Genomic DNA, 115,343 nt, shown 5'->3' on the forward strand with positions numbered 1-115,343 from the left:
AATAAATGATTGGCTTTAAGTATTCTAAAGAGCTTATCCCTTCCTGTTTTTATCTTTTTTAAATCCTCTTCTAACAAATAATATAGTTTTCTTGTACCTAAACGTGGCATCTTCATTCTTAATACACGAACCAAATCGATGACTTGTTGTGCTAAACTTTGCTTGCGCAGTTTTGATTTTTTAGTTCGGTAATATACCTGTCTATTTACCCCAAGTAATCCGCAAGTAGAAACTATTGTTTCTTTGGTTTGCTCTCGGTATTGATCGATAACTTGGGTGTGTAATTTTTTCTTATTTTGAATATCATACTCTCTTTTAGCCATATCAACCAACATATCAAAAATAATAACCTTTTTGTCTGATCGTTCTGATAAATGTTCCGCTCTAACTTTTTGTTTTTCTAACAGCTTAACTTTTGCTTCTAGCTCAAGTATTCTTTGTTCAGGTGTTTTAGACATAGTAACGGGTGTTTGATTTTCCCAATCAAAATTACCCTATTTTTTTAACCATTTAGTTACAGTGGAGTCACTTTGAATACCATATTTGGTCTGTGCTTGACCTTTTGTAAGAAGTCCTTGTTCAACTTCTTGAACAATTTGTAGTTTAAAATAAAGTGAGTAATCTTTTTGGGAGCGCTTTACGTGCCCAGTGTTTTCTATGCGTTTCATTACACTATTGTTTTAGTGTATCGCTATTTCAGGACGGGACAAAAACATAAAAAAAGAGACTGCAATTTAACTGCAGTCTCTTTTTTTTTAAACACGAGTCTTAAGAAGTTAGCTATTCGCTAGTACTCTTAAGTCTTTTATTGCTATTGTTGGGTTATCACTTTTAAAAACATAGCTACCAGCAACAAGAGCGTCTGCTCCTGCATCTATTAATTGTTTTGTATTTTTATTAGTAACACCGCCATCTACTTCAATAAGTGTCGTTGCGTTTTTACTTTTAATAAGCGCTTTTAACGCTTTTACTTTATTATACGTGTTTTCAATAAAGCTTTGTCCACCAAAACCTGGGTTTACACTCATTATCAACACTAAGTCAATATCGTTAATGGTGTCTTCTAAGACATTAATATTGGTATGCGGATTAAGTGCTACTCCTGCTTTCATTCCTTCAGCTTTTATAGCTTGTAATGTACGGTGCAAATGTGTGCACGCCTCGTAATGCACTGTCAAGATATCGCTACCTAAGTCTGCAAAATCTTTAATGTACCGATCTGGGTCGACAATCATTAAATGAACATCGATTGTTTTTGTAGCGTGTTTAGTAATCGCTTTTAATACGGGCATTCCGTAAGAGATATTGGGTACGAAGACACCATCCATAATATCAATATGAAACCAATCGGCATCACTAGCGTTTATCATTTCTATATCACGCTGTAAGTTCGCGAAGTCTGCAGCTAATACAGAGGGAGCAATTAATTTTGAAGACATAATGTAAGTTGTATTGTTGTACCGCAAAATTAGGGTAATTCTGGATGTTCTTGAAGTAGATTCGCTAAAAAATTTGAAAATACATAGCTGTACTCTTTATTATTTACTTCTAAATGATTAACATATTCTTGTAAAGCGTATAGGGAGTCCATATTTTGTAATACAGAGTAATCGACTTCAAAACTACTAAAGGTTAACTCTTTTATAGGTTCGTTTAAAATTACTATAATGTCTTTATGCCTATTATTTTTAAGTATATTACTAAACAAAGCGTCTACTTTAGAAGCTTCTCCTTCTATAATCTCTAAAAAGGTGTTTTCGTGTAAGACTAGAAGGCCTACAATACGATCGTCATCATTTCTTTTTTTAACCTCATCAACTAAAACCATATTCTCTAAGATTGATTTATGGTTTTTAGGGTGGCTTTTATAACATATTGTCTTAATCATTATTTCAATACCATTTTCTTTATAACATAGGGTAAATGTAATAATATTATTCCGTTAAATGATGTTCCTTGGCTAATAACTATTAAACTTATTCTTTAATTGTTATAGAGCTTATTTCTATTAAACAAACAAACCCACGGTAATCAGCCGTGGGTTTTTTCATCAATCAAAAAACGAACAGTTTTAGTACCCACGAAAGTGGATATCTCACCGGAGTGAGCATATACTGTTTGTTAAAGTTACCCGGATGTTATCCTAAGTACGTTTTTAATATTTTACTGCGAGACGTGTGTTTTAATCTACGAATTGCTTTTTCTTTAATCTGTCTTACACGTTCTCTTGTTAAGTCGAATGTTTCTCCTATTTCTTCAAGAGTCATTGGGTGTTGGTTACCTAAACCAAAGTATAGTCTAATAACATCAGCTTCACGAGGCGTTAATGTTTCAAGAGCTCTTTCAATCTCTGTACGCAACGATTCGTGTAGTAATTCGCGGTCAGGATTTGGAGATTCTCCAGAGTTTAATACATCGTAAAGGTTAGAATCTTCACCTTCAACTAATGGGGCATCCATACTGACGTGACGTCCAGAATTCTTCATAGATTCTTTAACGTCGTTAATAGTCATATCTAACTCCTTTGCAATTTCTTCAGCACTTGGCGGACGCTCGTGTGCTTGCTCTAGAAATGCAAAAGTTTTGTTTATTTTGTTAATAGAACCAATTTTATTAAGCGGTAAACGCACAATACGAGATTGTTCGGCTAAGGCTTGTAAAATAGATTGTCTAATCCACCAAACAGCATAAGAGATAAATTTAAAACCACGAGTTTCATCGAAACGCTGTGCGGCTTTAATTAAACCTAAATTACCTTCATTAATTAAATCGGGTAAAGTTAACCCTTGGTTTTGGTATTGCTTAGCTACCGATACAACGAAACGTAAGTTTGCCTTAGTTAACTTCTCAAGTGCGATCTGGTCACCAGCCTTGATACGTTGCGCTAATTCTACTTCTTCGTCTGCGGTAATTAAGTCAACTTTTCCAATTTCTTGAAGATATTTATCTAATGAAGCGGTCTCCCTATTGGTTACCTGCTTGGTAATTTTAAGTTGTCTCATCTAAAGTAAAGTGATTTTATGGCGTGAATAATCTGCTATCGGTAGTTATACGTAAGTAGAGTTGATTTTGTTACAAAAAAAAGGCTTTAAATAAAATTAATTATTTAAAGCCTTGATATTTAATTAGTTGTAATGTAATTTTTATTAAAAATTACTCTCTTATATGTCCGTCGCCAAATACGTAGTATTTATTGGTTACTAGTTGTTTTAATCCTAAGGGCCCACGGTGGTGTAACTTATCGGTACTAATGGCGAGTTCTGCGCCAACACCCATTTGGCCACCATCGGTAAATCGAGTAGAGGCGTTATGGTACACGGCTGCGCTGTCTACTTGTTCCATAAATGTAGCTGCTTTGCTCTTGCTTTCGGTTAAAATAACTGCCGAATGCCCTCCAGAATATTTATTAATTAGAGAAATTGATTGGTCTAAATCTTCAGCTTCAGCAATTAATAACTTCATAGCTAAAAATTCTTGATACCATATAGATTCCTCTTTAATCTGTTCTTCGTTGGGTAGAATGGCTCCAATAGCTTTATCAACGACCAAAGCAACGTTTAACTGCTTCAGTACTTGTTGTAATTCTTTTACCTTATTCTCGTAATTTGGAATGTTTTTATTGATAAGTACTTTATCTAGAGCGTTACATCCAGAAATTTTATCGGTTTTAGCGTTTACGATTACTTTTACCGTTTTGTCCCAATCGGCGTCTTCGGCAACGTATAGAAAGTTATTTCCGCGACCACTAATAAGTACCGCACAAGAGGCATTATCTTTAACGAATTTTATTAAGCGTTCTCCACCTCTAGGTACTACTAAGTCTAATTTTTCGGTAGGATTTCGTAAAAATTCTTGCGTTTCTTCACGTTTAAGGTGTAATAATCTAATCCAATCTTTAGACAAATTATTTTCTTCTAATGCTTCTTGCCAACATTTTTCAAGGATTAAATTACTGTGTATCGCTTCTTTTCCTCCTTTTAAAAGAATCTTATTATTAGCTTTAAAAGCGAGTACTGCAGCTTCGATGGTAACATCTGGGCGAGATTCGTAAATAATTAAAATAGTACCAAAAGGTGCTGTTCTATTCGTTATTTCTAATCCGCTATCTAAAGTAATGCTCGAAATTTCTCTATTTACAGGATCTTCTTGCTGTCTCACTTTTTTAATAGCGTTTATCATCTCGTCAATTTTAGACTCATTGACAATTAAACGGTCGTAAAGTGCTCGATCTTCTTTATCAAAAGCTTCTAAATCCTTTTTGTTTTCTGTAAGTATTGCGGCTCTATCTCTATCTAATATGCGCATCATTGCATCGAGAACCTTATTTTTTAAATCTATTGGTAGTAATTTCATTTGATTTATTTTTTAAAGTATAAATTTTGTTCCAATCTCTTTATTATCGATAATATCTACAATTACATTTTGTCTTTTTCCGTTTGCGATATAGGTTGGAATCTCTTTACTAGCGGTGCTTTTAGCGATCTTTAATTTTGAAGCCATACCGCCACGGCCTTCTCCTTCTTTTTTAATAGAGGCTTGAACATACTGTTCCACATCTTGGTTGCAGCTCACTTCTGTAATTCTTTCTGAATCCTCGTCGTCTGGATCCCCAGTATACAATCCATCAGTATCCGAAAGTATAATCAATCGATCTGCATCGATTAATTCTGCAACTAAGCTGGCGAGTTCATCATTATCTGAAAACATAGACATCGTTAATGAAACGGCATCATCTTCATTGGCAATAGGAATAATACCTTCCGATAAAAGACCCTCATAACAATTAATCATGTTTTGTCGGTGTACACCAATATCGAAATCCCTTTTAGTGGCTAAAACCTGACCGCAACGCATTCCATAGTCGTGAAATAAACTATAGTAATGGCGCATCATACGGGGTTGTCCTACCGATGAATAGACTTGGCGTCTTGTTGAAGCATCGGTTATATTAGTATCGCCTATAACTTCTCTTCCTGCGATTGCAGCACCAGAAGACACTAAAACTACCATAATATCGCGTTCATATAGTACCGAAATCTGGCGTACTAATTCTTTTAAAATAGGGTGTAATATGCGATTATCTTTATTCGTTATTACATTTGTGCCAACTTTTACTACTATTCTTTTAATATCCATAATTGTGTGTTTTAATTAATACTCTTTCCCCAATTCGATAGCTCTATTAAAAGCAGAGTAAGCAGCATCTTGAATGAGTTGCTTAACATTATTATCTTCCATAGAATCTATAGCCGCCTGGGTTGTTCCTCCTTTAGAGGCTACACGAGCGATCCAGCTTTCTGGTGAAATATCATTTTGGTTAAACAATTCGATAGCACCTTCAAACGTACTACTTACTAATACTTTAGAATCGAATTCTGAAAAGCCCATTTTTAATGCGGCTTCAAGCATAGATTGCATAAAGTAAAATACGTAAGCTGGACCACTACCAGAAATTCCTGTAGAGGCATCAATAAAGTTTTCTGTGTCAACGTGAATAGAAGTTCCTGTTGTGTCTAATAAATTACGAACCATTATAAGTTCTATTTTAGACACCTCTTTAGATTCTGTGTAAGACGTTACACCTTTACCCACTTGTGCCGGTAAATTAGGCATTGTTCTAATTACTTTTTTTACGTCTAATTGGTCTTGTATTAATTGGATAGTTACACCCGCCATTAACGATACAAATAATTGCTCATTGTTAATTAATGGTTTCATTTTTTTAAATAATTCTTCGCAGTGAAAAGGTTTTACTGCTATAAATACAACATCGGCTTTTGGTAGACAATCCTCGAGGTTGTCAAAAACATTAAATTCTGGTTGCTGACTTAATACCTCAATTTTTTTTGGATCAGTATCGTATATTCTTAATTTGTGCTTACTCAGTAAAGGCGATGTTGCCATACCTTCAGAATAAGTTAATCCCATATTTCCTGCTCCAATTACTAATACTTTCATTTTGTATGTTATTAATTTTAATTAATTATACAAGATACTGTGCAAATACTGTGCTGAAGTCCTATTTCTGATTTTTTTTTTATATAATAAGCATTATGTTAACATAGTTATGCAATTTATGAACATATCTGCTTAGAATTGTGATGTTGATAAGAATTTCATGAAATAGTTATGAGATAGTAAATCCTGTACTTTGATTTTGAGTTAAAAAGGTGACATATTGTCTTTAAAAGGCGCTTTATTTTAAATATAATGAAGTGTTTTGACTCTTTTTATAAAAATAATCGCGATTTATTGAATATGAAGTGCCTAGTTTAGGGTTTTATAATTTAAAAAAAGATAACTACAATAGTGCGCGTTGCAAATTAATGTTTCTCTTCTTTAAGATGTACAAAGCACAATAAAAAAGCCCTTCAAAATAAATTGAAGGGCTTTGAGTTATTTTAAAAGAAGGTTTTAGTCTTCTTTCTTTTCTTCTCGAGGTTTTCTGTCGTCTCTGCGGTTATCGCGTCCACGGTTATCTCTACCTTTATTACGGTCGTTACTACGATCGTTTTCTCTTGGCGGTCTTTCTTTAAACCCTTCTGGTTTTGGTAAAATCGCTTTACGAGATACTTTTTCTTTTCGTGTTCTTGGATCTAAACCAAAGTATTTCACATCAAAAACATCGCCCATATTTACAACGTCGCTCACGTTTTCAGTGCGCTCCCAAGCCAATTCGCTTACGTGTAATAGAACTTCGTTTCCTGGTGCATCTAAATACTCTACGACAGCACCGAAATCAAGCATTTTGATAACTTTTACTTCATAAACGCTACCTACAGTAGGTTTAAACAAGATAGAATCTATTTTTGCCATAACAGCATCAATACCTTCATTACCAACGCCTAAAATTTCTACGATACCTTCTTCGGTAATAGCGTCTTCACTAATTACAATAGTAGTTCCAGTTTCTTTTTGCATTTCTTGAATCACTTTTCCTCCAGGACCAATTAATGCACCAATGAATTCATTAGGTACACGTCTTGTAATCATTTTTGGAGAATGTGGCTTCACATCTGCAGCCGGAGCAGGAATGGTATCTGTTATTTTACCTAAGATATGTAAACGACCATCGCGTGCTTGTCTTAGTGCATTCACTAAAATTTCGTAGCTTAATCCTTTTACTTTAATATCCATTTGGCAAGCTGTAATACCATCAGCAGTACCGGTTACTTTAAAGTCCATATCTCCTAAATGATCTTCATCACCTAAGATATCAGACAATACAGCGTATTTTCCAGAATCAGCATCAGAGATTAATCCCATTGCGATACCAGAAACTGGCTTTTTCATTTGAACACCAGCATCCATAAGTGCCATAGTTCCAGCACAAACTGTTGCCATAGAAGACGAACCGTTAGATTCTAAAACTTCAGAGACAACACGTACAGTATATGGGCAATCTTCTGGAATCATACCTTTTAATGCACGTTGTGCTAAATTACCGTGTCCTACTTCTCTACGAGAGGTACCACGAATTGGTCTAGCTTCTCCTGTACAAAAAGGAGGGAAGTTATAATGTAAATAGAAACGCTCTTCACCTTCAAAAGAGGGCATATCTATTTGGTTTGCATCTCTAGAAGTACCTAAAGTAACCGTCGCTAATGCTTGAGTTTCTCCACGTGTAAAGATTGCAGAACCGTGTGTAGACGGTAAATAATCTAACTCACACCAGATTGGTCTAATCTCGTCGGTTTTACGACCATCTAAACGCAATCCTTCATTTAAGGTTAAATCGCGAATGGCCGCTTTTTCAGCTTTGCGATAATAATCTGAAACTAAACCACCATAATCTTCTAATTCTTCTTCAGAAAAAGTAGCTTTAATATCTTCTTTTATTTTTTGAAAAGCAGCACTTCTTTCATGTTTAGCAGATCCCGCTTTTGCTATAGCATACACTTTATCGTAAGCCATATCATGAATTTTCTTCGCTAAATCGTCTTCTACTCTTTCACCATCATAGTCACGAACATCTTTCTTTCCAAATGCTTCTGCCAATCTTAATTGCGCAGCACATTGTACTTTAATCGCTTCATGAGCAAACTTAATGGCTTCAGCCATTTCTTCTTCAGAAATCTCATCCATTTCACCTTCTACCATCATTACAGAATCGGCAGAAGCACCAATCATCATATCTAAATCAGATTCTAACAATTGAGCACGTGTAGGGTTAATTACAAATTCGCCATTGACACGACCAACTCTAGCTTCAGAGATAGCACATTCGAATGGTAAATCTGACAACTGAATAGCTGCCGAAGCTGCTAAACCTGCCATAGCATCTGGCATAACGTCATCGTCATGAGACATTAATTGAATCATTACCTGCGTTTCAGCGGTGTAATCTTTTGGAAATAATGGACGTAAAACACGGTCTACTAAACGCATTGTTAATACTTCGCCATCACTTGGTCTTGCTTCTCTTTTAAAGAAGCCACCTGGGTAACGTCCTGCGGCAGCAAATTTCTCTCTGTAATCTACCGTTAACGGTAAAAAATTAAGATCTTTTTGCTCGTAATTGGAAACTACTGTACATAATAACATACATTTTCCTGACTGAACAACAACAGACCCATGCGCCTGTTTTGCTAATTTTCCGGTTTCGATAGAAATTTCTCTTCCATCACCAAGGTCTATGACCTCTCTAAAAACTTTTGGAATCATATTTTTTTTAATTCTAATTAAACAATGGTCGTTGTGTTGTAGTTGTAGTAGTAGTTGTGTGACCAATGAAAAACTGTAATTAGCTTCTTCAACACGTATTTTAGACTCTTGCGTTTGAGTAGGATTATATAGTAAAAAACCACGCTTGTGGGCGTGGTTTTAGAGATATATTATTTTCTTAATCCTAATTCTTTAATAATTGCACGATATCTTAAGACATCTTTCTTAGTTAAATAGTCAAGTAAAGCTCTTCTTTTACCTACTAATTTTACTAGTGAACGCTCAGTATTATAATCTTTACGATTGTTTTTTAAGTGTCCAGTTAAATGGCTAATTCTGTATGTGAATAAAGCAATTTGTCCTTCTGCTGAACCGGTATCTTTAACTCCGTTACCGTGTTTTGTGAAGATTTCTTCTTTTTCTTTTTGATCTAAATACATGCTAATATTGTTGTAAATGATTGTTATGTAAACGAAAGAGTATCTTTCGATTTGCAAATATACTTATTTTTATTGAGATGCAAATACATACAAATAAAAAAACGTGTAGGTTTTTTAAAAGCGATACTTTACTAGGCCAAAAACATATCTTGGTAGCAATTGTGTTGACGATTTATAGGCTGTAAACTCGCTTATATTATTAATAGTAAACACGTTTTCATTGTTTAAGTTGTTAAAAACTAGCTGGTATGAGAATCTTGACTTTTTAGGAGTATAATCTAAATTAATATCTATAAATGAATAATTACCATCAGTAGTACGATAAAATTTGTTCTGTAGTGTCGCTATCCAGGCTTTAGAAAGTTTATAAGTGAAATTTAAATTTATAGTTTTCCAATTTGTTTTTGATGCAATAGAATTAAAGATAGACTTAGCCGTATTAAAAATAAATTAGAAGTTTAAATTTATAGGAAGTTTAAAATAAGTGGTGCCAGATAAGAAATAAGAAGAGGTGTAAGAATCTAAATCTTGAAATCCCGAAGTGTTTACTTGAACTAAACTATTGGTCCAAGTTTGAGAGGTCCCTAAATTGGTTGAGAGATTTAGTTTTTTAAAGTAGGAGGTAAAGTCAATGTTTGAAGACAATACATCCTCGCTATTTACAAATTTGGAACTCGAAAACAGCAAATCTTGATCTATTCTGTTTTCTGTAGAATATTTCCCATTAGAATTAACATATTGCATTCTTATAGAAACTGTTTTGGTTTGCTTATTATTTTTTAAGCGATAATTAAAAGTAAAGCTATTCCTTCTTGGGAATTCTATGTTTTGTGTTCCTCTTATAAAGGTATTGTAACTACCGAGTTGATAATTTGGTAATAGTATATTGGCTTGGGGTGTACTATAACTTTTAGAATAACTAAAACTAAGGGCTCCTATTTTTAAGTTTTTTAAACCTAATCTTCCTTTGGGACTTAAAATCCAGTCGTTGTTTTTAACATAACCCGCATTGACATCAATATAATCTAACGAAAGTCCAGCAGATAGTTCTATATGTTTTGAGAGGGCATAATTTAAATTGGATTTAAACTTCAGGGTGTTTTGTTTAAAATCAGTAGTATTCTGTAAACTGTCAATTGCTGTGTAATTTTCTGAGTCTTGTAAAAGAAACTGGTTCTCTCTTTGTTCGGTTACAGATTCATAACCCACTTCCAAATAACTTTCAAAGTCACCAAAGCGAATAAGCATAGTAGATTTTCCGCCTAATATTGAGTTTATATCTTTGGATATGTTACTAATAGTTGTGGTGTCTGGTTGCTAGAATATGTTGTTCAGTACCGGTGATTTAATATGTGCTTGTTGCTTAATTGTATTCTGTCCGAAATAGAAATAAGAGTGCAGAGCTTTTTTATGACCTAATAAATAACTGTGATTTAAATGATTATTAACCGACTGGTTTTTCATTTCCAAGCTTTCAATAATCGCGTTATCATTAAATAATAAACGCTTAGTGGTTGTTTCGGGTTTGTTGTTATATACTAAAACATTTTTAAAATATGATTTTTCGCTGCCGGCATATTTTAACTCTATTTCTACTCCTGCAACCTCATTGTTGCGTTTCGTGTTAACACTCTCCGTATAAACTATAGGCGGCTCATTCGTGTTAAAGGTTGTTTTAGATGAGAATAGCTGGTCTTCATTATCGTTAGAGTAATAGGCTGTTCCTCTAAGTTTTAAGTTTGGTGTTACGCTAGTAACAAAACTTAATGCATTAATAAAAGCGTTATTAAATGTGCTTTGCCCTTCTTTAAAAACGGAACTCTCCGTACTAGCTATTGTATATATAGGATTGGCGTTAGATTCTATTTTCTGTTCTCTAAATGAGGTGTTGTTACCCGCAGAAGAAGAGGCTTCTTCTAATTGGTCTGAAGCTTTTGTACCTAGATTATTGTAATTATTGAAGTTGAAAAATTTAACTTTTTTACGAATCAATCCTACGTTAGAAGTTAATTTAACTCTGTCTTTAGTACCTAAACCAAGAGAAGCATTACCAAACCAAATGTTTTTATAGCCTTCTTTTAGAACTAAATTTAAAGCCACTCTTTCTGAAGTAATCACTTTTGCTAAAATAGGGTTATCTTCAAATTCATCTAATATCTCTAAAGCATCTAAGACCTTTGCATCCAGGTTTTTTGAAAGAATAGTATAGTTTTTGTCAAACATATCTTCACCTTCAATTAGTAGTTTGTCAATAAATTTACCGTGTGCCTTAATAGTTCCATTTTTTTAAACTTCAATACCAGGTAACCGTTTTAAAACATCTTCTATGGTTTGTTCTGTTCCGCTATTAAATGCTTTTACTTTGTATGTCGTTGTATTACCTTCTTTTTTTTATTTTTCTGAAGGATTTAAAATCACTTCACTTAAGGCTTCTACTTTAATTTTTAAAATAAAGGAAAACGTATGCTCTTTTACGTTAGGTGTAAGTTTAAGCGTGTCTGTTTTTTTTCAAACCCAAAACTTTGAGCAGACACTATAATATGGTTTGTAAAATTGAACTGTGTTTCTAAAACATAAGCACCATTTGTTTCTGTTAAGGCATAAGCCACTATATTATTGTCTGAATCGTAAACAACAACACTTGCATTTTCTATGGCATTGTTATCGCTGTCTAGTACAAAGCCACTAATTTTAGTTTGTGCTAATGCGAAAAACGGTGATAGAATAAAAAAAGTAATTCCTAAAATTAGTTTCATATAATGGGTGTAGCCGACTAATTAAAAGGATTCAATAAACGCTTCACTTTTAATTTTTTGTTCTGGAACTTCTGCATTATATTTTTCTGCAATAAGTATGGAGTTTATTTTCATTTTCTCGTAAATATCATCCAGTCTATCTTTAAAGCCTTGTAGCGAATGCCAAGTGTTTGGGTGGTCTTTTGGTCGCTTTAGTTGCGTAATAATAGCGGTATTAGTGGTTGGGTATTCTATGCTTTTAAAATAAAAATACATTTCTTTATTGGCATCATAAGCCTCTAAAATTAAACCTGGTAAACCTTGTAGTTTCCAAGGGCCATAAGGGAGTGGTATGTCTAAAGCATACCAAGCAGTGTAACTACGGCCTCTGTAATTTGCTACGGCTTGATGTACTGTAAACTTTCCTATTTGTTTGGTCTTGTTGTTTAATTGCCAATTTATTTTTGGTGTTTTTTCTGCAACATAAAAATCTATCCATTGATTCCAGTAAATGCTATCTTTTTCTCCATTGTTATACACTTGGTTACCATACTGTGTGGTTAGTTGTCCTAAATATGAGCGAACACTCATACCGTCTTCACTACTGTATCATAATAAGTTGATTCATATCCATCTGGACAAACAACAGTTACCAAAGGATATTTTTTAACACTGGAGCTTCTTCAATTGGAGTAGCGGAAACACTCATTAGGGATAAACCTAAAACAAAAAGTCCCAATGACATAATTTTTTTCATAATAAATAATTTTAAACCAATAACATAATAGTGGTTGCTTAATAGATTTGAGAAGTCGTTTAAAAAACCAAATAGTTTAAATTGAGTACTCGTAATTTGGCGTTTTATTTATCAGAATCTGCAAAAAAATGACTCCAAAATAATTTGATTGAATTTTCTAACAACTCGAAAATAAAAAATAATAAATCAAAGCCCGTTACTTTTTAGCAGGTTTATTTGCATTTAATCGATTAGTGCTATTTAAAGTAGTTTTCTATTACGGTAAAAACCGTAAAAACAAAAAAAATGGCATACGCTTAATAAAACGTATGCCATTTAGAGGGGTGTAATTTAATTATTTAATCGCGCATTGGCTGGTTAGTAATTAAATCTATGTATTGGTTTACTTTATCTTTTAATAATTTTCTATGTGTAATGAAATCTAAGAACCCGTGTTCTAATAAAAATTCGGCGGTTTGAAATCCTTTTGGTAATTCTTTACCTGTGGTGTCTCTAACAATTCGCGGTCCTGCAAAACCAATTAAAGCACCAGGCTCACTAATATTAATATCGCCTAGCATAGCGAAAGATGCTGTTGTACCTCCTGTAGTAGGGTCTGTACATAATGAAATGTACGGAATTCCAGCGTCTGCTAATTGTGCTAATTTTACAGATGTTTTAGCTAATTGCATTAACGATAATGCCGCTTCCATCATTCTTGCGCCTCCAGATTTTGAAATAATCATAAAAGGAAGCTTGTGTTTTAAAGCATAGTCTCCAGCGCGTGCAATTTTTTCTCCAACAACACTTCCCATAGAACCGCCAATAAAAGCGAAATCCATACAAGCAATAACCATTTCTTTTCCTTTAGATTTTCCTACGGCTGTACGTACGGCATCGGTTAAGTTTGTTTTTGTTTGTGCTGCTTTTAAACGGTCTGGATATTTTTTAGTGTCTTCGAATTTTAAAGGGTCTTTAGAAGACAAGTCTTTATCGAATTCTTTAAATTTATTATCGTCGAATAAAATTTCGAAATACTCTTTACTTCCTATTCTTACGTGGTAGCCATCTTCTGGACTTACGTAGAAGTTCTTCTCCAATTCTTTAGAGTCTACTATCTTACCGGTTGGAGATTTATACCACAGTCCTTTTGGAATGTCTTTTTTCTCTTCGGTGGTTGTATGTATTCCTTTTCCTTTTCTTTTAAACCAAGCCATTGTATCTGCCATTTTTAGTTTGTTGCGATTATAGAATAGTCATCTAAATCGCTGCGTTAAGGATTAAGCAATGTGTTTGAGCTCTTTGTTTTTTTACTTAAAAAAACAAAAGCGAGTTGCGAAAGCCTGACCACAAAATTAAAGTTTTGTTTTTAATTTTGTGGTAACGCCATTAAAATTTTATAAAGTATTTACATTATTAAGGTCTTCGAACGCTTTTTTAAGGCGATCTACGAAAGCTAACTCTCCCCTTCTAAGCCATACTCTTGGATCGTAATATTTTTTATTTGGTACTTCACCTCCTTCTGGATTACCAATTTGCGACTGTAAATAATCCGTTTTTTCGGCCATATAATCGCGCACTCCTGTGGTGAACGCGTATTGCATATCGGTATCGATATTCATTTTAATAACACCGTAACCTATAGCTTCTCTAATTTTTTCTAGAGATGACCCGGAACCGCCGTGAAAAACGAAATCGATATGGTTATGCTCTACATTGAATTTTTTAGAAATGTATTCTTGTGAATTTTTAAGAATTTCTGGAGTCAGTTTTACGTTTCCTGGTTTGTACACCCCGTGAACATTTCCAAAGGCAGCTGCAATAGTAAACTGGTCGCTTACTTTACTTAGCTCTTCGTAAGCGTAGGCTACTTCTTCGGGTTGGGTGTATAATTTAGATTCGTCGACATCGCTATTATCTACACCATCTTCTTCACCGCCGGTAATTCCTAATTCTATTTCTAGGGTCATTCCCATTTTGCTCATTCGTGCTAAATACTGTTTGCAAATGGCTATGTTTTCTTCAAGTGGTTCTTCACTTAAATCAATCATATGCGAGCTATATAATGGTTTTCCTGTTTCTTTAAAGTGCTTTTCGCTGGCATCTAGTAAACCATCTATCCAAGGTAATAATTTTTTCGCACAATGGTCTGTATGTAAAATTACTGGTACACCGTAAGCTTCGGCTAATAAGTGCACGTGTTTTGCTCCGGCAATACTTCCTAAAATGGCGGCTTGATGGTTGTCGTTACTTAGTCCTTTACCGGCGTTAAACACACCACCACCATTAGAAAATTGTATAATGACTGGCGCATTTAAAGCGGCCGCTGTTTCCAGTACGCCGTTAATACTGCTTGATCCTACAACGTTTACTGCTGGAAGTGCAAAGCCTTTTTCTTTCGCCAATTTAAAAATTGCTTGAACTTCTTTTCCAGTTGCTACTCCGGGTTTTATTTGGTGTGCCATTTGTTATGGTTTTTTTATTGAAAATTTGAACGTCAAAAGTAATGAATTTTGATTAATTCTCTAAGAGTTGTTAGGTAATTGGAGTGGCCGTTTCTTTTAAAGTTTCTAAAGCGACTAAACACCCCCTTAAAACGGATAGTTTATACCTATATTATATACTGCATTGGCAAAATTGTAGTTGGTAAACCAACGGTTGTTTTCTGGGTATGAGGGATCGTAAGTTTTAAACCCGATATCTCCTCTTAGTATAAAAAACGTGAAATCGTATCGCAAGCCAAACCCAGAACCAATGGCGATATCTTTTAAAGAAGCAAAGGAATTAAAAGTGGCTCTATCGTCTTTTACATCGTCGAGAACATTCCAAATATTTCCTGCATCGATAAATAAAGCACCGTTTACGGGGCCTGAGATATTAAACCGTTGTTCTATACTATAGGCTACTTTTAAATTGGCTTCGTTAAACTCGTTGGTACTTTGTAAACTTCCCGGACCTAAATCGTAAGGCGACCATGCGCGATTGTCGTTAGCACCACCAGCAAAGAAACTTTTCGAAAACGGAATGTTAGACGAGTTGCCATACGGAATAGCAATACCTAAAAAGGAACGCATAGCCAACACGTTTTTATTACCCAAATCCCAATATTTTACATAATCGATTTCCGATTTTATGTATTGAGAAAAGGCCACGTTAAAGACTTCGTAACGGTCGTTTTTATTTTTTTTATTTCCCAGTATTTTTGAAACGTTTGCCAATACGTTGCCCGCCAACTCAAAGCGCAAACGCAAGATGGAGAAATCGTTATCGAATAAATTATCGCGCTTGTCTTTTACATAACTAAAGTTGGAAGCGAAAATAAGGTTGTCTTCCGTTAGTCTATTTTTACGTTCGTTAATCGCTTTTACGGTAAGAATATCGGTATTAGAAATGGGGTTAGACAAATTACCATTAACCACATCGTTAATAAATGCATTCGTTTGGTTGGGATATTCTAAATTATTATTACCCGAAATGTATCCTGCACTTGTTGCGATATCGTTTAAGGTGTTATACGTGTTTTTATACACGCCAAAATAATTACCAATATTTAGATTTTTAACAAACTGAATATTAAAAATATCTAATCTATTCGTCACTTTTTCGTTTGGAAACCACTTGTAATTAATTCGCCCTGTAAATGTTTGTTTGTCAAGCCCTACGTTAGTCTGACTTGTAAAGGCCAAACTGAGTAAGGTTGTAGGGAACATAGATTTCGGTATTATTTTCGCGGTGTTAAAAGGTGAGAACAGCCTTGGAATACGCAATCTTAAATCGGCACCAATTTCGTTAATATCGAATAATTTATCGCGATCGTTAGCGCCATCTTTAGAGGCGCCAATGGAGGCGATTCCACTAATCTCAAGCGTTTCGGCACCTCTAAAAACATTTCTAAAGAGTAAACTCGGACTAAAAGAAAAGCCCACACTTTGTATGTTGCTTTGTGAGACTTCCCCGCTAAGGTCTAAACCGAATTTTTTTATGGGTGTTAAATAGATATTCGCTGTTAATGTGGTATCTGGATTTTCTATGTAATCAATTCTTGGGTATTTAAACGTGTTTAAATTCGAAATAATACGCGAAGTGTACGGCCTATTTTTGTCTTTAAAGACAGAGTTTGGTGTAATAAAAACGGCGTCGGTTAGCGTTTTTGGGTTATAGCGTAATTCATCGATACTATAAATTTTAAAGCCATTATAAGTTGTGGTGTCTGTAATGGTTTTATTTTTGTTTTCGAAGGTGCTATTGGTATAGATATTAACGTCTTTTACTTTATAAATATTGAAAGGCTTAAAGGACGATGAATCGCCTTGAGTTGTTTCGCGATTACTAATTTGAAGATCGACATTGACTTTTTTAGTTTTCCCGATGGAATCCATTTCAAAATAAAAGTAATCTTGCGAGAAATGAAACACACCGTTATTCCTCATAACCTCAGTTACCCGGTCTTTTTCCTTTAAAATAGTTGCTGTTTTATATTGTGTATTGGGTTGTATTAACGATTTATCTTTGGTGAGTTCGTAAAGGGAGTCTATAACCGGCGACATAATTTTTGTAGATAGCGAGTCTATGTAATACGGTTTTCCGGTTTCTATAGTGTACGTTACTTGGGCACGTTTGTTGTCATTTTTTTTTGTGATATAATTGGCTGCAACATCAAACCATCCGTTATTCCAGTAATAACTTTCTAAACGTTTTATCGATTTTTTGTTTAAAGTATCATTAATAATTACAGGAGCCTCACCTGTTCTTTTAATCCATTTATTAAAATTAATACGCGATTGGTAGTAGCGGTTTAATTGTTTCGTAGATAAAAAGCGTTCCCACCGATTTTTTCGCTTAGGGTGTTTTAAAAATTTAGCAGTAATAATAGAATCTATATTTGGTCGCGCTAAATTATAAATATGCAGACGTAATGGGGTGTCTATAAGTGGTAATTTACTATTCGGTTTTTGATAGATTAAATTTCTAACGGCTTCTTTCTTTTCTTTTTTATCGTTAACAATTAATGTTGCTTCTGTTAGTAAATGGGCATCCTCGGCAACGCGTTTTACCGTATTACATGCCGTTAAAAACCCTAGGGTTAAAATTATAAGTAGTACTTTTGAGCGCGTATTTTTCAAAAACAGAAAATTATTATTAGTTACTAGCGAGCTTTAATTAAATTGCAAATTATAAACAGTCAAAAATACATTTTTTAAATGCTATCAAAAAGCCAAATAAAAGTAATAACGCGTTTAAAGCAAAAAAAATATAGAGTACAAGATGGTTTTTTTGTAGCTGAAGGATTAAAAGTAATTAAAGAGCTTTTAGATTCTAATTTAGAATTGCATCAATTATATACAACTCTTAGTTTTGATGGTAATTTAGACAGAGAACAGCGTATTACGGAAGCAGAATTAAAAAAAATCAGCTTTTTAACTACGCCTAATAAAGCCTTGGCACTTTTTAAAATACCGGCGTCTAAAACAATTGATTCAGATCAGTTTGTTGTGGCTTTAGATTCTGTGCGTGATCCAGGGAATTTAGGAACAATTATTAGATTGTGCGATTGGTTTGGGGTTAAAGAATTAATCTGTACTACAGGAACGGTAGACTGTTATAACCCAAAAGTAATACAAGCGACAATGGGCTCTATTACGCGTGTAAATGTTAGTTATTTAGATTTAGAGCGGTATTTAAAGGAAACAAGAAGTCCTGTTTTTGGCGCTTTTATGGATGGTGATATTGTTTATAAAACCGATTTACCTACCATAGGCACTTTAGTTTTAGGAAACGAAGCCAACGGTATTTCTCCAGAGATTGAAGGCTTAGTAACAAACCGCATTACAATACCGCGTTTTGGAGCACTGCAAGCCGCCGAAAGTTTGAATGTTGCCACCGCAACAGCAATTTTATTGAGTGAGTTTAAACGTAAAGGGTAATTATAGAGGTTTAAATCTATAGAAATAAAATAGATGTCGTCTTTAGTTAGAGCGAATACTATGGCGCAAATTTTAAGTGCCAATAGGCGTCAAGATAGTTTGGTTCTAATAACGTTGCGGTCTTAACTGCTGCGATCTTGATGACTTCGTTTTACGTGATTTTTTAGTCTATCTAAACGTAAAATTAATAAAGATCCCTCTTGTTTTCATAGACGAAATATTTCCGGTCCACGGGCTATTGGGGTCTGCATCTTTAATTATTTCATCGCTTAAAGCAAACACACCGCGAATAGATGGCGTGAATTTAAACCAATATAAGTAAAAATCGATACCAAAACCAATATCGTAAAAGAGCGTGTTTTTGGTCGTTCTAAATTCGCCACCACTATTATCTTCAGGATTTTTTTCGTTACTCGATAAGTTTAAGGAGGTTGCTAAACCAAAAGTAACAAACGGTTTAAAGTTGTTAATTCGTTGCGTCGAAAAACGTAATAAAAGCGGAATATAAACATAGGTAGATCGTACCTCGCGAAGTAAATCGGAATCGTTGAGTTCTTCAGGTGGAATTATACCGTCAAAATAACTTACAGGATACATTAAATTTCTAGCGCTAATCACTAAGCCCGGCTCTAAACGAATGTTAATGTAGTCGTTAATACGCACATCACCCACTAACCCAACGTTAAAACTAAAGGTCTTTTCAGTTTGAATATTTTCGACATCAGAATTATAATCAAACTTATAATCTAAACTGTTTGTTCCTAAATAATAACCCCAACTTAAAGTCTGCTTATCCATACTTTGGTTGTTCTGTACTTTTTCTCTGGTAAAAAGTTGCGCAGTACTCGCTTGATAAATAAAGAATAAGGTAATTAGGGAAATTATTTTTTTCATATTACTGTTTTGAGGCTTTATAAATTGTTGCTACTCCAAAAGTTTGTGGGAGATCTTTAACATTTATAAACCCAATACTTCTTAAAATATTGTTTAACACTTCTCCAAAAGGAAATTGAGAGGCCGAATCGCTAAGATATTTATAAGCACTTTTATCTTTAGAAAAGGTTTTTCCAATAAGAGGTAATATATTTTTTGAATAGAAATTATAGCCTTGCTTATAAGGTGCTTTGGTTGGCATAGACGTTTCTAAAATAACGAATGTTCCGCCAGGCTTTAAAACGCGAAGTATTTCTTTTAAACCATTTTCTAGGTTTTCAAAATTACGAACACCAAAAGCAACCGTAATCGCATCAAAAGTATTATCGGCAAACGGCATATTTTCTGAGTCTCCTAAAATCATTTCAATTTTAGACTCTAAGTTTTTCTTTTTAATTTTTTCAATGCCAACGTCTAGCATTCCGCGACTAATATCGAGTCCTACAATTTTATCAGCGTTTATTTCTGCTAAATTTATAGCTAAATCTCCAGTACCCGTCGCGATATCAAGAATGGTTTTGGGCGTGCTATCTTTAACTATTTGCACTACTTTTTTTCGCCATTTAATATCTATTCCAAAAGAAATTACTCGGTTAAGACCATCGTAATCTCCAGAAATGGTGTCAAACATTTTTGTAACCTGTTCTTTTTTGCTAAGGTCGCTGTCTTTATAAGGATTTACTTTTGCCAAAATCTCAATTTTTTTAACAAAGATAATACATATACAGTCCTTAAGAAACTTGAAAACAAATAATTAATAGACAAGGCAGTTATTAATTTTATTTATCTTTGTAGTCTCTTTTTTAGATACATTACAAGAAATGAAAATAATTATTGCTGGTGCTGGTGAAGTAGGATTTCATCTAGCAAAGCTGTTGTCCTACGAATCTCAAGAAATAACATTAATAGACATTAGCAAAGACAGTTTGTCTTATGCCGATAACCACTTAGATATTAGAGTGATTAAGGGTGATGCGACCTCTATTGCTGTTTTAAAAGAAGCACGGGTAGCTACTAGCGATTTAGTGATTGCGGTAACCGCCTCCGAAACCACCAATATTACCGTTTGTGTGTTAGCAAAGCAATTAGGAAGTAAGAAAAATATTGCTAGAATATCGAATACAGAATTTATAACTCACAAAGATGAGGTCGATTTTACAGGCTTCGGTATTGATGAATTAATTTCACCTGAAGCTTTAGCAGCGAAGGAAATCGCGTTGCTATTGAAGCAATCGGCGTTTAAAGAAACGTATCAGTTTGAAGATGGTGCGTTAACGATGGTGAGTTTAAAACTAACGCGTACTGCGCTTTTTGTTGGGAAATCGGTGAAAGAGGCGGCCGAGTTATTTTCGAAAATTCATTTTGTACCAATCGCTATTCAGCGTTTTGGAACCCAGTTTACTATCATCCCTCGTGGCGACACTCAGTTTAAGGAAAAAGATACTGTCGTTTTTATTACCTCCAGCAATGGTGGAGAAGAGTTGTGTAGAATGACGGGAAAAGCCAATACACCTATTAAAGATGTAATGATTTTAGGCGGAAGTAAAATTGGGTATAAAACGTCTCGCGATTTAAGTGAACATAATTTTAATGTGAAGCTTGTCGAAAAAAATCGTGAAGTCGCTTTCGATTTAGCCGATCAATTACCTAATGTTTTAGTGATTAATGGCGACGGAAGAAACGTAGAATTGCTAGAAGAAGAGAATATTGAAGACATGGACGCGTTTATTGCGGTTACAGGAAATTCTGAAACCAATATTATGTCTTGTCTAGTAGCCAAATCCAAAGGCGTGCCGAAAACTATCGCATTGGTAGAAAATATGGATTATTTCGAATTGTCGCAATCCATTGGAATCGATACACTAATTAATAAAAAACTTTTAGCAGCCAATAACATTTTTCGATACATAAGAAAAGGGGAGGTTGTTGCAATGACTAAACTTAATAATATGAATGCCGAGCTCCTTGAGTTTAGAGTAAAACCGGTTTCACAAATTTGTAATAAACAAATTAAGGATGTCGCGTTTCCGCGATCGGCAATTATAGGTGGTGTTATTAGAGATGGAAAAGGTATTATTGCACTTGGTGATTTTAAAATTCAAGCCAACGACTATGTTGTAGTGTGCTGTTTACCGCGCTCTATTAAACAAGTTGAAAAACTGTTCTTATAATATTATGGCGAAGTATTTAAAACTCAATTTTAAAATCATTTTTCATTTTTTTGGACTGCTTATTTTATTTAACGGCTGTTTCGTCTTGTTAGCGACCTTGGTGAGTTGGATTTATGATGATGGTATTACCTTAAAATTACTTTTTTCAGGGGTTATAACGTTAATTATTGGAGCCATCGCAATGTTTGTTACGCGAGATCATAAAAAGGAAATCAAGAAAAGAGAAGGCTATATTGTCGTTTCTTTTGGCTGGATCGTCATGGCGTTATTTGGTACTATGCCGTATCTATTTACCGAAACAATACCAAGTTTTACCAATGCTTTTTTCGAAACCATGTCGGGTTTTACCACCACAGGAGCTACCATTCTAAATGATATAGAGGTGGTGCCCGAAGGTATCTTGTTTTGGAGGAGTTTAACGCATTGGATTGGTGGAATGGGAATTATCGTGCTCGCCGTTGCTATTTTACCCTTATTAGGAATAGGAGGGATGCAGTTGTTTGCTGCGGAAGCACCCGGGCCTAGTGGCGATAAATTACACCCACGAATTACAGATACAGCAAAGCGCTTATGGCTTATTTATTTTGGGTATACTGCGGCTGAAACTATTTTATTAAAAGTGGCAGGGATGTCCTTTTTTGATGCTATTAATCACTCAATGTGTACCTTGTCTACAGGAGGGTTTTCAACTAAAAATGCGAGTATCGCGTATTGGAATGATACACCAGTGATACAATATATTATTATCTTTTTTATGTTTTTAGCGGGTACAAACTTTGTACTCAGTTATTATGCCTTTAAAGGAAAGGTGAGTAAGATTATTGGCGATGATGAACTTAAATTGTATTTTAAATTCATTGTTATTTTTACGGCGGTCGCCTCTTTAATTATTTATTTTCAAGCCGATTTAAGTCTGTCGTCAATTGAACACCCAATGGTTTTAGGTCGCGCCGAAAGTGCGTTTAGACACGCTTTGTTTCAAGTGATTTCTGTGATAACCACGACCGGTTTCGTTACCGCCGATTTTACAATGTGGACTCCCTTTTTGATGGTGCTTTTCTTCGGGTTAATGTTTTTAGGAGGTTCAGCCGGAAGTACATCGGGAGGTATAAAAGTGATGCGGCATCTTATTACAATTAAAAACGGATTCTTAGAGTTTAAGAGAGCATTACACCCCAATGCTATTTTACCTGTGCGTTACAATCAACGGTCGGTACCGGGTGTCATCGTCTATAATATTTTAGGATTCTTTATTCTCTATATGTTATCTTTTATTGTGGGTGCTTTAGGCTTCTCGATGATGAATTTAGGGTTTAGTGAATCGGTAGGGTTAGCCGCTTCTAGTTTAGGAAATGTAGGGCCCGCATTAGGTGATTTCGGACCAGTAAACAATTATGATACCTTGCCAGATGTTGGTAAATGGTGGGCGTCATTTTTAATGCTTATCGGGCGATTAGAGCTCTTTACTGTTCTCGTATTATTAACGCCGTTCTTTTGGAGAAATAGGTAGGAATATAACTAATAAAATGAAAGTGCCTGGAAGTAGATAAACCATTGATTTCAATAGGAAACAGAAATGCCTTCCGAAGTAAATACATATAATATTTAGTCTCTACGACACGTTAAGAAACAAAAAAGCCACTTACAATATGTAGTGGCTTTTTTATTTATAGAAAGGAAAGGATATTACGCCAAAACTTCTTTTATTCTTTTTATCGCTTCAATAATTTGTTCTTGAGACGCTGCATAACTAATTCTAATACAGTCAGGGTTTCCAAAAGCATCACCAGTAACGGTAGCTACCAATGCTTCTTCTAATAAGTATAAAGAGAAATCCGTTGCGTTGTTTATTGTTTTTCCTCGAAACGTTTTTCCGAAGAAAGCAGAGACATTAGGGAATACATAAAAGGCGCCTTCTGGAATATTTGTTTTAAAACCTTCAATACCGTTTAATAAGTCTAGTACTAAATCACGACGGATTTTAAACTCATCAATCATATATTTAACCGACGATGGTTCTGCGTTTAAAGCTGTAATTACGGCGCGTTGTGCTATACAATTTGCCCCACTAGTAATCTGGCCTTGCATTTTGTTACACGCACGGGCAATCCAATCTGGAGCGCCAATATATCCAATTCTCCAACCGGTCATTGCAAAGGCTTTAGAAACGCCGTTTACAGTAATAGTACGGTCGAACATTCCTGGAATAGCCGCCATACTTGCGTGTGCTTTTCCTGTGTAGTTTATATGCTCGTAAATCTCGTCTGAAACCACATAAATATTCGGGTATTTTAAAACCACTTCAGCAAGTGCTTCTAACTCTTTTTTGCTATACAGCGAACCACTTGGGTTGCACGGTGAGCTAAACCAAATCATTTTAGTTTGTGGTGTAATGGCCGCTTCTAATTGTGCGGCTGTCATTTTAAAATCGTTATCTATAGAGGTTTTAACTTCTACAGGAGTTCCTTCTGCCAATTTAACGATGTCACCGTAACTTACCCAGTAAGGGCAAGGTAAAATCACCTCGTCACCGTCGTCTAACAGTACCATTGCAATATTTGCTAGCGATTGTTTAGCGCCTGTAGATACCACGATTTGTGGCAAAGTGTACGTTAAATTATTGTCTCTTTTAAATTTGGTTATAACCGCCTCTTTTAACGCGACATAACCATCTACTGGAGTATACGAATTATAGTTATCGTTTATAGCTTGTATGGCAGCATCCTTAATAAAGTCTGGCGTGTTAAAATCTGGTTCCCCAAGACTTAATCCTATAATATCTTTGCCTTCTGCTCTTAGTTCTCTGGTCTTTGCCGCCATAGCTAAGGTTGCAGAAGTGGCCATGTTTACTATGCGTTCTGAAAGTTGTGTACTCATTGCAATAAAAAATTAAGCTTGTAAAGCAGGATTTGCTCCCATTTCTTTTAGATATCTGAAATGCGCAACGATTGCTTGACGTGTGGTTTTATATTCGTTATATGGTAAATTAAATTCTTGTGCTGTTTCCTTTACAATTTTGGCAATATCACTATAATGGATATGACTAATATTTGGAAAAATATGGTGCTCTACTTGGTGATTTAATCCCCCAGTAAACCAATTTATAATTTTACTTTTTGCGCCAAAATTAACTGTTGTTTTAAGTTGGTGAATTGCCCACGTATTTTTCATGGTTCCGTCTTTAGCAGGTAGTGGCATTTCTGCTTCTTCCATAACGTGCGCTAATTGAAATACGACACTTAAAATTAAACCCGCGGTGTAATGCATTACGAAGAAACCGATTAAAACTGTCCACCATGCAGCATCTAAAATAAGCATTGGTAAAACAATCCACAGACTTGCATAAATAATTTTAGAAATCACTAATTTACTCCAATTCCACACTGGATTTGGGAATTCACCATACGATAATTTACGTTTCATATAGCGTCTCATTTGTTGAATATCGGTAGTAATTGCCCAATTAATAGTTAATAAACCATATAATAATACGGAGTAATAATGTTGGAATTTATGGTGCTTTCTCCATTCTGAATGTTCTGAAAAACGTAAAATACGGCCTGCTTCTAAATCTTCATCGTGACCGTGAATATTAGTGTAAGTGTGGTGTAAAACGTTGTGTTGTACTTGCCAGTTATAAACATTTCCGGCAAGAATATAAATACTACTTCCCATAAGGCGATTTACCCATTCTTTTTTAGAAAACGAGCCATGGTTACCGTCGTGCATTACATTCATACCTACTCCGGCCATACCAATACCCATTACAATGGTAAGTAACAACTGTCCCCAACCTGGAAGGTTTAAGGTTAAGATTAAGAAATAAGGCACCAAAAATATGGAAAACATTATAATCGTTTTCACCCATAGTTTCCAGTTACCAGTACGTTTTATATTATTGTCATTAAAGTACGAGTTAACTCTTTTGTTAAGCGTACGGAAGAACTTCGCGGGATCCGTTCTTGAGAAAGAAAGTGATTGCTGTGTCATAATTTAATTGCGTTTAATAAGATAGGGCACAAAACGTGCCAATCCTATTTTCACCTCAAAGATAATTAATAATGGCGGTTAACTATTATAGAAAATCATAAAAAGATGTGTTTTAAATGCATATTTTTGCAATAAAATATAGTAATGGAGCTCATTTTAAAATATTTCCCTGACCTAACTCAGGATCAAATTCATAAATTTACAAAGCTTGAAGTGCTTTACAAAGATTGGAATTTAAAAATAAACGTAGTCTCTCGTAAAGATATCGACGAGTTGTATTTACGCCATGTTTTACACTCTTTGGCCATAGCAAAATTGATTCAATTTAAAGACGGTTCAAAAATTATGGATGTAGGTACCGGAGGCGGTTTTCCTGGAATTCCTTTAGCTATTTTATTTCCCGAATGCTCTTTTCATTTAGTCGATAGCATCGCGAAAAAACTAAAAGTCGTAAGGGAAGTTGTAGACGGTTTAGGTCTAGAAAATGTTAAAACAACCCACTCCAGAGTTGAAGAAATAAAAGATACTTACGATTTTATCGTGAGTCGCGCCGTTGCTGTAATGCCTACTTTCGTGCATTGGATAAAAGGAAGAGTGGCAAAAGAACAAAATAATACGCTTAAAAATGGGGTGATTTATTTAAAAGGTGGCGATTTAGAGGAGGAATTAAAAAACTACCAAACAGCGGCTGTTTATAAGGTCTCAGATTATTTTACTGAAGAATTTTACGAAACTAAAAAGTTAGTGCACCTACCTATAAAATGGAGAGGTTAATCGCTTAGAAATCGCAATTCAGAATACAATCAACTATAAAAAAAGCCTTACTAATTAATTAGTAAGGCTTTTTCAGTAGGTTATAATAGGCTAATTATTCACCTAAGAAAGGATATCTGTAATCTACTGGGGTTACAAACGTTTCTTTAATTAATCGTGGAGAAATCCAACGCATTAAGTTTTGTGCAGAACCCGCTTTATCATTTGTTCCAGATGCTCTAGCACCTCCAAATGGTTGTTGGCCTACCACAGCACCTGTTGGCTTGTCGTTAATATAAAAGTTACCCGCACTGTTTTGTAATGCTGTAGTTGCTTCAACAATCGCGTATCTACATTTAGATAAAATAGCACCAGTTAATGCGTATGGGCTAGTTTCGTCAACTAATTTTAAAGTTTCAGAAAATTTATCTTCGTCGTATACGTAAATAGTAATTACGGGTCCAAATAACTCGTCTACCATAGTAGTGTATTTTGGATTTGTAGTTAATATAACTGTAGGCTCAATAAAGTACCCTTTAGATTTATCGTAGTTTCCTCCCACAACTATTTCAGCATCTTTATCGGTTTTAGCGGTATCAATATACTTCGCTAATTTATCGAAAGATCCTTCGTTAATTACCGCAGTAATAAAGTTATCCATATTTTCTGGAGAACCCATTTTAAAAGATTTCACATCTTCTATAACGTATTTTTTAACGTCTTCCCAAATATTGCTAGGAATGTAAGCACGAGATGCCGCACTACATTTCTGACCTTGGAATTCGAAAGCACCTCTAGAAATAGCTGTTGCTACTTGCTTAGCATCTGCTGTTTTATGTGCAACAATAAAATCCTTACCACCAGTTTCACCAACGATTCTAGGGTAAGTTTTATAATTTGTAATGTTGTTTCCTATTTGTTTCCATAAATCTTGGAATACTGGAGTAGAACCTGTGTAGTGTAAACCAGAGAAATCTGGGCTCGCCATAACAGTATCTGTAATCATTCCTGGGTTACCAAACACAACGTTTATAACACCTGCAGGAACACCAGCTTCTTCAAATACATCCATAATTACTTTTGCAGAGAATATTTGGTTGTTACTTGGTTTCCAAATTACAACATTCCCCATCATCGCCATACAAGATGGTAAATTTCCGGCAATAGCTGTAAAGTTAAAAGGGGTTACTGCGTAGGTAAATCCTTCTATTGGTCTGTATTCAACTCTGTTCCAAGCGTCACTTGTGCTTTCTGGTTGTTCTTGATAAATGTCAGACATATACTGAACATTATATCGTAAAAAGTCTATTAACTCGCAAGCAGCATCAATTTCTGCTTGGTAAATATTTTTAGACTGACCTAGCATTGTCGCTGCGTTTATTTTGTCTCTGTAAGGCCCAGCAATTAATTCAGCAGCTTTTAAAAAGATACCTGCGCGTTGTTCCCAAGGCATTTGCGACCATTCTTTTCGTGCTTCTAAAGCCGTAGAGATCGCCTCTTCAACGTGAGATTTTTCAGCTAAGTGGTATTCGCCTAAAATATGCTGGTGATCGTGAGGTGGAGACATTGTTCTAGTGTTTCCAGTTTCAATATGTTTACCGTTTATATACAAAGGCACGTTAACTTTCTCGTTATACATTTTTTTGTATTCTTTTAAAACGGCTTCTCTTTCTGGAGACCCTGGTGTGTAGCTTTTAACGGGCTCGTTAATAGCTATTGGCACATTGAAAAATCCTTTTCCCATGATATTATTATGTTTTTTAGTATAAATTTTCGAAACACGAAGTTACACATTTTTATTGATTTATTTTTGTTCTCTTAAGTCTTAACATTTCTTTAGTTTTATGTTATTTTTGAAAACTATTCACTCGCTTTTTAAGATTAAAATTCTATGTGTACTGTCACTTTATATCCTATAAATTCTACGGATTTTATTTTAACGTCCAACCGTGACGAATCTCCGAGTCGTCGTGCATTGGCTCCACGAATATATACAATGGGTTCTGCGGAAGTACTGCTGCCTAAAGATGAAATTTCTGGTGGAAGCTGGATAGGTGCGAGTTCTAAAAAAAGAGTGTTGTGTTTGCTCAATGGCGGAAGTATTCCATACCTAAGAAAAGCAGCTTACAGAAAAAGTAGAGGAGAAGTTGTACGCGATTTTTTAACGGCTGATATGCTTTTAAAAACAATTGAAGCTTATAACCTTAGCGATATAGAGCCTTTTACTTTAGTAATTGCCGATTGGAACACGACACTAAACTATTATGAATTTATTTGGGACGGACTAGCAAAACAGCTCATTTTATTACCACCCGAACCCCGAATATGGTCTTCTACTACCTTATATACGCAACAGCAAAAGGACCTGAGAAAAGATTGGTTTGAAGCGTTTAAATCTAAAACAGAATTAAACGCGCAATCGTTATTAAAATTTCACCACACCGCTGGAAACGAACACCCAGATTTTGGAGTGATTATGGATCGCGGTTTCGTGAAAACCACAAGTATTACTCAAGTTATAAAAAATAAAAATAAGATAGCAATGCGTTTTGAAAATTTGGATTCTGGGGAGATGATAGAAAAAGAACTTTAGTGGAGAGGTTTGTTTTTGTTGTTATTGTGTAAAAATAGTATCAAAATATCCTTCTCTAATTTGCACTATTTCTCCCGTTACAGGATTTAAAACATCAAACCAAAAAGTTCCAGACACAATATTATTTATAAAATCCAATTTTGTTATAGTTAATTCTCCAGAGTTATTTATATCTGTAGTACTAGACTCACCCTGAGTAGTCGATATGCTAAAAAAAGCACTACCAGCCGCATTTCCATTAGTTTCTTCTATTAATTGTAAAGTTTCTCCTTCCATTATAGTTTTTGCTATAGTTCCAAATGAAATACTCCATGGTAAATTTGTATTTTTATAATTATTATCAATACCGCTGATACTAAAGTAGTATTCTCCATCAACATTTTGATAAAAGCAATTAAAAAAGCCACCACTTGTGTCTACAAAATTTTGTCCATTTACTTTACAAGCAAAAGTACCTGCACCACTTTGTGTAATTGGTGGTAAATTTTGGTTGTCGTTATCGTCATCTTTATTGCAACAGGTTAATAAGCCGCAAATGCAAAATAGGATTAGTAATTTTTTCATAGCGTCTTTTAATTTTAAGTTTTATAGAGTTAATTATTTGGCGATAGTTATGTGAACTTTGAAGGGTTGCTATCTAAATAGTAGTCCTTCTTTTTTGTAATTATATTTAAGTGATGCTTTTACTTGTTTTATTTAGTATTATTTTTTTTCTAAATGAATTTGAAAACCGATTACAGCATTTATATTGTTAATTTTAGCAAATACCGAATTTCCTCGTTCATATTCTAAAGCAAACTCTAAACCTACAACGCTATTAAAAAAGACTACCTGCCCTATACTAATTCCATAGTAGTTTGATGCAGTACTATAATCCCCTCTGTCCACAGGAGAAACAGCATTCATATAATCATAATGAATTTGGGCGAATAGATTAAAAGCTTTATCTGCTTCTAAAAAATAATATCTAGAAAATAAACCACCTCCATATATATCAAAACTGTTTGACTTTTCATATCGAAAAGATGCACCTATAACGAACTTATCTTTTAAAAAATAACCAATATTAGGTTTAATTGATATTAAATCTTGTTTTTCTTTACTTCCACTATCAAAAGTAGTGGTTTGACTAGTATAACTACCACTACCTCCAACGAGCCAATTTCCTTTATCTAATTGTGCATTAGCATTTGTATAAATAAAAGCTAGTAATAGAAATAATTTTAATGTTTTCATATTGTTTAAATTTTTTAGTTGTTTGTAATTATTTGTTAATGTTACAATTGGCGGATTAATTATTTTTGTTTCTGTGTTTCATACACTTTAAATCGTTAGAGTGAGTCATCCTTGTTGCCAATTTATTATAACTGATGCTAAAGAGGTATTAATATTTTGTGAGTTTCCAAATTGTACAATGTTACAAAGTAAAATAGGAGTAGTATTGCGTATTTTTTACTCACTAATCTCTTTAATTTTAAATTAAGGAGTTTGTGAATTAATAACTTCATAATTTTGAAAGTTGAATTAGGCAAAGTTGAACGGTTGTTTAATTTGATTTTTTGATGAAAGACTGCTTACCTTGTAAGTGGTCTTTCTATTTTAGCTTTGTTTTTTAAGTCATAATAGCTTGTTGTTTCTAAATTAGTTTGTGTAGTTCATATCAAATCGACCATTTGTTATATTTATTTCGTTGCCATCATTATCTACAACAGTGAACTCAAAAGTCCCAGATATTATAAAATTATCTTGGTCAAATCTTGTGATAGTTAATGTTCCAGGATTATTTACAGTAGTACTATATATTTCTCCATTTCCTCCTCCTAAATAGTATTCTCCAAAATAATTACCAGTAACAAATTCTAATAAATTGTAATTAATTTCTTCTATAAGCGGCATATCTAAACAACCTAAATTAATAGATTTGAGTTCTGTACCTCCACCAGTCCCACCAGAAATGCCCAAAGTATATGCACCACCTACAAATTGGTAAAACGCACTTGGAGAATTACTACCAAAACTTGGAGGTACAAATGCTTCGCCATTAATTAAACACCCAAAGGTTTGTGCACCTGTTTGCGTAGCTGGTGGCAATTGGTCTATTGGGTTTGTGGGTTGGTCGTCGTCGTTTTTGTTGCAATTGCTTACTATAAGAAGCATTGCGAATGCTAAAAGTAGATTTTTCATCGTTTTGTTATATTATGTACTCGATTTTTGTTAGATATAATTTTTGTGATGTGTTCCAGCAAAACGAGTTTTATTTTATTGCGTAAATTGCATATCAAAGCGTCCTTCACGTATTTGATGAACAACTCCATTGTAATCTTCTATATCATACCAGAAAGTTCCTGATACTATGTTATTAGTAAAGTCAAGTTTTGTGATAGTTAATTCACCTGTGTAATCTTGCGAAGTATATGTTTCAAGAGTTGCATAAGAGTATCTTCCATAAGCATTCCCATCAATATTTTCTAGTAAGTTAAATACTTCATTTTCTTCAATCTCTAGAGACTTTGTAGAGAGAGAGAGAGTTATTCTATTATTTAAATCATCTCTTTTATTAGCTTGAAGAGAAAAGTAATAACCTCCATTAACAAATTGATAGACACAATCTAAAGGGTTTTGGCTATTACCTGGCAAAAAAGGTTCTCCATTTAATAAGCACCCAAATGTACCTGCACCTGTTTGCGTAGCTGGTGGTAATTGGTCTATTGGGTTTGTGGGTTGGTCGTCGTCGTTTTTGTTGCAATTGCTTACTATAAGAAGCATTGCGAATGCTAAAAGTAGATTTTTCATCGTTTTTTTGGTTTAAATGTAGGGCTAATTTTAATACTATCATTACGGTAAAAACCGTAATGGTTATTTTTTGTTGGTCGTAAATCTGTGAGAAAAGCTGTGGGTATTGCGTTGCGCTGTGTTTAAAATTTTTATAAAATAAATGAGATAGAATAAACTAAAGTATTCAGTTCGCAGAGCGTAAAAAAACATATTATAATAGAGAGGGTTTCAAAAGAAACGATGGTCTTTCCGAAGCCTAAATTAAATCAAGAACAATTCAAATTAAAGCGGCAGCGTTAAAAAATCAGAAGAAAAAAGAATGGTATTAGTTTAGCGCAAAAGGTGCACTTAATTTAAAGGTAGGAATTTCGACATTAAAATACCTGTTGGTAGTGAAATCTAACATTTTATAATGACCGTTCATCGCGCCAAAAGGAGCGCTTAATAAACATCCTGAAGAATAGGTGTGCGATTCGCCAGGTTTTAATACAGGTGTTTTGCCAACAACGCCTTCTCCGGTAATAATTTCGGGCGTGTTAAGCGCATCGAAAATATTCCAGTGTCTCGCTAATAACTGTACCTCTTTTTTGCTTTGGTTTTCTATGGTAATTTTATAACCAAAGGCATAGTGGATTTTATAGTCTTTATAAAACGTGCCTTCAAAATGTGTATGTACAGAAATTTTAATTCCTTGTGTTACTTGTTGCACCATAGCAGACTGTTTTAGTATTAAGTCGTTATTAATGTAAGAGTATTACGTGTAAAATCATAATAATAGGTGTAACTATTATAATTATTCGATGAAACGTTGTTTTAATTGGTAATATTAACCGAGTTACCTTCGCCAACGCCTATAATACGATCGTAACGCGCACCCAAATCGCGGTAATAAATAAGGACTTTGTAATCGTTTTCGGTTTGGTAAAAGTTGCCACTTATTGCATTCTCATCGATAGTTCCATTGTTGTCTTTAACAACGTATTTGTAATTGTAAAAACCTTGTTTTAAACGCAAGGGCAGTTCGTAGCTTCCTGTGTCGTTATAATAGGTCATCTGGTTGGTTTCGTCTACCACATAATTATTAAAATAGCCGTAAACATGTACGGTTTTATTATTGGGTAATTGCTCTAGTTGCAAGCTAAAATGTACCTGCGCATAATCGGCATTCGTTTTGGGCGTATCGGTATCTAGCGCCGTGATTAAAAAATTACCGTTAATATCGGGGTTGTAGGTATATGGAGCATCAAATCTTGGAATATTACGGTATAGATACGTGTTGTAAAGCTCTTTTAACTTTATAAACTGAACGCCATTATTCGCGCCTCTTAAATTTTTGTTTTCAAAATACAAATACTCGTTACCCCCGTAAAAACTACTTTCTTTAGTATAGCGATAGCTTAATTGTTCGCCTAAAATATATTGTGGTTTTAAATTGGTAATAGCTGTTTTTAGATTGCTATTCTGAATAATAACGGCCTTAACCGATTGCTTTGGGTTGTTAAATATGAAGTTATTAGCATTGACAACAATATCTACGGTTTGCTTTTCCTTAATGGCTGAAACATCGCGAGAACGTTTAATATCTACCCCCACATTAACAACGTCTTCATAAACCATAAATTTTCTAGTAAACTCGATCTCATTATAATCGTTGTAAATAATGAGACTATAATTCCCCGATTTTTTAAGTCCGCGTGTTTGCTCGTTAGGAATAGTGAGTGTGTAATGCGAAAAAATTTGGTAGGTATTAAATGAGTTTCGGTAATCGCGAATGCGTTGTTCGTTAAAGCCTTCTAAATACTCAGACTCTATAAGTACAGACGGGGTCCAATCTTTATTATAATGTTTTATTTCGTAGTAGAAATCGTCTTCGTTACCGTTAAGCACATCAAACTCTAAAGTAATAGTTTCACCCAATCTAAAAATAGGAAGTGCGCTCTCTGGTGCTTTACTAAAACTGATGGTTTTTATATAGTCTTGAGGGGCTATTTCTTCCACTTGAGAACACACCGTTGCAAGCGTAAAAAAGGTGAGTAGTAATAGTTTATAAGATAACGACATTCTAATTGTTTTTAAGTGTAAATATAAGCAAATTCTATGCCTAATGGTTTTTGGTTATTTAGAATAGTTATAAATAAATAAGATACTTTCTTTTGAAGGCGTAATTAGGTTATTATTCGTAAATTTGCCTCGATTTTTATTGATCTTAAAAATCATATCAATAAACTATTAACAAATAGATTTTTAATATGTCAAATGACATTAAGATTAAGAAGGGTCTAGATATAAAGCTACAAGGAGCTGCTGAAAAGGTGACTGAAAACGCCATTATTAGTAACTTTTATAGCGTTGTGCCAGACGACTTCCACAGTATAATTCCTAAATTGGTAGTTAAAGTTGGTGCAAAAGTAAAAGCAGGCGATGTGCTCTTTTATAATAAAGCTAACGAAGACGTAAAATTCGTATCTCCTGTTTCTGGTGAGATTGTTGACATTCCAAGAGGAGAGAAAAGAAAGCTTCTTTCAGTTAAAATACAAGCTGACAAAGAACAAACCTTCAAAGATTTTGGGACTTTAAATGTGGAGAGCGTTACTGCTGAAGCTGTAAAGTCAAGATTGCTGGAGTCTGGTTGTTGGGCTTTTGTAAAACAACGTCCGTACGACGTTATTGCAAAATCTGATGCCACTCCAAAAGCCATTTTTGTATCTGCTTACGCAAGTGCGCCATTAGCGACCGATTTAGACTATGTGTTACAAGGCAAAGAAGCAGAGCTTCAAGCGGCTGTAACGGCATTAGGTAAATTAACAAGCGGGAAAGTTCACGTTAGTGTAGATAAAAACGGGAATTCACCACTATCAGGCTTGTCGGGTATTACACTTCACAAAGTGTCTGGACCACATCCATCAGGTAATGTGGGAACTCAAATAAACAAAATCGATCCGGTTAATAAAGGAGAAACAGTGTGGACAGTAAATGCACAAGATCTTGTTATTATAGGGGAGTTATTATTAACTGGTAAATTTAATGCGAAGCGTACTATTGCTTTAGCAGGATCTTCAGTTAAAAAACCCAGATACTTCAAAACGACTATTGGTAGTGAAGTAGCCACTATGGTTTTTGATAACGGTGTAGATAAAAACGGTAACGATCGTATTATCTCTGGAAATGTTTTATCGGGTAAGCAAGTAAAAGCAGATGGGTATTTAGATTATTATAGCAATATAATAACGGTAATCCCAGAAGGCGACGATTACGAGCTTTTTGGTTGGAATAAGCCCGTGTTTAATAAAGTATCGACGTCTAGAGCATTAACCTTTTCATGGTTAACACCTAACAAAAAATACGACTTAAATACCAATACAAACGGAGAGCATAGAAATTTTGTAACCACGGGAACGTACGAACAGGTTTTTCCTTTAGATATTTACCCAATGCAAATTCTAAAGGCGTGTATGTATCAGGATTTAGATGAAATGGAAGCTTTAGGAATGTACGAAGTAGCGCCAGAAGATTTCGCTTTAACAGAATTCGTATGTGTGTCTAAGCAACCACATCAAGAAATTATTAGAACAGGTTTAGACTTAATGCTTAAAGAAATTGGATAACTTATTCATTGCACAAAGCAAAATGAAAAATACACAAGATGGGTTTAAAAAGTAATTTACATAATTTAAAAGAAAAGTATAAGGGTACCAAGATGGCGCCGGCGTTTAACGCAATACATACGTTTCTATACTTACCGAATGAGACCACTCACAATGGAACTCATATTAAGGTAGCCGACGATTTAAAAAGAACAATGAACACTGTTATTATGGCATTGGTTCCTTGTTTAATTTTTGGAATTTTTAATGCCGGTTACCAACATTACGCAGCAATCGATGCCGTTAACGGTATTACTACCGAAGTGTCTTTATGGGCTAATTTTATTACGTGGGATAACTTTGTAATGGGGGCTTGGACAGTTTTACCATTAGTAATAGTGTCGTATGGAGTTGGGCTAGCAGTAGAATTTGTATTCGCCGTAATTAAAGGACATGAAGTAGAAGAAGGGTACCTGGTAACAGGAATGTTAGTGCCACTTATCGTACCAATCGACACGCCATTATGGATGCTTTCAGTAGCGGTTATTTTTGGAGTTGTTATCGGAAAAGAAGTGTTTGGAGGAACAGGAATGAATATTCTTAACCCTGCGCTTACTATTCGTGCCTTTTTATTCTTCGCCTATCCTACATGGATGTCGGGAGATAAAGTATGGGTGCACGGAGCAAAAGCAATGGAAGGTCAGCCAGACGCTATTTCAGGAGAAACAATTTTAGGTAGTCTCGCTCAAAATAACGTTGTAAGTTATGATTGGATGGATATGTTCTTCGGATTTATTCCGGGTTCAGTAGGGGAGACCTCAACAGTTTTAATTCTTTTAGGAGGCTTATTCTTAATCTTCTCGAAAATTGGAAGCTGGAGAATTATGTTATCTTCTGTAGTGGGAGCTATCGTTATGGGATTAGTCTTTAACGGTGTTGTTAACGCCGGATGGATAACAGAGTCAAGTAAATTTTACGGATTAATGAGCACCGATTTCTGGATGCATTTATTAATTGGAGGGTTTGCTTTCGGTACCGTGTATATGGCAACCGATCCTGTTACCGCTTCACAGACCAATAAAGGAAAATGGATATATGGTTTCTTAATCGGATTTCTTTCTATTATGATTCGTGTATTCAACCCAGCATACCCAGAAGGTGTAATGTTAGCGATTTTATTAATGAACGTATTTGCGCCAACCATCGATCACTATGTGGTTCAAGGTAATGTTAAGCGTAGAATGAAACGTTTAAAACTAAAAACAGCATAATTATGGCAGTTAATACAGATAAAAATTCATACACAATACTCTTTGCAATTGCAATGGTAGTTATTGTAGGTTCTTTGTTAGCCTTTACAGCGTCTACGTTAAGACCTGCAATTGAGGAAAACGAACGTATGGAAAAACAACAAAACATTCTTTATACTATCGGTATAAATGAGAATGGAGATAACGATATTGTTTTTGTAGGGACAGAAAAAGTAGGCGAATTATTTTCTACTAACATTTCCCAACAACTTGTTCTAGAAGCAAAAGACGGAAAGATCTTGAAAGAAATGACGCGCCAAGAATATATGGACACTCATAACGATCAAGAGCCTTACCTAATAGACGTTAAGAAACAACAAGCTAGAGCTAAAGAAGGTAAATCTAGATTCTTACCTTTATTTATTGGTGAGAAAGACGGCGAAACTGTTTACGTTGCACCCATTAGAGGTAAAGGGTTATGGGATGCTATTTGGGGCTTTGTTGCTTTAGATAAGGATATGGTTATTCAAGGTGTGTTCTTTGATCACGCAGGTGAAACGCCCGGTTTAGGAGCGAATATTAAGCAACGTTATTTTATGGATGATTTCGAAGGGGAACATTTACTTAGCGATACCGGTGCCTTTAAAGGGATTGAAGTAGCAAAAGGAAATAACGACCCACTAAACGAAAGAAAAGAAGATTATAAAGTTGATGCCTTAGCGGGAGCAACAATTACAGGAGACGGTGTAGCTGCAATGATGAAGAAAGATTTAAAATTGTATTTACCATTCTTCGAAAACTTAAAAACACAATCTAACTAATATGGGACTACTTTCAAAAAAAGACGGTAAGTTAATCACCGATCCATTAGCAGATAACAACCCAATTACTATTCAAGTATTAGGTATTTGTTCGGCATTAGCTATTACTGCCGAGCTAAAGGCATCACTTGTAATGGGAATTGCAGTGTTATTCGTATTAGGAGTTGGAAATGTTGTTATTTCGTTATTGCGTAACATTATTCCTTCAAAAATTAGAATTATTGTACAACTTATTGTTGTAGCGACATTAGTAATTATTGTAGATCAAGTACTAAAAGCTTATGCTTACGAGTTAAGTAAAACCCTTTCGGTATTTATTGGTTTAATTATTACCAACTGTATAATTATGGGACGTTTTGAAGCGTTTGCTTTAGGAAACGGACCTTGGAGATCGTTCTTAGATGGTATTGGTAACGCGTTAGGTTATGCTGTTATTCTTGTTATAGTAGGATTCTTTAGAGAGCTTTTAGGATCTGGAACCTTATTTGGTATTCCAGTTTTAGGAGATGCTATTGAAAAAACAGGAGTGTACTCTATTGGATACGAAAATAACGGGTTTATGTTAATGCCTCCAATGGCTTTAATTATCGTAGGACTTCTTATTTGGGTACAACGTAGTAGAAACAAGGCATTAATCGAAGACTAATCAAAACACAGTTTGAGTTCGTGTTAGAAATAACAACAACAAAAACTAAAAAATAAAAGACAATGATAGAACACATAGAATTATTTTTTAAGTCAATTTTTATTGACAATATGGTGTTTGCGGTATTCTTAGGTATGTGCTCATATTTAGCAGTATCTAAAAAGGTTGCAACAGCAGTTGGTTTAGGAGCTGCGGTAATATTCGTATTGGCTATTACAGTACCCTTAAACTGGTTATTAGATCAGTATTTATTACAACCTGGCGCTTTAAAATGGCTAGGTCCAGAATATGCAGATTTCGATTTAAGCTTCTTATCTTTCATAATGTTTATTGCAACCATTGCAACAATGGTGCAATTAGTAGAGATTGTAGTAGAGAAATTTTCACCATCGTTATATAACTCATTAGGTATTTTCTTACCACTTATTGCCGTTAACTGTGCCATCTTAGGGGGGTCTTTGTTTATGCAAGCTCGTGAAATAGAAACGCTAGGGTTAGCACTTAATTACGGAGTGTCTTCTGGAATTGGTTGGTTTTTGGCCATTCTTGCTATTGCAGCCATCCGTGAGAAAATTAGATATAGTAATGTGCCTGCACCATTAAGAGGTTTAGGAATTACTTTTATTATAACGGGATTAATGGGTATTGGTTTCTTAAGTTTTGGTGGAATGTTAACAGGAGGTGATGAAGAAGGAGAACCATCAACAGAACCAGAACCAACCTCTCAGGTAGAACAAATTGAAACTGAAAAATCAGTAGAATTAGCCAATAACACTAAGATAATAGAATAATTATGATTTTAGCAGCAGGAACAACAGGAACAATAATAGCTACCGTAGCAGCGTTTTTATTAATTACCCTAATACTAGTTAGTTTATTATTATTCGTAAAACAAAAATTATCACCTTCTGGTCCAGTAACCATTAAGATAAACGGTGAAAAAGAAATTGAAGTGGCGTCGGGTGGTACATTGCTATCTACATTAAGTGCGCAGAAAATATTCTTACCATCGGCTTGTGGTGGTGGTGGAACGTGTATTCAATGTGAATGTCATGTAATGTCTGGTGGTGGTGAAGCGCTGCCAACAGAAACACCGCACTTTTCAAGAAAAGAATTAAAAGATGGTGCACGTTTATCTTGTCAGGTAAAAGTGAAACAAGATATGGAGATTACCATTCCAGAAGAAGTTTTTGGAATTAAAAAATGGGAAGCTACCGTAGTACGTAACTATAATGTTGCTTCCTTTATTAAAGAATTCGTGGTACAAATACCTGAAGATATGGGGTATAAAGCGGGAGGATATATTCAAATTGAAATTCCGCCGTGTGAGGTAAATTTCTCAGAAATGGATATTACGGCACACCCTGAAGAACACGATACGCCAGACAAATTCCAAGCAGAATGGGAGAAGTTTAAATTATGGCCTCTAGTAATGAAAAACACTGAGACTGTAGAACGCGCCTATTCAATGGCCTCGTATCCTGCAGAAGGACGTGAGGTTATGCTTAATGTGCGTATAGCAACACCGCCTTTCGATAGAGTTAAAGGAGGTTGGGCCGATATTAATCCAGGTGTGGCATCGTCTTATATCTTTAACCAAAAGAAAGGGGATAAAGTAACTATCTCTGGACCTTACGGTGAATTCTTTATTAACGAAAGCGAATCAGAAATGCTTTATGTTGGTGGTGGTGCAGGAATGGCGCCTATGCGTTCTCACTTATACCACTTGTTCAAAACCTTAAAAACAGGTCGTAAAGTAACGTACTGGTATGGAGGACGTTCTAAAAGAGAATTATTCTATATGGAACACTTTAAAGAATTAGAAAGAGATTTTCCAAACTTTAAATTCTATCTGGCGCTTTCTGAGCCGGCCGAAGAAGATAACTGGAAAGTAAAAGAAAACATTGATGCTCCAGGGGATGGTTTCGTAGGATTTATTCACAATTGTGTAATAGACAATTATTTAAACCACCATGAAACACCTGAAGATATAGAGCTTTACTTCTGTGGACCGCCATTAATGAACAAAGCCGTTCAGAAAATGGGTGAAGATTTCGGTATGCCAGACGAGAATATAAGATTTGATGATTTTGGAGGATAATCCTTTTAAAATGCAATACAGAAAAACCCAACACGATCGTGTTGGGTTTTTTTATACAAATGATTTAGATTTTTGTATTTTTGTTGTTCAATAATTTACATTTAAAAGCCCTGTTATAAATGAGTAAAGCACTTACAAAACAAGAATTGCATAATCTTGCAATGAACCACGTAGGAAAGGATTTAGAGAAACGAGGGTTCGAATTTATAGCGATAAATAGCAAATTAAAAAAGCATCCGCAGTTTGTCTGTATAGACGCTAATAGCCAATACTTTTTTGTGATAGTTAAAGCGGTAATTTTACCAGAGAATCCTAATAATTACGATGTGATCTGGATGGAATCCTTTAAGAAACACGCTAGTGAAAAGGAGGCCAAAGTTTTATATGCAGGTGTAGGGCTAGCCAATCCTAAGGGGGACGACTTACCTGTCTATTTAAATGAAGATTATTTAATTGAATACAATGGTATTCAGTTTATAGACACACATTTAAATTAAATATCGCGCAGTAAAACTCACCTTTCATTGACTTTAAATAAATTTTAAAATGAAAAAATCAGTCGTACTTATAGTCTTTTTAATTGTGCTTTCGGCGTGTACAAAAGAACCGGTTAACACAAAAATAAGTGGCGGTGTATTCGGTACATTTTATGAAGTAACGTATCATTCTGAAGGCAACGAAAAATACAATACGCAATTTGATAGTCTTTTTGCTGTCATTAATAGATCAATGTCTAATTATCAACCGGATTCCGATATTTCAAAATTAAACCGTCACGAAATTGATGTAGTAGATGATCATTTTGTAAACGTGTTTGTGGGTGCGAAACAGATTTTTAAAGATACTAAGGGCGTTTTCGACCCTACTATTGGTATACTCGTCAATGCTTGGAATTTTGGTTCTGAAAAGAATTTGAAGCCATTAGATAGCGTTAAAGTAGATAGTTTAATGCAGTACGTTGGTTTTAATAGATTGTTATTAAGTGGCAATACCATTAGAGAGAGTTACCCACGCCCTTATATCGATTTTAATGCAATTGCTAAAGGCTATGCTGTAGATGTTATTGGAGATTTTTTAGTTAGTAAAAACATTCAAAATTTTATGGTTAATATTGGGGGTGAATTAGTAACGCGAGGAAGTAATGTTGAAAGTAAAAAAGGATGGACCGTGGGTATCGAAAATCCTAATTACGATGGTTCTCAAACGTTCGATAAAGTCTTTGTATTGAAAGATGAAGCAATGGCGACTTCTGGAACTTATAGAAAGTTTAAAACAGACGAAAACGGAAACAAATACGCCCATATTATTAATACTAAAACGGGGTATCCCACAAAAACGAAGATTCTTAGTGCTTCAGTGATTACTAAAAACTGTATGTTAGCCGATGGTTACGCAACAGCGTTACAAGCGATGGGAGTTGAGGGCGTGAAACAATTTATGGCACGACATAAAGAGTTAAAAGGATATATCATCTTCGAAAATGAAAATAAGGAATACGAATCTTTAGGATTTAATAATTTTCCCGAGTAAGAGTTATTAGCTAAGAAAAAGGAATAATACGATGACGTATTCGAATCTTTATGGCGGTAAAACCTTTAGCGATGGTCTGTTTTACTCCGTTTTATGGTTCTATCTCGGCTTTGGAAATTATAGTTTGATTGAGCTTTTTAGCGGCCCGTTAATTCGTAGGCAAGCAAAATAGTATCATTCTAGAGTCGTTTAACGTTAAACAGACTTGTAAGGGCTGTTAATGATATGTCTTTTACATCAAGTAACTAAGCGTACTTCATTATTTAGCCTCTGGTTTATAAACTACAGGAATAATTTCGCCTTTTGCTAAGCAATATTTGGTTATATCCTCTGGCGATAGCATTGCAGTATAATCTACCTCTTCAACAGTAAAACCTATGCGTCGTAGTTTATTAAAATAATCGCGACCGTACACGCGTACGTGGTCATATTGCCCAAATAGTCTAGCGCGTTCGGCTTTATCTGTTATCGTGTCGTCTTCAAAAGTCGTTTCGCGATGTAATTCTTGAGGGATTTGAAAAACACCATAACCGCCAGGTTTCATCACGCGATATAATTCTTGCATTGCTTTAGTATCGTTGGGAATATGTTCTAACACATGATTGCATAAAACAATATCATAGCTATTATTTTCAAAGGGTAAATTACAGATGTCTGCTTTTACATCGGCGATAGGGGATTCTAAATCGGTGGTGGTATAGTTTAAGTTTTTTAAGGCGCGAAAACGTTTAAAAAAACACTGTTCTGGAGCAAAATGAAGAACGCTTTTGTGTGCTGAGAAAAAATCGGTTTCTTCTTTTAAATAGAGCCATAGAAGTCGGTGGCGCTCTAAACTTAACGTTGAAGGTGATAACACATTGTTTCTTTGGTTACCATAGCCATAAGGTAAAAAGGTTCTAAATCCTTCACCATCTATAGGGTCGAAAAAAGAATCTCCTTTTAGAAAGAAAGCTAAAAACGGACGAACAGTATAACTTAACCTAATTAAAAAAGGTCGCGGTAGAAAGTTTAAAAAGAATTTGAATAGGTTTTTCAATGTAAAAAAGGCTATGCTGTTTTGTCGTGACGAGAAATTATAAGGCTGTTTATGGTATCCCATAATTGTATTCTAGATCTTAACGCGGCTTTAGCCACCGCTAAAACGTCATCCCATTTTTTAGAGTCTTCACCACACATTTCGGTTATCATTTTTAAAGATAACGGGCCGTGATTATCGCCATCAACTTCTATATGTCGGTGTAAATAATAACTGAGTTTACTATACGGATTAGCGTTATTCTCTTTTTCAGATTGCGCTATAATTTGCAAAAACATATCAGGTATTAAATCTTCGCGACCAAAAGTAAAAGCTGCGGCAATTTTATGTGCTTCATTAGTGCTTATTACTTCAAAAGTATGGGTTACAAAAGCTTTCGTGTCGGTATGTATATCAATGCTATTTAAAGCGTCTTCAACCGAGGCGCCATTTTTTAAATGGGCAATTAAAGCATCAATAGGTAGTGTGTTTGCCTTAATTTGCTGCATCGCATCGAGATATATTTCAAAATGACTTTGTGGCTCATTATACTCGTTAACATCACTCTCTTCTCCTAAAACAATTTCGTTTATAAACTGAGAAATTGTAGGATTGCTTACAGGAATCCAAGGTAAAGTTACCGTTGTTAACTGTATTTGAAGCGCTTTTAACAGAGACATAAAATCCCAAACTGCATAAACGTGCTGCTCCATAAAGATTTTTACGTCTTCAATGGAGCTCAGGTTTTTATAAAGTTTATGCTCCTTTAGCTCTTTTTTAAGAGGCGCTAATTCGGTTTCAATGCGAGCAATAGTATTCATTCTAAAATAATAATTATAGTACGAAGGGAATTTGTCTAAATTCGTCTTCTTCCGTAGATGTGATGCCTAAGGCGTCATAAACATAGGCGAAAGTCGAAAGCAATTCTGGTTTGCCGTCTACAATTGCGACATCGTGTTCAAAGTGAGCGCTTGCTTTACCGTCTAAGGTAGTAATAGTCCAACCGTCGTTATGTTGTTTTATGCTTTGCGTACCTAAGTTAATCATTGGTTCTATGGCTACGACCATTCCATCTACAAACTTTTTACCACGACCACGTTTTCCGTAGTTAGGCATTTCAGGATCTTCATGCATTTTTCTGCCTAACCCGTGTCCTACGAGTTCGCGTACGACACCGTAACCGTGATCTTCGCAATACTTTTGAATAGCATAACCAACATCACCAACGCGATTTCCTCTTTTTAACTCCCTAATACCAAGGTATAACGATTCTTTGGTAACTTGTAACAGTTTTTCGATTTCTGGCGCAATCTCTCCAATAGCAAAGGTGTAAGCATGATCGCCATAAAAACCGTTTTTTACTGCACCACAATCTATAGAAATAATATCTCCTTCTGCTAACGGTGTGTTATTCGGAATACCATGTACGACTTGCGAGTTCGGACTCATACACAAGGTATTTGGGAAATCGTACAGCCCTAAAAACCCAGGTATTGCACCTTGATCTCTAATGCATTCTTCGGCAATTTTATCTAATTCTAAAGTGGTTACTCCAGGCTTTACAGCTTTGGCGACTTCTCCCAAAGTTTTAGAGACAATTAATGCGCTTTCTCGCAGTAATTCGATTTCTTCTCTTGTTTTAACTATTATCATGTGCATAAAAAATTATATGCAAATATAATAAATTTAAAGCGCTATATAATGTTTATGGAATATGACTTTTGGCAGTTTTTAAATGCTTAAATTTTGCGATATTTGTAGAACTAAAATTTCCATTATGTATACATCAGTATCGGCAGAAGAAGCAGTAAAAATTGTAAAGTCTAATAATAAAATTTATATCCAAGCCGCGGCAGCTGCACCTCAACTTTTAATTCAGGCGTTAACCAATAGACACGAAGAATTAAGAAATGTACAAATATGTCAATTACATACAGAAGGAGAGGCACCGTATGCAAACCCAGAATTACGAGATAGTTTTCACGTTAATTCTTTTTTCATAGGCAAAAATGTGCGCCATACACTAAAAGCAGGAAATGGATCATATACTCCTGTATTTTTAAGTGAAGTACCTCTATTATTTAAACGGAATATAATTGATTTACAAGTTGCTTTAATTCACGTTTCGGTGCCCGATCAACACGGGTATTGCTCGCTAGGCGTTTCAGTGGAAGCTACGTTGGCAGCTATTGATAATGCCGATTACGTAATTGCGCAAGTGAATAAGCAAATGCCTAGAACCCACGGCGCAGGGATTATCCATATCGCAGAAATTAATGCGTTTGTAGAATGCGACATACCACTGCCAGTACATACTATTGTAGAGCCTACGATTATTGAAAACCAAATAGGAAACCACGTGGCGAGTTTAATTGAAGACAGAAGTACTCTGCAAATGGGGATTGGAAATATTCCTAATGCGGTGTTATCGCGATTAATTAACCATAAAGATTTAGGATTACATACCGAAATGTTCTCGGACGGTGTGATTGATTTGATTTTAAAAAACGTTATTAACTGCAACTATAAAGGCGTGAATAGAGGGCGAGCCTTGGCTACTTTTTTAATTGGCTCTAAGCGACTTTACGATTATGTAGACGATAATCCGTTTATAGAAATGCGCGCCTCTAACTATACAAACGACGTGTCTATTATTAGGCAAAATCCTAAAATGGTAGCCATAAACTCTGCTATTGAAGTCGATTTAACAGGGCAAGTCTGCGCCGATTCTATCGGTTCTAAAATGTATTCTGGCGTAGGCGGGCAAATGGATTTTATTCGAGGGGCTTCCTTAAGTGACGGAGGGAAAGCCATAATAGCCTTGCCTTCAACTACAAAATCGGGTATCAGTCGTATTGTGCCAAGTTTAAAGCCTGGTGCGGGAGTCGTGACGACAAGAGCACACGTGCATTATGTGGTTACCGAATATGGTATAGCAAATTTATATGGTAAAACCATTCAAGAGCGTGTAAAAGCGTTAGTTAATATTGCACATCCAGACCATAAAGAAATCATAGATAAGCAGTATTTTGAGTTGTCGAGAGGGTAATTATTTTTTCAGAAATGAAAATAACCCCTTCTTTTTAGGTTGTGGAAGTTGTGGAGCGTCGTTAGTGAGCATCTGATAGACTTCACCCCAGCCTAAAACACCACCAATATTACGATCGTCAATAAATAAATCTGCATGAATTTTCCGACTTACTGAAGCCGTGTACTCTTCTTCCGGATAGCTATTATTAACGGCATAAAAGGTAACACCGTTGTCGCTACAAAAGGCAACGGCTTCCTCTAATTTTTTACTAGATCTGTAGGTCCATAAAATTAAACGGTGTCCGTCTTTTTGAAGTCGTTTTAGAGTTTCAAAAACAAATAATCTTGGCGTTCCAATACCCGGATAGCCATCTTCTACAATAGTTCCATCAAAATCTACGGCTATTATCAATCCTTTTTTCATCATAACAATACAGTTTTACTCTAAATCGGGGTTAAATTAAAGAATGTTGGGTCATCGCTTTTGGTTGTTCTATGCCCATCAATTTTAAAATAGTTGGTGCGATATCTCCTAAAATACCGTCTTTAATTGTGGTTAATTCATTGTCTATTAGAAGTACCGGAACCGGATTTGTAGTATGCGCTGTATTTGGCGATCCGTCTGGGTTTATCATCGTTTCACAATTACCATGATCGGCAATTAAAAGCGTTGTGTAGCCATTTGTTAAAGCCGTGGTAATTACTTTTTCTACACAAGTATCTACAGCCTCGCACGCTTTTATTGCAGCGTCCATTACGCCGGTATGGCCTACCATATCACCATTAGCGAAATTTAAGCATACGAAATCTGGCGCTTGTTTTTCTAATTCTGGTACTAAAGCTTCGGTTAATTCGAAAGCGCTCATTTCTGGTTTTAAATCGTAAGTGGCTACTTTTGGAGAGTGTTTTAATATACGCGTTTCTCCTAGGAATGGTGTTTCCCTCCCGCCGGAAAAGAAAAAAGTAACGTGAGGATATTTTTCAGTCTCAGCAATTCTAATTTGCTTTTTATTCTCTTTCTCTAAAACCTCTCCTAAAGTTTCAGTAATATTATCTTTATTAAAAACAACGTGTAAATTTTTAAAATTCTGGTCGTAGTTCGTTAACGTAACATAATGTAAATTTAATTTATGCATATCGAATTCAGGAAAATCGCGTTGTGATAAAGCATCTGTAAGTTGGCGACCGCGATCGGTTCTAAAATTAAAAAAGATAACCACATCTTCATCTGCAATAGTTGCTAACGGTGTATTGTTTTCATCTACCATTACAATGGGTTTTATAAACTCGTCTGTAATACCGTTGTTGTAACTCTTTTGAATGCTTTTTACAGCGTTTATAGAATGTTCGCCGTCTGCATTTACCAAAGCGTCGTAAGCTAATTTTACGCGTTCCCAGCGGTGGTCTCTATCCATAGCATAATAGCGACCAATTATAGTTGCTATTTTAGCGTGTTTGTTAGTGGTGTAATTTTGCAAATCTTCAATAAAATGTTTTCCCGATTTTGGGTCGACATCTCTACCATCGGTAAACGCGTGAATAAAGGTGTTTTTAAGACCTGAATTTTCGGCAACCTCCAGCAATCCTTTTAAGTGATTAATATGTGAGTGCACACCGCCATCGCTAACGAGTCCTAAAAAATGAACTGCTTTGTTGTTTTCTTTAGCATACTGAAACGCATTAAGTAAAACCGGCTCTAAAGCCAATGTTTGCTTCTCTACAGCTACATTTATTTTTGCTAAATCTTGATACACAATGCGGCCCGCTCCTAAATTCATATGGCCTACTTCGCTATTTCCCATTTGACCTTCTGGTAAACCCACATGTAAACCGTCCGTGCGAAGTTGTGCATGCGGATATTTGGAGTATAAGCTGTCTATAAAAGGAGTGTTAGCGTGGTCTATAGCAGATACTTTTGGGTCTGGAGATTTACCCCACCCGTCAAGAATCATTAAAATAACTTTTTTGTTCATTATTTTCAAAAATTTAGCTGTTCGCAAAGGTACTGAAGTTTGTTAAAACAATGTAGAATACTCCTTTAAAAACTAGCGTTATACTGTGTTTTAAAAACAGTTTGGGGTTGTGCTTAGCTGACTATTGACTGCTAAAAAAGAGATTTATGCTTACTGTAACAGATTTACAAGAGTGTTGACTTTATAGTATATCAATAAATACATTAATCATCAATCAAAATCATTTATTATAAAAATATCAATCCTCATTTCCGCAATTGTATTCGTTTTCTCTTTCGTTACCGTTACTGCAAAATCCATCGCACTTGTTGTAAATAATAACAACATAGAAACTGTTTTTAACGTGAATTCTTTTTGCATATTTATTGTAAAAGGCGACGTAGAAACAGTTGTTAAATTATTAGTTAGAGGGAATATATCAATCAAAAAATGGGATGGAATGACGCCGGTAATGTACGCTGCTAAATACAATAGAGTTGAAATTTCAAAACGTTTTATTGAAAAAGGAGCGGCGTTAAATACAGAATCAAGCAAGGGGTATACGGCGAGAGTATGCTAATATGCACGGAGCAGATGCCGTGAAAACGGTGCTTAACGACGCGTTAAACGATTATAATTAACAATAATTATTTTAGTTTTTTTATGCAGTTATCTTACCATTTGGTAGTAGAAAGTTACTAAGAAATTAATTATTATTCCTATATTTTTCTATCGATGCTCTAATATTTTCGACGCGGTTATCTGGATCTGGGTGCGAACTTTGAAACTCAGGAACCCTATTTGAACCTCCAGCCGCTTTTAAAATGGCCATAACTTTAATCATTTCCTCCGGGTTATAACCCGCTTTCATCATAAAACGCACCCCTAAATCGTCACTTTCTAATTCGTCGCCACGTCCGTTTTTAAGTAATATGCCGTTTCCACCTTGAGCGATTAGTCCGCCAATTTCATTGCCAACAGAACTCCCGGCCGACGATAGGCCTTGCCAAAGGTCTGAGTTTGCAATGCGTTCTGCAGAGTGTTTCCCTAACACGTGACCAATTTCGTGACCTAAAACCCCTGCCAATTGGTCTTCGGTTTCTAATTGTGAATATAAAGCGTAGGTAATAAAAATTTGACCGCCCGGTAAAGCAAAAGCATTAATCGTAGAATTATCGGCGAGTAAATGAAATTCGTACTGGTAAGGTGTTTCTTGCGCAATACTGTTATTCACTAATTTCCTGCCTACTTCATCTACCAGTGCTTGCATTTCTTCGTTTGGGTATAGACCACCGTACTGTTGCGCCATTTGTTCGCGACTCGCCAAACCCATTGCTATTTCTTGATCTACCGTCATAGAAATTGCTTGTTTTTTTCCTGTATAAGGATTTGTTTCTTGTCTGCTCAAATATTGGAACAACGCAAAAGCAGCAATTACGACTCCAATTATTATTCTACCTTTTAATCCGCCTCTTCTCATAATACATTACTTTTTTGACGTTTAAATTTACAAAAGTTCTGGATTTATATCTAAAATATTTTCCGAGAGGTACTTTTTTATAAAGGGTTCATCAAAATAATCGCTTCCTAAAAGCCCTTCAGATTTTAATAATTTTGAAATATCAAGCTTACCATAGGCCTCTAAATAAGGTTTAGAAAGGGGTTTGTAGCTATAATGCCATGGCTCGTATTTAAAGCCTTTTCGTTGGTAGAGGTCGGTGTAAACTAAATAAAAGCCATAGCGTTCAGCGTTGCTATCCATCCAGTCTTTAAGTTTGCAGTAAACCCCATTGCCGTGATAATTTTTGGATTGCAAAATGCGCGCAGGTCTTGCTACGCTGGTATCGTAAATATCGATATCGGTACCCCAATGGTGTCGCGAAGTGCCTGGAATAGTTGAGTATTCGATAATTTTAGCAATACTTTCTTTAGGTGAAAGTCCTTGAGAAATAAAGGTGTTATATTTTCTATTCCAAATACGTTTTTGATGATTAAAATTGCGGTAGCTAGAAACAGCCGAAATTGTAATGCCTTCTTTTAAAGCTTCCGCTTTAAGTTTTAAAAAGGCTTGGTATGCTTCTTCTCTAATAGAATAACCGTTTCCAAATAGGGTAGGAGTTCCTTTTCCTATTAACTCTTCATCTGAAATAGTGTGTTGGCCGTTACTTTCTTTAGGAGTAAATGCCATTATTAATAAAAGAATGCATAAGAGATGTTTTAGTTTTTTCATTGTTTAAAAATATCAATTTAAGAAGTGATTTTATGTCAATACTTACGCTTAAAATAGTCTAGTTAGACTTCAGCGTAAAAAATATGTCTACAATTCAAAATTAATTACTTTTGAGGAAAAAACGTGACTATGTCTATTTCATTTAAAATAATACCCGCCAACGATATTTTTATAATCATCCCTTTTCTGCAGAAATTGTCTAATAATGCAAATTCTGAGGCTGTTTTACAAGAGCGACTTTTAGAAATGGTAACTCAGAATTACGAGTGTTTGGGTGTTTATAAAGACGATAAACTAATAGGAATCTGTGGTTTATGGTTTATGACGCGTCATTATGTAGGGAAATCTGTTGAGATAGACCACATTTATATTTGTGAAAAATTTCAGGGTCAAGGTATAGGTAAAATAGTAATGAAATGGGTCGATAATTATGCGCAATCTAAAGGGTGCAAAGCTTCAGAGCTAAATACTTACGTTCAAAATTACCCATCGCACAAATTTTACTACAATCAAGGCTATGAAATACTCGGATATCATTTTTTAAAGAAATTTTAAAAATTACTTGTTAATAACTGAAATGTTTAAGTATCTTTGCACTCGGAAACGCGAGAGTAGCTCAGTTGGTAGAGCGTCAGCCTTCCAAGCTGAATGTCGCCGGTTCGAACCCGGTCTCTCGCTCTAAAGCCTCATCTCACGATGAGGCTTTTTTATTTTATGTCTTTTAAAGATGTTCCGGTTTCAATTTCAAACGGAGTTTTTTTGTATTCAAAAATAATCGCTTTTAAGGGGCCTTTTAAAAGCATAGTGTCTCCTTTTATTTCAATCCAACTTCCTTCTCTTAATCCCACAACAGGGGGCGTATTGTAATGATGAAATTCTTTAATTCGCGTTTCGCGGGTTTCACCCATATGTGTATTGCCGCCGATAGGGTCTAAATAATGCGGATTTATATTGAAGGGCACAAAACCCAATGTTTTAAAACTTGGCGGGTACACAATAGGCATATCGTTTGTCGTGCTCATTGTTAAACCGCAAATATTGCTTCCCGCACTTGTGCCTAAATACGGCGTTCCCTTTAAAACGACCTCCTTTAGGGTGTTTATACAGTTGCTTTTATATAATTGACTAACTAAAACAAAGGTGTTTCCTCCACCAACGTAAATGCCTTTTGCTTCTTGAAGCGCTTCTGTTGGCGATTCAAATTCGTGAATGCCAACTACTTTTTTGTTTATTTTATTGAATACTAGTTGTATGTTATTAGTGTATTCTTCGTGAGATATGCCGCCAGGCCTTGCATACGGAATAAATAATATAGTATCTGTATTTTTATATAACTCTGTGAGGGCGTCTAAAATGTAATCTAAAGGTGCGCCACCAAACACGGTAGACGTACTCGCAATAATTAAATGTTTCATAGATGTTAATAGCGTTAAAGATTGATTTGTATTAAGAAATTATTGTAAATTTAGGCAAAGCATATATTTAACAAAAGTTTAAAAGTGTTTTAAATTTATATTTAGATATGAAAACCTTTATTTACGTTACTAAACCATTCCAAATGAAGCGCTTTTTACTTTTTACAGCATTTTTATGTTGTGTTACTACCTTTTATGCGCAAGAACCAGAACGTGTCCAGGTTTTGGGTAATATATATGTCGATGTCGATGATTTAGAAAATGTTACTATTTTTAACGCGTCGACGAATACAGGGGTTATTACCAATGCCGATGGTGAATTTAAAATTAGTGTGGGTTTAAATGACGAAATTCAAGTCTCTGCCCTGCAATTAAAACCGTTTAAAACTAAAATAACCGCGGCGGTCATAGCGTCAAAAAGCCTGAAAATATATTTAGTGGAACAAATAAATAGTTTAGCGGAGGTGATTTTATTACCCTATGATTTAACCGGTAATTTAGAAACCGATGTAGCTAATGTTAAATTAGTGACTCCAATTGTATTTAGTTTTGGTAGTTTTGAAAATTTCGATATGCCAGATGATAAGTATTCGGCCGTTGAAAATAGTGCCATAAATCAAGGTCAAATACGCTACCAAGCTGATGCTATCGCTATTTTGGGAGCTTTAGTGGGGTTGTTATTTAAAAACAAGAAACACGATACAAGTAATTTTAAAGACCCCAGGCTAGAAACCCCTATTTCTAAATGGGCAGATGCCTTTCCAAAAAGCTATTATATAGAAAATTATAATATTCCTGTACATAGGGTCTCCGATTTCATTTCTTTTTTAGAATCTCAAGATGGCCCTGAAATATTACTAACGGATAGTAACGAATTTCAACGGGTCGCTTATTTACACAAACAAAGCGAATTATTTTTAAAAGCGACAGGTGAATAAAGTTACATACTTGTTTTCCATTCTTATACTCTTTACTATTTACGCTCAAGGGCAAAAACTAGTTATTGATGGCGAAGTGTTTTCAGAAGATAGTGATGCTATTGAAGGTCTTCATGTTATAAATACCACACAAAATCAAAACACGACTACAGACGCTAATGGGAAATTTACCATTGAAGTTGCTGTAAATGACCAATTGGAAATCAGTTCTATTCAATATAAAAAAGTAACCTTAGTAATTACAGAAACACATCTTAAAAACAAACGTATTGTACTCTATTTAGAAATCGAAGTCAATGCATTAGCTGAAGTAAAATTAGGAAATACATTATCTGGAAACTTATACGATGATATTGCGAACTCGAAAGCTAAAAAACCTATAGATTTTTACGATGTCGGTATTCCAGGTTATAAAGGAAAAAGAAAAACAAAGAGCGAACGACTACTGCAGGAAGCTGGAGATTTTAAACCAGGTATGCTTATCGGGATTCTTGTGCTTTCTGTACCAATAAACCCAATACTAAATGGGTTATCTGGAAGAACAAAAAGGCTTAAACAACGAGTCGCACTAGAGGCAAATACAGAAGCTATGCAAAAATTAATAGCTAAATTGGGAGCCGCTTTCTTTAATAATTACCCGTTAGAGACTTCACGTAGAATGGATTTTTTCTATTTCTGTGCTGAAGATGAAAATTTTAATAACCATATCGGCGGAGGCAATATTGAAATGTTCGATTTTGTGATTGAAAAATATAAAGAGTATCAAAAAAATCTTAATCTTAAAGAATAACAGACTTTGGGAATACGTTTTGAAACTAATGGTTAAATTTGTAATTGAAATTTTTTAACTATGAATACTCTAAAAAAAATAGCACTACTCTTAATTTTACCTTTACTGGCGTTTACGGCTGCACACAAATATTACGTTAGCGTTACCCAAATCGATTATCTCGAAGAGCAAGAATCGGTACAAATTATTACGCGAATCTTTATCGATGATTTTGAGAATGTTTTACGCCAACGTTACGATGCATCATTGGTTTTGAACGATAATATAGACAATGCGCTAATGGATAATTATATCGAAAAATATGTGTTGTCCCGTATTCAAATTAGTATTAACAATTCTCCAGTCACTATTAAATATCTGGGAAAAAAATATACCGATGATATTGTAAACTGTTATTTAGAAATTAGTAATGTCAAGAATATTAAAAGTTTCGAAATTAAAAACGAGGTGTTGTTTGATATTTTTCCAGATCAAAAAAATATTGTACGAACACATATCAATTCAAAAAATAAATCCTTTATTCTCATTCCCCAAAAGGATAAAGGTTTGTTAAAGTTTTAACAAATCTTAAGCCTTGATAATTTAAAATGTTAATTTCAAATTCTATTTTGAAAAAAAAATCAAACTATGCGTAATATTAAGTATTATTTCTTGTCATTTATGTTTGTGACTATCGGTGTTTTTGCTCAACAAGAGCAGCAAGACCAACGTGTACCTCAAGAGGGGCATACAAACAGCAATAAATTTAAACAACTCTACGAGGAGTTTTCTACTCCGAATATGTTTAGAGCGGCTTCTGGCGCACCAGGCCCTGCTTATTATCAGCAGCAAGCCGATTATAAAATGGACATTGTTTTAGACGATGACAAAGCAATACTTAGTGGTCAAGAAACGATTACTTATACCAATAATTCTCCAGAGACTTTAAATTATCTTTGGGTGCAATTAGATCAAAACGTAAGAGCTAAAGATTCTAAGTCGCCTTTAATTGAATCAAGTAAGGTTGCGCCAGTACAACAAGCTGCAAGTTTTGCTAAAAATCATTTGGCAGAAACGTTCGACGGTGGTTTTAACATTGAATCGGTTACCGATACTAACGGGAAACCTTTAACGCACATGATTAATAGAACAATGATGCGTGTTGAAGTGCCGAAATCTCTAAAGACAGGTGAAAAGTTCTCTTTTAATATTAAATGGTGGTACACTATTAACGACCACGTTAAAGATGGAGGACGTTCTGGGTTCGAGTATTTTCCGGAAGATGGTAATAGAACCTACGTAATTGCGCAGTTTTATCCAAGAATGGCTGTTTATAATGATGTCGAAGGATGGCAAAACTCTCAATTCTGGGGGCGTGATGAATTCGCTTTACCATTTGGGAATTTTGAAGTTAACATTACAGTGCCTGCAGATCATATCTTAGATGGAACCGGAAAGCTTACCAATAGAAAAGAAGTATTTTCGAAAGAAATGATGAAACGTTACGAGAAAGCAAAAAAGTCTTACGACGAGCCTGTTGTAATTGTAACGCAATCGGAAGCTGAACGCGCTGAAAAAAGTAAATCGAGTAAAACAAAAACGTGGAAACTATACGCAGAAAATGTGCGTGACTTTGGTTTTGCGTCATCAAGAAAATACATCTGGGATATGATGGCCGTTAAATTAGGAGATAGAGACGTTATGGCGGTGTCATTGTATGCTAAAGAAGGAAATCCGTTATGGGAAGATTGGTCTACAAAAGCAGTAGCTAGTACCTTAAAAACGTATTCTAGAATGACTTTCGATTATCCTTACCACAAGGCTATTTCAGTACACGCAAAACAACAAGGTATGGAATACCCAATGATTTGCTGGAATTATGGTCGTCCAGATAAGGACGGTAACTATAGTGATAGAACTAAATTTGGGATGATGAGTGTTATTATTCATGAAGTAGGACATAACTTTTTCCCAATGATTGTTAACAGTGACGAGCGCCAATGGACTTGGATGGACGAGGGTTTAAATACATTCGTACAATATGTAGCAGAACAAGATTTTGGAAAATGGCATCCTACAGCACTGTCTGAAGGGCAAACATCGTATCCTTCACGTCGTGGACCAGCAGCAAAAATTGTAGATTACATGGGTGGTGATCAAAATTATATCGCACCAATTATGACCAAAGGTTTAAATACATACCAATTTGGTAATAACGCCTACGGAAAACCAGGAACAGCCTTAAATATTCTTAGAGAAACTGTTATGGGTGAAGAGTTATTTGACTATGCCTTTAGAGAGTATGCCAACCGTTGGATGTTTAAACACCCAACACCTGAAGACTTTTTCCGTACAATGGAAGATGCTTCGGCATTCGATTTAGATTGGTATTGGAGAGGTTGGTTTTACTCGACAGATTACGTCGATATCGGAATTAAATCAGTGAAGAAATTCCACGTGTCTGCAACACCTAATAAAGAAGGTGCTGAAATTGCAGACCGTTATAATATAGATTCTAAAAGTTTAGTGTATTATATTGAAGAAGGTACGGAAGAATTTTCTGATGATTTGAAAAACAATAGAGACTTAGAAAACGACATCTCATCGTTAAAAGAGTATTTAATGGATAACTTCACGCCACAAGAAAGAGCTAAAATGGAGCAGCCTAAATACTTCTACGAGGTTACCTTTAATAAACCAGGCGGATTAGTAATGCCTGTAATTGTAGAATTTACTTATGCCGATGGTACAAGTAAAACTGAAAAATATCCGGCGCAAATATGGAGACTCAACGATAAAGAAGTGAGTAAAGTAATTGCTTCAGGAAAAGAAATTGTAAAAATAACTGTAGATCCTAAGTTAGAAACTGCAGATGTTGATACAGCAAATAATTCGTGGCCAAGAGAAGTGCAACAAAGCGAATTTGATGCTTTTAAAGACAAGACAAAAGATTAAATAGTACAGTCCTTAGTTTTTCAAAACCCACTCATTTCGAGTGGGTTTTTTAATGCGCAAAATTCTTTAGTTATTTAATTGTTAGTTAATTATTTGGTTTTACTATCACATTATTTTCCTACATTAGTGAGGTTATTAACTAATCAAACAACTAAAAATATGGAGTCAATGATGATTTATATGCCAATTGCTATGGCATTCTTGGGTTTAATTTATATGTGGATAAAGCGAACGTGGGTTTTAAAACAAGATGCTGGAGATGGTAAAATGAAAGAGATTTCAGATCACATTTATAAAGGAGCCCTCGCTTTTTTGGGCGCAGAATATAGGCTCCTAACCGTTTTTGTAATTATAGTTAGTGTGCTATTATTTATCGTTTCTCAAGTGGTCGATACGACACATTGGTTAATAGTTGTCGCCTTTATCTTTGGTGCTATATTTTCGGCTTTCGCTGGTAATATGGGAATGAAAATCGCTACAAAAACAAACGTAAGAACAACGCAAGCCGCAAAAACTAGTTTGCCAAATGCCTTAAAAATATCTTTTGGTGGTGGTACCGTAATGGGACTTGGTGTTGCAGGTTTAGCTGTATTAGGGCTGACGACATTCTTTATCTTTTTCTTTTATTTTTTTATGGATGGCGTTTGGATCTCAACCGATAAAATGACTATTGTTTTAGAAACCCTAGCAGGTTTTTCTCTAGGCGCAGAATCCATAGCCTTATTTGCGCGTGTGGGAGGCGGAATTTATACTAAAGCAGCCGATGTTGGTGCCGATTTAGTGGGTAAAATAGAGGCTGGAATCCCAGAAGACGATCCTAGAAATCCTGCAACTATTGCCGATAATGTAGGGGATAATGTGGGGGATGTTGCCGGAATGGGTGCCGATTTATTTGGGTCTTACGTGGCGACCGTGTTGGCCGCAATGGTATTAGGGAATTATGTAATTAAAGATATGGGTGGAAACATAGACGATGCTTTTGGAGGTATCGGTCCTATTTTACTACCAATGGCGATTGCAGGTGTAGGAATTATTATTTCTATTATTGGGACGATGCTCGTGAAAATTAAAAATAATGACGCTAAAGAAACTGAGGTTATGGGTGCCCTAAATATTGGAAATTGGACTTCGATTATTTTAGTAGCGATCGCCTGTTTTGGTTTGTGTTATTGGATGCTTCCAGAAAAAATGATGATGAATTATTTTGGAGAAGGTTTGAAGGAAATTTCTTCTATGCGGGTGTTTTATGCCACTTTAGTCGGTTTATTTGTGGGGGCTGTTATTTCTTCAGTAACTGAGTATTATACCGGTTTGGGTAAAAAACCAATCTTAAAAATTGTTGAACAATCAAGCACGGGGGCAGGAACAAATATTATTGCAGGTTTAGCAACGGGTATGATTTCTACGTTTCCTTCAGTATTGTTATTTGCAGCGGCAATCTGGACATCGTATGCCTTTGCAGGGTTTTATGGAGTGGCTTTGGCGGCTTCGGCGATGATGGCAACGACAGCAATGCAACTAGCGATAGATGCTTTCGGACCAATCTCAGATAATGCCGGTGGAATTGCCGAAATGAGCGAGCAAGAACCCATCGTTCGCCAACGCACAGATATATTAGATTCTGTAGGGAATACAACAGCTGCTACCGGAAAAGGATTTGCGATTGCTTCGGCAGCACTAACTTCTTTGGCTTTATTCGCGGCTTACGTAACGTTTACAGGAATCGACGGTATTAATATTTTTAAAGCACCAGTGTTAGCAATGCTATTTGTAGGTGGAATGGTTCCGGTTGTGTTTTCTGCTTTAGCAATGAATGCTGTAGGTAAAGCAGCAATGCAAATGGTGCAAGAAGTGCGTAGACAGTTTAGAGAGATCCCGGGAATTATGGAAGGTACAGGGAAACCAGAATACGATAAATGTGTCGATATTTCTACCAAAGCGTCTTTAAGAGAAATGATGTTACCCGGCTTGTTAACCATTGGTTTTCCTTTAGTTATTGCGTTTGTACCAATGGCGTTCGGTATGCACTCTTTAGATATTGCCGAAATGCTTGGCGGGTATATGGCAGGTGTTACGGTATCTGGTGTGTTGTGGGCAATTTTTCAAAATAATGCTGGCGGTGCTTGGGATAATGCAAAAAAATCATTTGAGGCTGGGGTAAAAATCAATGGTGTTATGACTTTTAAAGGGTCTGATGCTCATAAAGCCGCAGTTACTGGAGATACTGTCGGTGATCCGTTTAAAGACACGTCTGGGCCTTCAATGAATATTTTAATTAAACTAACGTGTTTAATCGGATTGGTAATTGCACCTATTTTAGGAGATCATTCGGATTCTGTTTCCGTTGAAAAACAACAAGAAGTTAATATCTGGATTGATGAAAATGGGGAAAAGCACGTTTTAGACGGCACAGAAACTGTGAAATTTATAAGTAAAGAAGAAGCAGCAGGAAATGTATCATCAAATAGTACGTATACGTCTGTAGAAATGACAAAAAATGAGACCAACAATATGGTTAAGGCTGTTGTAACTATAGAACGTAATATTAACGGTGAAACGCAAGTTGAAACTCAAGAATTTACGGGCACCGAGGATGAAGTAAGAAACCAGTTAAAAAAGGTAGAGGATTTTAAGATTAAAATAAAAGACAAACGCTAACCACGATTTAATATTTAGAAAAAAACCACAGGATATCCTGTGGTTTTTTTATGAAAAATGATATCTTCATTGTTTCGATCGATACCGATAAGTATGTTTAAAAAAGATCCTCTTCAAATTATAGCGTTCCAAAGTTATGGCACAAATACGCACTTCTATTTAAAAGGTAGAGCTCTCGAGGACGAAAATATAAACCTCGAAAATAAAACGTGGATTAATCTACTTATAAATTCTTATAAACGCTTAGAGGTTGATGAGGTTCGAAATACCACATTAGATATAAAACTACCAAACGGAAAAATCTTAAAAACAACCACCGATAATAAAGGGTATTTTAAGGTGAAAGCAGAACTGGTTGGTTTAGAATCTCTAACCAATAGTGAGGGATGGTTGCCTTGTCAAGTAAGCTATAGCGATGTTAATATTAAACGTAACATACAAAACAAGAATAGTTTTCCGGCTGAAATTTTAATACCCTCGTCTCAAGCTAACTTTGGTGTGGCCAGCGATATCGATGATACTATTTTGCATACTGGCGTCGTGTCCTTTTTAAAATGGCGACTAATAATTAATAGTATTTTTAAGTCGGCACTCGCACGTATACCTTTAGAAGGCGCTCCAGAGTTTTATCATTTACTACATCGTGGGATTTCAGGTGACGAAGCAAATCCTATTTTTTATGTGAGTCATAGTCCGTGGAATTTATACCGATACCTAAAACTCTTTTTGAAACAAAACGATTTTCCGAAAGGCCCTATTTTACTGCGGAATTTTGATAGTTTATTTAAAAAGAAAACTATTGACGAAAAACCTCAAAAGCAAAAGGAGATTGTAAATTTACTTGAAACATATCCCAATTTGCCTTTTATTTTAATTGGTGATAGTGGTGAGCACGACCCCGATATCTACATTGAAATTGCAGAATTATATCCCGATAGAATTAAAGTAATTTATTTAAGAAGTGTAAATCATAATAAGCGAATGGAACGTGTTAGAGGTCTTTTAGAAAATTATAAAACCACACCAGTGCTTTTGGTAGAATCTAGTAAGCAAGCCATAGCACACGCTAGATCTATTGGGTTTATTAAGTAGGCTTCTGCTAATAAAACAAGCCGCCTTTTAAATTTATGAGAGTGTTTTTTAGTCCTTTTTCTCTTAAAACATGAATAGCCATTTCGCTTCTCATTCCGGCTTTACAATACACTATAATATCTTTTTCAGTCTGTAATTCTTTAAACCGTCGGTCTAATTCCTGTAACGGAATATGTAAACCTCCAATATTAAAATGTTCGCGTTCTAAAGGCGTTCGTACGTCTAATAATATAAAGGGGTCTTCTAATGTATTCAACTCCTTCAACGTAATTTCAGTAAGCGGTTTCGCTGTTATTCCGCAAAAAAGGTTATAATTGTCTTGTAAATGGTTAATTGTAACAGAATTGTCCTTTTTATAGTTTACAATAACCTGTTGCATCGTAAGCGTGTTGAAAGTGAGGAGTTTTTCAGTTAAAACGGTGCCAATACCACAAATTATTTTAATCACTTCATTCGCTTGTAAACTGCCAATAATTCCTGGTAAAATGCCTAAAACGCCAATTTCAGAACAGTTTGGAACTGTATTAGGTTCTGGAGGCGTTGGAAACAAACAACGATATGTAGGGCCGTTTTGATAATTGAAAACAGACACCTGCCCTTCGAATTTAAAAATAGATCCAAAAACAACTGGTTTATTAGTAAGTACGGCCGCGTCGTTAACTAAATAGCGTGTCGGAAAATTGTCGCTTCCGTCGACAATAATATCGTATAAACTAAATAGAGTTAAGGCATTTTTAGTTGATAGTCTTTCCGTGTAAACTTCAAAATTCACATACGGATTTAATCCCGATAATCTATTTGCGGCTACTTTAGCTTTGTGTTTGCCTATGTCGTTATGTGTGTATAACACTTGACGTTGTAAGTTGCTTTGCGAAATAGTATCGTCGTCTATTATTCCGATTTTTCCAACGCCAGAGGCTGTTAAATATTGTAAAATAGGACAGCCTAAACCACCAGCGCCAATGACTAAAACGCTAGATTGTTTTATTTTTTCTTGACCAGAAAGGCCTATTTCATCTAAAATAAGATGGCGATTATATTGTTGTTCTTCGCCGTGCTGTAAAGTCATTTGTTATTTAATTTAACTTAATTATGTTTATTTGGTGCCAGTGAAAACGTTTCCCAGTCTTTCCAAACGACTTCAAAATCTTTTTCTTTTAACATCGCAGTTATGGTTTCTGTACTACGATCGTCAGAGATCTCAAACTGTTCTAAAGATTCTGGTTCTACAACATAACCACCAGGATTTGTTTTAGATTCGGCACTCATAGAAGTGATACCAAAATTGATAATGTTATTTCTGAACTTTTCGCTTTCTCTAGTGGAAATCGACAATTCTACATCTTCATCTAACAATCGATAGGCGCAAATTAGCTGTGCTAAATCAGCATCTTCCATAATGACTTTAGGTTCCAAACCTCCAGAGTGCGGTCGCAATCTAGGAAATGAAATAGAGTATTTAGTTTGCCAATAGGTCTTTTGCAAATACTGTAAATGTAAAGCGGTGTAAAAACTGTCTGCTCTCCAATCTTCTAAACCAAATAAAGCGCCTAAACCAATTTTATGAACTCCTGCTTTTCCTAAGCGATCTGGGGTTTCTAAGCGGTAATAAAAATTAGATTTTTTGCCTTTAGGGTGGTGTTTTTTATACTCTTCTTTGTGGTAAGTTTCTTGGTAAACTAAAACTGCATATAGGCCGTTTTTAGACAATAGTTCGTAGTCATTTTGGTCTAATGGTTGTACTTCTATGGTAATGTTTGCAAACTCTTTATTAAGGAGTTTAATCGCCTTATTTATGTAATCGACACCAACGGTTTTGTTAGCTTCTCCAGTAACCAAAAGAATGTGATTGTAGCCTTTATTTTTTAAGAAATTAGCTTCTTTTAAAATCTCGACATCGGTTAGTGTGCGTCTAGGTATTTTATTGGTTACACTAAAACCGCAATAGGTACAAATGTTTTGGCACTCGTTACTTAAATACATTGGGGCAAACATTTGCATTGTATTCCCAAAGCGTTTTTTAGTTAATGCGCTACTCAATTGCGCCATTTGCTCTAAATAGGGGGCCGCAGCTGGCGAAATTAAAGCTTTAAAATCTTCTAGTGTGCGCTTGTTATTATGTAAAGCCGTTTCTACATCTTCACTAGTTTTGCTGTAAATATCGGCGACTATAGTGTCCCAATCCTGACGGTTAAAAAGCGATGTAAAGCTATGCATTCAAAAAAGAGGTGAGAGGAGAACTTGCTTCGGCGGTATGTTTTGTTGGTGCTAATTTGGCAGTGTATGCTAAACGACCAGCTTCTACCGCAAGTCTAAAAGCATTCGCCATAGCTATTGGGTTTTTAGAGACTGCAATTGCGGTATTTACTAAAACAGCATCTGCGCCTAATTCCATTGCGTATGCCGCGTGAGAGGGAGCGCCAATACCAGCATCTACAATTACAGGAACGTTACTTTGAGCGATAATTATTTCTAAAAAATCCACTGTCTTCAAACCTTTGTTACTGCCTATGGGTGCGCCCAATGGCATTACGCACTGTACGCCAACATCTTCTAATCGCTTACATAAAACAGGGTCTGCGTGTATATATGGCATAACTACAAAACCTTGCTTTACCAATTCTTCTGCGGCTTTTAATGTTTCTATGGGATCTGGTAATAAATATTTTTGATCGGGATGAATTTCTAATTTCACCCAATTGGTTTCTAAAGCTTCACGCGATAATTGAGCGGCAAAAACAGCTTCTTTCGCTGTGCGAACACCCGATGTGTTTGGTAGTAAATGAATTCTAGAATGATTTAAATGTGATAAAATGTCGTCATCTTCATTAGCGATATCTACACGTTTTAAAGCCACGGTAACCAACTCACTTTCTGAGGCTACTATCGCGTCTTTCATTACAGTTGAAGAACTAAATTTTCCTGTGCCTGTAAACAAACGTGAGGTAAAGGTTTTATCTCCTATTTTTAAACTATTGTTCATCGTTTTCCTTTTTGTCAAATGTGTAGCGCTGCTCTAATGTCGGGCCATTTATTATTTCATTTAACGCGTTAATGTTATTGAAATCTCTGGTAATTTCTCCTGAAACAGCAATACCATAAACACCCGTGTTTACTATATCGGCCACGTTTTGTAATGTAATGCCACCAATGGCAATAATTGGAGTGTCTGTTTTTAACGTCTTTAAAATATTTTGGTAGCCTTCTATTTCTAGAATCGGACTTAAATTTGTTTTTGTAGACGTCAATTTAAACGGCCCAAGACCGATATAATCTACTCCTTTTTTTATTAGGTTTTCGCAATCTTCTAACGTGTTGGCTGTACCGCCAATACTATAAAATTTGCCTAAGTAATCACGAACTTCAATTGGGCAAGCGTCATTTGTTCCTAAATGTACGCCGTCTGCTCTTACTTCCTTCGCAATTTTATAATGGTCGTTAATTATTAAACGGGTTTGGAAATGCGCCGTTAATTCTCTTGCTTTTAATGCTGTTTTTAGTAAAGTCTCTTCGTTCACGTCTTTTAAGCGTAGCTGAATCCAATCGGCGCCAGATGAACAGGCTTTTTGTATGTTTTCTAAATGAATTTCTGGAGTGTCTCCTTGTGTTATATAATGTAATTTGCTAATCATTAAAGTTGTAATTATGGGTTCCTAAAAGGGATGTATTCGAGTTTAAAAAGGCTTCGGTGTATAGTTTTGCTAATTTGCAAGCATCTTCTAATACCATGTTTTTTACAGTATTTGAAGCTAAAGCCGCAGATAAAACACAACCGCTGCCGTGTTTTTGATGTATTGACGTTGCCGTTGGCGGAATGTTGAGTTGTACAATTTTATTATAATACACTTCGTCCCAACCTATTTTGTCTTTTCGGTGACCGCCTTTTAAATATATATTAGTTTTTTCCGAAATGTATGAAATAGTATCTTCAATCGTTTTGTCTGGGAATAAAGCGTGTATTTCTTCGTAATTTGGTGTGATAAAATAACAGCTGTTTAATATTTCTGAAAGGGTCTCTAAGTTTGATGAATCGTGAAAATGATAACCAGCACTTGCTTTTAAAATAGGGTCTAAAATAATTTTAATTTCTGGGTTTAATCGTTTTAAAGTTTTAGTAATGTCGTGTAAAACCTCCCAGGATTTAACTATTCCTATTTTTACTACGGAAATAGTAAAGCGTTCGAAAAGTATTTCAATTTGTGAAATAATAACCGCGCTATCCATCCAAATGCAATCTTTAAAAGTCGTATCGTTTTGAATGGTTACTGCCGTGCACACCGATAAACCGTAAAGATTATGGACTTCAAACGTTTTTATATCTGAAGTGATTCCGGCGCCGCTTGAAGGATCGAAACCGGCAATACTTAATATGTATGGTTTTTGAGTCATTATTTGCGTTGCTTTTGAAGCTGCTCTAGCGTGTTTTTAATTCCTAAAAAGGCCTCAAGGGGGTGTTCTGCATTCCAGACACCACCTAAAACACCAACACCTTTATAACCTAACTGCAGCGTTTTTTCTATAGTTTCTGAATTAATACCACCCATACCAATTATAAATTTATCTATTCCTGTAACATTAAACCCCTTGCCTTCGTATCCTTTTTTTGAGATTGAAGAAAACACCGGACTTAGTAAATGATAATCGAATTCAAATTCGCAGTCTTCAACGTCCTTAGGATCGTGAAAAGAGCTACTCATTGTTTTGCCGACCATCTGTAAGGTGTTAAAATAACCTTTTCCATTTTCTAAAACATCAATTCTTTTTTGTTCTTGAAAGTGAATACCTTTTAAATTGAAGGTGTTTACTAACTCGTGAAAAAAATGAATGACAATACGATTGTGATATTGCGGTTCTATTAGGTTTAAGAAAGTGATGTGTTCATCGATATTTTTAGAGGGTTTTCTTAAATGATAATGCTCTAAACCGGCCTTAAATAACAGATGAAGCGTGTCTATTTCGTTAGTAATATCTTCTTCGGGTGCTATAAGTACAATCATTTTTATAGTTGAAATTTTATAGTTTTAGATTTGGCATAAGTTAGGGATTGTAGTGACATCCTTTTGCTTTTTTCTGCAAAAGATATAACGGAAAGCCCGCCTTCGTCTTTTCTTAAAAAAGGCGAAGGAACTTCCATATTATTTTATAAGTAAACTTTGGATCCGTTATCTTTAAATTCTCGAGATTTTTCGTCCATTCCTTTGGCAAACACTTCGTCTCCTCTTATTTCGTTAACGGCAGCAAAATCGCGTACTTCCTGAGAAATTTTCATCGAACAGAATTTTGGTCCGCACATAGAGCAGAAATGGGCTATTTTTGCCCCATCGGCAGGCAAGGTTTCATCGTGATACTCTCGGGCCAATTCGGGGTCTAAAGCCAAATTAAATTGGTCTTCCCAACGAAACTCAAATCGCGCTTTGCTCAGTGCATCGTCTCTATGTTGCGCACTTGGATGTCCTTTTGCAAGATCGGCGGCATGGGCCGCTAATTTATAAGTGACAACTCCTGTGCGTACATCGTTTTTGTTAGGTAAGCCCAAGTGTTCTTTTGGTGTGACGTAGCACAACATTGCGCAACCAAACCAGCCTATCATAGCCGCACCAATACCAGAGGTAATGTGGTCGTAACCCGGTGCAATATCTGTGGTTAGTGGACCCAATGTGTAAAAAGGAGCTTCGTCGCAAACCTCCAATTGTTTGTCCATATTGGCTTTTATCATATGCATTGGCACGTGTCCGGGACCTTCTATAAAAGTTTGCACATCGTGTTTCCAGGCAATTTTTGTAAGCTCTCCTAAGGTTTCTAACTCGGCAAACTGTGCTTCGTCATTAGCGTCTGCAATACAACCCGGACGTAAACCGTCTCCTAAAGAAAAGGCAACATCGTAGGCTTTCATAATCTCACAAATCTCTTCAAAATGCGTGTATAAAAAGCTCTCTTTATGATGTGCTAAGCACCATTTTGCCATAATAGAACCACCACGAGATACGATACCGGTAATACGTTTTACTGTCATTGGTACGTAACGCAAACGCACGCCCGCGTGAATGGTGAAATAATCGACGCCTTGCTCTGCTTGCTCAATTAGGGTATCGCGGAAAATCTCCCAGGTTAAATCTTCGGCAGCGCCATTTACCTTTTCTAAAGCTTGGTAAATAGGTACGGTGCCAATGGGTACTGGTGAGTTGCGCACAATCCACTCGCGGGTTTCGTGAATATTTTGCCCGGTAGACAAATCCATAATATTATCTGCTCCCCAACGGCATGCCCAAACGGCTTTTTCTACCTCTTCTTCAATAGATGAGGTTGTGGCCGAATTACCAATATTGGCGTTTATTTTAACTAAGAAGTTACGACCTAGAATCATAGGTTCGGCTTCGGGGTGGTTTATATTACTTGGTAAAACTGCGCGGCCGCGAGCGATCTCGTCTCTAACAAATTCTGGTGTGATTTTCGCAGGAATACTGGCTCCAAAATCTTGACCTGGATGTTGGACAGATAAGCGTGTGATTTCGTCTATACGTTGGTTTTCGCGAATGGCAACATATTCCATTTCTGGAGTAATAATCCCTTTTTTTGCATAATGCATTTGCGATACATTTTCGCCTTTTTTCGCACGCATTGGATTTTTTAATTGTCCGAAACGCAAGTGGTCTAAGCTCTTATCGTTTAAGCGCTCGTTGCAGTATTGAGACGAAAAACTGTTTAATTGCTCAACGTTACCGCGGTCTAAAATCCATTGTTCACGGATACGTTCTATTCCGTTATGTACATTAACGTCCTTATTGGGATCTGTGTAGGGACCGGAAGTATCGTAAATAGTTACAGGTTCGTTTGGAATGTGTTTTTTTGTTAGTGAATCTACCGTATCACTTAGTGCAATTTCTCGCATTGCCACTTTAATTTCGGGAAATAATTTACCGGCAATATACACTTTTTTTGAGCTAGGAAAGGGGTGTCTTGTAATACCGTTTTGTTTGGGTGCGGTGTCTTTTTTTTTCATAATGATGTAAGAGGTTACGATTTTTAAATTTTAAAAATAGCTTTAGGAATTAACCGCCTTGTGTTGCCTTTATGATTAAAAGGGCATCTGTATTTGCGAGTGTTGTTTTAGGCCACTTACTTTTTTGAATGATGTTATTGTTTATTGCAATAGCAATTCCGTTTTGAGAAATTTCAAGTTGGGTTAACACCTCGAATAAAGTGATGGATTGTGGAAAGGAATGTTTTTTTTCGTTTACTGTAATAGTTACCATAGTTTCTTAATTCTTTAAGTTAAAAGAATAGACTAAGTTGTATGATAGTAGTACACAAGAAAATTGCAAAAAGTGAAATACGTTCACAGAAAATGAACATATTAAATCAACTTTTCCCTACGTTGGTATGAGCCAAATCAGGTTCTAAGGTTATTTCTCAAACTATTTCTAGTTACTCCTAAAGTCTATGTGGTAAATGTAATAAATTAACTCTGATAAAGCGTTATAAAATGTAAACTCTAGCAGAATTGATAGTTTTAATTGTCGCTAATTTTTTTGAAATAGGCGTAAGTGGCTAGTTGTGACTGCACTAATGGGTTGTTGTTTGTAACGTAGTCATTCTTTTGTTCGGGATCTATAATTCTAGCTTTAACATTGTCGGCCAATTGAATATCTAATACGTCTTTTACAATTCTATAATTATCAGGGTCTAAAACAGGAGCGATAACTTCTATACGATGCGATAAGTTACGGGTCATCCAATCGGCAGAACCGATATATAATTTGGCGTCACCATCGTTTCCGAATAAATATACGCGACCGTGCTCTAAAAAGCGGTCTAAAATACTCGTGATTGTAATATTGTCACTTTGATCTTTTATTCCCGGCACTAGGCTGCAAATGCCGCGAATTAATAATCGGATTTTTACACCAGCATTGCTCGCTTTATAAAGCAGCTGAATCATTTTTTTATCTTGAAGGCTGTTCATTTTTAAAATTATAGACCCCTCTTTTCCTGCATGAACTAAAGCAATTTCATTTTCTACTAATCGCGAAAACATATGTCGCGATGTAAATGGAGAGATTAATAATCTTTTAGCTTTTGGTACAATTAAAACACCTTCGAGCACTAAGAATACACGGTTAAGCTCTTTACACATTTTTTTATTTTGAGTCATCAACCCGAAATCTGTGTATAGTTTTGCTGTTTTTTCGTTGAAATTTCCAGTGGCAATATAGCTGTAAGCTTTAAGTTCGCCCTCGACTTCTCGCTCTATATATAAAATTTTTGAATGTACTTTAATTCCAGGGTAGCTATAAATGACTTTTGCTCCGTTTTCTGAAAATATCTTGCCCCATTTTAAATTATTGTCTTCATCGAAACGTGCTTTAGCTTCAATAAAAACGACAACCTTTTTACCGTTTTTCGCGGCTTTTGCAATGGCGGTATTTAATCGCGAGGTTTTGGCTAAGCGATACAGTGTCATTTTAATGGTTTTTACTTTTGGATCGTCTGCGGCTTCTTCCAATAATTTTATAACCGGCTCGAACGATTGATATGGATAGTGTATAAGTTGATCTTTAGCATCAATAGCTTTAAATACCGAGTCGTATTCGCTAAGTAATTTATGTGGTAACGGTTCTAAAACCGTGTTAGATAGTTGCTTGTTCGTAGGGTTAGGAAAACGGAAAAAATCCTTAAAGTTATGATAAACACCACCAAGAATAATATCGGTATTATAGATGTCTAGCGTCTTTTTTAATACCGCCAATAAATTCTTTGGGGCATTAGAGTCAATGAGTACACGTGTTGCTTGACCTGTTTCTCTTTTAGGAAGTGCGTCTTTAATTTTCTGCATTAAATTACCTGAGAATTCGTCTTCAATGTATAACTCGGCATCACGGGACAACTTCAAGGCGTAATAGATATTGCTATTTTCTTTGAATAGATTGTGTTTTAAAATATCGTCTATAAACGTAATATAAAAGGTGTCGTTATCTGAAGGAAATACGTAAAAACGAGATTCTTTACTGGGGATTTCTACCATTTCAATTAAAGAATCGTCTTTTAAACACGCGAGATAAGAAGCTTCATTTTTTGCAAATATAGAATCCTTTAGCGTTGCTTCTCCCGTTTGCGTGTCAATGTTATCTTTTAAAACGGTTTGGTAATAGTCTTCGGCTTGTTTCTTTTGTTCGGAAGAAAACGCGTTATAATCTATTAAATGAATGTTTTCGGCTTTTAAATCGGGAATAATTTCATTGTAAAAAGCATCACCAAATTCTTTTTGTTGACTGTTAACTTGCTTTTTAATTTCCTCTAAAACCTTATTAGGTTGGGTAACCAGTTTTTTACGGAGCGGTTTTTCTAGATCTTTTACTTGTCTAATATCAGAGACACGCACCTTAAAAAACTCGTCTAAATTAGACGAGAAAATGGCTAAAAACTTAATGCGCTCGTAAAGCGGATTGTTTTTATCTCTAATTTCTTGTAAAACGCGGTGGTTAAATCTTAGCCACGACAGATCTCTATGGTAATATTTGGAATTGTAAAGCTTGCTCATCAATGAATAGAATAATGAGCAATTTAAGAGATTAGAAATAAAATAATGTAAGAATTTTGTTAACTTATTTAGAATAATCCGTTTATTTGGGCATCAATCTTATTGAGGATAAGACCTAAATCTTCAGGGTTATCTACAAAATCAAGATTGTCAACGTCAATAATTAATAAATTCCCTTTATCGTAACCCGAAATCCACGCTTCGTAGCGTTCGTTAAGTCTGCTTAAATAATCAATACTTATCGAATTTTCATAATCGCGACCACGTTTGTGGATCTGTGAGACTAAGTTAGAAATCGAACTGCGTAAATAGATTAATAAGTCTGGACCCTGAACAAAGCTTTCCATAAGATTAAAGAGCGACCTGTAATTTTCGAAATCACGATTTGTCATTAGGCCCATAGCGTGTAAGTTGGGAGCGAAAATATGTGCGTCTTCGTAAATGGTTCTGTCTTGAATAATGTCTTTACCGCTTTCTCTAATTTGTGCGATTTGTCGGAAACGGCTATTTAAAAAATACACTTGCAAATTAAAACTCCAGCGTTCCATTTGATTATAGAAATCATCCAAATAAGGGTTATCTACAACGTCTTCTAATTGAGCTTCCCATTTGTAATGTTTTGCTAGTAAAGTTGTGAGCGTCGTTTTTCCTGCGCCAATATTTCCGGCAATTGCAACGTGCATATTATTTTATTTTTAGTTGGTACTGGTAAAGAAATTTACCGTCGTAAATATAGAGGATTCCGTTGGTTAGAAAAAACTGTTTTATTAACAAATTTGGGATCTGTATTTCTTCTCTGTTTTCAGGTTTTTGAGTTAAATATAACAGTTTATCGACTTTTTCTATAATAATATTTTCGTCGCTTTCTGAAATAGATAAAAACCCTTCATTTTTTATTTTGTAGATCAAGCTACCAAAATAGCTGTATTTGTATAAAAAGTTTTCAGTAAGTAACCAGCATGCGTTATAATTACTGGTAAAATCTAAGACAGCGCTCTGCACAGGTTGGGTGGTGGCGCGTGTACTGTTGGTTTTATAATCGTATACTTCTAGCTGTTGCAAATCTTGATTGAAAATCCAAATGGTCGTGTCACTTCCCGTCGAAATATGGGTGACGTTTTTATAATTTTTATTGCTGTTAAAATCAATTTTGTAAACTTCGGCCAATCTATTGTCTAATATAATAACCGTATTAAAAGCCTGGTAAAACAAATTTATTTTTAAAGGATTAAAGGTGTTAGCCGAAGTGATATTGCCTAATTGAATGTTGCTGTAAGTGGTTTCTTTATCGCCATCATTTTTAATAAAAACATTATTCTTGGTATAATATAAGGCATTAAAAGCATCTATTCCTATCAGATAATCGGCGTTAATTTTAGATTTTTTTACAAATGAAGTACTCAGCGTTACTTGGCCAAAGCAAGTCGCGGAAAGCAAAAATAGAATGTATACAGCGTGTTTCATATCGGTTTGAAAAGTACAAAAACTAAACTGTAATTTATTATTTATTTAAGTGGTCTCGCATTGAAGCCAAAAGCGATTTCTAAATTTTAAGATTTATTTAACATAAATAAATTTAACATTTGCGCATTATAGTCGTCTTACTTTAGAATAGAAACCTATTAAATCAACTTTAAAATGAACAACTTACGCTCAAAACTATTTAAAACAACCGCTTGCTGGCTTGCTATTTTTGCTTCGACAGTAACGCTGGCGCAACAAGACTTTCAGGGTGTTGCAACGTATCAATCTAAAACCACTATAGATCTAGATAAATGGGGAGGAGAGAAAATGAGTCCGGAACGTAAAAAGATGATTATGGAGCGTATGAAAAGTATGTTCGAAAAGACTTTTATTTTAACTTTTAATAGAACAGAATCCACTTATAAAGAAGAAGAGAAGCTAGGAGCTCCTGGTAGTGGTGGGGGTTTTGGTGGAATGATGGGCAGTTTTACACCGGGCATACAATACAAAAATGTGAAGGATGGCGAGTTCTTGCAAGATCAAGAGTTTTTTGGAAAACAGTTTTTAATAAAAGACAAACTCGAAAAATTAGAGTGGAAAATGACGGGTGAGACTAAGCAAATTGGTCAGTATATGTGTATGAAAGCGACGGCTATTAAAAAGGTAGATGAAATGGATTTCTCTAATATGAGACGTAAGAATAGAGATAAAGAAGACAAAGAGGAGCAAGATGAAAAAGTAAAAGATTCGTCCGAAACCGCTAGCAACGACGCGCCTAAAGATATGATGGACGAGATCGAAATCCCTGAAGACATTGAAGTTGTTGTGTGGTACACAATGCAGATACCAGTAAATCAAGGTCCGGGAGAATTCTGGGGATTACCAGGATTAATTTTAGAAGCAAGTTCTGGACGTACAACTGTTTTATGTTCTAAAATTGTTTTAAACCCCGGCGAAAAAGAAGAGATTAAAAAACCGACTAAAGGTAAAGAAGTCACAAAACAAGAATATACCGACATTGTAAAGCAAAAGGTAGAAGAAATGCGCGAGATGTATGGTGGTAGAAATCGTGGACAACGCAGAAACTAATAGGAGCTAACAACAGCAACAAAACGATGAAAAGAAACCTAATTCTGTTACTTTTATTGGTAACAAGTGTAACTTTTGCACAAGTAAAATTTGAGGGTACCGTAAAAGATAGTATTGGTACGCCTTTAGAATTAGCCAATGTGGTGGCTATAAACCAAACCACAAAAATTATGGATGCTTACGGCATTACCAATGCCGACGGAAAATATAAATTATCCTTAGAAAAAAATACAACCTATAACATTCAAATTAGCTATATCGGTTTTAAAACCGAACAGCGTGTAATTGCAGTAAAAGAAGATAATATACAGCTCGATTATATTCTGCAAACCGATACTTCGTTAGATGAGGTTGAAATTGTATATGAAATGCCAGTCACTGTAAAAGGAGATACTATTATTTATAATGCCGATTCTTTTAAAAACGGTACCGAAAGAAAGCTAGAAGACATTCTTAAAAAATTACCCGGTGTTGAAGTTAATGCCGATGGTGAAATAGAAGTAGAAGGTAAGAAGGTCACTAAAGTAATGGTAGAAGGAAAAGATTTTTTCGATGGCGATTCTAAGCTGGCGACAAAAAACATTCCGTCTAATGCCGTAGATAAAGTACAGGTTTTAAAAAACTATTCTAGCGTTGGGCAGCTAAGCGGCGTGACCAATAATCAAGATAATATTGCTATTAATATAAAGCTAAAAGAAGGTAAAGGCGCTTTTTGGTTTGGTACTGTAACTGCTGGCGGTGGGGATTCAGAAAATAATAGTTTGTACTTATTGCAACCTAAACTGTTTTTCTACAGTCCAGAATATAGTATCAATCTTATTGGCGATTTAAATAATATTGGCGAGGTGGCATTCTCACGTAGAGATTATTTTAATTTTACCGGTGGTTTTAAAATGCCAAGTCAAAGTAGTGGTACCAACCTTAATTTAGGAAATAATAACCTTGGGTTTTTAGCACTTCAAAATAATAAAGCCAAAGATATAAACACCAAGTTTGGGGCCGCTAATTTTAGTATGTCTCCTAATAAAGCACTTGATCTTAGCGGTTTTGCTATTTTTTCAAACTCCAGAGTACAGTTGCAGGAAAATAATTTTGTGCAATATACAGATGAAGATTTTAATATTCCAAACGAAAGCACAGCAAGTGCAACCAAGCAAAGTAGCGATTTAGGAATGTTGAAATTAAGTGCTAAATATAAGCCAAATGCTAATAATCAATTGGATTACGATATTCTGGGACGCGTGTCTAAAGAAACACAAAATCAGAATTTCTTGTCTTCAGAAATTGGTAATATAAACCAAGTGGAAAACACGAAACCGTATAGCATCAATCAAAATATAAACTACTATTATACAGCAAACGAGAACAATATTTTCGCTTTTTCGGGTCAGCATTTACTGCAAGACGAAGATCCTTTTTACAACGCTTTTTTAGAAGATAAAACCAATTATAACGACACGGCAAACGGGTTGGGCTTAGATAATATGCAAGTGGGTTACGATATTGCTCAAGAAAAGCGCGTAAAATCGAATCAGTTAGATGTGAAATTAGATTATTGGAATGTCCTCAATACAAAAAGTAACATCAATTTTACGTTAGGAACCATTTACAGTCAGCAAGATTTTAATTCTAATCTGTTTCAATTTCTAGACGACGGTAGCGCCTTTAACCCGACGCCAACACTAAACGACGGGCGCGATGAAAACGATACAAAATACACCTTTAACGATGTGTACTTAGGTGCGCATTATAGATTCATTACAGGTAAATTTACGTTTACTCCGGGGCTTTCAGCGCACGCCTACAGTTCTGAAAACGCACAATTTGGTGCCGATTATAAAAACACATTTACACGCGTTTTGCCCGATTTCAATATGCGAATACAATTAAAAAAGAGCGAACAGTTAGTTTTAAATTATAGTATGCAAACCGAATTTACAGACGTTACAGATTTGGCTCGCGGTGTGGTCTTAAACAATTATAATGCCTTAAGTATTGGTAACCCAGAGTTAGAAAGTGCGTTGGCGCACGCTGTTAATTTAACGTATTTCAGCTTCAATATGTTTAATTATACCAATGTGTTCGCCAACGTAGGCTACACAAAAAATATAGACCGTATTCGTAGTGCTTCTAATTTTGCACCCGGCAGTGTTATTAGTGTGAGCTCCCCTTTTAACTCCGATTTCGCCGATGAAAGCATTACTATAACGGGACGTTTTCAGCGGTCTTTCGGTAAATTAAAAGCCACGGTAAGCGGTAATTTTAATTACGCAAAATTCAATCAGTTTATAAATAGCAAAGTATCTACAAACGAAAATTACACACAAACGTACAGTGTAGGGTTTAGCAGTAATTACCGCACGGCACCAAATTTCGATATTGGCTACCGCTTAACACTTCAAGATAACGATCAAGGCGCTACGCGCTCTAAGTTTTACACCCACGCGCCCTCTATAGATTTTGATGCGCTAATTTTAAAACGCTTCACGTTTAGAACAGATTACACGTTCAACGATTTTAGAAATCAGGAAGAATCTATCAATAATTACGAGTTTTGGAACGCCTCGTTATCGTATCGAAAAACAAAGGATAGTAAATTCGAATACGAAGTGAAAGCCACTAATATTTTAGATACGAAATCACAAAATAACACGAGTACCAGCGCCTTTTCGGTGAGTACAACAGAGTATTTTATACAACCGCGATTTGTAACTTTTAGAGTTATTTATAGTCTGTAGTTTTTGGGTGTTACCCTAAAGGGTCGCGTTTTCGCTACTCACTCTTTTTACAAAAAAGTAAAAAGGAGTTCAAACAGACCGCTCAACCGCTAACACAGTAGAAAGGGATACACAATAGAATACAAATGCTAATTGTATTTTCCAATGTATTTTCCAAGTAAAAAATAAATGATCAATAAAATGAAAAAAAGAGTAGCTTCGCACACTTGTTAAACAATTAAAAATCAATATAATGAATTTGAAAAATTACATAGTAGCAGCATTTATAACGCTGTTTTGTGCAGTAAATCTTAACGCACAGAAAAAAAAGGTAGCCGTAGTTGGGTTTTACTCAGATAAAATAATTGGCTTTTCAGAATTAAATGGCGTGGGAGAAGCATTATTAACCGAAGTGCTTAAGTTAAGGGATAATCCAGATTTCGATTTAACGCCAATGCTAAATAATTACCACGATGCGTTTTTTAATGACTACGCTAAGGACTTTCCATTCGATTTAGTTCCAGAAAAGGAAGTGTTAGCAAACGAAGAATACCAAGCATTCGTACCAAAATACGAACTGGACGACGAAGCCTTAAAACGTTATGTTTTTATAGACGGTTACAAGCATATTTACGAAGGAGCATTAGGTAAAGTAAATGAAGAAGCTGTAGCGAAAATGTTTAGCGATATCGCCGATGGTGTGCTATTTGTAGAAGTGCATTTCGATTTAACTAAAGGTTTCGGAATTGGCTCTACAGCAACTGTAAAAATGAAAGCATTCACCAGAATTTCTCTTTACGATAAAACAGGAAAAAAAGTATTCGTTATTAACGAATCTGCACAGTCGAAAAAGACTTCGGTAATGGTAGGCGGTATTCCGGTAATGAAAACAACAAAGATATTACCAATGTGCGAAAGTGCTTTAGAGCGATTAATGAAGGATTTAGACAAAAGACTTCCTAAAATTATTAAAAAAGCAGATAAATTATAAAAATCTAAACTTCTGGTTTTAAACCCTTCAATAGTATTGGAGGGTTTTTTATTTTATTTCACGTAAAAAAAACACGAAAAGTCTTTGAGTATACGTAAAACTTAAATATATTTGCCATCGGTTTTGGGGAGATACTCAAGCGGCCAACGAGGGCAGACTGTAAATCTGCTGACTACGTCTTCGCAGGTTCGAATCCTGCTCTCCCCACATAAATTAAAAGTCTGTAAGCAATTACAGACTTTTTTTATGCGCTAAATTTGGCTTTTAATAGCGTATAGAAATATATTAATTTTTGTACTACAATTTTTTGTATTAAGCCCTAAGTGTTGGTTTACCTTAATAAAGGTAAACTACTACAACCTAAAAAGCTTTGTAATGCCTCGTTATACATATCTACACTAAATAAGTTTCGTTTGGTCGCAACTAATTAATTCTCCAAATACAAATATTTGTTACGCTTTTAAATTACCGATGTAGAGTGTTTTATATATCGATTTTGAAAAATAATCACAAAAAATGATTTTTATAGGGTAACAATTTTGCATAGGGTGGTATCTAAACTCAAATACTAAATATTGTTTAACTTTTAATTTTAAAAATTATGAAAACATTTATGAAAACACTTGGGGTTTTAAGCGTATTATTTGCTTTTACAGCATTGACTTCTTGCGAACCAAAGAGTAAAGATTCGGAGCCCATTAAACAAGAAGAAATTAAGGAGCTATTTGCAATGCACACGGGACCCATTGTCTCTGTAGAATCTGCCAGAAATCCTGAAGCTCAAGTAACCAAAGGGGTAATTGTGGGGACTAAAGATGAAATGATTGCCTTTATTGATAAAATGACTGAAGCAAATGCCGATGTAGATGGTGATACTCCTCCTGGACCTCAAGGTATTTCTTTACAAGGTCACATTGGTTGGAAATATCATATTTACGGTCCAGAAATCCCTACAGGATGGGAAATCCAACAAGCATGTTTGGACCTATATTACCAGGAATATTTAGAGAAAAAATTTCAATATCAAGACTATGTAAACCAAGGTTGTAATACCTATACAGTTACATTTATGTGTCCTTTTAATAATGTTATATACTCCACTTATTCTATAGAGCCTACTGTAGATTGCTATCCTAATGATGAGCCTAGTACAAACGATGACTATTTTGTGTACAACAAATATAAACTTGTTAAATATCCTTTTGGTTTAGAAGACACTAGTGAGATGGTTGGAGAGTTTATTGAAGCATTGTCTGTGCAATAAGCTATAAGTTTTTAGAGCAAATAATTATTAGAAAATATAACGCATCTTATAGAGTCTTGGTTGTACTTATAGAGTTTAAAAATAACAACTGTATTAATCAAGAATAAACTTTAAGATACGGTAACAAAAAACCTCCATACTAATTAATATGGAGGTTTTAAATTTTTCTAACTGGTTTTTATAAACCGAATGCAGCTTTTACTGTATCTACATAGTCTAATTTTTCCCACGTAAATAATTCTACTTCTAGTTTTATTTCTTTTCCGTAAATATCTTCAAACGTTTTTGTAATTGTTTCATTTTTACGTCCCATATGTCCATAAGCGGCTGTTTCGCTGTATATAGGATTGCGAAGTTTTAAGCGTTTTTCTATTTCAGAAGGTCTCATATCAAAAATAGCAGCTACTTTCTTAGCGATCTCCCCGTCAGTCATATTAAACGGACACGTACCGTAAGTGTCTACAAAAATACCCATTGGTTCTACAACCCCAATCGCGTAGGATACTTGCACTAATACTTCATCGCAAACGCCTGCCGCTACTAAATTTTTAGCAATGTGTCGTGTTGCATAAGCGCCACTTCTATCTACTTTACTAGGGTCTTTTCCTGAAAAAGCGCCACCACCGTGAGCCCCTTTTCCACCGTAAGTATCCACAATAATTTTACGACCTGTTAATCCGGTATCGCCATGAGGCCCACCAATAACAAATTTCCCTGTTGGATTAATGTGGTAGGTAATGGTATCGTTGAATAACGGTTTTAAATTTTCTGGTAATTTCGCAATTACTCGAGGGATTAAAATAGCAACAAGATCTTTTCTAATTTTAGCCAGCATTTCATTATCTGCAGCATCAACATCTTCTTTAGCTTTTGAAGCCGGTTTAACAAAATCGTCGTGCTGCGTAGAAATTACAATCGAATCAATACGTTGTGGTATATTATCGTCGCTATATTCAATAGTTACTTGACTTTTAGAATCGGGTCTTAAATACGTAATATCCTTTTCTTCACGACGTAAAGCCGCAAGCTCAATTAGTATTTTGTGAGACAAATCTAAAGCCAAAGGCATATAGTTTTCGGTCTCCGTAGTTGCGTAACCAAACATCATTCCTTGGTCTCCAGCACCCTGTTCTTCTTTGTTTTCTTTATCTACGCCACGATTAATATCTTCACTTTGCTCGTGTATTGCAGATAATACACCACAAGAACTACCGTCGAACATATAAGCACCTTTCGTGTAGCCTATTTTATTTATGGTATCTCTTGCTATTTTTTGTACATCGAGGTAGGTGTTCGATTTCACCTCTCCCGCTAAAACAACTTGACCTGTCGTAACTAGCGTTTCGCAAGCCACCTTAGAATTCTTGTCGAAAGCCAAAAAATTATCTATTAATGCATCACTAATTTGATCTGCTACTTTGTCTGGGTGTCCTTCAGAAACACTTTCCGAAGTAAATAAATATGCCATTTTTCTATTATTTTTTGTCAGAAGATTTGACGAAAACGTCTAAGGAAGCTTACACTGCCTTTAGCATTTTTTTAAGAGGTTGCAATCAGTCAAATCCTTCCTCGTTTCATTTAACACCTCAAAAGTACAAAATTTAAATAATTCAAGTCTAAACTTGGCGTTAAAAAGTCGTTAACACTTTAAATGGGTGTAGAATACAGCGTTTTATTTCAGATTAGGTGTTCAGTAGTTCAATTACTATCATAATTATATTTTTGTGAATTGCAAAGTATTACCGCGTTTTTAGGTGCTTATTCACTAACTTTAAATAAACTCTTTAAAAAAATCTATCGATGTCTGTTCAGCCTAAATTAACGCGATTCAATCAAAATGTACTTTCTAAATATCAAATTTATAATAGCATATTTATGACCTTACCTTTTGATGCGGTGACTAAAACGGGTGTTTTATTGCCGTTGTTTTATGATACGTGTAAAAGGGGTTTTGAAAAAGGCGATAATCCTACAACGATTGTGGAAACCTTCTTTTCAAACTATCAAGGAAAACGCAATACCACAAGTCAGGTGAATTTGTTATTTCGTTTTATTCAATATATAGAACGTCAGGTGGTGTTGTTTGATGCGATTGAAGATGCCGCGTTTCCGGTAGTTAATAATATGGATGGTATTGGAACGCTTCGCAGTTTGAAAGAAACGGCTGCTGCAGAGAAGAAATTAGACAAACTACAGGCGTATTTGGAGGATTTTAAAGTGCGAATAGTACTTACCGCACACCCCACGCAATTTTATCCGGGGGCGGTTTTAGGAATTATTACCGATTTAACGGCTGCGATAAAAGAGAATAACTTGTTACGTATTCAAGAATTATTAGCGCAATTGGGTAAAACACCCTTTTTTAAACACGAAAAACCGTCGCCTTACGATGAGGCCGTGAGTTTAATTTGGTACCTCGAGAATGTGTTTTATTATTCCTTCGGATCGATTTACGATTATATTCAGCAAAATATTTTTGATAGCAAACACATTAATAATGACATTTTAAATATAGGATTCTGGCCGGGAGGTGACCGCGACGGAAATCCGTTTGTTACCCCAGAAATTACTTTAAAAGTAGCTACCCGACTTAAAGAAACTATTATTAGAAACTATTATAAAGACGTTCGTGCTTTAAAGCGGAAACTAACTTTTGATGGCGTCGAAGAACGTATTCAAAACTTAGAATCAGAATTGTATGGTATGATTTTAAATGAACCATCGGCGTTTACGTTAGCGTATTTTGTGTCAGAATTGCGAGCTATTAAATATAGTGTCGAAGAGACGCATCAAGGCTTGTATGTGTCTGACATTACCAGCTTATTAAATAAAATTCATCTTTTCGGATTTCATTTTTCGAGTTTAGATATCCGTCAGGACAGTCGCGCTCACGATAACGTATTTACCGAAATGGTAACAGTATTAATAGAAAGTGGAAGTTCTATTTTTCCTAAGAATTACTTGTCATTATCAGAGAAAGAGCAAGTCAATATCTTATCGAAAGTTAAAGGTAAAATAGAGGTATCGCTTATTAAAGATGAAGACACGTTAAAAACGTTACGTACCATTCAAGTTATAAAAACGATTCAAGATAATAACGGGGAACGTGCTGCAAATCGTTATATCATTAGTAATAATCAAACGGCTTTAAACGTTATGCAAGTGTTTGCAATGCTAAAATTAGTGGCGTTTCAAGAGTCGTTAACGGTAGATATTGGGCCGCTTTTCGAAACCATTACCGATTTAGAAAAGGCGCATTTAGTTATGGAAGAGTTATATATAAATCCAGAATACCGTGCGCATTTAGAGCAGCGCGACAATAAACAAACCATTATGTTGGGCTTTAGCGACGGCACAAAAGATGGTGGTTATTTAATGGCAAATTGGGCGATTTATAAAGCTAAAGAACGTTTAACAGCAATTTCTCGAGCACACAATATTACTGTTATATTTTTTGATGGTCGTGGCGGACCACCAGCGCGTGGCGGTGGGAAAACACATAATTTTTATGCTTCTTTAGGCCCCAAGATCGAAGATAAAGAAGTGCAATTAACCATTCAAGGACAAACGATAAGCTCGAACTTCGGAACGTTAGATTCTTCGCAATACAACTTAGAACAGCTAATAAGTTCTGGGGTTTACAACAGGTTAAGTGATACTGATTTAAGTATGACGCAAGATAATATTGCCGTTATGGATAAATTATCAAAACTGAGTTATGAAGCCTATGTAAATTTTAAGAATCATCCTAAATTCATTCCTTATTTAGAGCATATGAGCACTTTAAAATATTATGCTAAAACAAATATTGGAAGCCGGCCATCGAAACGCGGAAAGAGTGAACGTTTAATTTTTGAGGATTTAAGAGCGATCCCTTTTGTGGGGTCTTGGAGTCAATTAAAGCAAAATGTGCCTGGCTTTTTTGGTGTCGGCACCGCTTTAAAATGTTATGATGATGCCGGAGAATTTGAGAAGGTAAAGCAATTATATAAAACCTCTAATTTCTTTAGAACGCTGATAGAAAATAGTATGATGTCGTTGTCAAAATCATTTTTCGATTTAACTAAATATATGTCTGAAGACCCAGATTACGGTCCTTTTTGGTCCATTATTTATGAAGAATATAAAATATCAAAAGCACTAATTTTAAAACTTACCGACTTCACAGAATTGATGCAAGAAGAACCCATTGGAAAAGCGTCAATAAATATTCGTGAATCTATTGTGTTGCCGCTATTAACCATTCAGCAATACGCTTTAAAAAAGATTCAAGAATTGGAAAAAGCGGAGGTTAGAGATGAAGACCAAATTCAAGTTTTTGAAAAAATAGTGATGCGATCGCTCTTCGGAAATATTAATGCAAGTCGAAATTCAGCTTAAAAACAGCAAAGCGGATAGAAAACACTAATTAAACCTGTAAACGAATAAAAAATAGTTAAAATTCAATATTCTTAAACAGCTAAATATTTCTTCACAAAAAATGCGTTTTTTGTGTAAATGTGGAGGGTATTCCGGTGCATTATTATTGCTTTTTGGGGAAGAGTGATAATATAATAGCGAATGCTTCTCAACTATTTTAATAAATCGATTACTTTTGCAGGCTAATTGAAATAAAAGATGAGGTATTTTATAAGTGTTTTTTTAGTACTGCATTGTTTTTATGGTTTTTCTCAAGTAGATAAAAACCCGTTTACTATAGATGCGAACGCGTTTTATGGTACTATTTTAGAACATAATTCAGACATTGCTCATTTAATCACCGATCATCCTACGGGACTAATTTTAAGTTATAACCAGAAAACATTTGGGCAAAATGCCTGGGAAAGCCGTTATAATTATCCAGATTATGGTGTGTCTTTAGCGTATCAAGATTTAAAGAATGAGTTTTTAGGTGCGGCTTATGGATTGTATGCACATTTTAATTTTTACTTTTTAAAACGTAATTTAAAGTTTAGAATAGCTCAAGGTGTGGCGTATGCCACCAATCCTTACGACAAAGAAACGAACTATCGCAACAGTGCGTATGGCTCCGATTTATTGAGTTCGACGTATATTATGCTCAATTACGATAAACAAAATATTTTTAACGGATTAGGGGTGCAAGCCGGTATTTCTATTATTCATTATTCGAATGCAAATTTTAAAGCACCCAATAATTCTACCAATTCGTTTGTGTTTACGGTGGGAGCAAATTATATGATTGGTTACGATAAGCAGCCGGAATATATCGCCTCTACCGAAGACAAGAAATTCACGGAGAAAATACGGTATAACTTAGCTTTTAGAGCGGGAATTAATGAGAGTGATGTCAATAATATGGGGCAGTACCCTTTTTATGTAGTCTCTGCGTATGCCGATAAACGTATTAATCGAAAATCGGCATTTCACGCCGGAACCGATATTTTCTTTTCTACCTTCCTAAAAGAATTAATCACTTATTACGCAATCGCATTTCCAGAAGATAATGTTTCTGGCGATGAAGATTATAAACGTGTGGGTGTTTTTGTAGGACACGAGCTCTTTATTAACAAACTATCGGTTATTACACAATTAGGTTATTATGTGTATTACCCTTACGATTTTGAGGGGCGTGTCTATAACAGATTAGGTTTAAAGCGGTATTTCGGTGATAAAATGTATGCCGCAATCACTTTGAAATCTCACGGAGCAAAAGCAGAAGGAGTTGAATTTGGAATAGGAATAAGATTATAAAAGCAATGAGGAAAATAGCAGTTATACTATCGTTAATTTTTTTGGTGAGTTGTAATGGAGACAACGCGCCAGACTGTTTTCAGAATTCTGGTGACCTTATAGAACAATCCTTTATCGTTGAAGATTTTTCTGAAATAACAGTTTTTGAGCGTATTGAAATGGTTGTAAAAGAGGCTCCAGAATATTCGGTTACTGTGCAAACGGGTGAGTATTTAATGAGTGATATCGAGGTGAAAGTCGAAAACGGAAGACTCTTATTAAGAAATAACAACGCTTGTAATTTAACCCGCGATTACGGTATTACAAAAATAACGGTTACAGCACCAAATCTTACCGAAATAAGAAGCAGTACAGGGTTACCAGTGCGCAGTGACGGCGTTTTAAATTACGATACTTTAAAATTGATTTCTGAAAATTATAGAGAGGAATACCACACTAGCGGTATTTTTGAATTAGAAGTAAATACCACACAATTATCGCTTACAATGAATGGGTTGTCTAGTGCTTTTATAAGCGGCACATCGACTAGTTTAAATATTAATTATGCTTCGGGAGATTCTCGATTTGAAGGGCGGTTTCTAGTCGCAGAAAATGTAACAATCTACCACCGCGGTACAAATGATATTACAGTGAATCCGCGGCAATCGCTTACCGCTAATTTAGTCAGTACGGGGGATGTGATTTCTGTAAACACGCCAACTACACTCGATATTAATGAGCAATATACTGGGCGCGTTATTTTTGAGTAAAAAAGAATAGACGATTTAGCTTGTCAATTCTCTGAATAAGGTTTCCAGACTGGTGTTTTTCTGATTTAACTGAAGTATTTTTAAGGCGTTATCGTGTGCAAAATCAAAAACCTGAGAGCGCATATCGTCTGGGGTCGAAAAGGTGATTTCATAAATAAAATCGAAGGTGTTAACCACCGTTTTTACATTTGGTAATCGCTGTAAGAATGCCGTTTCAATGCGGTAATCAAACTCTACAACAACCACTTGTTCCTGCTCATCGCGTAAGTCTTTAATTTTTTTATCGGCAACGATTTCACCTTTATTAATAATGATTACACGATCGCACATCGCTTCAACTTCTTGCATTATATGGGTTGATAAAAAAACTGTTTTTTCTTGACCAATACTGCGTATTAACTTTCTTACCTCTACCAATTGGTTAGGATCTAATCCAGTAGTGGGTTCATCTAAGATTAAAACATCAGGGTTGTGTAATAGTGCATTGGCTAAACCAACACGTTGTCTGAAACCTTTCGAGAGTTCTCCGATTTTTTTATGCGATTCTGCCGTCAATCCTGTTAACGTAATAACGTCTTCAATGCGGGTTTTAGTAACTTTATAAATAGATGCGTTAAACTCTAAATATTCTCTTACATATTGTTCTAAATATAATGGGTTGTGCTCTGGTAAATAGCCAACACTCTGCTGTACTTTTTTAGGGTGTAGCGCAACAGAATACCCGTTAACCTCGGCTTTGCCCTCTGTAGGACTTAAAAAAGTGGTTAAAATTTTCATCATTGTCGATTTTCCTGCGCCATTAGGTCCTAGAAATCCAACAATTTCAGGCTTGTTTACAGAAAAAGAAACGTTGTTTAGTGCCTTTTGACTGCCGTAAACCTTTGTGATATTTTCAACTTTTATTGACATACTTAAAATCTTTGCTTCAAAAATAAACATTAAAAATTTTAATTCGGCGATTCGTTTAAAATCTTTAAAACTTCAAGTTTCAAGTGGTGTTGCATTATGATTTTTCATATTATTTATAGAGATTAGTAAAATAGTTTTATTTTATTTTTAGTGTAAGATATTGTTTATTAGTGGTTTAGTTGTTTTTTTAGTTGAGAGGGTTTCATAATAATTAGGACAGTACTAATTTATTATATACTTTTGACAACTAATTAGAGGCTATGTAATAGCACGAATTAAAAATGAAAACAACACAAAACACATATTTTAGCTGGTATTACTTCTTTAACCTAAAGAACGAGACGCGCTATATGTAATTTTGAAACCTCATAATAGTTATACACTAGTCTCGATCTTTATCGGGACTTTTTTTTGCTCAAAACTGAACTAAATATTAATTTATAATGCACAAAACTGTAGCCATACAAGGAATAAAAGGATCGTTTCATCATATTGTATCACAGCAGTATTTTAAAAATGAGGTAGACGTTATTGAATGCCCATCGTTTCAAGATACTGTTTCTGCGTTACTAAATGAGCAGGCCGATGTTATAGTAATGGCGATAGAAAACTCTATTGCGGGTTCTATTATTCCTAATTACGCATTAATTGATGCTAATAATTTGCAAGTGGTGGGAGAGTATTATTTAGATGTTCAGCACCATTTAATGGCGTTGCCAAATCAAAGTATTTCCGATATAATGGAAGTGCATTCGCACCCTATGGCACTATTACAGTGTGCTGTGTTTTTTAAAGACTATCCGCATATTAAATTAGTAGAAGCCAAAGATACTGCTGATGTTGCAAAACATATTCAAGTAAATAAAAGCATCGGAATAGCTGCCATTGCTAGCGATTTGGCAGCAGAAACTTTTAGCTTAAACATTTTAAATAGAAGTATTCAAACCATAAAACATAACGAAACACGCTTTGTTATTGTGCAACGATATTCCGAAGAAATTAACAAAGAGAGTATTAATAAAGCATCGATTAAATTCGAACTAGAACACAAACGCGGCAGTTTGGCAACGGTATTAAATGTGCTGAGTGATTGTAAATTAAACGTGACTAAAATACAATCTCTACCCATAATTGAAACTCCTTGGAAATACGCCTTTTTTGTCGATGTTACCTTCGCAGAATATAAAGACTTTGAAAAAGCAAATACAATTTTAGAACTAATGACAACGCACATAAAAGTGCTTGGTGCTTACAAAAACGCAAAAAAATAATGGAGGTAGCAAACAGATTAAATACGATTGAAGAATACTACTTCTCGACTAAATTAAAAGAGGTGATAGCGTTACAAGCTAGCGGAAAACCGATTATAAATTTAGGTATTGGTAGTCCCGATTTAGAACCGCCAAAAGAAGTGGTTTCGGCATTGGTAAGTAGTTTATACGATAAAACGGCAAACACATATCAAAGCTATCAAGGATTGCCAGAATTGCGTAACGGGATACGCGATTTTTATCACAATCATTTTAAGGTGTCTGTAAACCCTGAAACTGAAGTCCTACCATTAATGGGGAGTAAAGAGGGGGTTTTACATATTTCTTTGGCGTTTTTAAATAAAGGAGATGCGGTGTTAATTCCAAATCCTGGCTACCCAACTTATTTTAGTGTAACTAAACTAGTAGAAGCTGAAGCTGTTTTTTATGAACTTGAGGCTGCTAATAATTGGTTCCCAGATCTAGAAGCGCTTGAGGAAAGAGATTTATCGAAAGTAAAATTAATGTGGGTGAATTACCCCAATATGCCAACGGGCGCGAGAGCCTCGAAACAGCAATTAAAAGCGTTAGTAGCTTTTGCTAAAAAGCACAATATTTTGCTGGTTAACGATAATCCTTATAGTTTAATATTGAACGATGAACCTTTAAGCTTATTGGCGGTAGACGGTGCAAAAAACGTGTGCTTGGAATTGAATTCTCTAAGTAAGACTTTTAATTTAGCAGGTTGGCGTGTCGGTATGGTTTTAGGCGCGGAAGAGCATATCAACGCCATTTTAAACGTAAAAAGCAATATGGATTCTGGAATGTTTTACGGTATTCAAAAAGGTGCGATTAAAGCGTTAGAAGTTCAAGACGACTGGTTCGCGACTCTAAATACCGAATATGAAAAACGTCGTGAAGCCGTTTGGGAGTTGGCAGAACGTTTAGGCTGTACCTTTAATAAAAAAGCATCAGGTCTTTTCGTTTGGGCGAAATTACCAGAAGGATTAGATTCGGAGTCATTTATCAATGAGTTATTAATAAAGAAAGATGTTTTTATTGCTCCCGGGTTTATTTTCGGAAGTCAGGGTGATGGCTACATTCGGCTGTCTCTTTGTGCGCCGTTAGAAGATATTCAAACTGCAATTCAGCGATTATGATACAGACCGTTTATATTATTGGAGTAGGGTTAATTGGCGGCAGCCTAGCGATAGACATTAAAAAGCAGCGTCCTGATATTATTATTTATGGTATCGATAATAACGCACACCATATTAATGAAGCCTTAGAACGTGGTATTATAGATAAAAAAGCATCGATAGAAGCTATTGAAAAGGCCGATTTAGTCATTTTGGCAACACCGGTAGATACTGCTGTTATGCTCTTACCGATGTTATTGGATCGTATTTCGGACTTCGGATTAATTGTTGATGTTGGTTCCACAAAATCAAGTATTTGTAAAATAGTCGCATCACATTCTAAGCGAAGAAATTTTCTAGCGATACACCCTATTGCGGGCACCGAATTTTCGGGACCAAAAGCGGCTGTGCCTAATTTGTTTCATCAAAAAACAACTATTATTTGCGAAATCGAAAAAACAGCGGCTACTCTTCAAGAGAAAGCTTTAAATTTATTTGCGACTATAGGAATGCGCGTGCGTTATATGCATCCCGAATCGCACGACAAGCACATTGCTTATATGTCTCATTTATCGCATATAAGTGCTTTTATGTTAGGGAAAACAGTCATTGAAAAGGAGAAAAACGAACGCGATATTTTTGATATGGCAGGCAGTGGTTTCGAGAGTACAGTACGATTGGCAAAAAGTTCTCCAGCAATGTGGACGCCTATTTTTAAACAGAATAAAGATAATGTTATAGACACATTACACGACTATATAAGTAATTTATCCCGTTTTAAATCGCTATTAGAGAATGACGATTTCGACGGCATTTATAAGGAAATGGACAAGACGAATTACATTAAAACTATTTTAAGCGGTATACAGTAAGGCTTAAGAATAAAAGAAAAGGATATGAAGAATAAAAAAGAAATGAGAACCTGGTTAGACGATTTAAACTTAGATCATCCTTTAGTAATCGCGGGACCATGTAGTGCAGAAACCGAAGAGCAGGTGTTAAAAATTGCTCACGAACTTAAAAATACAGATGTGAGTTATTTTAGAGCTGGAATCTGGAAACCGCGAACACGCCCAGGAATGTTTGAAGGGGTTGGTGCGTTAGGATTACAATGGTTGCAGAAAGTAAAAGCAGAAACCGGAATGAAAACCTGTACCGAAGTCGCTAATGCGGCCCACGTAAAATTGGCTGTCGAGCACGATGTCGATTTATTATGGATTGGTGCGCGCTCTACGGTGAGCCCTTTTATCATGCAAGAACTCGCCGATGCTTTAGCAGGAACAGATAAAATTGTATTAGTAAAAAATCCAGTAAATCCCGATTTAGCGCTTTGGTTAGGTGGTATTGAGCGATTGCACAATGCCGGAATAAAAAACTTAGGTGCTATTCACCGTGGGTTTTCAACTTACGAAAAAACAAAATATAGAAACATTCCAGAATGGCAATTGGCGATCGAATTTCAGAATAGATTTCCCGATTTACCTTTAATAAACGATCCGTCGCATATTACAGGAAATCGCGATATGGTTTTCGATGTTTGCCAAACGGCTTTAGATTTAAATTTCGATGGCTTAATGGTCGAAACACATTACGACCCGGATAATGCTTGGAGTGATGCCGCACAGCAAATCACACCCAAAGCTTTAGTACAAATGATGATAGATTTGAAGATTAGAAAAGAAAGCGATCCAGAAGCTAAATTTAATCACGATTTAAGTAACCTCCGTGCTAAAATTGATGTGGTAGATAATCAAATTATCGATTTGCTCGCCAAGCGTATGCAAGTCGCAGATGGTATTGGCGTTCTTAAAAAATCAAAAAATGTTGCTGTTTTACAAAGCAAGCGATGGAATGAGATTTTAGGGAAAATGGTGCTTCAAGGAGAAGATAAAGGGTTGAGTGAAGAATTTATTTTAAAGCTATTTAAAGCCATTCACCAAGAATCGATTAACCATCAAGAAAAAGTTATAAAGGGTTAAAACAAAAAAACCTTATAACTACAACCTTTTGTTGTAAAACAGCACAATAATTTTCATCTTTGTAATAATGACAGGACTCGTATATAAATCTACAGGAAGTTGGTACACCGTAAAAAACGAACTCGGTGTTACTTACGAATGCCGAATAAAAGGAAAATTTCGGTTACAAGGCATAAAAAGTACTAATCCCATTGCTGTTGGCGATTATGTAGATTTTGAGCTCGATACAAAAAGCGACCAGGAAACTGGCGTTATTTCTATTATTCACGACCGTTACAATTATATTGTGCGCAAATCGGTGAATTTATCTAAGCAAACCCATATTATTGCTTCTAATATCGATCAGGTGTTTTTATTGGTAACTATCGATAATCCGCCGACATTTACCAGTTTTATAGATCGTTTTTTGGTGACTGCCGAAGCGTATTCTATAAAAACAGTAATTCTGTTTAATAAGGTAGATACTTACGATGAAGAGACCTTTATGGAAGTGAAGTATTTGGCGCATATCTATCGTAAAATTGGGTATGAATGTATTGGTATTTCTGCTAAAACAGGAAAAAATATCGATCAAGTAAAAAGCTTAATGAAAGACAAAGTGAGTATGTTTACTGGGCATTCCGGTGTTGGTAAATCGACTTTAGTTAATGCTATCGAGCCTAATTTAGATTTAAAAACAAAAGCCATTTCAACACAACACAGCCAAGGGCAACATACCACGACATTTGCCGAAATGTTCGACCTTAGTTTTGGAGCCAAAATTATAGACACGCCAGGTATTAAAGGCTTCGGAATTGTAGATATGGAAAAAGAGGAAATAGGTGACTATTTTCCTGAGTTTTTTGCCTTAAAACAAGACTGTAAATTTAATAACTGCCTGCATATTGAAGAACCAAAATGTGCGGTTAAAGCCGCCTTAGATCGCGATGAAATAGCCGCTTCTCGTTATGCCAGTTATGTGCAAATGATTGAGGGCGACGATCAAAATTACAGAACAGATATTTGGGAAAAAGACCAGTAAAAGTAAACCGTGTGTAAAGTGCGGATAGAATAGAATGAGAGCAGTAATTCAGAAAGTGTCAGAAGCCAGTGTAACCATCAATAATTCGCAGGTGGCAGCCATTAAAACGGGGCTCTTAATATTGTTGGGTATCGAAGCTAGCGATGATCACACCGATAGTGAATGGCTGGCGATAAAAATAGCAAATCTGCGTATTTTTGAAGACCAGAACGACGTAATGAATCACTCCTTATTGGCAATCGATGGCGAGGTAATTGTTGTGAGTCAGTTTACGCTTCATGCTAGTACAAAAAAAGGAAATCGTCCCAGTTATATTAAAGCGGCACGACCAGAAATCGCTATTCCGTTGTACGAAAATTTCATAAAACAAATGGAAAACGTTATTAATAAACCAGTCCAAACGGGCGAATTTGGTGCCGATATGAAAGTGGGATTAATCAACGACGGCCCAGTCACCATACTTATAGACACAAAAAATAAAGACTAGATTTTTAGCATTTTATACTAATAATTAGGAGCTAGAACCTGCTCTCGGCAGTCGCTTCCCAATAGCTATCGCTATAGGGAGAGCTTCAACAAAGCCTCCATCAGGGCTAAAACAAAATATGTATTATGGATATTAAAAATGCACAATTAGAAGTCGATAATTGGATTAAAAACCACGGCGTTCGTTACTTTAATGAATTAACCAATATGGCACAACTTACCGAAGAGGTAGGGGAAGTGGCGCGAATAATAGCCAGACGCTACGGCGAACAAAGCGAAAAAGAAAGTGATAAAAACAAAGATTTAGGCGAAGAACTAGCCGATGTTATGTTTGTCGTTTTGTGTTTAGCAAACCAAACCGGTATTAATTTACAAGACGCTTTCGATAAGAAATTAGATATTAAAACAGAACGCGATCACGATCGTCATCATAACAACGAGAAATTAAAATAGCCGTTTGCTCTTCTGTTTTTTTTTTTAAAATAAAAAAGTTTGAAACGCTATCATAATAAAGTATGGATATTCATCTTAAAAAATCTGAATTAAAAAAAGAACCGTTAGCGGTTCAAATTACGGGCTCTAAAAGCGAAACCAATCGCTTATTGCTTCTGCAGGCTTTATATCCAGAATTGCACATCGAAAACCAATCCAATTCAGACGATTCTAGTGTAATGTTAAGCGCACTAACATCAAAAGATGCTGTTATCGATATTCATCACGCGGGGACGGCAATGCGTTTTCTTACGGCCTATTTTTCAACACTAAAAGAAAGAACAGTAACGCTAACCGGTTCGCAACGGATGACGGAGCGTCCCATTGCCATTTTAGTGAATGCTTTAACCGACTTGGGAGCGGATATTGAATATATAACCGAAAACGGATTTCCGCCGTTACGTATTACTGGTAAAACGTTGCCTAATCATAAGGTTGCCTTACAAGCCAATGTGAGCAGTCAGTATATTTCGGCATTATTACTGATCGCGCCCACATTAAAAAACGGATTAGAATTAACTTTAAAGGGAACTATCACTTCGGTGCCTTATATAAAAATGACGCTACATCTATTAGAGCAAATAGGTGTTAAAACGCAATTTGAAAATCAAATAATTACGGTATATCCGCACTTAGGAACTGTAAAGAAACAAACTATTGTAGTAGAATCCGATTGGTCTTCGGCGTCTTATTTTTATAGTATCGTTGCGTTGAGTGAAATCGGGACACGTATTACGCTAAACTCCTATAAAAAAACAAGCTTGCAAGGCGATTCTGTGTTAGCACAATTGTACGACCAGTTTGGTGTGACTTCAGAGTTTAAAGATCATACATTAAATCTTACAAAAACAAGAGCGGTACAGAAAGATACTGTCATTGCTTTTAATTTAGTAAACGCTCCAGATATTGCGCAAACAATTGCAATAACGGCGTTAGGTTTAGGGCTGCAATGTGATTTGTTGGGATTACACACCTTAAAAATCAAAGAAACAGACCGTTTAGAGGCGCTTAAAGTTGAAATTGAAAAACTAGGTGGTAAAATTGATGTGACGGATTCACGTTTGCATTTGTCTAAAAATGAAAAACTTACGGGGGGTATTTCTATTGCAACATACAACGATCATAGAATGGCTATGGCTTTCGCGCCTTTGGCTTTAAAAATTTCAATACTAATTGAGGATGCTTCGGTGGTGTCTAAATCGTATCCTACATTTTGGGACGATCTAAAACGCATTGGATTTTCATTTTAATAAATAATAATCAGTCATTTACTTGACAACGGCTATCTTGAGATTGTATATTTGTAATCATAATATAAAACAAACTAAATGAAATTATCACATTTTGGCTTCGAATTACCGGAAGAGCTATTAGCAGAATACCCTTCTGAAAACAGAGATGAATCGCGTTTAATGGTTTTAAACCGAAAAGAGCAAACCATAGAACATAAGATGTTTAAGGACATCATAGATTATTTCGATGAAGAGGATGTAATGATACTTAATGATACAAAAGTATTTCCTGCACGTTTATTTGGTAACAAAGAGAAAACGGGAGCTAGAATTGAAGTGTTTTTATTAAGAGAATTAAACGAAGAACAACGCCTTTGGGATGTTTTAGTAGATCCAGCTCGTAAAATAAGAATTGGAAATAAATTATATTTTGGGGAAGACGAAAGTTTAGTCGCTGAGGTTATAGATAATACAACCTCTAGAGGTAGAACATTACGTTTTCTGTACGACGGATCGTATGAAGAATTTAGAAAAAAATTACACGAATTAGGAGAAACGCCACTTCCTAAATATATAAAGAGAGACGTAGAGCCGCAAGACGAAGAGCGCTACCAAACCATTTTCGCGAAAACGGAAGGTGCAGTAGCAGCGCCAACTGCTGGATTGCATTTTTCTAAACACTTATTAAAACGCTTAGAAATTAAAGGTGTAGATTTTGCTGAAGTAACTTTACACGTTGGTTTAGGTACCTTTAACCCTGTAGAGGTTGAGGATTTATCGAAACATAAAATGGACAGTGAAGAAGTATTTATTGGCCCTGAAACGGTAGAAAGAATAAACAGAGCTTTAAAAGAAAGAAAACGTATTTGTGCAGTGGGTACCACGGCAATGCGTGCTGTAGAAAGTGCGGTGTCTTCTAGTGCAACATTAAATGAAATTAACGGATGGACTAACAAATTTATTTTCCCTCCTTACGAGTTTAGTATTGCCAACTGTATGATTACAAATTTTCACACCCCAAAATCGACGCTATTAATGATGGCTTCAGCTTTTGGAGGTTACGATTTTGTAAAAAAAGCGTATGAGGAAGCTGTAAAAGAAAAATACAATTTTTATAGTTATGGAGATGCGATGTTAATCATCTAATGACTTCTAAATAAAAGACTAAAAGCCTCAATTGTTATCAGTTGAGGCTTTTTTTATACGTAAAACTATCATAAAAAATAATCAAAAATCGTTTAGCGCAAAACGATTCACTATTTTTGCAAAACTTATGGCAGAACAAAAAAAAGACATACGCGCATTAACGAAGGAACAACTTCGCGCATTCTTCGAAAAACAAGGCGATAAAGCCTTTAGAGGTAACCAAGTTTACGAATGGTTATGGGGTAAAGGTGCTCATAGTTTTGAGGATATGACCAACGTATCTTTAGAAACCCGTGAGATGTTGGCTGAGAATTTTGTGATTAATCACATAAAAGTGGACACGATGCAGAGAAGTAGCGATGGGACTGTTAAAAATGCAGTACGCTTACACGATGACTTAGTTGTAGAATCTGTTTTAATACCCACCGAAAACCGAACAACGGCTTGTGTTTCTAGTCAAGTAGGGTGCAGTTTAGACTGTAAATTTTGTGCAACTTCGCGTTTAAAACGTATGCGAAATCTTAATCCAGACGAAATTTACGATCAGGTCATTGCTATCGACAACGAGAGTAGACTGTATTTTGATAGACCGTTAAGCAATATTGTGTTTATGGGAATGGGAGAGCCTTTAATGAACTATAACAATGTTATTAAGGCAATCGATAAAATTACCTCGCCAGAAGGTTTAGGAATGTCGCCTAAGCGCATTGTCGTGTCTACATCGGGAGTGCCTAAAATAATTAAGAAAATGGCAGACGATGCTGTTAAGTTTAATTTAGCCGTCTCTTTGCACTCTGCAATCGATGAGGTAAGAACAGAAATTATGCCGTTTAATGCGCATTTTCCGTTAGCCGATCTTAGAGAAGCCTTAGAATATTGGTATGCTAAAACCGAACGTAAAATTACTTACGAATATATAGTTTGGAAAGATATTAACGACAGTCAAAAAGACATCGATGCACTAGTTCAGTTTTGTAAATATGTACCCTGTAAAGTTAATATTATAGAGTATAACCCTATTGATGATGGCCAATTTCAGCAAGCCGATAATCAAGCAATAGAAGATTATATTTATCACTTAGAAAAAAATAGAATAGTTGTAAATGTGCGCAGAAGTCGCGGAAAGGACATCGATGCGGCTTGTGGTCAATTAGCAAATAAGAGTTAATTAACATGTTCTTTATAAATTAAAAAAGCGATCAATTGTAACACTGATCGCTTTTTTTGTGGTTTAAAAGTAAAGAAATTAATGCTTAATGATTTTTAAGACTTTAACTTTTCCGTCAATAAATACTTTAGTTAGAAGCACACCCTCTTGAAAACTAGACAGGTCAATGTATTCTGTTTTATTAGAGAGTGGTCGGTTTACTATTTCTTGTCCTAGAATATTATGAATTTGAATAGCAGTAAATCCAGAGTGAATTGTGGATTCCAACTTTAAAACATCTGTGTTTTTATCATAAAAATAAGAGAACCCATCTGAAGCAAATTCATCGACACTCAGTGTAGATGTGATATTAGAATCAAAAAGCAAAAGGAATCCGGTTCCACCAGCTCCAAAACTACGGTAAGCTATGTGATAGTCTCCAGTAGAAGTAGGTGTAAATTGATGCATCTCTTCGTAAGCTTGAGTTTCTAAATCGGCAAAAGCTGTAACATCAGGAATGTTAGCATTAGAGAACAAAGTTGCTACTTGGTTGGCTGTATAAGTTGGTCCGTCTATAATAAACGCTTCTAAGCTTCCTGAGCCTCCTGTAGTGTTAAAGCGGCTAACAACTTCGTAAGGAGTTCCAGCATCCAAAGTAAACGCCGGACTAATTAACCAATCGTTTTTAGTTGCGCCTGCAGCAGAGTTACCGTTTGTAGCAAACGTTTCTGGAGTTCCGTCTCCATCTAAGTCTAAGTCCTGTTGAGAAATCCAAGAGATGCCATCACCATCAACATCTTCTTTTTCATAACACACCATAAACGTATTATTATCATCAAAAGTTTCTGCATACGGTAAACTATAATTACAGCTTACGGCAGTTTCTGTTACTTGGAAATCAAATCCAGTAGCCTCCCATCTGTCGTCAAATACAATATAGTAAACCGAACCTGTAGTTATCTCAAACGTTAATTCTGATAGATAATTTTGTCCTGCAAGATCAACATCGTCATTTCCTCCAATACATACTAAAGCTCCACAAGTCCCAGAATAAATATGTAGGTTTGTGTCTCCACCTGAATTAGCAGGAAGGTCTGAGGTTACCTTTAAAACCCCGTCTATAGTTGCTGTAAAAGCGAACCATTCCCCGGCTGTTGCTGCAGGTTCTCCATCACAAATGAGTGTGGGAGCTGTTCCGTCAATTGCCGTAATAGTAGTTGTACCTGCGGTTACTGCTTGCGCAGAGGCACAATCGTTTTGTGCATAGCTTATAAAGCTAAAAGCAAATGCACAAATAAAAAGTAAAGTAATTTTTTTCATAATGATGTATTTTTTAGAATTATCAAATTAAGATAATAAAAAAAACAATACGTTTTACATTTAATGTTTTGATTTCTAGTGGTTTGTTTTTTTTATTAAAAAAAAAGCCAGCACATTTAAATGTGCTGGCTTTACTTATAATATAGGTTTTTATTCTACTGCTTTAAAACTTTAATTGTTTTAGAAGTGTTACCAATAAAAACTTTAACTAAATAAACACCATCAGTTAAGCTACTCATGCTAATAGATTCTGTTTTGTTAGATAATTTTTTATTTACTACTTGCTGTCCTAAAATATTGTAAACTTCAATAGAAGAGAAAGCAGCGTTAGCTGAATCTAATGATAATTCTTTTGTGTTTTTATTATAGAAATGAGACATTTTTTCTAAATCGAATTCATTAACACTTAATAAAACAGTTGCGTTAATTACTGCATCGTCAATAGAAATAAAATCCATATCAGTAACATTATGATGTCTAAATGTTACATAAACAACAGGCGCGCCAGAAAGTGCAGAAATGTCTACAGATTTTGGAGTTGGAGCTCCTGTGTTACCAGCATCACCTAACGTTTCAGATAATTCTACTGTATTTGGGTCTGTAGGAATTAAGTTAATGTCATTGGTAGTACTAACGTAAACAGAATAATATTCTTCATCAAATGAAGCTGCAGGAACTTGCGTAATATATTCTAGAGTAACAACACCTCCAGCAGTAGTTAAATCGATAGCACTAGTAGTTGCCCAGTTGTCTGGTGTCAAAGGTGAGCCTTGCCAAGAACGAGAAATTAAAGAAACTGGTGTTACAGGTACAGGAGGTGTACTATCGTCAGTTACCTGGAATAAATCTCCCCAAAAGTTACCATCGCCATCTGCATCAACTAAAGTCCAATCAGAGATGTCCTCATCGTTAAAGTCGTCAGACCATATTGTGTTTTGTTGCGCTTTAGCTCCAAAAGATAGAACAAAAGCAAAAAGAAAGAGTAAAGTAATTTTTTTCATGATTTTTATTTATTTTAATTAATTAACTAAGATACATAATTTATTTTCAAAACTAAATTTGTAATCGATAAAACGTATTTTTTTTCAGACGAGTAGTTGTTTTATTTTATGAGATCTATTGGTTTGGCTTCAGCTTTTATTTTGTAATTTTGAAATACTTATAACTAGACCTTTATACTGTTGAAAATTACCGAAAAAATAAAGCAACCCATAGCCTTCGAAATGGATATTTTCGAGCAGAAATTTAGGTTAGCGATGTCTTCTAAAGTGGCTTTGTTAAACAGAATTACGCATTATATTGTAAACAGAAAAGGAAAGCAAATGCGTCCTATGTTTGTGTTTTTAGTGGCTAAAATGGTGTCTAAAGGAGAGGTTAAAGACCGTACCTACCGTGGTGCTTCGGTAATAGAACTTATTCACACAGCAACTCTAGTGCACGATGATGTGGTAGACGAGAGTAATTACCGCCGTGGTTTTTTCTCTGTCAACGCGCTTTGGAAAAATAAAATCGCCGTGCTTATTGGAGATTTCTTGTTATCTAAAGGTTTATTATTGTCTATTGATAATAATGACTTCGATTTACTTAAAATTATATCGGTTGCTGTTCGAGAAATGAGCGAAGGTGAATTGCTTCAAATTGAAAAAGCAAGAAAGCTAGACATCACCGAGGCTATTTATTACGAGATTATCCGCCAAAAAACAGCGACTTTAATCGCCGCGTGTTGTAGTTTGGGTGCCGCTTCGGTAAAACCAGAGTCTACAGATGTTGAAACGATGCGTAGATTTGGAGAGCTTATTGGGATGGCATTTCAGATAAAAGATGATTTGTTCGATTATGGTTCTACAGCAATTGGTAAGCCAGTAGGGATTGATATTAAAGAACAGAAAATGACACTGCCTCTTATTTATGTGCTTAATACGTGTACTAAAAAAGAAAAAAAATGGCTAATCAACTCGATTAAAAATCATAATAAAGATAAAAAACGTGTTAACGAGGTTATCGATTTTGTGAAAGCTAATGGCGGTTTAGATTATGCTGTGGCTAAAATGAAAGCCTTCCAAGCCGAAGCACTTCAAATTCTTGAGAATTATCCAGATTCAGAATACAAAGAAGCACTAGAACTTATGGTGAACTACGTAATCGAACGAAAAAAATAACACTTCAATACGCTGTCAGTCTTATTATCAACTATTTTTATTAAAAATAATGGAATGTTCAGGCAACCTTTTGTCAATCATCTGCGTCTTTATAAATAGAAACGACTAACACCCTCCTACTTGAAAGTTATTCAACTTTATAAAAATGAAAATAAGCTGATTCGTCACGCTATTAAAAACAATAGGGAAGCACAAAATGCTTTGTATGCGCAGCACGCACCTAAAATGTTGAGTCTTTGTAGATACTATATTAAGGACCGTCACTATGCCGAAGATGTTATGCTGAATGGTTTTTTTAAAGTGTTCACGCATTTAAAAAGTTTTAAAAATGAAGGCAGTTTTGAAGGTTGGATACGACGAATAATAGTTCGCGAATGTATTTCATATTTAAGACAGAAAAAAAAGATAGTGTTTCTAGTAGATGATATAGCGGGCGCTTATGATTCCGAATACACCTACAGTACAGATTTAGATGTCGAGCATATCCAAGAGTTAATTGATGGTTTGCCGCAAGGGTATAAGATGGTTTTTGGGCTATACGCCATTGAAGGTTTTAAACATTATGAAATTGCGCAGCTTTTAAATATTACTGAAGGCACCTCGAAATCGCAACTGTTTAAAGCACGAAAACTACTGCAAAGTCAAATTAAAGCATTAAATATTACGAGCTATGGCACCACATAAAATAGATAATAAATTAAGCGGGGCGATTGAAAAGAGAACGATCGCGCCTTCTGAGCAGAGTTGGGAAAGACTCAATGAGCGATTAGATCAACAGCGTATAAAAAGCGCTAAAAAGCGGTATTATTTAATGGCTTTCGCTGCGACCTTTATTGGCGTTTTATTGTGTGTTACGCTCATTTTTAAGAATGAAGAGACTGAAATTATAGTTGATACTATTGAAACGTCTACAGAAAGTAAAACCGCTGAAAATAACGCAAATACTAATCATATTAAAAAAAAAGAACTTGAGCATAATGAGGTAGAAGAAAAGGCTAAAAAAACGGCGCAAAATGAAACGGCGAGAAATCGCGTCGCTGAACATTCAAAAAAAACGTCACATGCAGCACAATATAATTCAACTAAAAATCAAAAGGAAAGATCAGAAACGCTTCAAAAAAACACAGTTAAGAATACTATTGCGGTAGTCGAGATAAAACATTCAATACTAGAAAGTGATGTTGTAATTGCTAAAGAGAGCGGCCTGTTCTCACCTCAAGAAACAGAGAATTTACTTGCGGCAGCGCAGCAAAAATTAGCACTGCAACAAAAAAGTTATACACCGAAAATTCTAGATTATAACGGTTTGTTAAACGAAGTAGAGGACGACTTAGAAGAAACGCTTAGAGATAAAATGCTTAAAACAATAAAATCTAGTTATTACACGGTAAAAGGAGTGGTGGCCGAGCGCAACGAATAACAGGGTGTTACAGCTCAATACATTTTCATCAATACAATCAATCAATCAATCAATCAATCAATCAATCAATCAATCAATCAATCAATCAATCAAAAAACGAACACTTATGCACACTATTATTAAACACGTAACGGTCCTGATTTTATTATGTTGCGGACTTCAATTGTACGCACAAGACACCATTAAAAATCCTGAAAAAGATAAAGCAATACATAGCTTAGAGTCTTTAAAAGAAAGCATTCGTGCCGAGGAACGCGACGCTTTAAGAATAGAAGTCATAACGGTAAATGAGCGTGTTTTACATAAAGAAATCTCATATAAAGAGGCGGAAGACCTTAAAGAAGCCGCCGCCATTAAACGCGCTTTAAATATTGAAAACCGCATCCGTATTACCGAAAACAGAATGGAATATTTCGAGCGAAATAAAACCGATACTATTTCTTTTGAAAATTCCAAAAATATGTTTTCGGTAACCATAGGAGCAGGAGAAAAAGGGCTAAAAATTAAAGGCAAATCGAAACCAATTAAATATGATATTCGCACAGGAAATCAGTTTTTGTTCGCTATTGGTTTAAATAATGCCATTATAGAAGGACAAGACTTTAGCGATTCGCCATACAAAGTAGGGGGCTCGGGCTTTGTAGAATTGGGTTGGTTATGGAACACCCGACTATTTAAACACACCAACTTTGCGAGAATTAAATACGGCTTGTCTTTACAATGGAATAAATACGAGATTAAAGACAATAACTATTTTGAAGATAATGACAAGGTAACAACGTTAGAAGATTTTAGTTATAACCTTAAGAAAGCGAAATTTAGAACCACGAGTTTGGTAATTCCTGTTCATTTTGAATTTGGACCTTCACAGAAAATAGAAAAGAAAGATCGTATTCGTTACATAAATAATGACACCTTTAAAATTGGACTTGGCGGTTTTGCAGGTGCAAATATAGGAACGATTCAGAAATTAAAATATGAAGAAAATGGCGATGCTATTAAGCACAAAACGAAACGCGATTTTAATACAAATACTTTTATTTATGGGCTAAGTGGTTATATTGGTTACGACGATTTTAGCGTGTATATAAAATACAACCTATCAGAAACCTTTAAAAATCAAGAGGTGAAACAAAATAACATTTCTCTCGGTTTACGCTTAGATTTGGATTGAATTTGAATAGTTGCCAATAGAAAAGACGTCATTTAAATGCTATGACGTCTTTTTTGTTTGTCGTCATTTTTTATTAATTCCTTATTTTTGCGGCCTTACGGACGTCCCTTTTTTTCTGTCTTTCAGCTTTTTTATCGGTCTTTTCTTTAGCGTCTTTAAAGGCATCCTTAAATTCTATATCATCATCGACGACACCTTTAAAAGCCTTAATCCAGGCGTTACCAAAAATGTTTCCAATGGTTTTCCAAACGCCAACATCTACGGTATTTAAATCCCCCTCAATTGGTATTTTTGTAGCTAAAGTATCTGTACTCTGGTTTTTTAGTACAAACTTGAAAAAACTAACAAATCCTTCCCAAAGCACACCCAGGAAACCATCTTCTTTACTTATTAATTTAGAATTGGTTAATAGAGGTTTCATATAGCCTTTTAAATAACCATCGGCAATTGCCACTTCACTATAGAGTCCAAAAGTTCCACTTTTAAAATCTATACCGGCGTAATGTCTAGTCAAATCGTTCAAGGCTGTAACATTGGCGTCTTCTAAGGCGAAAGAAATATCGATATCTGGGATTTCTTTAAGGAGGTTAGCACTGCCGTTTAGCGAGACTTTGCCTTCGCCAATAGAGACTGCTGTGGCGCTAATAAGCGACGGCAAGACCCTGCCTTTTTCTTTCATGTTTCTTAAATTGTCGGCAATGAGTTCTAAAGTATTAAATTGTAAATCTATATTTGGATTCGCTTGCAATTGTACAAATGCAATTTTACCATCGTGAATTTCGAAATGGTTAATATTTATAGGTACTAAATCGGTTAATGCCTTGGTCCAATCGTCGACATTTGGTTCTTCACCTTCGGTTTCCTGATCTTCTAACACATATATAATTTCGGGGCTAGTCATTATAATCTCAGAGACCACTTTGCCATCAAAAAGAGAATGCCATTCAATTGATATATCATTTTTAGGAAATTTTAAAAAAGGAACCTGTGTTTTCGCCGTCACTTTATTCAAGTATAACCCATTAATAACATAGGCACCGCGAAGTAATGAAATATCTATATCTTCGACGTGACCGTAATAACCAGGGAGGTCTGCTAACACCTCATTCACATAATTTTTAACCAATGTGGGCAGGTATATTCTGAAAGCAATAATAGCAACTATAAGTAGCGCAGGAATTATATATCGCTTTTTTTGAATCGTTTTCTTTTCTTTTTAGTTGTCATTAATCGTGGTTTTATGGTATTAAAGTTAAAGAAAGTTAGTAAGTAATGCGGACTATTTAAATGCGATTTAACAAAATTAAATACTTAAATTTGTAATTCTAAAACCTCTTTTTATTGATATCTAAAGCCTCCATAGAACAAGTTTACGAAACAGCCAGACTTGAAGAAGTTATTGGTGATTTTGTGCAATTAAAAAAATCTGGAAGTAACTTTAAAGGCTTGAGCCCTTTTAGTGACGAGCGTTCACCAAGTTTTATGGTGTCGCCAGTAAAGCAAATATGGAAAGATTTTTCTAGTGGAAAAGGAGGAAATGTAGTGGCTTTTTTAATGGAGCACGAGCATTTTACGTATCCGGAGGCCATTAAATACTTAGCTAAAAAGTATAGTATTGATATTGAAGAAACCGAGCAGTCTGACGATCAAAAAAAAGCGGAAGATAAACGCGAAAGTTTATATTTGGTAAGTGAATATGCGAGTAACTATTTTCAAACGACGTTGCATAAAACCGATCAAGGTAAAGCAATTGGTTTAAGTTATTTTAAGGAGCGTGGATTTACAGACGAAACCATAAAAAAGTTTGATTTAGGATATTCTATTGATGAATGGCAAGCCTTTACAGACAACGCCTTAAAAAAAGGATATAAATTAGAGTTTCTAGAACAATCGGGTTTAACTATTGTTAAAGGAGAGAAACGGTTTGATCGCTTTAAAGGGCGCGTAATGTTCCCTATACAAAGTATGAGTGGTCGTGTTTTGGGTTTTGGGGGTCGTATTTTAGGAAATGATAAAAATGCTGCAAAATATTTAAACTCTCCGGAAAGTGAATTATACTACAAAAGCAAAGTGCTTTACGGTATTTACCACGCGAAGCAAAGTATAGCGAAAGAAGATAATTGCTATTTAGTAGAAGGATATACCGATGTCATTCAGTTTCATCAAACAGGAATCCATAATGTCGTGTCCTCTTCTGGAACGGCGCTATCCAGCGACCAAATACGATTAATAAGCCGACTAACAAAAAATATAACCGTCCTTTTTGATGGTGATGCCGCCGGAATGCGGGCGTCGTTGCGTGGTATAGATTTAATTCTGGAACAAGGAATGAACGTAAGAGTCTGTACATTTCCGGTAGGAGAAGATCCAGATAGTTTTGCCAGACAAAATACGTTAGGCGAATTAAAAACGTATTTAGACGAGAATGCTAAAGATTTTATTCAGTTTAAAGCTTCGGTTTTATATGAAGACTCTAAGAACGATCCTATAAAAAAAGCGGAGACCATTAGAGATATAATGAATAGTATCTCTAAAATTCCTGATCGTATCAAGAAAGAAATTTACATTCAGGAGTGCGCGCGTATAATGGATATTAGAGAACAGGTTTTGTTTAGTTCATTAGCACAACTAAATAACAAAAATGCAAAAGAGGCCGCACCAGACTACAATAAGGATCCTAGGGCTTTTGATGTTATAAAAAATGAAGAGCCGCCTCAAAAAGTAGATATTCAATATGTTTTAGAGCGTAAAATTATCGAGTTGCTCTTATTATACGGTAATAGAACGGAAGATTTTGAGGATCTTATTTTAAAAGAAAATGAGAAAGGGGATCTGGAATTAGAACCGGTAAAACATCAAGTTAAAGTATTCGAAAAGATCTTTTTAGATTTGCAAGAGGATGAAATGGAATTTTCTAACGACCGATTTAAAAGCTTATATATTAAAATTATCGAAATTTTAAATCAAAATCCTAATTTTGAAGTCGATACCTTTATCAATGCTGTCGATCATGATATGGCACAAGATGTTACGTCAATATTAATGGAAGAAGAGCGCCACTCGCTATCGGACTGGGAACGTAAAGATATTTTTCCTAAAAGTAAGTCAGATACTGTGGCACAACTAGTAAGCGAAACTATTTTAAGTCTGCGCTGCCATTTAATAGACCGTAAAGTACAAGGGTTCCAAACCCAAACACTTCAAAATAAAAGTGAAGTAAATAGAAATGTTTTGGAAGAGGTAAAGGATTACTACGGATTAAAAATATTGTTATCTCGTAAGCTTAATCGCGTGTTATAAGCCTATGTTTTTTGCTTGGGTGACTAAGTCTATTAAATTAGTAACATTTAATTTTTTCATTAAGCGGGCGCGGTAAGTGCTTACCGTTTTTTCGTTAATAGACAATTCTTCGGCGATGTCTTTATTTCTTTTTCCAATTGATAATAACTTTAATACTTCGACTTCTCTCGTCGATAATTTTTTATAAAAAGCATTGTTGTTCTTAGATTTGGATACTTGCGATAAACGCTTAGCAATGGACTCACTTAAATAAAGTCCTCCATTTTTAACCTTAATGATGGCTTCTTTAAGAGATAATACATCTAGCGTTTTTGGTATAAAACCATCGGCGCCCGCTTTTATCGAACTTAACGCGTACACACTCTCTGGAAGCGCACTAAAAATAATAACTTTAATTTCTGGGAACTCCTTACTTAACCGTCGCAGCGCGGTAAGTGCATTTAATTTTGGTAGATCGATTTCGGTTAAAATAACATCTACTTTTGTTTTTTTTATAAAATCGAATATGGCTTCTCCATCTCCAACCGATCCCATAAGTTTTATCTCTCGGGAAGGAGCGAATATCAATTCCAATCCTTTTCTAAGAACAGGGTGTTGATCAACGACCAATAGCTTGACCATAATATGCGTTTTTTAGGTATGATATTTAATAATAATCATACAGTACTTTGATTAATAGCATAGTAAAGATACTTTTTTTTTGAATAATAACCAGTATTACTTATAATTATTAGGAATATGGCAAATGGGTATTGCGTTTATTTTATGTTTATTAGCCGTGTTTAATCGTTTATAAATAGAAAAAATGTCTTGTTGTCTTCCCGAAAAATCAGAAGCTAATTTACCCTTTTCGTCCTGAGTCATTGCCCATTCCAATTCTGGGTAAGAAGCGCCTATTTGGTCCTCATCACTGCGCTCATCTCCAAATAAACCATCGCTGGGCGCGGCTTTTAAAATGGATGTTGGTACTTTTAAAAAGTCTCCAATGGCGTACACCTCGCTTTTCATTAAATCGGCAATCGGACTTAAATCCACGCCGCCATCACCATATTTTGTGTAGAAACCTACGCCAAAATCTTCAATTTTATTTCCAGTTCCGGCGACGAGCAAGCCCAATAATCCCGCGTGGTAGTACAAGGTGGTCATTCGCAAACGAGCTCTTGTGTTTGCCAATGCCATATTTACAGTGGCTTGGTTTCCTTTAAGAGATACTTCGGTTTTAAATTCTTCAAAAACTGGGGTTAAATCGGTTCGTGTATCACTTACCTTAGGGTAGTTTTCTTTTAGAAAAGAAATGTGTTCTTGAGCGCGAGACACGTGACTTTCGGCTTGGTGAATAGGCATTTCAATACATAAAACATCTAATCCTGTTTTTGCACAAAGTATAGAAGTTACAGCCGAATCTATTCCGCCAGAAATTCCGACAACAAAACCGTTAACTTTTGCGTTATTAGCATATTCTTTTAACCAATTTACGATATAATCGACTACTTTTTCTGTTTGCATTATTAGAGAATTTATGACAAAGAATAGTACCTTTGCAACACAAAAGTAAACGAAACACTTAATTAATAAAAATTAACAGCGTCTAACTTTACGATGAAAATATATCCATACATTCTCTGTGTTTTTTTTCTGATTTTATCGTGTAATAATGATACTAAAGAAGCACAAGAAATAGATAAGATTACAATTGATTTAAAGATCGATCGTTTTGATGTGGCTTTTAATGAAGCTTCTAAAAATAATTTACCAGAACTAAAAGCAAAATATCCTTTTATGTTTCCCGAAACTTTCGACGATTCTTTTTGGCAAGAACAATTAAAGGATACTATTCAGCAAGAATTAAGTACAGAAACGGTAAAGGCTTTTAGAGATTTAAAGGCTGAAGAAGAAGAGATTAAGAATTTATTTAAGCATCTTACCTATTATTTTACAGAGTTTAAAACGCCTCGTGTAATTACAACCACTTCTAATGTAGATTATAGAAATAATGTGATTGTAACCGATACGATTACACTTATTTCTTTAGACACGTATTTAGGAAGCGAACACTATTTTTATGTAGGGATTCAAGAGTATTTAAGAGCCGATTTTAACCGCGAACAAATTGTGGTGGATATGGCCGGTAAATATGCCGAAAAATTTATTTTTCACGACGAGAGAAAACGACTTATCGATGATATGATTTATTCTGGAAAAGCACTCTATTTTAAAGATCGCGTGATACCTTTTAAAACCGATGCCCAGAAAATAGGCTATACGACAGAACAATTAGAGTGGGCAAAAGCAAATGAAGCTTACATTTGGCGCTATTTTGTAGATCGCGAATTGCTGTTTAGTACCGATACGAAATTGGCTAATCGCTTTATTAATTCGGCCCCATTCTCTAAATTTTATTTAGAAGAAATAGACAATGAATCGCCCGATAAATTGGGGCAATATATAGGCTGGCAAATCGTGAAGTCTTATATGGAAAACAACGAGGTTACTTTTAATCAACTATTAAATAAAAGTAGCGAAGATATTTTTAATAACGCAAAATTTAAACCGAGTAGATAATGACAAATATAAAATCTGAAATTACGTTAAACGTTGAATTAGATGAGAATCGTGTTCCAGAAAAATTACACTGGACAGCGAAAGATGGCGGAATTAATAACGAAGAAGCAAAAGCATTAATGTTATCTGTATGGGATAGTGAAGCTCAAGAGTCTTTACGTATCGATTTATGGACGAAAGATATGCCTGTAGATGAGATGAAAGTGTTTTTTCATCAAACATTGGTGGCGATGAGCGATACGTTTCAACGCGCTACTAAAGACGATAAAATGACAGCAACAATGAAAGATTTCTGTGATTACTTTGCTGAAAAATTAGAGATTAATAAGAAAGAGTAATTAGTACTTTTCAGCGTAAAAATAAATGAACCTTGAGTCTTAACACTTGAGGTTTTTTTAGGCTTTTATTTTACCACTCGTTTATTCTATTGGAGTCTAATTTAACGAAAATAAAGAGTAAAATGGTAAAACCCCAAAGTCCAGAACCTCCATAACTAAATAAGGGTAGAGGAATACCAATGGTAGGTATTAAGCCCATAACCATTCCAATATTAATCATAAAGTGAATAAAGAATATAGACGCGACAGAATAGCCGTAAACGCGACTAAATTGTGATTTCTGTAGCTCAGAGAGGTGTAAAATGCGTATAATTAATAAAACAAAGACGAGCACGACCCCAAAGGTGCCAATAAAACCCCATTCTTCACCAACGGTACTAAAAATATAATCGGTGTGCTGTTCGGGGACAAACTTACCCGTAGTTCGTGTACCTTCTAAAAAGCCTTTTCCATAAAAACCGCCAGAGCTAATTGCTTTTTCAGATTCGTTGAGGTTATAGGCCACTGTTTGACGCATTTTTAATAACTCGGCAGGATCTTTTTCTAAACGCAGCCAAATACTAATTCTATCTTTTTGATGAAAGGGTATAATATTATTATAAGCATAACGTACAACAAATGAAAACAAGATCGATACGACAACTATAAATATAGGCTGTAGTATCGCTGGTTTTTTACGTCGCGTAAAGTAGTATACTAAAACAGAAATGATAGCTATTATTGCCGTAATTAAAATACCGAATTTCAGGGTTAACATACCAATAATAATTACAAGCATCGCAATAATTAAATACACTTTAGGTAGACCCTCGCGATACAAAACAAAGAAAAATGAGGCGTATACTAACGTACTGCCGGTATCATTTTGAAGCAAAATTAAAATCGCTGGTATCGCAATAATGGCAAACACTCTAATTTGATCTTTAAAATGTTTAATGTCTGTATGTAAATCACTGATATACTTGGCGACTGCCAAACCAGTGGCTGCTTTGGCAAACTCACCTGGTTGAAAGGTCATAATCCCTAAACTGTACCACGATGTCGAACCATTGATGGTTTTTCCGAAGATTAAAACACCCACTAGCGACAGTAAGGCGATGATATAAATGACACTCGAAAAGCGTTCATAAAATTTAGCATCTATAGACAGAGTTACAATAATTAAAACTACGGATAGCAGTATAAAAACAAGTTGCTTACTATAAGGATCTTGAAAATTGAAATACTCTAAAGTGGTGCCAGTATGTGACGCCGATAAAATATTTAGCCACCCAAAACCCACTAATAAGAAAAACAGAATTATTGTAATCCAATCAAATTTAAAATGTCTGTCGGTTTCTCTTAACATGGATTATAACTTCTCGTTGTTGTCTTCGTAAATTGTAAGTGCTTCTTTATCTACTGGAACCACTTGAAGCTGTGTTTGTCTATTGATACCAAAAGCTTCGCCAGATTGCGGTTTTGCATACTCGTTTTCTAAACTATGAGTTAATAACCACTGTTCTAAATCGGTTCTTGAAATGGTGCCTTTTATAAATTTTTCTATCATTAAACTGGCAATTTTACCTGCAAAACGACTTCCCCAGTATCCGTTTTCTACAAAAACAGCAATGGCGATTTTCGGGTCGTCTTTGGGCGCAAAAGCCACAAAAATAGAGTGGTCTGTAAGTTGTGTGCGTACACCATCAATAGTCGTAAAATTTTCTACAGTACCTGTTTTTCCACAAATATCTATGCCATCAACCTTTAAATAACTCGCTGTACCCTTCTTATACACTTGATACATCCCTTCAACTATAGGGTCGAAGTGTTTTTTATCGATTGTAGTGTAGTTTGGTGTGCTGTATTTATCAGGAATAGTATCTTTAGTTATCGATTTTATAATATGAGGTGTAAAATAATGACCCCTATTGGCAATTGCAGCCACTACATTAGCTAACTGTATAGGGGTTGTTGCCACTTCTCCTTGACCAATAGCGTTGGAAATGGTATAGGTGGAATAAAACGTGTTGGGGTAGATTTTGCTGTAGTATTCTCTATCGGGTATACGTCCAGGTTGGCCAACACTTAAATCGTTATTTAAATAACTGCCCAGTCCAAAACTTTTAAGATGCGTACTCCAACGATCGATACCTGTTGATGCATCTCCGTTTTTATCTAAAATACGGCGGTAGGTAGACGCAAAATAGGCATTGCATGAGTTTTCAATAGCACTCACCATATCGTGGCGCGTTCCAGAAACACAATGACATTTCATAAAACGATTACCGTATTTATAACCGCGATAACATGTTATTTTTTCTGAAGGATCAATGACCGCTTCCTGCAATGCAATTATTCCTGTTAACAATTTAAAAGGAGAGCCAGGCTCGTAAACCCCTTGTAAACTTCGATTGAATAATGGTTTTGCTATCGTGTCGTAATATAATTTAGTAAAATTTTTAGAGCGCTTACGGCCTACTAGAGCATTGGGGTCGTAAGTGGGGGCAGAGATCATTGCCAAAATCTCACCAGTTTGGGGCTCGAGAGCAATAATACCACCGCGTTTATTTTGCATTAAGAGTTCGCCGTAGGCTTGTAACTTGGCATCGATAGTTATTTTTATATCTTTTCCCGGTTCGGGTATCGTGTCGTGCGTTCCGTTTTTATAGGGGCCAATATTTCTATTGAAACGGTCTTTCTGAATAAATTGAATTCCTTTTTTTCCTCTTAACACAGTTTCATAAGAAGATTCTACACCTTGCTTCCCAATTAAATCACCCATTTTATAATAAGGATCATCGTCTATTATCGCATAGTTTACCTCGCCAATATCGCCTAAAACATTGGCTCCAATAGTAGTTTCGTATTGTCGTAGCGATCGTCTCTGAATATAAAACCCTTCATACTTACGCATTTTTTCTTGTAAAATGGCGTAGTCCTCTTTAGATAATTGTGATACAAAAACAGAGGGTAGACGGTACGAGTAGTTTTTAGCTTTATCTAGTCGTTTTTTAAACTGCTCATTGTCTATTTTAAGTAATTGGCAAAACTCTAAAGTGTCTAAAGGTTTTACTTCGCGAGGAATGACCATTACATCATAAGAGGGTTGGTTGGCCACTAGTAATTTGCCATTTCTATCGTATACAAAACCACGTTTCGGGTAGTTGTAGACTTTTCTAATGGCGTTATCGTCAAACAAACTATAGCCGTCTGAAGAGTACACTTGAAGGTAAAATAATCTGGCAGTAAAAAGCAAACCAACAATGACTACGGATATAAAAAGTAAAAATTGTCTCATTTCTTTTTCTTTCTACTAAAAATTATAGTTATTAAAACACAGAGGAGTGTAGTGAATATACTCGAGTATAACGTATTTTCTAGTATTAAAATTATCTTGGAAAAGTTAAATATTTCCAAAGAAAAGAATATAAAATGATGAATTATGGTAAGAATAGAAATATAGGTAATTCTTTGACTTAACTCTGTGGTGCTAAATTTTATAGACTGATGGTCGTAAAGCGTCCCAAAGCTAAACTTTAAAGCTACTGGTCTAATGTATGCAATAGCTACAGAAGCTCCAGCATTAATGCCGCCAGTGTCTAAGAACATATCGATACTTAAACCTAAAAGAAAACTTAAAAAGAGAAACGTCATTCGGTTGTTTTTCACGGGGAATAACAAAATGAATAAGATATAGAGATGCGGATTAATATATCCTAAGAAATTAATATTGCTTAATACTAAAACTTGTAAGAATAGCAAAACAACAAAACGGACGGTGTTTACAGATAGTATACTAGTCATTTCTGTTGTTTAAAAGGGTTTTTAGGGTGTTTTTATTTGTGTTTTGTATAATATAAACGTGTTCTAAATTTGTCATATCATTAAATAACTCCACGGTTATTTCATAATAATTTTCGGCAGCATCCAGATTAAATTTTGCTATTGTTCCCACCGGAACGCCTTTTGGGAAAATCACCGAACGCCCAGAAGTTATTATGGTATCTCCAACAACAACCGGCGCAATTTGCGGTATTTCTGTTAGCTGAATATATTTTGGTGACTTGGCATTCCAAGAAATGGTTCCGAAATGATTGGTCTTTTTTAGCTGTGCACTAATGCGCGTCGTTGTATTTAATACAGATAAAACCGTAGCGTTATGTGCGCTAGTTTTTTCTACAATACCTAAGATACCTTTAGAGGTAATTACTCCTAAATCTTGCTCTAAGCTATCCGCTTCCCCTTTATTAATTAAAACAACGTTATTGGTTTTAGAGTAGCTATTTCTAATCACTTGTCCAGAAATAAATCGGTAGGTTTTATTAAATCGCGTGCTATCTATAAAAACGGAGTCTCTTTGGTCTTTAGAATTATACAATAAAGATTTTAAAGTATTATTCTCTTCTTGTAGCAAAATATTTTGTTTTTTAAGCCCAAAATAGTCGCTAAAATTATTGGATAAATTATAAACGCCACCAGTTATAAAATTGGCAGAATTAACAAATTTGCTCTTGTGAAAAGAATGCGATTGAATAGTAAAACCCAAAGACACTAGAAATAGAAATAGAAACAGTAGAAACGATTTGTTTCTAAGTATAAAGTTTACTATTTGTTGCATTTAAATGTTTAGGTTTATTTTATCAATATACTTTTAAATTTAGCTAGATTTTTTAAGGTAATACCTGTACCACGAACGACAGCTCTTAACGGATCTTCGGCAATGTAAACCGGAAGATCTGTTTTTTGCGATAAACGTTTGTCTAGACCACGAAGCATACTACCACCACCGGCTAAATAAATACCAGTGTTGTAGATATCGGCAGCTAATTCTGGAGGTGTTTGCGATAAGGTTTCCATTACGGCATCTTCAATTCTAAGAATAGATTTGTCTAAAGCTTTAGCTATTTCTCGGTAAGAAATTTGAACCTGCTTTGGTTTTCCGGTTAGTAAATCACGGCCTTGAACGCTCATGTCTTCTGGCGGAAGATCTAAATCTTCAGTGGCAGCACCAATTTGTATTTTTATTTTTTCAGCAGTACGCTCTCCAACATAAAGGTTGTGTTGCGTTCTCATATAATAAATAATATCGTTTGTAAACACATCACCTGCAATTTTAACAGATTTGTCACAAACAATACCGCCTAAAGCAATAACAGCGATTTCGGTAGTTCCTCCACCAATATCAACAATCATATTTCCTTTAGGTTGCATAATATCTACGCCAATACCTATTGCAGCGGCCATAGGTTCGTGTATTAAATACACTTCTTTACCGTTAACACGTTCGGCGCTTTCTTTTACTGCACGCATTTCTACTTCTGTAATTCCAGAAGGAATACAAATTACCATACGTAAAGCCGGTGTAAATAACTTCTTTTTAAGTGCCGGAATATTTTTAATAAACATACTGATCATTTGCTCCGAAGCATCAAAATCTGCAATAACACCATCTTTTAGAGGCCTTATTGTTTTTATGTTTTCGTGTGTTTTACCTTGCATCAGATTGGCTTCTTGGCCAACTGCAATTATTTTTCCAGAAATGCGATCGCGCGCAACAATAGACGGTGCATCTACAACAACCTTATCGTTGTGTATAATTAACGTGTTTGCAGTTCCTAAATCAATAGCAATTTCTTCTGTTAGGAAATCAAAAAATCCCATGCCTTGTGTGTAATTATTGAAGTTAGTATCGGTCTCGAATTTACGAGAATGTAAAAGTAGTAAAAGTATAGAAAATAATGTACTTTATTAGTTATACTTCTTTATATAAATTTTTAATATGAAAAGGATTCTAAAAAAATGACTCGTTTTTTTGTTATTTTATTTCATTTGAAAACATAAAAAAAGCTCCAATGTATAAATTGAAGCTTTTTTGTTTCTTTAATATCTAGTACTCCCCGAAGCTTAGCCTTGGGCTTAGTATTCAAAATAATTAAGTTTTGCAAAGAATCAAGATTAAAAAGGCCTAGTTTCTTGCAATACCTCGGTCTTGACTTTACTGCGGCTATGACTTTAGCTCGAGAGCGTTTATTATATTTCTTAGTGTTTAAAGTGACGTGTTCCGGTAAAAACCATAGAAACGTTATTGCCGTTACAGTAATCGATACTTAATTGATCTTTAATAGAACCTCCGGGTTGAATCACCGCAGTTACACCTGCATTTTTAGCAATTTCAACACAATCTGGAAATGGAAAAAAAGCATCGCTGGCCATTACACTTCCGTTTAAATCAAATTTAAAAGATTGCGCTTTATGAATGGCTTGGTTTAAGGCGTCAACACGGCTTGTTTGTCCCGTTCCGCTAGCACACAATTGTTTGCCTTTTACTAAAACGATGGTGTTAGACTTTGTGTGTTTGCAAATTTTAGAGGCAAAGATTAAATCGTCTAACTCAGTATCAGTTGGTGCTTTTTCTGTAGCTTTTTTAGTGTCTTCTTTTGTATCGGTAATAGTATTTCTGTCTTGAACTAGCACACCGTTTAAACACGTTCTTAGGGTTGTTTGTGCTAATTTAGCGTCTTTTAAAACTAATAAAATTCTATTCTTTTTTCCTTTTAATAACGCTTCAGCGTCAGTAGAGAAAGACGGTGCAATAACCACTTCGCAGAATAGTTTATGAATTTCTTTAGCAGTTGCTGCGTCTATTTCGGTATTAGAAATTAACACACCACCAAATGCAGAAACAGGGTCGCCAGCTAAGGCATCGTTATATGCTTCTAAAAGGGTGTTACGTTGCGCTAAACCACACGCATTATTATGTTTTAAAATGGCAAATGTTGGCGCGTCGTTTTTAAACTCGTCCATTAAATTTACAGCAGCATCAACATCCAAAAGGTTATTGTAACTTAATTCTTTACCGTGAAGTTGTGAAAACATAGCGTCGAAATCTCCATAGAAAAATCCGCGTTGGTGTGGGTTTTCTCCATAACGCAATACTTTTCCTTCTGTTTCAGATACTTTTAATGCAGGGATGTTTTCCTCGGTATTAAAATAATTGAAGATTGCAGAATCGTAATGAGACGAGATGTTGAATGCTTTAGCAGCAAAACGTTTTCGGTCTGCTTCCGCTAAGTTTCCTTTTTTATCGGTAATTAATTCTAAAAACTCAGCATAATCATTTACTGAAGAGACACAAATTACATCAGCATAGTTTTTAGCAGCCGCACGAATTAAAGAAATCCCTCCAATATCGATTTTTTCGATACTATCTTGAGTACTTGCACCCGAAGCTACTGTTTTTTCAAATGGATATAAATCTACAATAACAACATCTATTTGTGGAATGTCGTATTCAGTCATTTCTTTAACATCACCTTGGTGGTTTTGGCGGTTTAAAATACCTCCAAATACTTTAGGGTGCAATGTTTTTACACGACCACCAAGTATGGACGGGTACGAGGTAACGTCTTCTACAGGAATGACTTTTATGCCTAAATCGGTGATGAATTTTTCGGTTCCACCAGTAGAATAAATAGTGACACCTTGTGCATTTAATTTTTTAACAATTGGTTCTAAACCCTCTTTGCTAAATACAGAAATTAATGCAGATTTAATTGTTTTGTTATTGCTCATTATAGTTGTGTTAATAAGCGGTCAAATGTAATGAATTCGCGCTTTAATTGAAATAAAAATAAAAAGTGTTTTTGAACTAAATACTGTAGTTATTAACAAGCGCGATTAGGCTTCTAATAACGCAGATACTTTAGCGCAAACAAACTCTAAAAAGCGCTCATCGGCTTCGGTAAAAGGGTCTGGCGTGTTCGAATCGATATCAATTTGTCCCATATTTTCGCCATGTACAAAAATAGGAATGACAATTTCGGCCTTTACAGTAATACTACAGGCAATATAATTATCTTGAGCGGCAACATCGGCCACAACAAAATTTTTATTACTTATAGCGACTTGTCCGCAAATACCTTTTCCAAAAGGAATAATGTCGTGGTCTGTCGGCTCCCCAACGTATGGGCCTAGTTTTAATTCGTTTTTGTCTCCGTTTTTAAAATAAAAACCAACCCAATTATAATGTGGGATAGTCGTTTCTAGAAGTTGGCAAATGGCTAATAATTTGTCATTTAAAGCCGTGTTTTGCTGAGAAATAATAGTGTCTACTTGTGGTTTTAAGGTGCTGAACATGATAAGTATAAAAATTTTGGTAAAAGTATTTAAAAAGGCTTAATTTCAACCTTTCAAAACACATAAATAATAATCTGTTTTTAATAATTTAAGTGAAAGCACTTCTGCTAAAATATAAGTCTGTATTACAATTTATCCTTACATTTTTGATGGTGTATTTCGTTCTGTCTTTTTCTTACAAATTGTATTTAGATTTCTCTGAAGGTTCACCCTATTATCCAGATTATTTAACCTATCAAGTGGCAGAGCAAATCAAGGGGTTGCTAAATGGTTTAGGGTATAACACAGTCGCTTTGCCGCATCCTAATGAAGCGTCCATACAACTTGTTATTAACAATCAGTACGTAGCACGTATTATTGAAGGTTGTAATTCGGTGAGTGTTATTATCTTGTTTGTGTCGTTTGTGGTTGCCTTTTCAGGAACAGTTAAAACCACTATAACATATTTGTTCGTTGGTGCTTTAGTGGTGTATTTGGTTAATTTAGTACGCATCGTTATTTTATCTATTGGTTTATACCGCTATCCAGAACATAGTGATTTTTTACATAGCGTTGTTTTTCCAGCTCTTATTTATGGCATTGTCTTTTTATTATGGATGCTTTGGGTAAATCGCTTTTCGAATATAAGAAAACGTAATAAAGAAGACTATCAAAAAACATCTGATGAATTATAAAAAATACATTCTACTCTTTATACTTTTTTCATTATTGGCACTTATACGCTTCTTTGAAAACGAATTATTTTACGATCCGTATCTCGCCTTTTTTGATAATAATTATTTATACATTGATTCTCCGCGACGCGAAATATTTAAACTAACAGCTTTTGCAACGTTACGATACGTAATGAACGCCATTATATCGCTAACGATTCTATATGTGTTTTTTAAGGATAAAAGTATCGTTAAGTTTTCTGTACTCATTTTT

At 35.4% G+C, this 115,343-nt stretch carries 109 protein-coding genes, 2 tRNA genes, 1 pseudogene and 1 riboswitch (1 of these 113 running past the window's edge); of the genes and pseudogenes, 50 read left to right on the forward strand and 62 right to left on the reverse strand.

What is annotated here, in order from left to right; all coding sequences use genetic code 11:
* From ES677_RS15490 to tamL, 17 genes and pseudogenes are all read right to left on the reverse strand, one after another.
* Window positions 1-458: pseudogene (locus tag ES677_RS15490) on the reverse strand (hypothetical protein); the annotation flags it as partial.
* 36 nt (window positions 459-494) lie between these two features.
* On the reverse strand, window positions 495-668 hold the full coding sequence (locus ES677_RS15495) for a transposase (RefSeq protein ID WP_211357868.1): 174 nt from the start codon (window positions 666-668) through the stop codon (window positions 495-497).
* 108 nt (window positions 669-776) lie between these two features.
* On the reverse strand, window positions 777-1,439 hold the full coding sequence (gene rpe, locus ES677_RS08140) for a ribulose-phosphate 3-epimerase (protein ID WP_148368427.1): 663 nt from the start codon (window positions 1,437-1,439) through the stop codon (window positions 777-779).
* A gap of 29 nt (window positions 1,440-1,468) precedes the next feature.
* Window positions 1,469-1,888 carry a BLUF domain-containing protein gene (locus ES677_RS08145; protein WP_148380981.1) on the reverse strand — a complete coding sequence of 140 codons (420 nt, stop codon included), beginning with the start codon at window positions 1,886-1,888 and terminating at the stop codon, window positions 1,469-1,471.
* 250 nt (window positions 1,889-2,138) lie between these two features.
* Window positions 2,139-3,002, reverse strand: coding sequence for a sigma-70 family RNA polymerase sigma factor (locus ES677_RS08150; RefSeq protein ID WP_055435630.1), 864 nt, complete (start codon window positions 3,000-3,002; stop codon window positions 2,139-2,141).
* 151 nt (window positions 3,003-3,153) lie between these two features.
* On the reverse strand, window positions 3,154-4,353 hold the full coding sequence (locus ES677_RS08155; RefSeq protein WP_148368425.1) for a glutamate-5-semialdehyde dehydrogenase: 1,200 nt from the start codon (window positions 4,351-4,353) through the stop codon (window positions 3,154-3,156).
* Window positions 4,354-4,365: 12 nt separating this feature from the next.
* Complete coding sequence (gene proB / locus ES677_RS08160) at window positions 4,366-5,136, reverse strand: glutamate 5-kinase (protein ID WP_148368424.1); 771 nt, start codon at window positions 5,134-5,136, stop codon at window positions 4,366-4,368.
* A 15-nt stretch (window positions 5,137-5,151) separates the two neighbouring features.
* Entirely contained in the window at window positions 5,152-5,958 is an 807-nt protein-coding gene (gene proC, locus ES677_RS08165; protein WP_148368423.1) for a pyrroline-5-carboxylate reductase, read from the reverse strand.
* A gap of 456 nt (window positions 5,959-6,414) precedes the next feature.
* Window positions 6,415-8,664, reverse strand: coding sequence for a polyribonucleotide nucleotidyltransferase (locus ES677_RS08170; RefSeq protein WP_148380982.1), 2,250 nt, complete (start codon window positions 8,662-8,664; stop codon window positions 6,415-6,417).
* A 170-nt stretch (window positions 8,665-8,834) separates the two neighbouring features.
* The gene (gene rpsO / locus ES677_RS08175; RefSeq protein ID WP_148368421.1) at window positions 8,835-9,104 is read right to left on the reverse strand and encodes a 30S ribosomal protein S15; all 270 of its coding nucleotides are present in this window, start codon (window positions 9,102-9,104) and stop codon (window positions 8,835-8,837) included.
* Window positions 9,105-9,554: 450 nt separating this feature from the next.
* Window positions 9,555-10,352, reverse strand: a complete 798-nt coding sequence (locus ES677_RS08180; protein WP_148380983.1) for a TonB-dependent receptor — start codon at window positions 10,350-10,352, stop codon at window positions 9,555-9,557.
* Between the two features lie 69 nt (window positions 10,353-10,421).
* On the reverse strand, window positions 10,422-11,327 hold the full coding sequence (locus tag ES677_RS08185) for a hypothetical protein (protein WP_148380984.1): 906 nt from the start codon (window positions 11,325-11,327) through the stop codon (window positions 10,422-10,424).
* Between the two features lie 248 nt (window positions 11,328-11,575).
* Window positions 11,576-11,860: a carboxypeptidase-like regulatory domain-containing protein gene (locus ES677_RS08190; protein ID WP_148380985.1), complete on the reverse strand. Its 285-nt coding sequence runs from the start codon at window positions 11,858-11,860 to the stop codon at window positions 11,576-11,578.
* A gap of 21 nt (window positions 11,861-11,881) precedes the next feature.
* Window positions 11,882-12,430 carry a GLPGLI family protein gene (locus ES677_RS08195; RefSeq protein ID WP_148380986.1) on the reverse strand — a complete coding sequence of 183 codons (549 nt, stop codon included), beginning with the start codon at window positions 12,428-12,430 and terminating at the stop codon, window positions 11,882-11,884.
* Between the two features lie 504 nt (window positions 12,431-12,934).
* Window positions 12,935-13,792 carry an acetyl-CoA carboxylase, carboxyltransferase subunit beta gene (accD, locus tag ES677_RS08200; RefSeq protein ID WP_148368546.1) on the reverse strand — a complete coding sequence of 286 codons (858 nt, stop codon included), beginning with the start codon at window positions 13,790-13,792 and terminating at the stop codon, window positions 12,935-12,937.
* Window positions 13,793-13,972: 180 nt separating this feature from the next.
* Window positions 13,973-15,040, reverse strand: a complete 1,068-nt coding sequence (gene fbaA / locus ES677_RS08205) for a class II fructose-bisphosphate aldolase (protein WP_148368415.1) — start codon at window positions 15,038-15,040, stop codon at window positions 13,973-13,975.
* Between the two features lie 126 nt (window positions 15,041-15,166).
* Complete coding sequence (tamL, locus tag ES677_RS08210) at window positions 15,167-17,698, reverse strand: translocation and assembly module lipoprotein TamL (protein ID WP_148380987.1); 2,532 nt, start codon at window positions 17,696-17,698, stop codon at window positions 15,167-15,169.
* A 78-nt stretch (window positions 17,699-17,776) separates the two neighbouring features.
* Here tamL and ES677_RS08215 point away from each other — a divergent pair, with 78 nt between their 5' ends.
* A complete protein-coding gene (locus tag ES677_RS08215) occupies window positions 17,777-18,499 on the forward strand; it encodes a TrmH family RNA methyltransferase (RefSeq protein WP_148380988.1) in 723 nt (240 codons plus the stop codon).
* Window positions 18,500-18,667: 168 nt separating this feature from the next.
* Here the strand turns inward: ES677_RS08215 and porT are convergent, their stop codons facing one another.
* A complete protein-coding gene (porT, locus tag ES677_RS08220; RefSeq protein ID WP_148380989.1) occupies window positions 18,668-19,393 on the reverse strand; it encodes a type IX secretion/gliding motility protein PorT/SprT in 726 nt (241 codons plus the stop codon).
* 1 nt (window position 19,394) lies between these two features.
* A complete protein-coding gene (gene ubiE, locus ES677_RS08225; protein WP_211357869.1) occupies window positions 19,395-20,123 on the reverse strand; it encodes a bifunctional demethylmenaquinone methyltransferase/2-methoxy-6-polyprenyl-1,4-benzoquinol methylase UbiE in 729 nt (242 codons plus the stop codon).
* Between the two features lie 130 nt (window positions 20,124-20,253).
* On the opposite strand from ubiE, the gene trkA reads away from it, so the two are divergent.
* Window positions 20,254-21,603 carry a Trk system potassium transporter TrkA gene (gene trkA / locus ES677_RS08230; protein ID WP_148368410.1) on the forward strand — a complete coding sequence of 450 codons (1,350 nt, stop codon included), beginning with the start codon at window positions 20,254-20,256 and terminating at the stop codon, window positions 21,601-21,603.
* Between the two features lie 4 nt (window positions 21,604-21,607).
* The gene (locus tag ES677_RS08235) at window positions 21,608-23,113 is read left to right on the forward strand and encodes a TrkH family potassium uptake protein (protein WP_148368409.1); all 1,506 of its coding nucleotides are present in this window, start codon (window positions 21,608-21,610) and stop codon (window positions 23,111-23,113) included.
* A gap of 176 nt (window positions 23,114-23,289) precedes the next feature.
* Here the strand turns inward: ES677_RS08235 and ES677_RS08240 are convergent, their stop codons facing one another.
* Complete coding sequence (locus tag ES677_RS08240) at window positions 23,290-24,480, reverse strand: pyridoxal phosphate-dependent aminotransferase (protein WP_148368408.1); 1,191 nt, start codon at window positions 24,478-24,480, stop codon at window positions 23,290-23,292.
* 12 nt (window positions 24,481-24,492) lie between these two features.
* Window positions 24,493-25,593: a fatty acid desaturase family protein gene (locus ES677_RS08245; protein WP_148368407.1), complete on the reverse strand. Its 1,101-nt coding sequence runs from the start codon at window positions 25,591-25,593 to the stop codon at window positions 24,493-24,495.
* Between the two features lie 144 nt (window positions 25,594-25,737).
* On the opposite strand from ES677_RS08245, the gene rsmG reads away from it, so the two are divergent.
* The gene (rsmG, locus tag ES677_RS08250; RefSeq protein ID WP_148368406.1) at window positions 25,738-26,367 is read left to right on the forward strand and encodes a 16S rRNA (guanine(527)-N(7))-methyltransferase RsmG; all 630 of its coding nucleotides are present in this window, start codon (window positions 25,738-25,740) and stop codon (window positions 26,365-26,367) included.
* Window positions 26,368-26,461: 94 nt separating this feature from the next.
* On the opposite strand, the gene pruA is transcribed toward rsmG, so the two are convergent.
* Window positions 26,462-28,090: an L-glutamate gamma-semialdehyde dehydrogenase gene (pruA, locus tag ES677_RS08255; protein WP_148380991.1), complete on the reverse strand. Its 1,629-nt coding sequence runs from the start codon at window positions 28,088-28,090 to the stop codon at window positions 26,462-26,464.
* A 147-nt stretch (window positions 28,091-28,237) separates the two neighbouring features.
* Between pruA and ES677_RS08260 the strand changes: the two genes are divergently transcribed.
* Window positions 28,238-28,939: an NRDE family protein gene (locus tag ES677_RS08260; protein ID WP_148380992.1), complete on the forward strand. Its 702-nt coding sequence runs from the start codon at window positions 28,238-28,240 to the stop codon at window positions 28,937-28,939.
* Between the two features lie 21 nt (window positions 28,940-28,960).
* Here ES677_RS08260 and ES677_RS08265 read toward each other — a convergent pair whose 3' ends face one another.
* The 6 genes from ES677_RS08265 to ES677_RS08290 all read right to left on the reverse strand — a co-directional run bounded on the left by ES677_RS08265 (window position 28,961) and on the right by ES677_RS08290 (window position 33,775).
* The gene (locus ES677_RS08265) at window positions 28,961-29,503 is read right to left on the reverse strand and encodes a hypothetical protein (protein WP_148380993.1); all 543 of its coding nucleotides are present in this window, start codon (window positions 29,501-29,503) and stop codon (window positions 28,961-28,963) included.
* A gap of 138 nt (window positions 29,504-29,641) precedes the next feature.
* Window positions 29,642-30,175: a hypothetical protein gene (locus ES677_RS08270; RefSeq protein ID WP_148380994.1), complete on the reverse strand. Its 534-nt coding sequence runs from the start codon at window positions 30,173-30,175 to the stop codon at window positions 29,642-29,644.
* 405 nt (window positions 30,176-30,580) lie between these two features.
* Window positions 30,581-31,123 carry a DUF6252 family protein gene (locus ES677_RS08275; protein WP_148380995.1) on the reverse strand — a complete coding sequence of 181 codons (543 nt, stop codon included), beginning with the start codon at window positions 31,121-31,123 and terminating at the stop codon, window positions 30,581-30,583.
* Window positions 31,124-31,198: 75 nt separating this feature from the next.
* Complete coding sequence (locus ES677_RS08280; RefSeq protein WP_148380996.1) at window positions 31,199-31,732, reverse strand: hypothetical protein; 534 nt, start codon at window positions 31,730-31,732, stop codon at window positions 31,199-31,201.
* Window positions 31,733-32,039: 307 nt separating this feature from the next.
* Window positions 32,040-32,426, reverse strand: a complete 387-nt coding sequence (gene apaG, locus ES677_RS08285; RefSeq protein WP_148368398.1) for a Co2+/Mg2+ efflux protein ApaG — start codon at window positions 32,424-32,426, stop codon at window positions 32,040-32,042.
* Window positions 32,427-32,527: 101 nt separating this feature from the next.
* Window positions 32,528-33,775, reverse strand: coding sequence for a type IX secretion system plug protein (locus ES677_RS08290; RefSeq protein ID WP_148380997.1), 1,248 nt, complete (start codon window positions 33,773-33,775; stop codon window positions 32,528-32,530).
* 188 nt (window positions 33,776-33,963) lie between these two features.
* On the opposite strand from ES677_RS08290, the gene ES677_RS08295 reads away from it, so the two are divergent.
* From ES677_RS08295 to ES677_RS08330, 8 genes are all read left to right on the forward strand, one after another.
* Window positions 33,964-35,319, forward strand: a complete 1,356-nt coding sequence (locus tag ES677_RS08295; protein ID WP_148368396.1) for a Na(+)-translocating NADH-quinone reductase subunit A — start codon at window positions 33,964-33,966, stop codon at window positions 35,317-35,319.
* A gap of 38 nt (window positions 35,320-35,357) precedes the next feature.
* Entirely contained in the window at window positions 35,358-36,569 is a 1,212-nt protein-coding gene (locus ES677_RS08300; protein ID WP_148368395.1) for an NADH:ubiquinone reductase (Na(+)-transporting) subunit B, read from the forward strand.
* Between the two features lie 2 nt (window positions 36,570-36,571).
* Window positions 36,572-37,369, forward strand: a complete 798-nt coding sequence (locus ES677_RS08305) for a Na(+)-translocating NADH-quinone reductase subunit C (RefSeq protein ID WP_148380998.1) — start codon at window positions 36,572-36,574, stop codon at window positions 37,367-37,369.
* A 1-nt stretch (window position 37,370) separates the two neighbouring features.
* Complete coding sequence (locus ES677_RS08310) at window positions 37,371-38,015, forward strand: NADH:ubiquinone reductase (Na(+)-transporting) subunit D (protein ID WP_148368393.1); 645 nt, start codon at window positions 37,371-37,373, stop codon at window positions 38,013-38,015.
* Window positions 38,016-38,077: 62 nt separating this feature from the next.
* Complete coding sequence (gene nqrE, locus ES677_RS08315; RefSeq protein ID WP_148368392.1) at window positions 38,078-38,806, forward strand: NADH:ubiquinone reductase (Na(+)-transporting) subunit E; 729 nt, start codon at window positions 38,078-38,080, stop codon at window positions 38,804-38,806.
* Between the two features lie 2 nt (window positions 38,807-38,808).
* Window positions 38,809-40,116 carry an NADH:ubiquinone reductase (Na(+)-transporting) subunit F gene (gene nqrF, locus ES677_RS08320; RefSeq protein WP_148368391.1) on the forward strand — a complete coding sequence of 436 codons (1,308 nt, stop codon included), beginning with the start codon at window positions 38,809-38,811 and terminating at the stop codon, window positions 40,114-40,116.
* A gap of 119 nt (window positions 40,117-40,235) precedes the next feature.
* Window positions 40,236-40,613, forward strand: coding sequence for a Na(+)-translocating NADH-quinone reductase subunit F (locus ES677_RS08325; protein WP_148368390.1), 378 nt, complete (start codon window positions 40,236-40,238; stop codon window positions 40,611-40,613).
* A gap of 49 nt (window positions 40,614-40,662) precedes the next feature.
* A complete protein-coding gene (locus ES677_RS08330; protein WP_148380999.1) occupies window positions 40,663-41,646 on the forward strand; it encodes an FAD:protein FMN transferase in 984 nt (327 codons plus the stop codon).
* A gap of 259 nt (window positions 41,647-41,905) precedes the next feature.
* Here the strand turns inward: ES677_RS08330 and ES677_RS08335 are convergent, their stop codons facing one another.
* From ES677_RS08335 to map, 3 genes are read right to left on the reverse strand one after another with little or no spacing between them, the layout of a single operon-like run.
* Window positions 41,906-42,682 carry a class I SAM-dependent methyltransferase gene (locus ES677_RS08335; RefSeq protein ID WP_148368388.1) on the reverse strand — a complete coding sequence of 259 codons (777 nt, stop codon included), beginning with the start codon at window positions 42,680-42,682 and terminating at the stop codon, window positions 41,906-41,908.
* Between the two features lie 11 nt (window positions 42,683-42,693).
* Window positions 42,694-43,482, reverse strand: a complete 789-nt coding sequence (locus ES677_RS08340; RefSeq protein WP_148381000.1) for a DUF3050 domain-containing protein — start codon at window positions 43,480-43,482, stop codon at window positions 42,694-42,696.
* 13 nt (window positions 43,483-43,495) lie between these two features.
* Window positions 43,496-44,314, reverse strand: coding sequence for a type I methionyl aminopeptidase (map, locus tag ES677_RS08345; RefSeq protein WP_148368545.1), 819 nt, complete (start codon window positions 44,312-44,314; stop codon window positions 43,496-43,498).
* Window positions 44,315-44,438: 124 nt separating this feature from the next.
* On the opposite strand from map, the gene ES677_RS08350 reads away from it, so the two are divergent.
* A complete protein-coding gene (locus tag ES677_RS08350; protein ID WP_148368386.1) occupies window positions 44,439-45,710 on the forward strand; it encodes an acetyl-CoA hydrolase/transferase family protein in 1,272 nt (423 codons plus the stop codon).
* On the opposite strand, the gene ES677_RS08355 is transcribed toward ES677_RS08350, so the two are convergent.
* From ES677_RS08355 to ES677_RS15285, 3 genes are all read right to left on the reverse strand, one after another.
* A complete protein-coding gene (locus tag ES677_RS08355; protein ID WP_148368544.1) occupies window positions 45,711-46,115 on the reverse strand; it encodes a BT0820 family HAD-type phosphatase in 405 nt (134 codons plus the stop codon).
* Between the two features lie 31 nt (window positions 46,116-46,146).
* Window positions 46,147-47,664 (reverse strand): 2,3-bisphosphoglycerate-independent phosphoglycerate mutase, encoded by a 1,518-nt coding sequence (gpmI, locus tag ES677_RS08360; protein ID WP_148368385.1) that lies wholly within the window; start codon window positions 47,662-47,664, stop codon window positions 46,147-46,149.
* A 210-nt stretch (window positions 47,665-47,874) separates the two neighbouring features.
* Entirely contained in the window at window positions 47,875-48,024 is a 150-nt protein-coding gene (locus ES677_RS15285; protein WP_170234406.1) for a hypothetical protein, read from the reverse strand.
* Between ES677_RS15285 and ES677_RS15880 the strand changes: the two genes are divergently transcribed.
* A complete protein-coding gene (locus ES677_RS15880; protein ID WP_170235054.1) occupies window positions 48,008-48,223 on the forward strand; it encodes an ankyrin repeat domain-containing protein in 216 nt (71 codons plus the stop codon). The two genes, ES677_RS15285 and ES677_RS15880, sit on opposite strands and share 17 nt — an antisense overlap.
* Window positions 48,224-48,349: 126 nt before the next feature.
* Here ES677_RS15880 and ES677_RS08370 read toward each other — a convergent pair whose 3' ends face one another.
* Together ES677_RS08370 and ES677_RS08375 are read right to left on the reverse strand one after the other, a co-directional pair.
* Window positions 48,350-49,123 carry a M48 family metalloprotease gene (locus tag ES677_RS08370; RefSeq protein WP_148368384.1) on the reverse strand — a complete coding sequence of 258 codons (774 nt, stop codon included), beginning with the start codon at window positions 49,121-49,123 and terminating at the stop codon, window positions 48,350-48,352.
* A 27-nt stretch (window positions 49,124-49,150) separates the two neighbouring features.
* Window positions 49,151-49,873: a M15 family metallopeptidase gene (locus ES677_RS08375; RefSeq protein ID WP_148381001.1), complete on the reverse strand. Its 723-nt coding sequence runs from the start codon at window positions 49,871-49,873 to the stop codon at window positions 49,151-49,153.
* 129 nt (window positions 49,874-50,002) lie between these two features.
* Between ES677_RS08375 and ES677_RS08380 the strand changes: the two genes are divergently transcribed.
* Complete coding sequence (locus tag ES677_RS08380; protein WP_148368382.1) at window positions 50,003-50,428, forward strand: GNAT family N-acetyltransferase; 426 nt, start codon at window positions 50,003-50,005, stop codon at window positions 50,426-50,428.
* A 50-nt stretch (window positions 50,429-50,478) separates the two neighbouring features.
* Window positions 50,479-50,551, forward strand: a tRNA-Gly gene (locus tag ES677_RS08385).
* 29 nt (window positions 50,552-50,580) lie between these two features.
* On the opposite strand, the gene pepE is transcribed toward ES677_RS08385, so the two are convergent.
* On the reverse strand, window positions 50,581-51,288 hold the full coding sequence (gene pepE, locus ES677_RS08390) for a dipeptidase PepE (RefSeq protein ID WP_148368381.1): 708 nt from the start codon (window positions 51,286-51,288) through the stop codon (window positions 50,581-50,583).
* A 107-nt stretch (window positions 51,289-51,395) separates the two neighbouring features.
* Between pepE and ES677_RS08395 the strand changes: the two genes are divergently transcribed.
* The 6 genes from ES677_RS08395 (at window position 51,396) to ES677_RS08420 (ending at window position 59,700) form a co-directional block, all read left to right on the forward strand.
* Window positions 51,396-52,226 carry a carboxypeptidase-like regulatory domain-containing protein gene (locus ES677_RS08395; protein WP_148368380.1) on the forward strand — a complete coding sequence of 277 codons (831 nt, stop codon included), beginning with the start codon at window positions 51,396-51,398 and terminating at the stop codon, window positions 52,224-52,226.
* Complete coding sequence (locus ES677_RS08400) at window positions 52,219-53,016, forward strand: carboxypeptidase-like regulatory domain-containing protein (RefSeq protein ID WP_148381002.1); 798 nt, start codon at window positions 52,219-52,221, stop codon at window positions 53,014-53,016. The genes ES677_RS08395 and ES677_RS08400 overlap by 8 nt, the downstream gene beginning before the upstream one ends.
* Before the next feature lie 60 nt (window positions 53,017-53,076).
* Complete coding sequence (locus ES677_RS08405) at window positions 53,077-53,577, forward strand: DUF6702 family protein (protein ID WP_148368378.1); 501 nt, start codon at window positions 53,077-53,079, stop codon at window positions 53,575-53,577.
* A gap of 66 nt (window positions 53,578-53,643) precedes the next feature.
* Entirely contained in the window at window positions 53,644-55,950 is a 2,307-nt protein-coding gene (locus ES677_RS08410; protein WP_148368377.1) for a M1 family metallopeptidase, read from the forward strand.
* A gap of 159 nt (window positions 55,951-56,109) precedes the next feature.
* The gene (locus ES677_RS08415; RefSeq protein ID WP_148368376.1) at window positions 56,110-58,608 is read left to right on the forward strand and encodes a sodium-translocating pyrophosphatase; all 2,499 of its coding nucleotides are present in this window, start codon (window positions 56,110-56,112) and stop codon (window positions 58,606-58,608) included.
* Between the two features lie 93 nt (window positions 58,609-58,701).
* Window positions 58,702-59,700 (forward strand): App1 family protein, encoded by a 999-nt coding sequence (locus tag ES677_RS08420; RefSeq protein ID WP_170235055.1) that lies wholly within the window; start codon window positions 58,702-58,704, stop codon window positions 59,698-59,700.
* Between the two features lie 7 nt (window positions 59,701-59,707).
* Here the strand turns inward: ES677_RS08420 and moeB are convergent, their stop codons facing one another.
* The 11 genes from moeB to ES677_RS08475 all read right to left on the reverse strand — a co-directional run bounded on the left by moeB (window position 59,708) and on the right by ES677_RS08475 (window position 70,702).
* Complete coding sequence (moeB, locus tag ES677_RS08425; RefSeq protein ID WP_148381003.1) at window positions 59,708-60,769, reverse strand: molybdopterin-synthase adenylyltransferase MoeB; 1,062 nt, start codon at window positions 60,767-60,769, stop codon at window positions 59,708-59,710.
* A gap of 17 nt (window positions 60,770-60,786) precedes the next feature.
* Entirely contained in the window at window positions 60,787-61,917 is a 1,131-nt protein-coding gene (gene thiH, locus ES677_RS08430; RefSeq protein WP_148368374.1) for a 2-iminoacetate synthase ThiH, read from the reverse strand.
* The gene (locus tag ES677_RS08435) at window positions 61,910-62,683 is read right to left on the reverse strand and encodes a thiazole synthase (RefSeq protein WP_148368373.1); all 774 of its coding nucleotides are present in this window, start codon (window positions 62,681-62,683) and stop codon (window positions 61,910-61,912) included. Before ES677_RS08435 ends, thiH begins: the two co-directional genes overlap by 8 nt.
* Window positions 62,673-63,332 (reverse strand): thiamine phosphate synthase, encoded by a 660-nt coding sequence (gene thiE, locus ES677_RS08440; protein ID WP_148368372.1) that lies wholly within the window; start codon window positions 63,330-63,332, stop codon window positions 62,673-62,675. The genes ES677_RS08435 and thiE overlap by 11 nt, the downstream gene beginning before the upstream one ends.
* On the reverse strand, window positions 63,325-64,089 hold the full coding sequence (locus tag ES677_RS08445; protein WP_148368371.1) for a hydroxymethylpyrimidine/phosphomethylpyrimidine kinase: 765 nt from the start codon (window positions 64,087-64,089) through the stop codon (window positions 63,325-63,327). The genes thiE and ES677_RS08445 overlap by 8 nt, the downstream gene beginning before the upstream one ends.
* Window positions 64,089-64,697 (reverse strand): thiamine phosphate synthase, encoded by a 609-nt coding sequence (locus tag ES677_RS08450; RefSeq protein ID WP_148368370.1) that lies wholly within the window; start codon window positions 64,695-64,697, stop codon window positions 64,089-64,091. Before ES677_RS08450 ends, ES677_RS08445 begins: the two co-directional genes overlap by 1 nt.
* 143 nt (window positions 64,698-64,840) lie before the next feature.
* On the reverse strand, window positions 64,841-66,700 hold the full coding sequence (gene thiC, locus ES677_RS08455) for a phosphomethylpyrimidine synthase ThiC (protein ID WP_148381004.1): 1,860 nt from the start codon (window positions 66,698-66,700) through the stop codon (window positions 64,841-64,843).
* A gap of 49 nt (window positions 66,701-66,749) precedes the next feature.
* Window positions 66,750-66,953, reverse strand: a complete 204-nt coding sequence (gene thiS, locus ES677_RS08460; RefSeq protein WP_148368368.1) for a sulfur carrier protein ThiS — start codon at window positions 66,951-66,953, stop codon at window positions 66,750-66,752.
* Window positions 66,954-67,050: 97 nt separating this feature from the next.
* Window positions 67,051-67,143, reverse strand: a riboswitch (TPP riboswitch).
* A gap of 67 nt (window positions 67,144-67,210) precedes the next feature.
* Window positions 67,211-69,238 carry a polyphosphate kinase 1 gene (ppk1, locus tag ES677_RS08465; protein ID WP_148381005.1) on the reverse strand — a complete coding sequence of 676 codons (2,028 nt, stop codon included), beginning with the start codon at window positions 69,236-69,238 and terminating at the stop codon, window positions 67,211-67,213.
* A 68-nt stretch (window positions 69,239-69,306) separates the two neighbouring features.
* Window positions 69,307-69,921: a deoxynucleoside kinase gene (locus ES677_RS08470; RefSeq protein WP_148368366.1), complete on the reverse strand. Its 615-nt coding sequence runs from the start codon at window positions 69,919-69,921 to the stop codon at window positions 69,307-69,309.
* Between the two features lies 1 nt (window position 69,922).
* Entirely contained in the window at window positions 69,923-70,702 is a 780-nt protein-coding gene (locus ES677_RS08475) for a hypothetical protein (protein WP_148381006.1), read from the reverse strand.
* Window positions 70,703-70,876: 174 nt separating this feature from the next.
* On the opposite strand from ES677_RS08475, the gene ES677_RS08480 reads away from it, so the two are divergent.
* The 5 genes from ES677_RS08480 to ES677_RS08500 all read left to right on the forward strand — a co-directional run bounded on the left by ES677_RS08480 (window position 70,877) and on the right by ES677_RS08500 (window position 76,763).
* Window positions 70,877-71,791: a GLPGLI family protein gene (locus tag ES677_RS08480; RefSeq protein ID WP_148368364.1), complete on the forward strand. Its 915-nt coding sequence runs from the start codon at window positions 70,877-70,879 to the stop codon at window positions 71,789-71,791.
* A 26-nt stretch (window positions 71,792-71,817) separates the two neighbouring features.
* Window positions 71,818-74,529, forward strand: a complete 2,712-nt coding sequence (locus ES677_RS08485) for a carboxypeptidase regulatory-like domain-containing protein (protein ID WP_148381007.1) — start codon at window positions 71,818-71,820, stop codon at window positions 74,527-74,529.
* A gap of 232 nt (window positions 74,530-74,761) precedes the next feature.
* Window positions 74,762-75,499 (forward strand): hypothetical protein, encoded by a 738-nt coding sequence (locus tag ES677_RS08490; RefSeq protein ID WP_148381008.1) that lies wholly within the window; start codon window positions 74,762-74,764, stop codon window positions 75,497-75,499.
* A 125-nt stretch (window positions 75,500-75,624) separates the two neighbouring features.
* Window positions 75,625-75,706: transfer RNA gene (locus ES677_RS08495), tRNA-Tyr, on the forward strand.
* Between the two features lie 394 nt (window positions 75,707-76,100).
* Window positions 76,101-76,763 carry a hypothetical protein gene (locus ES677_RS08500; RefSeq protein WP_148368361.1) on the forward strand — a complete coding sequence of 221 codons (663 nt, stop codon included), beginning with the start codon at window positions 76,101-76,103 and terminating at the stop codon, window positions 76,761-76,763.
* Between the two features lie 178 nt (window positions 76,764-76,941).
* Here the strand turns inward: ES677_RS08500 and metK are convergent, their stop codons facing one another.
* Window positions 76,942-78,231: a methionine adenosyltransferase gene (gene metK, locus ES677_RS08505; RefSeq protein WP_148368360.1), complete on the reverse strand. Its 1,290-nt coding sequence runs from the start codon at window positions 78,229-78,231 to the stop codon at window positions 76,942-76,944.
* 332 nt (window positions 78,232-78,563) lie between these two features.
* Here metK and ES677_RS08510 point away from each other — a divergent pair, with 332 nt between their 5' ends.
* The 3 genes from ES677_RS08510 to ES677_RS08520 all read left to right on the forward strand — a co-directional run bounded on the left by ES677_RS08510 (window position 78,564) and on the right by ES677_RS08520 (window position 83,224).
* Window positions 78,564-81,143 carry a phosphoenolpyruvate carboxylase gene (locus tag ES677_RS08510; protein WP_148381009.1) on the forward strand — a complete coding sequence of 860 codons (2,580 nt, stop codon included), beginning with the start codon at window positions 78,564-78,566 and terminating at the stop codon, window positions 81,141-81,143.
* A 237-nt stretch (window positions 81,144-81,380) separates the two neighbouring features.
* Complete coding sequence (locus tag ES677_RS08515) at window positions 81,381-82,475, forward strand: acyloxyacyl hydrolase (protein WP_148381010.1); 1,095 nt, start codon at window positions 81,381-81,383, stop codon at window positions 82,473-82,475.
* Between the two features lie 5 nt (window positions 82,476-82,480).
* Window positions 82,481-83,224 (forward strand): head GIN domain-containing protein, encoded by a 744-nt coding sequence (locus ES677_RS08520; RefSeq protein ID WP_148368357.1) that lies wholly within the window; start codon window positions 82,481-82,483, stop codon window positions 83,222-83,224.
* Between the two features lie 15 nt (window positions 83,225-83,239).
* On the opposite strand, the gene gldA is transcribed toward ES677_RS08520, so the two are convergent.
* Complete coding sequence (gene gldA, locus ES677_RS08525) at window positions 83,240-84,133, reverse strand: gliding motility-associated ABC transporter ATP-binding subunit GldA (protein WP_148368356.1); 894 nt, start codon at window positions 84,131-84,133, stop codon at window positions 83,240-83,242.
* Window positions 84,134-84,576: 443 nt separating this feature from the next.
* On the opposite strand from gldA, the gene ES677_RS08530 reads away from it, so the two are divergent.
* The 10 genes from ES677_RS08530 (at window position 84,577) to rlmN (ending at window position 94,046) form a co-directional block, all read left to right on the forward strand.
* On the forward strand, window positions 84,577-85,404 hold the full coding sequence (locus tag ES677_RS08530; protein ID WP_148381011.1) for a prephenate dehydratase: 828 nt from the start codon (window positions 84,577-84,579) through the stop codon (window positions 85,402-85,404).
* Complete coding sequence (locus tag ES677_RS08535; RefSeq protein ID WP_148381012.1) at window positions 85,404-86,543, forward strand: pyridoxal phosphate-dependent aminotransferase; 1,140 nt, start codon at window positions 85,404-85,406, stop codon at window positions 86,541-86,543. The genes ES677_RS08530 and ES677_RS08535 overlap by 1 nt, the downstream gene beginning before the upstream one ends.
* Window positions 86,540-87,394 (forward strand): prephenate dehydrogenase, encoded by an 855-nt coding sequence (locus tag ES677_RS08540; RefSeq protein WP_394349294.1) that lies wholly within the window; start codon window positions 86,540-86,542, stop codon window positions 87,392-87,394. The genes ES677_RS08535 and ES677_RS08540 overlap by 4 nt, the downstream gene beginning before the upstream one ends.
* Before the next feature lie 24 nt (window positions 87,395-87,418).
* A complete protein-coding gene (locus tag ES677_RS08545) occupies window positions 87,419-88,501 on the forward strand; it encodes a bifunctional 3-deoxy-7-phosphoheptulonate synthase/chorismate mutase type II (RefSeq protein WP_148368353.1) in 1,083 nt (360 codons plus the stop codon).
* Between the two features lie 67 nt (window positions 88,502-88,568).
* A complete protein-coding gene (rsgA, locus tag ES677_RS08550; RefSeq protein WP_148368352.1) occupies window positions 88,569-89,522 on the forward strand; it encodes a ribosome small subunit-dependent GTPase A in 954 nt (317 codons plus the stop codon).
* 34 nt (window positions 89,523-89,556) lie between these two features.
* Window positions 89,557-90,009, forward strand: coding sequence for a D-aminoacyl-tRNA deacylase (gene dtd, locus ES677_RS08555; protein ID WP_148381013.1), 453 nt, complete (start codon window positions 89,557-89,559; stop codon window positions 90,007-90,009).
* Window positions 90,010-90,134: 125 nt separating this feature from the next.
* On the forward strand, window positions 90,135-90,461 hold the full coding sequence (locus tag ES677_RS08560) for a nucleotide pyrophosphohydrolase (RefSeq protein ID WP_148368350.1): 327 nt from the start codon (window positions 90,135-90,137) through the stop codon (window positions 90,459-90,461).
* A 62-nt stretch (window positions 90,462-90,523) separates the two neighbouring features.
* Window positions 90,524-91,750: a 3-phosphoshikimate 1-carboxyvinyltransferase gene (locus ES677_RS08565; RefSeq protein WP_148381014.1), complete on the forward strand. Its 1,227-nt coding sequence runs from the start codon at window positions 90,524-90,526 to the stop codon at window positions 91,748-91,750.
* Window positions 91,751-91,828: 78 nt separating this feature from the next.
* A complete protein-coding gene (gene queA / locus ES677_RS08570; protein ID WP_148368348.1) occupies window positions 91,829-92,878 on the forward strand; it encodes a tRNA preQ1(34) S-adenosylmethionine ribosyltransferase-isomerase QueA in 1,050 nt (349 codons plus the stop codon).
* Window positions 92,879-93,005: 127 nt separating this feature from the next.
* Entirely contained in the window at window positions 93,006-94,046 is a 1,041-nt protein-coding gene (rlmN, locus tag ES677_RS08575) for a 23S rRNA (adenine(2503)-C(2))-methyltransferase RlmN (RefSeq protein WP_148381015.1), read from the forward strand.
* 78 nt (window positions 94,047-94,124) lie between these two features.
* Here rlmN and ES677_RS08580 read toward each other — a convergent pair whose 3' ends face one another.
* The gene (locus tag ES677_RS08580; RefSeq protein ID WP_148368346.1) at window positions 94,125-95,345 is read right to left on the reverse strand and encodes a T9SS type A sorting domain-containing protein; all 1,221 of its coding nucleotides are present in this window, start codon (window positions 95,343-95,345) and stop codon (window positions 94,125-94,127) included.
* Between the two features lie 155 nt (window positions 95,346-95,500).
* The gene (locus ES677_RS08585) at window positions 95,501-96,346 is read right to left on the reverse strand and encodes a T9SS type A sorting domain-containing protein (protein WP_148381016.1); all 846 of its coding nucleotides are present in this window, start codon (window positions 96,344-96,346) and stop codon (window positions 95,501-95,503) included.
* A 180-nt stretch (window positions 96,347-96,526) separates the two neighbouring features.
* Here ES677_RS08585 and ES677_RS08590 point away from each other — a divergent pair, with 180 nt between their 5' ends.
* The 4 genes from ES677_RS08590 (at window position 96,527) to ES677_RS08610 (ending at window position 100,098) form a co-directional block, all read left to right on the forward strand.
* Entirely contained in the window at window positions 96,527-97,504 is a 978-nt protein-coding gene (locus ES677_RS08590; protein ID WP_148368540.1) for a polyprenyl synthetase family protein, read from the forward strand.
* 120 nt (window positions 97,505-97,624) lie between these two features.
* Entirely contained in the window at window positions 97,625-98,188 is a 564-nt protein-coding gene (locus tag ES677_RS08595) for an RNA polymerase sigma factor (RefSeq protein ID WP_148368344.1), read from the forward strand.
* On the forward strand, window positions 98,175-98,924 hold the full coding sequence (locus ES677_RS08600) for a hypothetical protein (RefSeq protein ID WP_148368343.1): 750 nt from the start codon (window positions 98,175-98,177) through the stop codon (window positions 98,922-98,924). Before ES677_RS08595 ends, ES677_RS08600 begins: the two co-directional genes overlap by 14 nt.
* Window positions 98,925-99,030: 106 nt before the next feature.
* On the forward strand, window positions 99,031-100,098 hold the full coding sequence (locus tag ES677_RS08610) for a hypothetical protein (protein WP_148381017.1): 1,068 nt from the start codon (window positions 99,031-99,033) through the stop codon (window positions 100,096-100,098).
* Window positions 100,099-100,171: 73 nt separating this feature from the next.
* On the opposite strand, the gene ES677_RS08615 is transcribed toward ES677_RS08610, so the two are convergent.
* Window positions 100,172-101,224: a DUF748 domain-containing protein gene (locus ES677_RS08615; protein ID WP_317130609.1), complete on the reverse strand. Its 1,053-nt coding sequence runs from the start codon at window positions 101,222-101,224 to the stop codon at window positions 100,172-100,174.
* A 215-nt stretch (window positions 101,225-101,439) separates the two neighbouring features.
* Between ES677_RS08615 and dnaG the strand changes: the two genes are divergently transcribed.
* Complete coding sequence (dnaG, locus tag ES677_RS08620; protein ID WP_148381019.1) at window positions 101,440-103,398, forward strand: DNA primase; 1,959 nt, start codon at window positions 101,440-101,442, stop codon at window positions 103,396-103,398.
* On the opposite strand, the gene ES677_RS08625 is transcribed toward dnaG, so the two are convergent.
* Both ES677_RS08625 and nadE read right to left on the reverse strand, forming a co-directional pair.
* Window positions 103,393-104,019 (reverse strand): LuxR C-terminal-related transcriptional regulator, encoded by a 627-nt coding sequence (locus ES677_RS08625; RefSeq protein ID WP_148368339.1) that lies wholly within the window; start codon window positions 104,017-104,019, stop codon window positions 103,393-103,395. The two genes, dnaG and ES677_RS08625, sit on opposite strands and share 6 nt — an antisense overlap.
* 96 nt (window positions 104,020-104,115) lie before the next feature.
* On the reverse strand, window positions 104,116-104,904 hold the full coding sequence (nadE, locus tag ES677_RS08630; protein ID WP_148381020.1) for an NAD(+) synthase: 789 nt from the start codon (window positions 104,902-104,904) through the stop codon (window positions 104,116-104,118).
* Window positions 104,905-104,997: 93 nt separating this feature from the next.
* Here nadE and gldB point away from each other — a divergent pair, with 93 nt between their 5' ends.
* Entirely contained in the window at window positions 104,998-105,960 is a 963-nt protein-coding gene (gene gldB / locus ES677_RS08635; RefSeq protein ID WP_148381021.1) for a gliding motility lipoprotein GldB, read from the forward strand.
* A complete protein-coding gene (gene gldC, locus ES677_RS08640) occupies window positions 105,960-106,298 on the forward strand; it encodes a gliding motility protein GldC (protein WP_148368336.1) in 339 nt (112 codons plus the stop codon). Before gldB ends, gldC begins: the two co-directional genes overlap by 1 nt.
* Before the next feature lie 70 nt (window positions 106,299-106,368).
* Here gldC and rodA read toward each other — a convergent pair whose 3' ends face one another.
* The 7 genes from rodA to ES677_RS08675 all read right to left on the reverse strand — a co-directional run bounded on the left by rodA (window position 106,369) and on the right by ES677_RS08675 (window position 114,416).
* Window positions 106,369-107,646, reverse strand: a complete 1,278-nt coding sequence (rodA, locus tag ES677_RS08645; protein WP_148381022.1) for a rod shape-determining protein RodA — start codon at window positions 107,644-107,646, stop codon at window positions 106,369-106,371.
* Window positions 107,647-107,649: 3 nt separating this feature from the next.
* Window positions 107,650-109,578 carry a penicillin-binding protein 2 gene (gene mrdA, locus ES677_RS08650; RefSeq protein ID WP_148381023.1) on the reverse strand — a complete coding sequence of 643 codons (1,929 nt, stop codon included), beginning with the start codon at window positions 109,576-109,578 and terminating at the stop codon, window positions 107,650-107,652.
* Window positions 109,575-110,084, reverse strand: a complete 510-nt coding sequence (locus ES677_RS08655; RefSeq protein ID WP_148381024.1) for a rod shape-determining protein MreD — start codon at window positions 110,082-110,084, stop codon at window positions 109,575-109,577. The genes mrdA and ES677_RS08655 overlap by 4 nt, the downstream gene beginning before the upstream one ends.
* Entirely contained in the window at window positions 110,077-110,898 is an 822-nt protein-coding gene (mreC, locus tag ES677_RS08660; RefSeq protein ID WP_148381025.1) for a rod shape-determining protein MreC, read from the reverse strand. The genes ES677_RS08655 and mreC overlap by 8 nt, the downstream gene beginning before the upstream one ends.
* A 14-nt stretch (window positions 110,899-110,912) precedes the next feature.
* A complete protein-coding gene (locus ES677_RS08665; RefSeq protein WP_148368331.1) occupies window positions 110,913-111,941 on the reverse strand; it encodes a rod shape-determining protein in 1,029 nt (342 codons plus the stop codon).
* Between the two features lie 378 nt (window positions 111,942-112,319).
* The gene (gene purH / locus ES677_RS08670; protein WP_148381026.1) at window positions 112,320-113,852 is read right to left on the reverse strand and encodes a bifunctional phosphoribosylaminoimidazolecarboxamide formyltransferase/IMP cyclohydrolase; all 1,533 of its coding nucleotides are present in this window, start codon (window positions 113,850-113,852) and stop codon (window positions 112,320-112,322) included.
* Between the two features lie 105 nt (window positions 113,853-113,957).
* Window positions 113,958-114,416: a GAF domain-containing protein gene (locus ES677_RS08675; protein WP_148381027.1), complete on the reverse strand. Its 459-nt coding sequence runs from the start codon at window positions 114,414-114,416 to the stop codon at window positions 113,958-113,960.
* A gap of 92 nt (window positions 114,417-114,508) precedes the next feature.
* On the opposite strand from ES677_RS08675, the gene xrtF reads away from it, so the two are divergent.
* Both xrtF and ES677_RS08685 read left to right on the forward strand, forming a co-directional pair.
* Entirely contained in the window at window positions 114,509-115,090 is a 582-nt protein-coding gene (gene xrtF, locus ES677_RS08680) for an exosortase family protein XrtF (protein ID WP_148381028.1), read from the forward strand.
* On the forward strand, window positions 115,080-115,343 hold the 5' portion of the coding sequence (locus tag ES677_RS08685) for an exosortase F system-associated membrane protein (RefSeq protein ID WP_148381029.1). Its footprint extends 162 nt past the window's final position; 264 of the gene's 426 nt are visible here — the first part of the coding sequence; the start codon lies at window positions 115,080-115,082; the stop codon falls past the right edge of the window. The genes xrtF and ES677_RS08685 overlap by 11 nt, the downstream gene beginning before the upstream one ends.

Source organism: Bizionia gelidisalsuginis (genome assembly GCF_008086185.1).
GTDB lineage: Bacteria > Bacteroidota > Bacteroidia > Flavobacteriales > Flavobacteriaceae > Bizionia > Bizionia saleffrena.

Excerpts from the sequence above, each read along its gene's own strand:
- ES677_RS15495 (WP_211357868.1), bottom strand. The coding sequence starts at position 668 with ATGAAACGCATAGAAAACACTGGGCACGTAAAGCGCTCCCAAAAAGAT.
- rpe (WP_148368427.1), bottom strand. The coding sequence starts at position 1,439 with ATGTCTTCAAAATTAATTGCTCCCTCTGTATTAGCTGCAGACTTCGCG.
- ES677_RS08145 (WP_148380981.1), bottom strand. The coding sequence starts at position 1,888 with ATGATTAAGACAATATGTTATAAAAGCCACCCTAAAAACCATAAATCA.
- ES677_RS08150 (WP_055435630.1), bottom strand. The coding sequence starts at position 3,002 with ATGAGACAACTTAAAATTACCAAGCAGGTAACCAATAGGGAGACCGCT.
- ES677_RS08155 (WP_148368425.1), bottom strand. The coding sequence starts at position 4,353 with ATGAAATTACTACCAATAGATTTAAAAAATAAGGTTCTCGATGCAATG.
- proB (WP_148368424.1), bottom strand. The coding sequence starts at position 5,136 with ATGGATATTAAAAGAATAGTAGTAAAAGTTGGCACAAATGTAATAACG.
- proC (WP_148368423.1), bottom strand. The coding sequence starts at position 5,958 with ATGAAAGTATTAGTAATTGGAGCAGGAAATATGGGATTAACTTATTCT.
- ES677_RS08170 (WP_148380982.1), bottom strand. The coding sequence starts at position 8,664 with ATGATTCCAAAAGTTTTTAGAGAGGTCATAGACCTTGGTGATGGAAGA.
- rpsO (WP_148368421.1), bottom strand. The coding sequence starts at position 9,104 with ATGTATTTAGATCAAAAAGAAAAAGAAGAAATCTTCACAAAACACGGT.
- ES677_RS08180 (WP_148380983.1), bottom strand. The coding sequence starts at position 10,352 with ATGCTTATTCGCTTTGGTGACTTTGAAAGTTATTTGGAAGTGGGTTAT.
- ES677_RS08185 (WP_148380984.1), bottom strand. The coding sequence starts at position 11,327 with ATGTTTGACAAAAACTATACTATTCTTTCAAAAAACCTGGATGCAAAG.
- ES677_RS08190 (WP_148380985.1), bottom strand. The coding sequence starts at position 11,860 with ATGAAACTAATTTTAGGAATTACTTTTTTTATTCTATCACCGTTTTTC.
- ES677_RS08195 (WP_148380986.1), bottom strand. The coding sequence starts at position 12,430 with ATGAGTGTTCGCTCATATTTAGGACAACTAACCACACAGTATGGTAAC.
- accD (WP_148368546.1), bottom strand. The coding sequence starts at position 13,792 with ATGGCTTGGTTTAAAAGAAAAGGAAAAGGAATACATACAACCACCGAA.
- fbaA (WP_148368415.1), bottom strand. The coding sequence starts at position 15,040 with ATGGCACACCAAATAAAACCCGGAGTAGCAACTGGAAAAGAAGTTCAA.
- ES677_RS08215 (WP_148380988.1), top strand. The coding sequence starts at position 17,777 with ATGCTATCAAAAAGCCAAATAAAAGTAATAACGCGTTTAAAGCAAAAA.
- porT (WP_148380989.1), bottom strand. The coding sequence starts at position 19,393 with ATGAAAAAAATAATTTCCCTAATTACCTTATTCTTTATTTATCAAGCG.
- trkA (WP_148368410.1), top strand. The coding sequence starts at position 20,254 with ATGAAAATAATTATTGCTGGTGCTGGTGAAGTAGGATTTCATCTAGCA.
- ES677_RS08235 (WP_148368409.1), top strand. The coding sequence starts at position 21,608 with ATGGCGAAGTATTTAAAACTCAATTTTAAAATCATTTTTCATTTTTTT.
- ES677_RS08240 (WP_148368408.1), bottom strand. The coding sequence starts at position 24,480 with ATGAGTACACAACTTTCAGAACGCATAGTAAACATGGCCACTTCTGCA.
- ES677_RS08245 (WP_148368407.1), bottom strand. The coding sequence starts at position 25,593 with ATGACACAGCAATCACTTTCTTTCTCAAGAACGGATCCCGCGAAGTTC.
- rsmG (WP_148368406.1), top strand. The coding sequence starts at position 25,738 with ATGGAGCTCATTTTAAAATATTTCCCTGACCTAACTCAGGATCAAATT.
- pruA (WP_148380991.1), bottom strand. The coding sequence starts at position 28,090 with ATGGGAAAAGGATTTTTCAATGTGCCAATAGCTATTAACGAGCCCGTT.
- ES677_RS08260 (WP_148380992.1), top strand. The coding sequence starts at position 28,238 with ATGTGTACTGTCACTTTATATCCTATAAATTCTACGGATTTTATTTTA.
- ES677_RS08265 (WP_148380993.1), bottom strand. The coding sequence starts at position 29,503 with ATGAAAAAATTACTAATCCTATTTTGCATTTGCGGCTTATTAACCTGT.
- ES677_RS08270 (WP_148380994.1), bottom strand. The coding sequence starts at position 30,175 with ATGAAAACATTAAAATTATTTCTATTACTAGCTTTTATTTATACAAAT.
- ES677_RS08275 (WP_148380995.1), bottom strand. The coding sequence starts at position 31,123 with ATGAAAAATCTACTTTTAGCATTCGCAATGCTTCTTATAGTAAGCAAT.
- ES677_RS08280 (WP_148380996.1), bottom strand. The coding sequence starts at position 31,732 with ATGAAAAATCTACTTTTAGCATTCGCAATGCTTCTTATAGTAAGCAAT.
- apaG (WP_148368398.1), bottom strand. The coding sequence starts at position 32,426 with ATGGTGCAACAAGTAACACAAGGAATTAAAATTTCTGTACATACACAT.
- ES677_RS08290 (WP_148380997.1), bottom strand. The coding sequence starts at position 33,775 with ATGTCGTTATCTTATAAACTATTACTACTCACCTTTTTTACGCTTGCA.
- ES677_RS08295 (WP_148368396.1), top strand. The coding sequence starts at position 33,964 with ATGTCAAATGACATTAAGATTAAGAAGGGTCTAGATATAAAGCTACAA.
- ES677_RS08300 (WP_148368395.1), top strand. The coding sequence starts at position 35,358 with ATGGGTTTAAAAAGTAATTTACATAATTTAAAAGAAAAGTATAAGGGT.
- ES677_RS08305 (WP_148380998.1), top strand. The coding sequence starts at position 36,572 with ATGGCAGTTAATACAGATAAAAATTCATACACAATACTCTTTGCAATT.
- ES677_RS08310 (WP_148368393.1), top strand. The coding sequence starts at position 37,371 with ATGGGACTACTTTCAAAAAAAGACGGTAAGTTAATCACCGATCCATTA.
- nqrE (WP_148368392.1), top strand. The coding sequence starts at position 38,078 with ATGATAGAACACATAGAATTATTTTTTAAGTCAATTTTTATTGACAAT.
- nqrF (WP_148368391.1), top strand. The coding sequence starts at position 38,809 with ATGATTTTAGCAGCAGGAACAACAGGAACAATAATAGCTACCGTAGCA.
- ES677_RS08325 (WP_148368390.1), top strand. The coding sequence starts at position 40,236 with ATGAGTAAAGCACTTACAAAACAAGAATTGCATAATCTTGCAATGAAC.
- ES677_RS08330 (WP_148380999.1), top strand. The coding sequence starts at position 40,663 with ATGAAAAAATCAGTCGTACTTATAGTCTTTTTAATTGTGCTTTCGGCG.
- ES677_RS08340 (WP_148381000.1), bottom strand. The coding sequence starts at position 43,482 with ATGAATACTATTGCTCGCATTGAAACCGAATTAGCGCCTCTTAAAAAA.
- map (WP_148368545.1), bottom strand. The coding sequence starts at position 44,314 with ATGATAATAGTTAAAACAAGAGAAGAAATCGAATTACTGCGAGAAAGC.
- ES677_RS08350 (WP_148368386.1), top strand. The coding sequence starts at position 44,439 with ATGTATACATCAGTATCGGCAGAAGAAGCAGTAAAAATTGTAAAGTCT.
- ES677_RS08355 (WP_148368544.1), bottom strand. The coding sequence starts at position 46,115 with ATGAAAAAAGGATTGATAATAGCCGTAGATTTTGATGGAACTATTGTA.
- gpmI (WP_148368385.1), bottom strand. The coding sequence starts at position 47,664 with ATGAACAAAAAAGTTATTTTAATGATTCTTGACGGGTGGGGTAAATCT.
- ES677_RS15285 (WP_170234406.1), bottom strand. The coding sequence starts at position 48,024 with ATGCAAAAAGAATTCACGTTAAAAACAGTTTCTATGTTGTTATTATTT.
- ES677_RS08370 (WP_148368384.1), bottom strand. The coding sequence starts at position 49,123 with ATGAGAAGAGGCGGATTAAAAGGTAGAATAATAATTGGAGTCGTAATT.
- ES677_RS08375 (WP_148381001.1), bottom strand. The coding sequence starts at position 49,873 with ATGAAAAAACTAAAACATCTCTTATGCATTCTTTTATTAATAATGGCA.
- ES677_RS08380 (WP_148368382.1), top strand. The coding sequence starts at position 50,003 with ATGTCTATTTCATTTAAAATAATACCCGCCAACGATATTTTTATAATC.
- pepE (WP_148368381.1), bottom strand. The coding sequence starts at position 51,288 with ATGAAACATTTAATTATTGCGAGTACGTCTACCGTGTTTGGTGGCGCA.
- ES677_RS08395 (WP_148368380.1), top strand. The coding sequence starts at position 51,396 with ATGAAAACCTTTATTTACGTTACTAAACCATTCCAAATGAAGCGCTTT.
- ES677_RS08405 (WP_148368378.1), top strand. The coding sequence starts at position 53,077 with ATGAATACTCTAAAAAAAATAGCACTACTCTTAATTTTACCTTTACTG.
- ES677_RS08410 (WP_148368377.1), top strand. The coding sequence starts at position 53,644 with ATGCGTAATATTAAGTATTATTTCTTGTCATTTATGTTTGTGACTATC.
- ES677_RS08415 (WP_148368376.1), top strand. The coding sequence starts at position 56,110 with ATGGAGTCAATGATGATTTATATGCCAATTGCTATGGCATTCTTGGGT.
- ES677_RS08420 (WP_170235055.1), top strand. The coding sequence starts at position 58,702 with ATGTTTAAAAAAGATCCTCTTCAAATTATAGCGTTCCAAAGTTATGGC.
- moeB (WP_148381003.1), bottom strand. The coding sequence starts at position 60,769 with ATGACTTTACAGCACGGCGAAGAACAACAATATAATCGCCATCTTATT.
- thiH (WP_148368374.1), bottom strand. The coding sequence starts at position 61,917 with ATGCATAGCTTTACATCGCTTTTTAACCGTCAGGATTGGGACACTATA.
- ES677_RS08435 (WP_148368373.1), bottom strand. The coding sequence starts at position 62,683 with ATGAACAATAGTTTAAAAATAGGAGATAAAACCTTTACCTCACGTTTG.
- thiE (WP_148368372.1), bottom strand. The coding sequence starts at position 63,332 with ATGATTAGCAAATTACATTATATAACACAAGGAGACACTCCAGAAATT.
- ES677_RS08445 (WP_148368371.1), bottom strand. The coding sequence starts at position 64,089 with ATGACTCAAAAACCATACATATTAAGTATTGCCGGTTTCGATCCTTCA.
- ES677_RS08450 (WP_148368370.1), bottom strand. The coding sequence starts at position 64,697 with ATGATTGTACTTATAGCACCCGAAGAAGATATTACTAACGAAATAGAC.
- thiC (WP_148381004.1), bottom strand. The coding sequence starts at position 66,700 with ATGAAAAAAAAAGACACCGCACCCAAACAAAACGGTATTACAAGACAC.
- thiS (WP_148368368.1), bottom strand. The coding sequence starts at position 66,953 with ATGGTAACTATTACAGTAAACGAAAAAAAACATTCCTTTCCACAATCC.
- ppk1 (WP_148381005.1), bottom strand. The coding sequence starts at position 69,238 with ATGAGCAAGCTTTACAATTCCAAATATTACCATAGAGATCTGTCGTGG.
- ES677_RS08470 (WP_148368366.1), bottom strand. The coding sequence starts at position 69,921 with ATGCACGTTGCAATTGCCGGAAATATTGGCGCAGGAAAAACGACGCTC.
- ES677_RS08475 (WP_148381006.1), bottom strand. The coding sequence starts at position 70,702 with ATGAAACACGCTGTATACATTCTATTTTTGCTTTCCGCGACTTGCTTT.
- ES677_RS08480 (WP_148368364.1), top strand. The coding sequence starts at position 70,877 with ATGAACAACTTACGCTCAAAACTATTTAAAACAACCGCTTGCTGGCTT.
- ES677_RS08485 (WP_148381007.1), top strand. The coding sequence starts at position 71,818 with ATGAAAAGAAACCTAATTCTGTTACTTTTATTGGTAACAAGTGTAACT.
- ES677_RS08490 (WP_148381008.1), top strand. The coding sequence starts at position 74,762 with ATGAATTTGAAAAATTACATAGTAGCAGCATTTATAACGCTGTTTTGT.
- ES677_RS08500 (WP_148368361.1), top strand. The coding sequence starts at position 76,101 with ATGAAAACATTTATGAAAACACTTGGGGTTTTAAGCGTATTATTTGCT.
- metK (WP_148368360.1), bottom strand. The coding sequence starts at position 78,231 with ATGGCATATTTATTTACTTCGGAAAGTGTTTCTGAAGGACACCCAGAC.
- ES677_RS08510 (WP_148381009.1), top strand. The coding sequence starts at position 78,564 with ATGTCTGTTCAGCCTAAATTAACGCGATTCAATCAAAATGTACTTTCT.
- ES677_RS08515 (WP_148381010.1), top strand. The coding sequence starts at position 81,381 with ATGAGGTATTTTATAAGTGTTTTTTTAGTACTGCATTGTTTTTATGGT.
- ES677_RS08520 (WP_148368357.1), top strand. The coding sequence starts at position 82,481 with ATGAGGAAAATAGCAGTTATACTATCGTTAATTTTTTTGGTGAGTTGT.
- gldA (WP_148368356.1), bottom strand. The coding sequence starts at position 84,133 with ATGTCAATAAAAGTTGAAAATATCACAAAGGTTTACGGCAGTCAAAAG.
- ES677_RS08530 (WP_148381011.1), top strand. The coding sequence starts at position 84,577 with ATGCACAAAACTGTAGCCATACAAGGAATAAAAGGATCGTTTCATCAT.
- ES677_RS08535 (WP_148381012.1), top strand. The coding sequence starts at position 85,404 with ATGGAGGTAGCAAACAGATTAAATACGATTGAAGAATACTACTTCTCG.
- ES677_RS08540 (WP_394349294.1), top strand. The coding sequence starts at position 86,540 with ATGATACAGACCGTTTATATTATTGGAGTAGGGTTAATTGGCGGCAGC.
- ES677_RS08545 (WP_148368353.1), top strand. The coding sequence starts at position 87,419 with ATGAAGAATAAAAAAGAAATGAGAACCTGGTTAGACGATTTAAACTTA.
- rsgA (WP_148368352.1), top strand. The coding sequence starts at position 88,569 with ATGACAGGACTCGTATATAAATCTACAGGAAGTTGGTACACCGTAAAA.
- dtd (WP_148381013.1), top strand. The coding sequence starts at position 89,557 with ATGAGAGCAGTAATTCAGAAAGTGTCAGAAGCCAGTGTAACCATCAAT.
- ES677_RS08560 (WP_148368350.1), top strand. The coding sequence starts at position 90,135 with ATGGATATTAAAAATGCACAATTAGAAGTCGATAATTGGATTAAAAAC.
- ES677_RS08565 (WP_148381014.1), top strand. The coding sequence starts at position 90,524 with ATGGATATTCATCTTAAAAAATCTGAATTAAAAAAAGAACCGTTAGCG.
- queA (WP_148368348.1), top strand. The coding sequence starts at position 91,829 with ATGAAATTATCACATTTTGGCTTCGAATTACCGGAAGAGCTATTAGCA.
- rlmN (WP_148381015.1), top strand. The coding sequence starts at position 93,006 with ATGGCAGAACAAAAAAAAGACATACGCGCATTAACGAAGGAACAACTT.
- ES677_RS08580 (WP_148368346.1), bottom strand. The coding sequence starts at position 95,345 with ATGAAAAAAATTACTTTACTTTTTATTTGTGCATTTGCTTTTAGCTTT.
- ES677_RS08585 (WP_148381016.1), bottom strand. The coding sequence starts at position 96,346 with ATGAAAAAAATTACTTTACTCTTTCTTTTTGCTTTTGTTCTATCTTTT.
- ES677_RS08600 (WP_148368343.1), top strand. The coding sequence starts at position 98,175 with ATGGCACCACATAAAATAGATAATAAATTAAGCGGGGCGATTGAAAAG.
- ES677_RS08610 (WP_148381017.1), top strand. The coding sequence starts at position 99,031 with ATGCACACTATTATTAAACACGTAACGGTCCTGATTTTATTATGTTGC.
- ES677_RS08625 (WP_148368339.1), bottom strand. The coding sequence starts at position 104,019 with ATGGTCAAGCTATTGGTCGTTGATCAACACCCTGTTCTTAGAAAAGGA.
- nadE (WP_148381020.1), bottom strand. The coding sequence starts at position 104,904 with ATGCAAACAGAAAAAGTAGTCGATTATATCGTAAATTGGTTAAAAGAA.
- gldB (WP_148381021.1), top strand. The coding sequence starts at position 104,998 with ATGAAAATATATCCATACATTCTCTGTGTTTTTTTTCTGATTTTATCG.
- gldC (WP_148368336.1), top strand. The coding sequence starts at position 105,960 with ATGACAAATATAAAATCTGAAATTACGTTAAACGTTGAATTAGATGAG.
- rodA (WP_148381022.1), bottom strand. The coding sequence starts at position 107,646 with ATGTTAAGAGAAACCGACAGACATTTTAAATTTGATTGGATTACAATA.
- mrdA (WP_148381023.1), bottom strand. The coding sequence starts at position 109,578 with ATGAGACAATTTTTACTTTTTATATCCGTAGTCATTGTTGGTTTGCTT.
- ES677_RS08655 (WP_148381024.1), bottom strand. The coding sequence starts at position 110,084 with ATGACTAGTATACTATCTGTAAACACCGTCCGTTTTGTTGTTTTGCTA.
- mreC (WP_148381025.1), bottom strand. The coding sequence starts at position 110,898 with ATGCAACAAATAGTAAACTTTATACTTAGAAACAAATCGTTTCTACTG.
- ES677_RS08665 (WP_148368331.1), bottom strand. The coding sequence starts at position 111,941 with ATGGGATTTTTTGATTTCCTAACAGAAGAAATTGCTATTGATTTAGGA.
- purH (WP_148381026.1), bottom strand. The coding sequence starts at position 113,852 with ATGAGCAATAACAAAACAATTAAATCTGCATTAATTTCTGTATTTAGC.
- ES677_RS08675 (WP_148381027.1), bottom strand. The coding sequence starts at position 114,416 with ATGTTCAGCACCTTAAAACCACAAGTAGACACTATTATTTCTCAGCAA.